General features: G+C 72.6%; 93 protein-coding genes. 21 read left to right on the plus strand and 72 right to left on the minus strand.

The features are described 5' to 3' along the window. From QFW80_RS12570 to QFW80_RS12595, 6 genes are all read right to left on the minus strand, one after another. The coding region (locus tag QFW80_RS12570; RefSeq protein ID WP_280602326.1) for a CHASE3 domain-containing protein at window positions 1–1,691 on the minus strand (1,691 nt) is incomplete at its 3' end. 249 nt (window positions 1,692–1,940) lie between these two features. Beyond that, window positions 1,941–4,208, minus strand: a complete 2,268-nt coding sequence (locus QFW80_RS12575; RefSeq protein WP_280602327.1) for a methyl-accepting chemotaxis protein — start codon at window positions 4,206–4,208, stop codon at window positions 1,941–1,943. Between the two features lie 237 nt (window positions 4,209–4,445). Then, window positions 4,446–6,581, minus strand: a complete 2,136-nt coding sequence (locus tag QFW80_RS12580; RefSeq protein WP_280602328.1) for a methyl-accepting chemotaxis protein — start codon at window positions 6,579–6,581, stop codon at window positions 4,446–4,448. 37 nt (window positions 6,582–6,618) lie between these two features. Beyond that, complete coding sequence (locus tag QFW80_RS12585; protein WP_280602329.1) at window positions 6,619–7,767, minus strand: OprO/OprP family phosphate-selective porin; 1,149 nt, start codon at window positions 7,765–7,767, stop codon at window positions 6,619–6,621. A gap of 154 nt (window positions 7,768–7,921) precedes the next feature. After that, window positions 7,922–10,216 carry a methyl-accepting chemotaxis protein gene (locus QFW80_RS12590; RefSeq protein ID WP_280602330.1) on the minus strand — a complete coding sequence of 765 codons (2,295 nt, stop codon included), beginning with the start codon at window positions 10,214–10,216 and terminating at the stop codon, window positions 7,922–7,924. 78 nt (window positions 10,217–10,294) lie between these two features. Continuing rightward, window positions 10,295–10,810 carry a chemotaxis protein CheW gene (locus QFW80_RS12595; protein WP_280602331.1) on the minus strand — a complete coding sequence of 172 codons (516 nt, stop codon included), beginning with the start codon at window positions 10,808–10,810 and terminating at the stop codon, window positions 10,295–10,297. A gap of 217 nt (window positions 10,811–11,027) precedes the next feature. On the opposite strand from QFW80_RS12595, the gene motA reads away from it, so the two are divergent. After that, complete coding sequence (motA, locus tag QFW80_RS12600; protein WP_280603047.1) at window positions 11,028–11,888, plus strand: flagellar motor stator protein MotA; 861 nt, start codon at window positions 11,028–11,030, stop codon at window positions 11,886–11,888. Window positions 11,889–11,900: 12 nt separating this feature from the next. Continuing rightward, entirely contained in the window at window positions 11,901–12,821 is a 921-nt protein-coding gene (gene motB, locus QFW80_RS12605) for a flagellar motor protein MotB (RefSeq protein ID WP_280602332.1), read from the plus strand. A gap of 1,230 nt (window positions 12,822–14,051) precedes the next feature. On the opposite strand, the gene QFW80_RS12610 is transcribed toward motB, so the two are convergent. The 50 genes from QFW80_RS12610 to QFW80_RS12855 all read right to left on the minus strand — a co-directional run bounded on the left by QFW80_RS12610 (window position 14,052) and on the right by QFW80_RS12855 (window position 63,396). After that, window positions 14,052–16,088 carry a chemotaxis protein CheA gene (locus QFW80_RS12610; protein ID WP_280602333.1) on the minus strand — a complete coding sequence of 679 codons (2,037 nt, stop codon included), beginning with the start codon at window positions 16,086–16,088 and terminating at the stop codon, window positions 14,052–14,054. Window position 16,089: 1 nt separating this feature from the next. Beyond that, window positions 16,090–16,458 (minus strand): response regulator, encoded by a 369-nt coding sequence (locus QFW80_RS12615; RefSeq protein WP_280579479.1) that lies wholly within the window; start codon window positions 16,456–16,458, stop codon window positions 16,090–16,092. Then, window positions 16,455–16,769, minus strand: coding sequence for an STAS domain-containing protein (locus QFW80_RS12620; protein WP_280602334.1), 315 nt, complete (start codon window positions 16,767–16,769; stop codon window positions 16,455–16,457). Before QFW80_RS12620 ends, QFW80_RS12615 begins: the two co-directional genes overlap by 4 nt. Before the next feature lie 70 nt (window positions 16,770–16,839). Further along, complete coding sequence (locus tag QFW80_RS12625) at window positions 16,840–17,583, minus strand: chemotaxis protein CheW (protein ID WP_280602335.1); 744 nt, start codon at window positions 17,581–17,583, stop codon at window positions 16,840–16,842. Next, the gene (locus QFW80_RS12630) at window positions 17,580–18,353 is read right to left on the minus strand and encodes a ParA family protein (RefSeq protein ID WP_280602336.1); all 774 of its coding nucleotides are present in this window, start codon (window positions 18,351–18,353) and stop codon (window positions 17,580–17,582) included. Before QFW80_RS12630 ends, QFW80_RS12625 begins: the two co-directional genes overlap by 4 nt. Window position 18,354: 1 nt before the next feature. Continuing rightward, the gene (gene motD, locus QFW80_RS12635; RefSeq protein WP_280602337.1) at window positions 18,355–19,386 is read right to left on the minus strand and encodes a flagellar motor protein MotD; all 1,032 of its coding nucleotides are present in this window, start codon (window positions 19,384–19,386) and stop codon (window positions 18,355–18,357) included. 5 nt (window positions 19,387–19,391) lie between these two features. Further along, window positions 19,392–20,132, minus strand: coding sequence for a flagellar motor protein (locus QFW80_RS12640; protein WP_280602338.1), 741 nt, complete (start codon window positions 20,130–20,132; stop codon window positions 19,392–19,394). A gap of 7 nt (window positions 20,133–20,139) precedes the next feature. Next, window positions 20,140–21,978 carry a chemotaxis protein CheA gene (locus tag QFW80_RS12645; RefSeq protein ID WP_280602339.1) on the minus strand — a complete coding sequence of 613 codons (1,839 nt, stop codon included), beginning with the start codon at window positions 21,976–21,978 and terminating at the stop codon, window positions 20,140–20,142. Window positions 21,979–21,982: 4 nt separating this feature from the next. After that, window positions 21,983–22,609: a protein phosphatase CheZ gene (locus QFW80_RS12650; RefSeq protein WP_280602340.1), complete on the minus strand. Its 627-nt coding sequence runs from the start codon at window positions 22,607–22,609 to the stop codon at window positions 21,983–21,985. Beyond that, on the minus strand, window positions 22,606–22,998 hold the full coding sequence (cheY, locus tag QFW80_RS12655) for a chemotaxis response regulator CheY (RefSeq protein ID WP_280602341.1): 393 nt from the start codon (window positions 22,996–22,998) through the stop codon (window positions 22,606–22,608). The genes QFW80_RS12650 and cheY overlap by 4 nt, the downstream gene beginning before the upstream one ends. Before the next feature lie 45 nt (window positions 22,999–23,043). After that, complete coding sequence (locus tag QFW80_RS12660) at window positions 23,044–23,808, minus strand: RNA polymerase sigma factor FliA (protein WP_280602342.1); 765 nt, start codon at window positions 23,806–23,808, stop codon at window positions 23,044–23,046. Next, a complete protein-coding gene (locus QFW80_RS12665; RefSeq protein WP_280602343.1) occupies window positions 23,805–24,680 on the minus strand; it encodes a MinD/ParA family protein in 876 nt (291 codons plus the stop codon). The genes QFW80_RS12660 and QFW80_RS12665 overlap by 4 nt, the downstream gene beginning before the upstream one ends. Next, a complete protein-coding gene (locus QFW80_RS12670) occupies window positions 24,667–26,622 on the minus strand; it encodes a flagellar biosynthesis protein FlhF (RefSeq protein WP_280602344.1) in 1,956 nt (651 codons plus the stop codon). Before QFW80_RS12670 ends, QFW80_RS12665 begins: the two co-directional genes overlap by 14 nt. 1,301 nt (window positions 26,623–27,923) lie before the next feature. Next, window positions 27,924–29,993 (minus strand): flagellar biosynthesis protein FlhA, encoded by a 2,070-nt coding sequence (gene flhA / locus QFW80_RS12675; RefSeq protein ID WP_280602345.1) that lies wholly within the window; start codon window positions 29,991–29,993, stop codon window positions 27,924–27,926. Next, on the minus strand, window positions 29,990–31,141 hold the full coding sequence (gene flhB, locus QFW80_RS12680; RefSeq protein ID WP_280602346.1) for a flagellar biosynthesis protein FlhB: 1,152 nt from the start codon (window positions 31,139–31,141) through the stop codon (window positions 29,990–29,992). The genes flhA and flhB overlap by 4 nt, the downstream gene beginning before the upstream one ends. Before the next feature lie 4 nt (window positions 31,142–31,145). Further along, window positions 31,146–31,934 (minus strand): flagellar biosynthetic protein FliR, encoded by a 789-nt coding sequence (gene fliR, locus QFW80_RS12685; RefSeq protein ID WP_280602347.1) that lies wholly within the window; start codon window positions 31,932–31,934, stop codon window positions 31,146–31,148. Between the two features lie 14 nt (window positions 31,935–31,948). Further along, a complete protein-coding gene (locus QFW80_RS12690; RefSeq protein ID WP_280579501.1) occupies window positions 31,949–32,218 on the minus strand; it encodes a flagellar biosynthetic protein FliQ in 270 nt (89 codons plus the stop codon). A 4-nt stretch (window positions 32,219–32,222) separates the two neighbouring features. After that, the gene (gene fliP / locus QFW80_RS12695; RefSeq protein ID WP_280602348.1) at window positions 32,223–33,059 is read right to left on the minus strand and encodes a flagellar type III secretion system pore protein FliP; all 837 of its coding nucleotides are present in this window, start codon (window positions 33,057–33,059) and stop codon (window positions 32,223–32,225) included. Further along, window positions 33,056–33,502 (minus strand): flagellar biosynthetic protein FliO, encoded by a 447-nt coding sequence (gene fliO, locus QFW80_RS12700; RefSeq protein ID WP_280603049.1) that lies wholly within the window; start codon window positions 33,500–33,502, stop codon window positions 33,056–33,058. Before fliO ends, fliP begins: the two co-directional genes overlap by 4 nt. Window positions 33,503–33,732: 230 nt before the next feature. Then, the gene (fliN, locus tag QFW80_RS12705; RefSeq protein ID WP_280602349.1) at window positions 33,733–34,071 is read right to left on the minus strand and encodes a flagellar motor switch protein FliN; all 339 of its coding nucleotides are present in this window, start codon (window positions 34,069–34,071) and stop codon (window positions 33,733–33,735) included. Further along, window positions 34,068–35,075 (minus strand): flagellar motor switch protein FliM, encoded by a 1,008-nt coding sequence (gene fliM, locus QFW80_RS12710; protein ID WP_280602350.1) that lies wholly within the window; start codon window positions 35,073–35,075, stop codon window positions 34,068–34,070. The genes fliN and fliM overlap by 4 nt, the downstream gene beginning before the upstream one ends. Further along, on the minus strand, window positions 35,072–35,578 hold the full coding sequence (locus QFW80_RS12715) for a flagellar basal body-associated FliL family protein (protein ID WP_280602351.1): 507 nt from the start codon (window positions 35,576–35,578) through the stop codon (window positions 35,072–35,074). The genes fliM and QFW80_RS12715 overlap by 4 nt, the downstream gene beginning before the upstream one ends. 507 nt (window positions 35,579–36,085) lie before the next feature. Further along, window positions 36,086–37,201 carry a flagellar hook-length control protein FliK gene (locus tag QFW80_RS12720; protein ID WP_280602352.1) on the minus strand — a complete coding sequence of 372 codons (1,116 nt, stop codon included), beginning with the start codon at window positions 37,199–37,201 and terminating at the stop codon, window positions 36,086–36,088. A gap of 59 nt (window positions 37,202–37,260) precedes the next feature. Continuing rightward, on the minus strand, window positions 37,261–37,713 hold the full coding sequence (gene fliJ, locus QFW80_RS12725) for a flagellar export protein FliJ (RefSeq protein ID WP_280602353.1): 453 nt from the start codon (window positions 37,711–37,713) through the stop codon (window positions 37,261–37,263). Between the two features lie 5 nt (window positions 37,714–37,718). Continuing rightward, window positions 37,719–39,122, minus strand: a complete 1,404-nt coding sequence (gene fliI / locus QFW80_RS12730; protein ID WP_280602354.1) for a flagellar protein export ATPase FliI — start codon at window positions 39,120–39,122, stop codon at window positions 37,719–37,721. Next, window positions 39,119–39,712, minus strand: a complete 594-nt coding sequence (locus QFW80_RS12735) for a FliH/SctL family protein (protein WP_280603051.1) — start codon at window positions 39,710–39,712, stop codon at window positions 39,119–39,121. The genes fliI and QFW80_RS12735 overlap by 4 nt, the downstream gene beginning before the upstream one ends. 35 nt (window positions 39,713–39,747) lie before the next feature. Beyond that, entirely contained in the window at window positions 39,748–40,761 is a 1,014-nt protein-coding gene (gene fliG, locus QFW80_RS12740) for a flagellar motor switch protein FliG (RefSeq protein WP_280602355.1), read from the minus strand. After that, on the minus strand, window positions 40,754–42,430 hold the full coding sequence (gene fliF, locus QFW80_RS12745) for a flagellar basal-body MS-ring/collar protein FliF (RefSeq protein ID WP_280602356.1): 1,677 nt from the start codon (window positions 42,428–42,430) through the stop codon (window positions 40,754–40,756). The genes fliG and fliF overlap by 8 nt, the downstream gene beginning before the upstream one ends. A gap of 53 nt (window positions 42,431–42,483) precedes the next feature. Continuing rightward, a complete protein-coding gene (gene fliE / locus QFW80_RS12750) occupies window positions 42,484–42,843 on the minus strand; it encodes a flagellar hook-basal body complex protein FliE (protein ID WP_280602357.1) in 360 nt (119 codons plus the stop codon). Window positions 42,844–42,926: 83 nt separating this feature from the next. Continuing rightward, window positions 42,927–44,393: a sigma-54 dependent transcriptional regulator gene (locus QFW80_RS12755; RefSeq protein ID WP_280602358.1), complete on the minus strand. Its 1,467-nt coding sequence runs from the start codon at window positions 44,391–44,393 to the stop codon at window positions 42,927–42,929. After that, window positions 44,390–44,794 carry a response regulator gene (locus QFW80_RS12760; protein WP_280602359.1) on the minus strand — a complete coding sequence of 135 codons (405 nt, stop codon included), beginning with the start codon at window positions 44,792–44,794 and terminating at the stop codon, window positions 44,390–44,392. Before QFW80_RS12760 ends, QFW80_RS12755 begins: the two co-directional genes overlap by 4 nt. After that, a complete protein-coding gene (rpoN, locus tag QFW80_RS12765) occupies window positions 44,794–46,185 on the minus strand; it encodes an RNA polymerase factor sigma-54 (RefSeq protein WP_280602360.1) in 1,392 nt (463 codons plus the stop codon). The genes QFW80_RS12760 and rpoN overlap by 1 nt, the downstream gene beginning before the upstream one ends. A gap of 201 nt (window positions 46,186–46,386) precedes the next feature. Then, the gene (locus QFW80_RS12770) at window positions 46,387–47,052 is read right to left on the minus strand and encodes a response regulator (RefSeq protein ID WP_280603052.1); all 666 of its coding nucleotides are present in this window, start codon (window positions 47,050–47,052) and stop codon (window positions 46,387–46,389) included. Window positions 47,053–47,104: 52 nt separating this feature from the next. Beyond that, window positions 47,105–47,671, minus strand: a complete 567-nt coding sequence (locus QFW80_RS12775; RefSeq protein ID WP_280602361.1) for a PilZ domain-containing protein — start codon at window positions 47,669–47,671, stop codon at window positions 47,105–47,107. Further along, complete coding sequence (locus tag QFW80_RS12780) at window positions 47,668–47,949, minus strand: hypothetical protein (RefSeq protein ID WP_280602362.1); 282 nt, start codon at window positions 47,947–47,949, stop codon at window positions 47,668–47,670. Before QFW80_RS12780 ends, QFW80_RS12775 begins: the two co-directional genes overlap by 4 nt. Continuing rightward, on the minus strand, window positions 47,946–48,338 hold the full coding sequence (fliS, locus tag QFW80_RS12785; protein ID WP_280602363.1) for a flagellar export chaperone FliS: 393 nt from the start codon (window positions 48,336–48,338) through the stop codon (window positions 47,946–47,948). The genes QFW80_RS12780 and fliS overlap by 4 nt, the downstream gene beginning before the upstream one ends. A gap of 1 nt (window position 48,339) precedes the next feature. Continuing rightward, the gene (gene fliD / locus QFW80_RS12790) at window positions 48,340–49,680 is read right to left on the minus strand and encodes a flagellar filament capping protein FliD (protein WP_280602364.1); all 1,341 of its coding nucleotides are present in this window, start codon (window positions 49,678–49,680) and stop codon (window positions 48,340–48,342) included. A gap of 322 nt (window positions 49,681–50,002) precedes the next feature. Further along, a complete protein-coding gene (locus tag QFW80_RS12795) occupies window positions 50,003–51,226 on the minus strand; it encodes a flagellin (protein WP_280602365.1) in 1,224 nt (407 codons plus the stop codon). A 156-nt stretch (window positions 51,227–51,382) separates the two neighbouring features. Then, window positions 51,383–52,585 carry a flagellar hook-associated protein FlgL gene (gene flgL / locus QFW80_RS12800; RefSeq protein WP_280602366.1) on the minus strand — a complete coding sequence of 401 codons (1,203 nt, stop codon included), beginning with the start codon at window positions 52,583–52,585 and terminating at the stop codon, window positions 51,383–51,385. Between the two features lie 9 nt (window positions 52,586–52,594). Beyond that, window positions 52,595–54,472, minus strand: a complete 1,878-nt coding sequence (gene flgK, locus QFW80_RS12805; protein WP_280602367.1) for a flagellar hook-associated protein FlgK — start codon at window positions 54,470–54,472, stop codon at window positions 52,595–52,597. Window positions 54,473–54,475: 3 nt separating this feature from the next. Beyond that, a complete protein-coding gene (flgJ, locus tag QFW80_RS12810; RefSeq protein WP_280602368.1) occupies window positions 54,476–55,558 on the minus strand; it encodes a flagellar assembly peptidoglycan hydrolase FlgJ in 1,083 nt (360 codons plus the stop codon). A gap of 205 nt (window positions 55,559–55,763) precedes the next feature. After that, a complete protein-coding gene (locus tag QFW80_RS12815) occupies window positions 55,764–56,825 on the minus strand; it encodes a flagellar basal body P-ring protein FlgI (protein ID WP_280603053.1) in 1,062 nt (353 codons plus the stop codon). A gap of 127 nt (window positions 56,826–56,952) precedes the next feature. Then, window positions 56,953–57,714, minus strand: coding sequence for a flagellar basal body L-ring protein FlgH (locus QFW80_RS12820; protein ID WP_280602369.1), 762 nt, complete (start codon window positions 57,712–57,714; stop codon window positions 56,953–56,955). 8 nt (window positions 57,715–57,722) lie between these two features. After that, on the minus strand, window positions 57,723–58,508 hold the full coding sequence (gene flgG, locus QFW80_RS12825) for a flagellar basal-body rod protein FlgG (RefSeq protein ID WP_280602370.1): 786 nt from the start codon (window positions 58,506–58,508) through the stop codon (window positions 57,723–57,725). Between the two features lie 25 nt (window positions 58,509–58,533). Continuing rightward, window positions 58,534–59,280 (minus strand): flagellar basal body rod protein FlgF, encoded by a 747-nt coding sequence (locus tag QFW80_RS12830; RefSeq protein WP_280602371.1) that lies wholly within the window; start codon window positions 59,278–59,280, stop codon window positions 58,534–58,536. A 124-nt stretch (window positions 59,281–59,404) separates the two neighbouring features. Then, window positions 59,405–60,625 carry a flagellar hook protein FlgE gene (flgE, locus tag QFW80_RS12835; protein WP_280602372.1) on the minus strand — a complete coding sequence of 407 codons (1,221 nt, stop codon included), beginning with the start codon at window positions 60,623–60,625 and terminating at the stop codon, window positions 59,405–59,407. Window positions 60,626–60,675: 50 nt separating this feature from the next. Beyond that, window positions 60,676–61,347, minus strand: coding sequence for a flagellar hook assembly protein FlgD (locus QFW80_RS12840; RefSeq protein WP_280602373.1), 672 nt, complete (start codon window positions 61,345–61,347; stop codon window positions 60,676–60,678). A gap of 23 nt (window positions 61,348–61,370) precedes the next feature. After that, window positions 61,371–61,778, minus strand: a complete 408-nt coding sequence (gene flgC, locus QFW80_RS12845; RefSeq protein ID WP_280602374.1) for a flagellar basal body rod protein FlgC — start codon at window positions 61,776–61,778, stop codon at window positions 61,371–61,373. Between the two features lie 22 nt (window positions 61,779–61,800). Continuing rightward, a complete protein-coding gene (gene flgB, locus QFW80_RS12850; protein ID WP_280602375.1) occupies window positions 61,801–62,163 on the minus strand; it encodes a flagellar basal body rod protein FlgB in 363 nt (120 codons plus the stop codon). 312 nt (window positions 62,164–62,475) lie between these two features. Beyond that, a complete protein-coding gene (locus tag QFW80_RS12855; protein WP_280602376.1) occupies window positions 62,476–63,396 on the minus strand; it encodes a chemotaxis protein CheV in 921 nt (306 codons plus the stop codon). Window positions 63,397–64,204: 808 nt separating this feature from the next. On the opposite strand from QFW80_RS12855, the gene flgA reads away from it, so the two are divergent. The 4 genes from flgA (at window position 64,205) to QFW80_RS12875 (ending at window position 66,904) form a co-directional block, all read left to right on the plus strand. Next, a complete protein-coding gene (gene flgA / locus QFW80_RS12860) occupies window positions 64,205–64,912 on the plus strand; it encodes a flagellar basal body P-ring formation chaperone FlgA (RefSeq protein ID WP_280602377.1) in 708 nt (235 codons plus the stop codon). Window positions 64,913–64,999: 87 nt separating this feature from the next. Beyond that, the gene (gene flgM / locus QFW80_RS12865) at window positions 65,000–65,305 is read left to right on the plus strand and encodes a flagellar biosynthesis anti-sigma factor FlgM (RefSeq protein WP_280602378.1); all 306 of its coding nucleotides are present in this window, start codon (window positions 65,000–65,002) and stop codon (window positions 65,303–65,305) included. Window positions 65,306–65,318: 13 nt separating this feature from the next. After that, on the plus strand, window positions 65,319–65,654 hold the full coding sequence (locus QFW80_RS12870; RefSeq protein ID WP_486624501.1) for a flagellar protein FlgN: 336 nt from the start codon (window positions 65,319–65,321) through the stop codon (window positions 65,652–65,654). After that, entirely contained in the window at window positions 65,651–66,904 is a 1,254-nt protein-coding gene (locus QFW80_RS12875; protein WP_280602380.1) for an ATP-binding protein, read from the plus strand. The genes QFW80_RS12870 and QFW80_RS12875 overlap by 4 nt, the downstream gene beginning before the upstream one ends. Here the strand turns inward: QFW80_RS12875 and QFW80_RS12880 are convergent. Further along, on the minus strand, window positions 66,889–68,628 hold the full coding sequence (locus QFW80_RS12880; RefSeq protein ID WP_280602381.1) for an EAL domain-containing protein: 1,740 nt from the start codon (window positions 68,626–68,628) through the stop codon (window positions 66,889–66,891). The two genes, QFW80_RS12875 and QFW80_RS12880, sit on opposite strands and share 16 nt — an antisense overlap. A gap of 141 nt (window positions 68,629–68,769) precedes the next feature. Between QFW80_RS12880 and QFW80_RS12885 the strand changes: the two genes are divergently transcribed. The 4 genes from QFW80_RS12885 (at window position 68,770) to QFW80_RS12900 (ending at window position 73,061) form a co-directional block, all read left to right on the plus strand. Then, complete coding sequence (locus QFW80_RS12885; RefSeq protein ID WP_280602382.1) at window positions 68,770–69,846, plus strand: two-component system sensor histidine kinase NtrB; 1,077 nt, start codon at window positions 68,770–68,772, stop codon at window positions 69,844–69,846. Window positions 69,847–69,855: 9 nt separating this feature from the next. Continuing rightward, window positions 69,856–71,259: a nitrogen regulation protein NR(I) gene (gene ntrC, locus QFW80_RS12890; protein ID WP_280602383.1), complete on the plus strand. Its 1,404-nt coding sequence runs from the start codon at window positions 69,856–69,858 to the stop codon at window positions 71,257–71,259. A 541-nt stretch (window positions 71,260–71,800) separates the two neighbouring features. After that, window positions 71,801–72,388, plus strand: a complete 588-nt coding sequence (locus tag QFW80_RS12895) for a superoxide dismutase family protein (RefSeq protein WP_280602384.1) — start codon at window positions 71,801–71,803, stop codon at window positions 72,386–72,388. Between the two features lie 46 nt (window positions 72,389–72,434). Next, the gene (locus QFW80_RS12900; protein ID WP_280602385.1) at window positions 72,435–73,061 is read left to right on the plus strand and encodes a superoxide dismutase family protein; all 627 of its coding nucleotides are present in this window, start codon (window positions 72,435–72,437) and stop codon (window positions 73,059–73,061) included. A gap of 287 nt (window positions 73,062–73,348) precedes the next feature. Here QFW80_RS12900 and QFW80_RS12905 read toward each other — a convergent pair whose 3' ends face one another. Beyond that, the gene (locus tag QFW80_RS12905) at window positions 73,349–74,248 is read right to left on the minus strand and encodes a hypothetical protein (protein WP_280602386.1); all 900 of its coding nucleotides are present in this window, start codon (window positions 74,246–74,248) and stop codon (window positions 73,349–73,351) included. 79 nt (window positions 74,249–74,327) lie between these two features. Here QFW80_RS12905 and QFW80_RS12910 point away from each other — a divergent pair, with 79 nt between their 5' ends. Continuing rightward, window positions 74,328–75,605: an acetyl-CoA C-acetyltransferase gene (locus QFW80_RS12910; RefSeq protein ID WP_280602387.1), complete on the plus strand. Its 1,278-nt coding sequence runs from the start codon at window positions 74,328–74,330 to the stop codon at window positions 75,603–75,605. A gap of 139 nt (window positions 75,606–75,744) precedes the next feature. Continuing rightward, window positions 75,745–77,631: an ATP-binding cassette domain-containing protein gene (locus QFW80_RS12915; protein WP_280602388.1), complete on the plus strand. Its 1,887-nt coding sequence runs from the start codon at window positions 75,745–75,747 to the stop codon at window positions 77,629–77,631. A gap of 241 nt (window positions 77,632–77,872) precedes the next feature. On the opposite strand, the gene QFW80_RS12920 is transcribed toward QFW80_RS12915, so the two are convergent. From QFW80_RS12920 to QFW80_RS12935, 4 genes are all read right to left on the minus strand, one after another. After that, window positions 77,873–79,129, minus strand: coding sequence for an MgtC/SapB family protein (locus QFW80_RS12920; RefSeq protein WP_280602389.1), 1,257 nt, complete (start codon window positions 79,127–79,129; stop codon window positions 77,873–77,875). Between the two features lie 47 nt (window positions 79,130–79,176). Further along, entirely contained in the window at window positions 79,177–80,430 is a 1,254-nt protein-coding gene (locus QFW80_RS12925; RefSeq protein WP_280602390.1) for a heme biosynthesis protein HemY, read from the minus strand. Window positions 80,431–80,521: 91 nt separating this feature from the next. Continuing rightward, complete coding sequence (locus QFW80_RS12930; RefSeq protein WP_280602391.1) at window positions 80,522–81,496, minus strand: hypothetical protein; 975 nt, start codon at window positions 81,494–81,496, stop codon at window positions 80,522–80,524. Then, window positions 81,493–82,314, minus strand: a complete 822-nt coding sequence (locus QFW80_RS12935; RefSeq protein WP_280602392.1) for a uroporphyrinogen-III synthase — start codon at window positions 82,312–82,314, stop codon at window positions 81,493–81,495. The genes QFW80_RS12930 and QFW80_RS12935 overlap by 4 nt, the downstream gene beginning before the upstream one ends. 61 nt (window positions 82,315–82,375) lie before the next feature. Between QFW80_RS12935 and QFW80_RS12940 the strand changes: the two genes are divergently transcribed. The 5 genes from QFW80_RS12940 (at window position 82,376) to QFW80_RS12960 (ending at window position 85,635) form a co-directional block, all read left to right on the plus strand. Further along, the gene (locus QFW80_RS12940; protein WP_280602393.1) at window positions 82,376–82,843 is read left to right on the plus strand and encodes a YiiD C-terminal domain-containing protein; all 468 of its coding nucleotides are present in this window, start codon (window positions 82,376–82,378) and stop codon (window positions 82,841–82,843) included. Between the two features lie 63 nt (window positions 82,844–82,906). Then, window positions 82,907–83,323 (plus strand): hypothetical protein, encoded by a 417-nt coding sequence (locus tag QFW80_RS12945; protein ID WP_280602394.1) that lies wholly within the window; start codon window positions 82,907–82,909, stop codon window positions 83,321–83,323. A 226-nt stretch (window positions 83,324–83,549) separates the two neighbouring features. Continuing rightward, window positions 83,550–83,987 (plus strand): rhodanese-like domain-containing protein, encoded by a 438-nt coding sequence (locus tag QFW80_RS12950; protein ID WP_280579591.1) that lies wholly within the window; start codon window positions 83,550–83,552, stop codon window positions 83,985–83,987. A 55-nt stretch (window positions 83,988–84,042) separates the two neighbouring features. After that, window positions 84,043–84,573 (plus strand): protein-export chaperone SecB, encoded by a 531-nt coding sequence (secB, locus tag QFW80_RS12955; protein ID WP_280602395.1) that lies wholly within the window; start codon window positions 84,043–84,045, stop codon window positions 84,571–84,573. A 3-nt stretch (window positions 84,574–84,576) separates the two neighbouring features. After that, window positions 84,577–85,635, plus strand: a complete 1,059-nt coding sequence (locus QFW80_RS12960; RefSeq protein WP_280602396.1) for an NAD(P)H-dependent glycerol-3-phosphate dehydrogenase — start codon at window positions 84,577–84,579, stop codon at window positions 85,633–85,635. A 112-nt stretch (window positions 85,636–85,747) separates the two neighbouring features. Here the strand turns inward: QFW80_RS12960 and QFW80_RS12965 are convergent, their stop codons facing one another. From QFW80_RS12965 to QFW80_RS12975, 3 genes are all read right to left on the minus strand, one after another. Further along, window positions 85,748–86,311: an outer membrane beta-barrel protein gene (locus QFW80_RS12965; protein WP_280602397.1), complete on the minus strand. Its 564-nt coding sequence runs from the start codon at window positions 86,309–86,311 to the stop codon at window positions 85,748–85,750. Window positions 86,312–86,549: 238 nt separating this feature from the next. After that, window positions 86,550–87,032, minus strand: coding sequence for a tRNA (cytidine(34)-2'-O)-methyltransferase (locus QFW80_RS12970; RefSeq protein WP_280603055.1), 483 nt, complete (start codon window positions 87,030–87,032; stop codon window positions 86,550–86,552). Window positions 87,033–87,066: 34 nt separating this feature from the next. Next, the gene (locus tag QFW80_RS12975; RefSeq protein WP_280602398.1) at window positions 87,067–87,774 is read right to left on the minus strand and encodes an SDR family oxidoreductase; all 708 of its coding nucleotides are present in this window, start codon (window positions 87,772–87,774) and stop codon (window positions 87,067–87,069) included. 119 nt (window positions 87,775–87,893) lie between these two features. Here QFW80_RS12975 and QFW80_RS12980 point away from each other — a divergent pair, with 119 nt between their 5' ends. From QFW80_RS12980 to QFW80_RS12990, 3 genes are all read left to right on the plus strand, one after another. Beyond that, a complete protein-coding gene (locus QFW80_RS12980) occupies window positions 87,894–90,743 on the plus strand; it encodes a M16 family metallopeptidase (protein WP_280602399.1) in 2,850 nt (949 codons plus the stop codon). A 163-nt stretch (window positions 90,744–90,906) separates the two neighbouring features. Then, window positions 90,907–91,215 (plus strand): DUF4156 domain-containing protein, encoded by a 309-nt coding sequence (locus QFW80_RS12985; protein WP_280602400.1) that lies wholly within the window; start codon window positions 90,907–90,909, stop codon window positions 91,213–91,215. Between the two features lie 103 nt (window positions 91,216–91,318). Then, entirely contained in the window at window positions 91,319–92,335 is a 1,017-nt protein-coding gene (locus tag QFW80_RS12990; protein WP_280602401.1) for a 3-oxoacyl-ACP synthase III, read from the plus strand. 66 nt (window positions 92,336–92,401) lie between these two features. Here QFW80_RS12990 and QFW80_RS12995 read toward each other — a convergent pair whose 3' ends face one another. Then, window positions 92,402–93,142, minus strand: a complete 741-nt coding sequence (locus QFW80_RS12995; RefSeq protein ID WP_280602402.1) for a UPF0149 family protein — start codon at window positions 93,140–93,142, stop codon at window positions 92,402–92,404. A gap of 223 nt (window positions 93,143–93,365) precedes the next feature. Here QFW80_RS12995 and QFW80_RS13000 point away from each other — a divergent pair, with 223 nt between their 5' ends. Then, the gene (locus QFW80_RS13000) at window positions 93,366–93,611 is read left to right on the plus strand and encodes a hypothetical protein (protein ID WP_280602403.1); all 246 of its coding nucleotides are present in this window, start codon (window positions 93,366–93,368) and stop codon (window positions 93,609–93,611) included. A gap of 31 nt (window positions 93,612–93,642) precedes the next feature. Here QFW80_RS13000 and cobA read toward each other — a convergent pair whose 3' ends face one another. Genes cobA through QFW80_RS13030 form a run of 6 tightly spaced genes read right to left on the minus strand, consistent with a single transcriptional unit; the run spans window position 93,643 to window position 101,726 of the window. After that, entirely contained in the window at window positions 93,643–94,443 is an 801-nt protein-coding gene (cobA, locus tag QFW80_RS13005; protein ID WP_280602404.1) for a uroporphyrinogen-III C-methyltransferase, read from the minus strand. A gap of 24 nt (window positions 94,444–94,467) precedes the next feature. Continuing rightward, entirely contained in the window at window positions 94,468–97,242 is a 2,775-nt protein-coding gene (locus tag QFW80_RS13010) for a nitrate reductase (protein ID WP_280602405.1), read from the minus strand. Further along, window positions 97,242–97,610 carry a nitrite reductase small subunit NirD gene (nirD, locus tag QFW80_RS13015; RefSeq protein ID WP_425603579.1) on the minus strand — a complete coding sequence of 123 codons (369 nt, stop codon included), beginning with the start codon at window positions 97,608–97,610 and terminating at the stop codon, window positions 97,242–97,244. Before nirD ends, QFW80_RS13010 begins: the two co-directional genes overlap by 1 nt. Window positions 97,611–97,612: 2 nt before the next feature. Then, a complete protein-coding gene (nirB, locus tag QFW80_RS13020; RefSeq protein WP_280602406.1) occupies window positions 97,613–100,069 on the minus strand; it encodes a nitrite reductase large subunit NirB in 2,457 nt (818 codons plus the stop codon). After that, on the minus strand, window positions 100,066–100,554 hold the full coding sequence (locus QFW80_RS13025) for a GNAT family N-acetyltransferase (RefSeq protein ID WP_280602407.1): 489 nt from the start codon (window positions 100,552–100,554) through the stop codon (window positions 100,066–100,068). Before QFW80_RS13025 ends, nirB begins: the two co-directional genes overlap by 4 nt. Before the next feature lie 2 nt (window positions 100,555–100,556). Beyond that, complete coding sequence (locus QFW80_RS13030; protein WP_280603058.1) at window positions 100,557–101,726, minus strand: MFS transporter; 1,170 nt, start codon at window positions 101,724–101,726, stop codon at window positions 100,557–100,559. Between the last annotated feature and the right edge of the window lie 570 nt (window positions 101,727–102,296).

The following is a 102,296-nucleotide window of genomic DNA, read 5'->3' on the forward strand; positions in this document are numbered from 1 at the left end:
GCGCGCGCGGCTTCGACCGCCGCGTTGAGCGCCAGGATGTTGGTCTGGAAGGCGATGCCGTCGATCACGCCGATGATGTCGGCGATGCGGTTGGAAGACTCGGAGATGGCGGACATGGTCTCGACGACCTTACCGACCACCTCGCCGCCCTGCGAAGCGACGTCCACCGCGCCGATGGCGAGCTGGTTGGCCTGGCGGGCATTGTCGGCGTTCTGGCGGACGGTGGAGGTGAGTTCCTCCATCGACGAGGCGGTCTCTTCCAGCGCGGCCGCCTGCTGCTCGGTGCGGCGGGAGAGGTCGCTGTTGCCCGAGGCGATCTCGGATGCGGCGGCGTTGATCGCATCGCTGCCGCTGCGGATCTGGCCGACGATCTCGGCCAGGCGCTCGACCGTACGATTGGCATCCCCGGCGACCTCGCCGAAGCGACCGGGCAGGCCGGCATCGACGCGGCGCGAGAGGTCGCCATCGGCCACGGCCGAGAGCAGCTGGCCGATCTCGCCCAAGCCGGCATCGGTCGCGGCCATCAGCCGGTTGAGTTCCTCGATCAGCTCGCGATAAACGAACTGGTAGCGCTGGGCGTCGCCACGCTGACTGAAGTCGCCGGCTACCGCCGCATCCACCAGTCGCTTGATCTCGGCGTTGACGGCCAGCGTACTGACCTTGACCGCGTCCACCGCAGCGGTGATCTCGGCCTTCTTGCCCGGGAGACGGTCCATGTCGCTTGACAGGTCGCCGCTGGCATAGGCCCCGACGATCTCGATCACGCGGGCGTTCATCGCGATGTGGGATCCGGCCAGGTTGTTGGTCTGTTCGGCCATCTGGCCGTAGGCACCGGGGAAGGCCGCCGCGTCGATGCGATGCTCGATATCGCCGGCATCATGCTTGACCTGCATCGTTTGCTGCGCAGAGGCAAAACGTTGCAGTTGCTCCTGCATCCTGTTCATGCTGATCAGCAAGCGCCCGGTTTCGTCGCGCGACTGTGTGTCGATACTGTTGTCCAACTTGCCCGAGGCGATGGCATCGGCAACATTGATCGCCAGGCCCATTCGCCTGACCAACTGACGGCGGATCATCAGGCCCATGCCAATCGCAATCAGCACCGCGATTAGGCTGCCGATCAGCACCGACCATTTGCCGCGGGCGCGTGCCGCGTTCAGCGCGGCGCTGCGCTGGGCCAGCAGCGCCGTTTCTTCGTTGGCGAAGTCGCCGAGCAGCGAGCGGATTTCGTCCATGGCGGCGCGGTCGCGGCCCTGCTGGAACAGGGGCACGACGTCCTGCGTGCTGGTGGCGGCTTCGCGTGCCGCGATGGCTTCCTGTTCGGCCGTCAGCAGCTGCCGATAAGCCTTGTCGACGTCTACCAGGCGTGCCTGTTGCTTGGCATTGTCCGCGGTCAGTTGCCTGGCGTCGGCATAGCTCTTTTCGAATCCCGCCTGACCTTCGATGAACGGCGCCAGGTTCGCCTTGTCGCCCGACAGCAGGTAACCGCGCGTACCGGTCTCGATGTTCAGCGCATTCGCCTGCATCGTTTCACCGGTCGCCAGCACCTTGAACGTGTGCTCGCTGATCTCCCTTGCGCCGTTTATTTCCGACTGGCTTTGCAGGCTGATGCCGCCGATGATGAGCAAGACCAGCACCACAGCGCCAAAGCCGATGGCGAGCTGGGTGGAAATGGTCAGATTCTTGGATTTCATTGTTTTCTACCGGATTGGGTCAACTAACGATCAAACTGAGAAATTGGATGCTGCGGCGCAGAGCAGGACCGGACGCAAGCGCGGTGGCTGTGCGCCTCCGGTAACGGCTGATGGAGCGGGCGATGGAGGCGTTGGAACGGCACGTCGTCACAAATACTTCACACAGAAACAACTTTTTCCTTTTTTCTCGTGAGGGAAAAGCGGACGGGGCGCCGAAGCGCCCCGTCGTTCAAACCTGACCACTGGCGGTCAGAACTCCTGCCACTCGCCGGAGGCTTCGGTGGCCAGCACCGCGCTGCTGCGGGCGCGGCTGCGCGTGGCGGACTTCGATGCGGGCGCCGGCGACGACGTGCGCCTGGGCAGGGCCACGACGCTTGCCGGTGCGGCGGCCGCGGACTCCGTGGTGGTCGCCGCAGGCGAGGCCGTGCGCGCGGGCGCCACGTGGCCGTCCTGGGTGCGGAAGATCGCCACCGTCTGCACCAGCTGCCCGGCCTGCTGCTCCATGCTGCGCGCGGCGGCGGTGGCTTCTTCGACCAGGGCCGCGTTCTGCTGGGTGCTCTCGTCCATCTGGGTGATGACCTGGTTCACCTGCTCGATGCCCGCGCTCTGCTCCTGCGAGGCGGCCGAGATGTCGGCGATGATGTCGGTGACCCGCTTCACGCTGGTCACGATCTCGCCCATGGTGCGGCCCGCCTGGTCGACCAGCTGGTTGCCGTGGCGGACCTTGTCGGCCGAGTCGGTGATCAGGGTCTTGATCTCCTTGGCCGCGCCGGCCGAGCGCTGCGCCAGCGAGCGCACCTCGGCGGCCACGACCGCGAAGCCGCGGCCCTGTTCCCCCGCGCGCGCGGCTTCCACCGCGGCGTTGAGCGCCAGAATGTTGGTCTGGAAAGCGATGCCGTCGATCACGCCGATGATGTCGGCGATGCGGTTGGACGACTCGGAGATCGCGGACATGGTCTCCACGACCTTGCCGACCACCTCGCCGCCCTGCGAAGCGACATCGACCGCGCCGATGGCGAGCTGGTTGGCCTGGCGGGCGTTGTCGGCGTTCTGGCGCACGGTGGAGGTGAGTTCCTCCATCGACGAGGCGGTCTCTTCCAGCGAGGCGGCCTGCTGCTCGGTGCGGCGGGACAGGTCGTCGTTGCCTGCGGCGATTTCACCTGCCGCGGAATTGATCGCATCGCTGCCGCTGCGGATCTGGCCGACGATCTCCGCCAGGCGGTCGACGGTGCGGTTGGCATCGTCGGCGACCTCGCCGAAGCGACCAGCCAGGCCGGAGTCGATGCGCTGCGACAGGTCACCCTCGGCGACGGCCGAGAGCAGCTGGCCGATCTCGCCCAAGCCGGCATCGGTCGCGGCCATCAGCCGGTTCAGGCCTTCGATCAGTTCGCGGTAGGCGAACTCGAAGCGCTGGGTGTCGCCGCGCAGCGAGAAGTCGCCGGCCACCGCGCCCTCCACCAGGCGCCGGACTTCGGCGTTGGTGTCGAGCATCGACTGCTTGACCGCGTCGATCGCGGCGGTGATCTTCGCCTTTTCGCCCGGCAGGCGTTCGAAGTCGCGCGACAGGTCGCCGCGCGCGTAGGTGCCGACGAACTCGATGGCCGCGGCATTGGTGTCGAGATGCGACTGCACCAGCGCGTTCACGCCTTCGGCCATCGTGCCGTACGCGCCCGGGAACTGCGCGGCCGGCATGCGGTGGCTCATCGCGCCGGCATCGTGCGCCTCGTGCATCTCGCGCTGAGCGGCCACGTAGCCCTTGAGCGTCTTGACCATCTCGCGCATGGACGCGGCCAGCGCGCCCACTTCGCTGCGTTCGACCACCGTGACCGGCCGATCAAGGTCGCCCCGCGCGACCGCGTCGGCCGCGCCCATCACTTCACCGAGCGGGCGCACGATCGAACGCGTGATCAGTATGGAGGCGGCGCCGGCCAGCGCCAGCGCGATCGCCAGCAGCACGCCGATCGCGGTCAGGCTGGCGGCGTAATCGGCCTCTTGGGCGGCGACGGCCGCGTCCAGATCCTTCTGCCGGTGGTCGAGCACCACGCCGATCTGGTCGGCCGCGGCCTGGCGCAGGTCGGCGGCCGCCGACACGGGGCCGAGGTCGCCGGCCTGCAGTCCGTCGACCAGCCGCTGGCTGTTGTCGAAGTACAGCGCCACGGCGGCCATCGCATCCTGATAGGCCTCGTGCTCGGCGGCACCGGCTTCCGCCGCGTACCGGTCGGCGATGACCTGGAACTGTTCGCGGCCGGTGGCGAGCTCGCCCTTGTATTCCTCGAACTTCTCCGGGTTGTCGGCGTTGCTCACCAAGCCGCGTTCGCTCACGCGGTATTCGGCCAGCGCGGTGGCCATGCGGCCGAGGTCGCGGATCGCGGGAACCGCGCTGCGGGTGAGTTGGAGGACTTCGGCCTGCATCTTGCCCATGCGCTGCATGGAGAACGCGCCGATGGCGACGATCAGCAGCGCGAGCGCGGCGAAGCCGATGGCCAGACGTCTGCCGATGCTGAGTGACTTGAACATGTGTGGATACCGGTTCGGGCGAATGGCCGGCGCCTGGTCGACGCCGGAGAAGACTGCTGCGGGCCCGGACCGTCCGTGGGCCCTTTCACGTGTTCGTAACGGCGGCCGCGGCCGTGTCTTGAATGCGGGCCGACGGACGGCGCCGCGTCGGGCCTGGAACCGGCAGCACCGTGCAGGCCCAACGCGTCCCGAGCGGGCAGCGCGCCTCGCGACGCGCGTGCGTGATGCCGGGGCGGCTCAGCCCACCGCCCGCAGGCGCATGTCGGGCGCGAACGCCGGCGCGCGATGGTCGGCGGCCAGCCGGAACGCCTGCACCATGCCCACCAGCTGTCCCGCCTGCTGCTCCATGCTGCGCGCGGCGGCGGTGGCTTCTTCCACCAACGCCGCGTTCTGCTGCGTGCCCTCGTCCATCTGGGTGATCGCCACGTTGACCTGCTCGATCCCGGAGGACTGCTCCTGCGAGGCGGCCGAGATGTCGGCGATGATGTCGGTGACCCGCTTCACGCTGGTCACGATTTCGCCCATCGTCCTGCCGGCCTGCTCCACGAGCTGGTTGCCCTGGGTGACCTTGACCGTCGAATCGGTGATCAGCTGCTTGATCTCCTTGGCCGCGCTGGCCGAGCGCTGCGCCAGCGAGCGCACTTCGGACGCGACGACCGCGAAGCCGCGGCCCTGCTCGCCCGCGCGCGCGGCTTCCACCGCGGCGTTGAGCGCCAGGATGTTGGTCTGGAAGGCGATGCCGTCGATCACGCCGATGATGTCGGAGATCCGGTTGGACGACTCGGAGATCGCGGACATGGTCTCGACCACCTTGCCGACCACCTCGCCGCCTTGTGAGGCCACGTCGACTGCGCCGATGGCCAGCTGGTTGGCCTGGCGGGCATTGTCGGCGTTCTGGCGCACGGTGGAGGTGAGTTCCTCCATCGACGAGGCGGTCTCCTCGAGCGAGGCGGCCTGCTGCTCCGTGCGGCGCGAGAGGTCGTCGTTGCCGGCGGCGATCTCGGACGCGGCCGAGTTGATCGCGTCGCTGCCGGCGCGGATCCGGCCGACGATGTCCGCAAGTCGTTCGACGGTGCCGTTGGTGTCCGCGGCCAGGCGGCCGAAGGCGCCCCTGTACTCCCGCTCCACGCGCTGCGACAGGTCGCCGTCGGCGAGCGCGGCCATGATCCTGCCCACGTCGGTGAGGCCGGCGTCGGCTTCCGCCATCAGGCCGTTGAGCGCCGCCACCATGTCGCGGAACGCGAAGCCGTAGCGCGCTTCGTCCCCGCGTGCGCTGAAATCGCCCTGCGCCGCCGCGTCGGCGAGCCGGCGGATGTCGGCATTGACCGCGGACAGGCTCGACTTCACCGTGTCCAGGGCCTCGTGCAGCACGGCACGCTGGCCCGGCAGCCGGGGCGCGTCGCGACGCAGGTCGCCACGGCCGTACTCGGACATGATCTCGATGCCCGCGATGATCGCGTCGAGGTGGCCGAAGATCGCCGCGTTGACGCCCTGCGCCATCGTCCCGTAGTCGCCCGGGAAGTCCTCGGGCATGCGGCGCTGCAGGTCCTCGCCGGACTGCTGCAGCTGGATGAGGGTCTGCATCTCGGCCGCGAAGCGCCCGAGCTGGCCCTGCATGGTCTGCATGCTGGCCATCAGCTGTCCCGCCTCGTCGCGCGAGTCCACTTCGATGCGGTTGTCGAACCGGCCCGCGGCGATCGCGGCCGACACCGCGGTGGCGCGGCCGAGCGCGCGGCCGACGCCGCGGGCGATCAGGAAGCCGGCGACCAGGGCCAGCACGATCGAGCCGAGGGTCAGGGCGATCATCACCGCGATGCTGCGGCGGAACGCGGCCTCCGAGGCCGCCACGTTGGCGGCCAGGCGCGCGCGGTCCGCGGTGCCAAGTTCGTCGAGCGCGGCGAAGGTCTCGCGCCGCAGCGGCCGCGACTCGTCGCGCGAGATCACCGCCGCGGTGGCGAAGTCGCCGCCACGCGTGGCCTCGAGCAGCCGCGCGGACGTGGCCAGGTACGCCGCCACCTTGGTCTCGCTGGCCTGGTACAGGCTGTGGTCGGCGGTATCGGTGAGGTGGCTCTCGTAGATCTTCTTCGCGGCCGTGATCGCCTCGAACATCTTGGCGAAGCGCGGCTCGTACTCGGGGAAATCCTCGGTGGTGATGACGGCCATCTCGTAGGTCCGCAGCTCGCCGAGGAAGCTGCGGATGTCGCCCAGCGCCTGCACCTGCGGGACGTTCTCGTTGGCGATGTGGGCCATTTCGGCGTGCGCGGCGACGAGGCGGGTGTACGCGAACGTGCCGAGCGCGAGCGTGAGCAGGGCCGCCAGCGAAATACCGGCCAGCAGCTTGCGGGTGATGGGAAGATCGTTGAACCAGCGCATCAGGCGTCCAGGGTTGGATTCGACGTGGGGAGGGTGATCAGAACTGGAACTGCGCGCGCAGGCCGAAGGCCTCCGGATCGCGCAGCACGCCGTCGCGGCGCGCGTGGGCGAACACATAGTTGGCCTGCAGCTTGACGTTGCGGCCCAGGTACCAGTTCACGCCCAGGGTCCAGTCCGACTGCTTCCCGCCGCGCACCGCACCGTCGTCGAGATCCAGCCGGCTGTAGCGCACCAGAAGCTCGAGCGCCGACGTCGCCGACGGCACCACGTTGCTGGCGTAGCCGTTGTAGCCGCGCGACTCGCCGGTCACCACCCAGCTGCCGAACACGTAGCCGCCGTTGCCGGAGACGTCGCCGAGGCCGCCATCGCGGTCGGCGCGCACCTGCAGCAGTTCGCCCTGCACCGACCACGGCCCCCGGATCCACAGGCCCTCGAAGCCGGTCCGCTGCACCGCGTCCACCCCGGCCAGGGTGCCGGTATCCACCAGGCGCACCCCGGTCAGGCCGACCTCGGGCTTCGCGCGCAGGCGCAGGGTTTCGCTGTCCGGGCGCTCGCGACTGGCGGCCAGGCCCAGGTGCAGCACGTCGCCCTTGGCGTTGCGCGGCACCCACGCCGCGCGTCCGGCCAGCGTGCTGCCCGCGTTGCCGCCTTCCAGGTCGTTGCCGTCGAACCAGGCCACGCTGGCCAGGTAGGCGGGCCGCTGCAGCGACCACTCCGCGCCCACGCGGCGGCCGGCGTAGGTCGCCTGCACCGGCAGCGCGGATTCGAGGAATGGGGTATTGCGCGACGCGCCGACGCCGTCGAAGCCGACCGGGGTCTTGAACTGGCCCACGCGCAGCGCGCCCAGGTCGCGCCCGAGCAGGCCCTTGGAGAGCAGCTTCACGCTGACGTCCATCCAGGTCTCGGCCTCAAGGTCGCGCTGCACGGTGAATTCGTAGACGTCCTTGCGCTTGAGCGCCACGCCGACTTCGCGCCGGCGCCAGGCGCTTTCGTCGTCGAAGGCGGCCGCGTCGATGCCCTGGCCGAGGTGGCCGAAACCGTTGTGGTCGTAGGCCCAGTTGGCGGTGGCGGAGAACTCGCCCAGCGCACCCGCATCGGCCTTGACCGACAGGTCGGGCCAGTCGGCGGCGTGGCTCGCGCCGGTGGCGGCGGCGAGGGTGGCGAGGAACAGGATCTTGGTACGCACGTGCGGCTCCTGCCCGTCGCTCGGCGACGGGACGATCGGGAAATGGAAAGTGGCGCGGACTGCGCCGGGACCAGCGTGGTCGCGACCGTGTCGCGAGCGTGTCGGCGCCCCCTGCGCCGGCCTGTAGGAATTGTCGGCCGCGGCCGGCGCGACTTTAGGCCGCGACCGGCGCGGCCTGCCGCGCGCGCGGCGCCGCGGTCGCGGGCACGGCGCGCTTCGCGGCCGCATCCTCGTGCAGCCGGAACCGCGATGCCGCCGAGGCCAGTGCCGTGGCCTGCTCCTGCAGGCTGCGCGCGGCGGCCGAGGCCTGCTCGACCAGCGCCGCGTTCTGCTGGGTGGCGTCGTCGAGCTGCATCACGGTGTGGTTGACCTGCTCGATGCCGGACGACTGCTCGCGCGAGGCGGCGCTGATGCCGGCGATGATCTCGGTCACGCGGCCCACGGCGGTGACGATCTCGGACATGGTGCGCCCAGCCTCGTCCACGCGTCCCGCGCCCTGTTCGACCTTGCCCACCGAATCGGCGATCAGCGCCTTGATCTCGCGCGCGGCCTCGGCCGAGCGGCCGGCCAGGCTGCGGACTTCCGAAGCCACCACGGCGAAGCCGCGGCCTTCCTCGCCCGCGCGCGCGGCTTCCACCGCGGCGTTGAGCGCGAGGATGTTGGTCTGGAACGCGATGCCGTCGATCACGCCGATGATGTCGGTGATGCGGCGCGACGACTCGCTGATCGCCTGCATGGTCGCGACCACGTCGGCCACCACGCGGCCGCCGCTGCCGGCGACGTCGCCCGCGCCGGCCGCCAGGCCGCTGGCGCGCGCGGCGCTGTCGGCGTTGGCGCGCACGGTGGAGGTCAGCTGTTCGACCGAACTCGCGGTTTCCTGCAGGCTGGCCGCCTGCTGGCCGGTACGCGTCGACAGGTCGGCGTTGCCCGAGGCGATGCCGCCCGCGGCCTCGCCGATGGCGCGCGTGGCCGCCTGGATCTCGGCCACCAGCTGCGCCAGCTGGTCGACCGCGGCATTGGTGCTGGCCTTCATCTCGCCGAACAGGCCGCCCATCTGGCTGGTGATGCGCGGCCGCAGGTCGCCCTGCGCCAGCGCGTCGAGCACGCCCGCGGTCTCGCGCAGGGTGTGCTCGGTGGCCTGCAGCAGGCGGGTGAGGCCGGTGCCGACGGTCTGCACGAAGCCGGTGGCGCCGTGCAGGTCGAGGCGGCGGCTGAAATCGCCGTCGGCGGCAGCGTCCACCACCGCCTCGATCTGGCGTTCGAGCGCCAGCTCGGCGGTGCGGTCGCGCCATTCGGCCACCGTGCCCAGGCGCGTGCCGTCGGCATCGCGCACCGGCGTGGCGGTGATGTCGAAGGTGCGCGTTCCGAAGGCGATGCGGTACGGGTGCGGCGACGACAGCGCTTCCAGCCGTGCGCGCTGCGCGGCCGGGTCGTGGTCGAGCGCATGCAGCGCGTGGCCGTCCAGTGCATCGGTGGCGAAGCCCGGCACCGCGGTGCGCAGGTCGGCCTCGGCGGCGGCCAGCATCGCGCGCGCGGCCGGGTTGGCGTAGACGATGGCGTGCGCGGAATCGGCCACCAGCACGCTGGTGGAGGCGGCGTCGAGCGCGCTGCGCACGCGCGCCATCTGCGCCGCGGCACGGCGGCGGTCCTCGATCTCGAAGCCGAGCCGGATCTGCATCGACTTCAGGCCCAGCAGCACGCGCCCGACCTCGTCGTCGCGGTCGATGGCGATGGTGTGCGCGTATTCGCCGCTGGCGAAGTCGCGCAGGTGCGCCACCGCGCCGTCCAGGCGACCGGCCACGTCGGAGGCCAGCCACCAGGCGCAGTAGCCGGCCGCGGCGGTGGACGCGGCCACGACCGACAGCAGCAGCGGCAGCGATGCGCCGGACGCGGCCAGCGACACCAGCAGCGCACCCACGCCGCCCACGCCGACCGCCGCCAGCAGCAGGCGCTGGCGCAACGACAGCCGCCACAGCGGGTTGAGCGCGCGCAGCCGGTCGGGCGCGACCAGCGCGCCGTGGCGCACCTGCAGCGGCGAGCTGCCGGCGCGGATCGCCGCGTAGGCGCGTTCGGCCGCGTCGATCCGCTCGCGGCCGGCGCGGCGCCGCACGGACATGTAGCCCACGTGGGTGCCGCCCTCGAAATAGGGCGTCGCGTGCGCCTCGACCCAGTAGTGGTCGCCGTCCGCGCGGCGGTTCTTGACCATGCCCACCCACGGCCGCCCGGCCTTGAGCGTGCGCCAGAAATCGGCGAACGCCTCGACCGGCATGTCGGGGTGGCGGATCAGGTTGTGCGGCTGGCCGATCAGCTCGGCCTCGGTGTAGCCGCTGACGCGGACGAACTCGGGGTTGACGTAGACGATCACGCCGCGCAGGTCGGTGCGGGACACGAGCAGATCGTCCCCTTCGAGCACGAACTCGCGCTGGGTGACGGGGAGATTGCTGCGCATGTGGCGGTGGACCTGGGGTTCGGTGGCGCGCCGCGGCCCGATGGCCGCGGATGTCGCGGATGTCGCGGCGGGTCGGGCTCAGGCGGCCTGCGCCGCCACCAGGCCCATGTCCTCGTGGCGCATCAGGCGCTCGATGTCGAGCAGGATCAGCATGCGCTCGTCGAGCGTGCCGATGCCGGTCAGGAACTGGCGGTCGATGGTGGCGCCGATCTCCGGCACCGCGCGCACCTGCTCGCCGGACAGGCGCACCACGTCGGACACGCTGTCGACCACCATGCCGACCACGCGCCCGCCCACGTTGAGCACGATCATCACCGTGAGCGCGTTGTATTCGGCCTTGGCCAGGCGGAACTTCAGGCGCATGTCGACCACCGGCACGATGATCCCGCGCAGGTTGATCACGCCCTTGATGTAGTCCGGTGCGTCGGGCAGGCGGGTGACCGCGTCGTAGCTGCGGATCTCCTGCACGCGCAGGATGTCGACGCCGTATTCCTCCTCGCCCAGGACGAAGGTGAGGAACTCGCCCGTGGTCTCGTCGGCGTGGCCCGCGTGGGCGGCCGGGCTGGCGTGGGCGGTGTCGTTGGGGTGGGACATGGAAGCGGTCCTGTCGAGTCTGGGATGCGTGGCCGCCGCGCACCGGTCGGATGGTGGCGCGGACGGAGGGGTCACCGTCCATGTCGGCCCCGTCGGGGGTTTCTTTAGCCCGCACCGCCGTGCGGCGGTACGCGCGCCGTCCGTCGGCCCGCGCTCAAGCGCGCGCGGCGCGCGCCGTTACCCCACGCAATCCCCGGCCCATATGGACAGCGCCACCATGTACCTGATCATCGGAGCCCTCGTGGTCATCGCGAGCGTGCTCGGCGGCTTCATGATGGTCGGCGGCAAGCTGCTGGCGCTGTGGCACCTGAACGAGATCATCGTGATCTGCGGCGCGGCCCTGGGCGCGTACGTCATCGCCACGCCGCCTAAGGTGATGAAGGCGGCGCTGGCCGGCACCATGGCCCTGCTCAAGGGGCCCAAGTACCGGCGCGTGGACTACGTCGAGCTGCTGAAGCTGATCTACGAGCTGCTGCAGAAGATGCGCCGCGAAGGCATGATGGCGATCGAGGACCACATCGAACGCCCGGCCGAGAGCGCGATCTTCCAGAAGTACCCGAAGATCCTCGCCGACCACCACATCCTCGACTTCATCACCGACTGCCTGCGCCTGATCGTCGGCGGCAGCATGACGCCGCACGAACTCGAATCGCTGCTCGAGTACGAGCTCGAGACCCATCACCACGAGGCGCTCGGGCCGTCGCAGTCGGTGCAGAAGGTGGCCGACGCGCTGCCGGGATTCGGCATCGTCGCCGCGGTGCTGGGCATCATCAACACCATGTCGATCGTCGGCAGCGCGCCGCCGTCGGAGATCGGGCAGAAGGTCGCCTCGGCCCTGGTCGGCACCTTCCTCGGCATCTTCCTGGCCTACGGCTACGTCGGCCCGGTGGCCTCGGCGATGGAGAAGCGCGCCGAAGAGGAAGGCAAGGCGTTCGAGGTGATCAAGATGGCGCTGGTGGCCTCGCTGCGCGGCTACGCGCCCGCGGTGGCGATCGAGTTCGCGCGCAAGCTTCTGTTCTCCGACGTGCGCCCGAGCTTCCAGGACCTGGAAGCCGACCTCAAGGCCGCCAAGGGCTGACGGACCGCCGCGATGGCCACGCCGCTGCAACCGATCATCATCGTCCGCAAGAAGAAGCGCGGCGGCCACGGCCACCACGGCGGCGCGTGGAAGGTCGCGTATGCGGACTTCGTGACCGCGATGATGGCGTTCTTCATGGTGATGTGGCTGGTGGCCACCATGCCCCAGGAGCAGCTCGGCGGCATCGCCGACTATTTCAAGAACCCCAGCGCGGTCGAGGGCAAGTCATCCAGCATGGCGCCCGGGCGCGCCGGCCCGGGCGGCGCGGGCGAGGCGCCGATCAAGATGTTCGACCATGCCCGCAAGCCGCCGGACGCCAGCCCGATCCGCAAGCCCGGCGCCATGGACCAGCAGTCGGGCGCCGCGCAGAAGGCCGGCGACGAGGCCGACCGCCGCAAGCTCGAGGCGCTCAAGCGTGCGCTGGAGGAGGCGGTCGCCAGCAGCCAGGCGCTGGCGCCGTTCAAGGACCAGCTGCTGATCGACATCACGCCCGAGGGCCTGCGGATCCAGATCGTCGATGCGCACAACCGGCCGATGTTCGATCTCGGCTCGCCCACGCTCAAGGACTACACGCGCGAGATCCTGTCCGAACTCGCGGGCTACTTCGAACAGGTGGAGAACCGGATCGCGATCTCCGGCCACACCGACACCTCGCCGTACACCGGCCGCAGCGGCTACAGCAACTGGGAGCTCTCGACCGAGCGCGCCAACGCCGCCCGCCGCGCGCTGGTGGCCGGTGGCCTGTCGGAAGACAAGCTCTCGCGCGTGGTCGGCCTGTCGTCCTCGGTGCCGTTCGACCGCAACGACCCGGACAGCCCGGTCAACCGCCGCATCAGCATCGTCGTGCTCAGCAACGCCGCCGAGCGCAGCGCGGCGAGGGTCGATTCCGGTGCGCGGGTCGCGCAGGTCGGGGCGAAGATCGCCGCCCCGTAGCGAGTGCGGGGCCCGGCCGGCCCCGCCTGGCGGTGAGGTGATGGCAGATGGTGTTGTCCGGGCGATGCCGCAGGACGCGCCCGTCGATCGCGTCGCACGGCCAGCCGCGTCGGCCGGATAAGGCCGCAGGTCGCATCCGCGGATCGCGTGGCGCGCAGGCATGACGATCTCGGGCTCGCCCCGCGCGTGCATCGAGCACGTGTACGCATCGAATGCGCCGCGCCACGCTTTCGACCGCTGCAAAGGTCGTTGCATGCGCCAATGCGCAACGGGCGTCACGGACGCGCGATGCGACCACGCGATCCGTCTGTGTCTGTCCCGGGTGCGCTTCGCTTACCCGGGCTACGCGCGTGACGACTCCAGGCGCGCAGCCGCCTCGCACGGCGTAGCCCGGATAAGGCCGCAGGCCGCATCCGGGGACCACGTCACGCGCAGGCCAAGAGAGTCCAACGGGCGGCACGCGTGGGCGTGGATGCGCGACGCCAGAGGATCAAGTGTGCGCTGCGCCCATCTGCAGCGACCTTCTGCCCCGGGTGCGCTTCGCTTACCCGGGCTACGCGGGTGGCGACTTCAGGCGCGCAGCCGCCTCGCATGGCGTAGCCCGGATAAGGCCGCAGGCCGCATCCGGGAACGGCGTCACGCACACGCCATGGGAATCGAGAGGGCGTCACGCGTGGACGGGCGACGCAAAGGGATCGAGTCTGCGCTGCGCCCGTCTGCAGCGACCGTCTGCCCCGGGTGCGCTTCGCTTACCCGGGCTACGCGGGTGGCGACTCCAGGCGCGCAGCCGCCTTGCATGGCGTAGCCCGGATAAGGCCGTAGGCCGCATCCGGGGACCACGTCACGCGCAGGCCAAGGGATCGAGAGGGCGTCACGCGTTGACGGGCAACGCGAAAGGATCGAGTGCGCGCCGCGCTCGTCTGCAACGACCGTCTGCCCCGGGTGCGCTTCGCTTACCCGGGCTACACGGGTGGCGACTCCAGTCGCGACACGGCCTCGCATGGCGTAGCCCGGAGAAGGCCGCAGGCCGCATCCGGGGACCGCGTCACGCGCGGGCCAAGGGAATCGAGAGGGCGTCATGCGTGGACGCGCGGCGCCAGCGGATCGAGTGTGCGCTGCGCCCGTCTGCAACGACCGCCTGCCCCGGGTGCGCTTCGCTTACCCCGGCTACGTGCTGTGCGCGGGGGCGGCAATGTGTCGCGACCTGACCTTCGACCTGCCGCGCCGCCGTCACGCCGCGGTGGCGAGCGGCGGGGCCTGGCCGAGCCCGGCGGCGTCGACGATCAGCGCCACGCGGCCGTCGCCGAGGATGGTGGCGCCGGACACGCCGGCGATGCGCTTGTAGTTGCTCTCGAGGTTCTTGACCACCACCTGCTGCTGGCCGAGCAGTTCGTCGACTTCCAGCGCCAGCCGGCGTCCGTCGGCCTCCACCACCACCGCGATCCGGGGCGGCACGTCCTCGCCTTCGCCGCGCGTCGCTGCGGGCAGGCCGTACTGGCTGGCCAGGTCGACCAGCGGCAGGTAGTCCTCGCGCACGCGCAGCACGCGCGCGTCGCCGGCGATGATGCGCACGTCGGCCGGCGTGGGCAGCAGCGATTCGATCACCATGCTCAGCGGCACGATGAACACCTCGTCGCCCACCGCGACCGACATGCCGTCGACGATCGCCATGGTCAGCGGCAGCCGGATCGCCACCGTCGTGCCGTGGCCGGCGCGGCTGCGGATCTCGACCTGTCCGCCGAGCGCGGTGATGTTCTTCTTGACCACGTCCATGCCCACGCCGCGGCCGGACAGGTCGGTCAGCTGGTCGGCGGTGGAGAAGCCGGGCGCGAACACCAGGTCCCAGACCTGGGTGTCGGTGGGGTTCTCGGGCACCGCGATGCCGCGTTCGGCGGCCTTGCGCAGGATGCGCTCGCGATCCAGGCCGCGGCCGTCGTCGCTGATCTCGATGACGATGTTCGCGCCCTGGTGGGCCGCGCTCAGGGTCAGGGTGCCGCTCTCGTCCTTGCCCGCGGCGCGGCGCTCGGCCGGCAGTTCCAGGCCGTGGTCGATGGCGTTGCGCACCAGGTGCACCAGCGGGTCGACGATCTTCTCGATCACGCCCTTGTCCAGCTCGGTCGCCTCGCCGTGGGTGCGCAGCTGGACCTTCTTCTCCAGCCGTGCGGCCAGGTCGCGGACCATGCGCGGGAAGCGGCTGAAGGCGAAGTCGACGGGCAGCATGCGCACGCCCATCACCGATTCCTGCAGGTCGCGCGTGTTGCGCTCGAGCTGCACCAGGCCCGACATCAGCGCCTCGTTGGCCACCGGGTCCAGGTGTTCGGACCGCTGGCGCAGCATCGCCTGGGTGATCACCAGTTCGCCGACCAGGTTGATCAGCGCGTCCACCTTGGAGACCGCGACGCGGATCGAATTGTCGTGGTCGCTGCTGCGGCGGCCGGTGGACGCCGGCCCGCCCTCGGCGGCGGCGACCGGAGCGGCCGCCGTACCCGGAGCGAGGGCGTCGTCGACGACAGTCGGGGGTGCGGCCGTGGCCGCGGCGATCGTGTCGATCTCCAGCGTGCACTCGTCCTCGACCCAGGCGAAGGCCTCGTCGATGGCGGCGCGCGGCACGCTGGCGGGGAGGGTGAGGTTCCAGGCCAGGTAGGCCTCGAACGGATCCATCTCGGCGAACGCCGGCAGGCGCCCGTCCAGGCATTCGACGCCGAGCTCGCCGTGGCTGGCGAGCTCGCGCAGGATGCGCAGGGGATCGTTGCCGCTGAGGAACAGCGAGGGCGCCGGCGCGAATGCGATGCGCCAGTCGCCCGCGGCGTCGGCCGGGGTGCCGGCGTCATGATCCGCGCCGGCGGGCGCCGTGGTCGTGGCCGCCTGTGCCGGGGACTTGCCCGACAGCAGCGCATCCAGCCCGGCGCGCGCGGCGGCCAGGGCATTGGCGTCGATCGGGCTGCCGTGTTCGCAGGCCGCGAGCAGGCCGCGCAGCACGTCCACCGACGCCAGCAGCGCGCCGGTGGCGGCCTGGTCCAGCGTCCGCCGGCCGGCGCGGGCCTCGTCGAGCAGGGTTTCCAGCAGGTGGGTCAGGTCGGTGACGCTGGTGAAGCCGAACGTCGCCGCGCCGCCCTTGATCGAATGCGCGGCGCGGAAGATGACGTTGATCGTCTCCGGATCCGCGCCGGCGCCGCCCGACTCGAGCGAGAGCAGGCCGCTCTCCATCGCATCGAGGCCTTCGCGGCTTTCCTCGAAGAACGCGGCATGGAAGCGGGCGATGTCCATGTCAGGCCAGGACCTTGCGCACGGTGGCGACCAGCTGGTCGGGATCGAACGGCTTGACCAGCCAGCCGGTGGCGCCGGCGGCCTTGCCTTCCATCTTCTTGTCGCCGCCGGACTCGGTGGTCAGCATCAGCAGCGGCGTGAAGCGGTACGACGGCAGCTGGCGCAGCTCGCGGATCAGCGAGATGCCGTCCATGCGCGGCATGTTGACGTCGGTGACCACGGCGTCGAACGACTGCGTGCGGGCGATCTCGAGGGCGGCCTGGCCGTCCTCTGCCTCGCGCACCTCATAGCCGCCCGAGGTCAGGGCGAAGGCCACCATCTGGCGCATCGAGGTCGAGTCGTCGACCACGAGCAGTTGCTTGGCGCTCATGCCGTAGCTCCTGGAACATTGCTGGTAAGGGTGGAATCGGCCGCGTCGACGCCCAGGCTCACGGCCAGCGCCAGCTGGCGCGCGGCCGCGGCCAGCGCCGGCGACGGATCGGTGATGGTGGTGCGCTGGCCGCGCGCGGCGCGGTCGCGGACGAAGGCGTGCAGCAGCTGCAGGCCCGCGGCGTGCACGCGCTCGACGCGGTCTCCGGCGAGTTCGACCGGGGCGTCGGCCTCCAGGTGCGGCTGCAGGGCCGCCTGCAGGTCGGCGACGCGTTCGATCCCGAGGTCGTTCTGGAGCGTCAGTTGGGTCATGGGTGCGGCCACGTCGATGCAGTCCGGTGGAATAACGGCGTCGCCGGCGGCGACTTGAGGGTCAGGTGCGTCAGCCGTAGAGCGCGTAGGCGTCGAACAGCACGGTCGGGGTTGCGCCTACGCGCGCCACGCCCAGGATCACGCCCGGCACGTTGCCCGGCAGCGGCGGTTCGATCCGGTCGCGGCCCAGCGTCACCACGTCCTCGACCGCGCTGACCAGCACGCCGATCAGTTCGTCGTCGCGTTCGACCACCACGATGCGGGCCTGTTCGGTCACCTGGACGTCGCCGGTGCGCAGCCACAGGCCGAGGTCGAACACGGGCACGATCCGGCCGCGCAGGTTCATCACCCCGAGCACCGAGGCCTGGGCGCCGCGCATCGGCACGATCGGCACCATCCGCACCACCTCCTGCACCCGCAGCAGCTCCAGCGCGTAGCTGGCCTGGCCTACCAGCACGCGCAGCCAGCGCGAGGCCGTGGCCATCGGGGTGGAGGCGGCGGGTGGTTCGACCCGGGCGGTGGCGCGCGGCGCCAGTGCAGGCGTGGGCGGGACGGGGGTGGGGGCGGACATGGGCGCGGCCACGTTGGCGGATGCGGGTGCGGAAGCCGGCGTCGGCGCGGGCGCCGGCACCGGGACGGGCGCGGGAACGGATTCGATGGCGGGGCCGACAGCGGGTCCGGCGACGTCGTCCCACGCGTCGGCGGAAGCCGCGGCGACGTCCGGCACGGCGGCCACCGGCGGCGCCGGACCGGCGGCATCGCCCAGCAGGGTGTCGATATAGTCGAGCACCTCGGTGTCGCCGCCGGGGTTCATGCCGCCTGCCTCTGCGGTGCCTGCTGCTGCGCCAGCAGCCAGTCCAGCGCGCGTGCATACGCATCGGCGCCGCGACCGCTGCAGCCGGCTTCGGCGGTGAGGCCGTGGGCGTCGCGCAGGCGCGTGTCCATCGGCACCGCGTCGGGCCAGACGCGGCCTTCGTATTGCGCGTGCAGCTGCTCCAGGCTCTGCACGCCCGAGCGCGTGCGCTTGTCGTACAGCGTGGGCAGCACGTGCTGCGGCAGCGGCCGCCGGCGCGACCGCTCGACCATGGTCGCGGTGCGCAGCATGTCGGCCAGCCCGTGCAGGGCCAGCGGATCGGTCTGGGTCGGCACCACCAGCCGGTCGGCGGCCGCCAGCGCGTTGACCATCAGCAGGCCGAGCGTGGGCGGGCAGTCGAGCAGCACGTGGTCGTAGCTGGCGTGGCCGGCGTGCAGGGCGCGTCCCAGCGCGAGCCCGAGGCCCGGCTGGCTGGAGCCGCGTCGTTCGAGCGTGGCCAGCGCCGGTTGCGCGGCCACCAGCTGCAGCCCCGGCACGTCGGTGCGGCGCGCGAGGCCGACGAGGCTGGCGCCCACGCCGGTGAACAGGTCGTGGGTGCCCGCGGGCGGCGGATCGGCGGGCACGCCGAACGCGCGCGTCAGCGAGGCGTGCGGATCGAGATCGATCGCCAGCACGCGGCCGCCGGCCTGCGCCAGCCCGCGCGCGAGGCACAGGGTGGTGGTGGTCTTGCCCACGCCGCCCTTCTGGTTCGCGATCGCCCAGACCTGCATGTCAGTGTGCTCCTGCGTGCGCATCGGGCGCGGCGGTCGTGGGGGCCCGGGTCGCCGGCGCGGGCAGGGCGGGCGTCTCGACGCGGGCCGCGTCGACGGCCTCCACGCGCGGCGAGCCGTCGATGCCCGCCTGCACGACCTGTGCCGCGGGCGCCGGGTCGAGATCGTCCACCGCCTGCGAGGCGGCCAGGATCACCAGCAGCACGCGGCGGTTGGCGTTGCGGCCCTCGGCGGTGGCGTTGTCGGCCGCCGGCTGGTGCTCGCCGTAGCCGACCACCGCCAGGCGCCCGGGGTCCACGCCTTCGCCGATCAGCACGTGCACCACGCTGGCCGCGCGCGCGGACGAGAGCTCCCAGTTGGTCGGGTAGGCCGCGGTGCGGATCGGCACGTCGTCGGTATAGCCCTCCACGCGCACCGCGTTGGGTTCCTCGCGCAGCACCGCGCCGAGCTTGCGCACGGTGGCGGTGGCCACCGGGCTGGGTTCGGCCACGCCGCTGGCGAACAGGATGTCGCTCTGGATCTCGACCTCGAGGAAGGTCGGGCCGCGGCGCACGGTGACCAGCTTCTCGCGCACCAGTTCGGCCAGCGCGTGCTGGATCCGGCGGCCGAGCGTGCTCAGCTGCGATTCGCCGCGCAGGCTGGCGTCCATCGCCGCCTTGGCCATCGCCTGCTGCCGCATCTGCGACTCGCGGCCGCCGAGCGGCGCATCGAGCATCTGCCGCACGCGCACATTGCTCACCGGGCTGGTGGCGGTGGGTCCGGCCTTGGCGCCGGGCGTCAGCAGCGAGGGGCGGTCGAACGAGGAGCCGCGCAGCTGGGTCTCGCCGAGCTGGATCGGGTTGATCGAGCGCGGCGGGCCGCCGAAGGCCGACGACAGCGCATCGGAGACCGCGCGGTACTTGCCCTCGTTGATCGACGAAATGGCGTACATCACCACGAAGAAGGCGAGCAGCAGGGTGACCAGGTCGCCGTAGGGCACGGCCCAGGCTTCGTGGTTCTGGTGGTCCTCGTGGTGGTGGTGCCGTCGCGCCATGGCGGTCAGTGCACGTAGCCGTTGAGGCGCGCTTCGATGTTGCGCGGGTTCTCGCCCTGCGCGATCGCGATCAGGCCCTCGACGATCATCTCGCGCTCCAGCGTCTGCGCGGTGACCAGGGTCTTGAGCTTGTTGCCCACCGGCAGCAGCATCAGGTTGGCCGCGCCGATGCCGTAGATGGTCGCGGTGAAGGCCGCGGCGATGCCGTGGCCGAGCTTGCTCGGGTCGGCGAGGTTCTTCATCACCGCCATCAGGCCCAGCACCGCGCCGATGATGCCCAGCGTGGGCGCGTAGATGCCCATGCCCTCGAACACCTTGGCCGCGGCCAGGTCGCGCGCGTTCTGGCCGTGCAGGTCGATCTCGAGCATCTGCCGGATCGCCTCGGGCTCGAGCCCGTCGACCACCATCTGCAGGCCCTTGCCGAGGAACGGGTCGGTCTGCTGCGCCACCTGCGCCTCCAGGCCCAGCAGGCCCTGCTTGCGCGCGATGGTGGACCATTCGACGATCTGCGCGATCACCGCGGCGTGGTCGTGGGCCGGCGGCTTGAACACCCAGCCGGCCATCTTCAGCGCGCGCATGAAGGTGCGCATCGAGGTCTGCAGCAGGCTCGCGGCCACGGTGCCCACGATCACGATCACGAACGCCGCCGGCGACCACAGCCCGGCGAGCCCGGCCCCCTTGAGCACGCTGCCGCCGACGATCGCGACGATCGCGAGCACGGCGCCGATGAGGCTGAGTCTGTCCATGGCCTGTTTAACGGTCCGCGGCCAGCTGACTTGAACGCGCGGCGGCGCGCGTGCCGCTGCCGAGCAGGGCGTCGACGTCCAGGATCAGGGCCATGCGACCATCGCCGATCAGGCTGGCGCCGGCGTAGCCGGGCAGCCCGCGCAGGGTCGGCGGCAGCGCCTTGATCACCACTTCCTCGCGCCCGCGCACGTGATCCACCGCCAGGCAGTAGCGCGCCTCGCCCGACTGCAGCACCACGCAGGTCGAATCGGGCAGCGGCGCCGGGTCCATCCCCAGCCAGTCGCGCAGGCCCAGCAGCGGCAGCGGCTGCTGGCGCAGGTCGAGCACGCGCTGGCCGTCGATCCACAGCGCGCGCCCGGGTTCGTGCGAGAGCACCTCGACCACCCGCACCAGCGGCAGCGCGTAGACGTCGCCGCCCACCTCCACCAGCAGGGTCGGCAGGATCGCCAGCGTCAGCGGCACCCGGATCGCGAAGCGCGAGCCGGCGCCGGGTTCGGAATGGATCTGCACCGTGCCCGAGAGCTCGCGGATGCGCGACTGCACCACGTCCATGCCCACGCCGCGGCCGGACAGGTCGCTGACCTCGTCGCGGGTGGAGAAGCCGGGCAGGAACAACAGCTGCAGGCAGTCGTCGGACGACAGCCGCGCGGCCGAATCGTCGTCGATCAGGCCCTTGTCCACGGCCTTGCGGCGGATGCGGTCGGGATCGATCCCGGCGCCGTCGTCGCGCACCTCGATCGCCACGTGGTCGCCTTCCTGCTGCGCGCTCAGGCGTACCGTGCCGAGTTCGGGCTTGCCGGCGCGGCGCCGCGCCTCGGGCGATTCGATGCCGTGGTCGATCGCGTTGCGCACCAGGTGCACCAGTGGATCGGCCAGGGCCTCGACCAGGTTGCGGTCGAGCTCGGTCTCGGCGCCGGTGACCTCCAGGTTCACCTGCTTGTCGAGCTGGCGGGCGACGTCGCGGGCGAGCTTGGGGAAGCGCGCGAACACGCGCCCCACCGGCTGCATGCGCGCGGTCATCACCGCGCCCTGCAGGCGCGAGGTGGCGACGTCGAGCGCGGCCACGGCGCGGTCGAGGTCGTCGTCGCGCAGGCGCGGGCGGATCGTCTTCAGGCGGTTGCGCGCCAGCACCAGCTCGCCGACCAGGTTGACCATCGCGTCGAGCCGGCGCACGTCGACGCGCACGGTGACGTCGGCGGCGTCCTGCGCGGCCGGCGCGCGCGTCGGCGTGGGCACCGCGCGCAGCGGCGCAGGCGCAGGGGCCGCGACGGGTTCAGGCGGGGCCGGCGGAGGCGCCGGTGCGGGCGCCGCGGCGACGGCCCCCGGCGCGGCGCCGGCGCCGTGCAAGCTGTCGAGCAGGGCTTCGAAATCGAGGTCGTCGAGCGAATCGTCCGCCGGGGCCGGCGCGGACGGGGTGGCGGTCACGGCCACCGGCACCGGGGCGGGCGCATGGGCACCGCCCCCCGAAGCGCCGGCGCGCAGCGCGGCCAGCAGCGCGTCGGGCGCGGGGCTGGGATCGACCCCGTCGCAGATCGCCTGCAGCATGTCCACCAGCAGGTCGATGCCCTGCTGGATGCCGTCGAACGCAGGCGCATCGAGCGGCGCGCTGCCGTCGCGGGCGGCGTTGAGGCGGTCCTCGACGGCGTGGCACACCGACACCATCGTGGTGAAGTCGAGGAAGCCCGCGCCGCCCTTGATGGTGTGGAAGCCGCGGAACACCGCGTTCAGGCACTCGCGGTCGGCGGGCGCGCGTTCGAGCGCGACCATCTGCACGCCGAGCTGGTCGAGGATCTCGCCGACCTCGACCAGGAAGTCGGCGCAGATGTCGGAGGCGGCGGCGGACATCGCGCTACAGGCCCAGCGACGAGAGCAGGCGGTTGGCGTCGTCCTGGCTGGCGGCGGGCGCGTCCACGCCGTCCACCGCGGGGCCGTAGCCCTGGCTGGACAGCTGCAGCGGGCGGTCGGCGCCCGGCGCGTAGTCGCCGAGCCCTTCGTGCACGGTGCGCACCAGTTCCACCACGCGGCGGATGATCTGGCCGTTGAGGTCCTGGTAGCCCTGGGCGGCGGTCATCTCCGACAGCCGCGCGCGCACCGCCGACACGGTGGCGGCTTCGGCGTCGGCATCGGCCACCGGCAGGGTGCCGAGCAGGATCCGGCATTCCTGGATCAGGTCCAGAGTGTGGTGGCTGGCGTCCTCGCTGACCTTGACCACATGCTCCAGGCGCAGGCAGGCCTCGGCCAGCGAGCCGCTGCCGCCGCCGGTGCCCAGCGCCTGCTCGAGCTCGCGCGCCAGCCGCACCAGGCCCTGCACCAGCGGCTGGGTGCGCCACTGGATCAGTTCGTCGACGTTGCTGCGCCAGGTCTCGTCGTCCTGCTGCTCGAGCGCCTCGAGCGCGGCGTGCAGGCAGGCGACCAGGGCCGCGCGTTCGTCGTGCGCGCCGGCACCCGGCGCCACGGCGGCGGGTGCCGCGCTCACGCCGCGGCTCCGAGGCGTTCGAAAATCTTGCCCAGCTTGTCGTTGAGGGTGGCGGCGGTGAAGGGCTTGATGACATAGCCGTTCACGCCCGCCTGCGCGGCCTCGATGATCTGCTCGCGCTTGGACTCGGCGGTCACCATCAGCACCGGGATCTTCGACAGCGCGGCGTCGGCGCGGATCGCCTTGAGCAGGTCGATGCCGGGCATGCCGGGCATGTTCCAGTCGGTGACCACCAGGTCGAACGGGCCCTTGCGCAGTTCCACCAGCGCGGTCGAGCCGTCGTCGGCCTCGGTGGTGTTGAAGAAGCCCAGGTCGTTGAGCAGGTTCTTGACGATGCGACGCATGGTCGAGAAGTCGTCGACGATCAGGATGCGGATGTTCTTGTCCATGCGGGTCTCTTCGTGGTTCGTGTGTGTGGTGCGCCGGCCCCGGCGTCAGGGCAGGTAGTCGTCGTCTTCGTCGGCGCCGTCGCGGCGCCAGTCGGCCAGCCGCGCGCGCAGGCGCACGGCGGCCTGGCCGTGGATCTGGCAGGCGCGCGATTCGCTCACGCCCAGCACCGCGCCGATCTCGCGCAGGTTCAGTTCCTGCTCGTAGTACAGCGACAGCACCAGGCGCTCGCGCTCGGGCAGGCCGTCGATGGCCTCGGCCAGCGCGTCGCGGAAGGCGACCTGTTCGAACGCGCGCGCCGGGCTGGCGGTGTCGTGGCTGGCCAGCCGCGCCTCGCCGTCGTGTTCGTCCATGTGCGCATCGAGGCTGACCAGCTGCCCGCGCGCGGCGTTCTCGACCATGGCGTGGTATTCGTCCAGCCCCACGCCGAGCTGCGCGGCCACCTGCTGCGCGGTCGCGGCTTGGCCGGTGGTCTGCTCGACCTCGCGGGTGGCCGACACGATGTCGCGGTAGCGGCGGTGCACCGAGCGCGGCACCCAGTCGCCGCGGCGGATCTCGTCGATCATCGCGCCGCGGATGCGGATCGAGGCGTAGGTCTCGAACGCCGCGCCCTGGTCGGACTGGAAATTGCGCGCGGCGTCGATCAGGCCGAGCATGCCGGCCTGGATCAGGTCGTCGATCTCCACGCTCGCCGGCAGGCGCGCGGCGAGGTGGTGGGCGATGCGCCGCACCAGTTCGCCGTGCTTCTCGACCACTTCGGCGGCGCTGCCCTGCTGGTTGGCGCGGTACTGCGCGGTCGCGGCGGCGTTCATGCGGCGGCCCCCCGCGCGGCGGCCGGGGCGACCAGGCGCTCGAGGAAGAATTCGACGTGGCCGCGCGCGCCGGGCGGCGACTGCCACTGGCGCGAGCGCCGGGCGATGTCGCGGAACGCCACCGACGAGGGCGCGGACGGGAACACGTCCACCACCGCCTCCTGGCGCTGCACCGCGCGGCGCAGCCATTCGTCGCGCGGGATCGCGCCGAGGTAGTTCAGGGTCACGTCGAGGAAGCGCGCGCTGACGCGCTCGAGCTTCTCGAACAGCTGCCGGCCCTCGCGCTGGTCCTGCACCTGGTTGGCCAGCACCTGCACCCGGTTCACGCCGCGCTCGCGGCTGAGCACCTTGATCAGGGCATAGGCGTCGGTGACCGAGGCCGGCTCGTCGCAGACCACCACGATCACGTCCTGCGCGGCCTGGCAGAAGGTCAGCACGCCGTCGGCGATGCCGGCGGCGTTGTCCACCACCATCACGTCCAGGTCCAGGTCGAGCTCGGAGAACGCGTGCACCAGGCCCACGTGCTGGCTGGGCTGGAGTTCGGTCATGTGGCGCTTGCCGGACGCGGCCGGGACGATCATCAGCCCGTTGGGGCATTCGATCACCGTGTCGCGCAGCTCGCAGCGGTCGGCGAACACGTCGGCCAGGGTGAAGGTGGGCGTCAGGCCCAGCATCACGTCGACGTTGGCCAGGCCCAGGTCGGTGTCCAGCAGCAGGGTGCGCTGCCCGGCGTTGACCAGGGCGGTGGCCAGGTTGACCGAGACCGAGGTCTTGCCGACGCCGCCCTTGCCGCTGGCGACGGCGATCACCCGCACGGGGCCGGGGGCCCGGTCTGCGGCGGAAACGGGCACGATGGGGTCAGGCGACTGCATGGCGATCCTCGGTGGCGAGGGGGTTATCGGCAGCACGGCGGGATTTCTCCAGTGACTGGACGAGGCGGGTGGCATCGGCGGCATCGAGGTCGGACGGCACCTGCTGCCCCTGGGTGGTGTAGGCGATGGCCAGTTCGTGGCGGGCGAGCACCGACAGCGCCGAACCGGGCCGGCCGGTCTCGTCGAGCTTGGTCAGCACCACGCCCTCGGGCTTGGCGGGGCGGTAGCGGCGGACGACCTCGCCGAGGTCGTAGGGATGGGCGTTGGCCGGCAGCACCAGCAGGCTGCGCACCTTGCGCGAGGCCCGCAGCCACAGGATCTGGCTGAACACGGCGCGGTCGCGCGGGGCGTGGCCGGTGGTGTCGACCAGCACCAACGGGTAGTCGACCAGCTGCGCGAGGGTGTCCTGCAGCCCTTCGGGACCCTGCGCCTCGCACACGGTGATGCCGAGGCGGCGGCCGTGGGCCTGCAGCTGCTCGAGCGCGCCGGCGCGCTCGCAGTCGGTGGTCACCAGCGCCACGTCGCGGGCGCGGTGGCGGGCGGCGAAGCGCGCGGCCAGCTTGGCCGCCGTCGTCGTCTTGCCGGCGCCGGTGGGACCGACCAGGGCGATCACGCCGCCGTCGTCCAGCGGTTCGCTGCGGGTGACGGTGATCATCCGCGCCAGGGTCTCGAACATCGGGCCGTGGATCGCGTCGACCGGCAGCCGCGGATCGATCTGGGCGGCAACCTCGCGCGCCAGCGAGTCCTCGCAGCCGTAGCCGGCCAGCGCATCGAGCACCGCCGCGCGCGCGGGCGAGCCGCGCAGGCGCTCGAGCGAGAGCTGCTCCATCTGGGTTTCCATCATCTGGCGCATGCGCGCCATCTCCTCGCGCATCGAGACGATGGCGGGGTCGGTGTCGGGCGTGGCGACGGCCCGGAGGGCTTGCGGCGCGGTCGTGTCGCGCGTGTCGGACGGGGCGTTCCCGGAACGGCAGGTGGCGATCGCCGGACGCGCCACCTCGGCGGCGGCCGGTGCGGTCGCTGCGGCGAGCGGTCGTGCTGCCGTGGCGCGGGCGTCGGTCGCCGGTTCCGGGCGCAGCGGCATCGGGAACTCGGGCATCAGCTGGCCGAAGTCGTCGTCCTCCTCGTCGCGCGCGGGGCGCTCGCCGGCAGCCGCGCCGGTGGCGGCGCCGCGCGGGGCGAGGAAGGCGGGGGCGGCGGGTTCGAAGTCCGCGGCGGTGGGCTGCGGCGCCGGGACGGGCGCCGGCATGGGAGCGGAGGCAGGCGCGGCTGCCGGCGCGGGGGCCTGCGGCGACACTGGCGCCGGCGTATCGACGCGGGGCGCCGACGCCGGCGCGGCGTCGAGCGCGGCCATCATCGCCTCGAAGCGGCTCGGGGCCGGCGGCGCCGCGATCGCGGGGGTTGCCGGGTGGAGCGTGGCGGCGACCGGTGGGTGTTCGCCGGCCGTGGGGGCGTGCGCGGCGGGAGGCGCCGGGTGGGCGCGGGTCGTGATCGCGGCGGCCGGAGCGGGCGCAGCCGGGACGGGTGCGGCCGGTGCGGCGGGAGGAGTCGCCGGCGCCGGGACGGCGACAGCGCGGGTCAGGTCGGACAGTGTCGCGCCGTCGCCGATGCGGAACACGGCGCGGGCGCGCGAGATCAGGCTGTCGCGGGCCGAGGCATCGCCGGCGGCCGGTGCGGGAGCGGCGGCGGCGGGCGAGCGGGGCGGCGCGGCGGACGGCGCCGCGGCCTGGGCGCGGGCGGGCGCATCGGCGATCGCCGGCGCGGCGGCGCGCAGCGCCTGGGCCACCAGGGCCTCGTCGTAGTCGGTCGCGGCAACCACCTCGATGCCGGCGCCATCGGCGCTGGCGCGAGTGGACAGGATCACCGCGTCGGGTCCTTGTTCGTCGCGGACCATGCGCAGGGCGGTGCGCATGTCGGGAGCGGTGAAGCGCTTGATTCGCATGGTGTCGTCCCGGGTCGGGGAGGTGGCGGCAGGTGGCTGCCCCCTTCCTGCAAGACCCGGGCCTGAACTGCCGGAGCGGCGCGTCGGAAGCTTGGCAGCCGGCCGGAGCGGGCGGTGTCGGGACGCCGGCGCCCCGGCATGGACGGAGCCCCGGCCCCTTTTCCGGCGCTTGCCGCCCAGGGACCATGTCTTCACGGTGACTCCGCGGACGGGGCACGGGCTTCGGTGGGCGTCGAAACCGCGTAGCCCGGACAAGGCCGAAGGCCGCATCGGGATTGATCCGAGGTGCGCCGGGAGGGGGCGATTGGCCCCGGGTGCGCTTCGCTTGCCCGGGCTACGAGCACCTGACGGACGTGCCCCGGCGCCAGCCGGTGCGCAGGCTCCGGTGTGGCCGCGGCGCCCCACGCCGAGCGGGTGCACCGCTGGCTGGGACGTCGTGTCCTCAAGCGCGGCCGCGGCACATCCGTGTGCCGCTTGCACCCGCTCCGCGCGGGGCGCCGCGGCATGGCGACCGAGGGGGCGTCGCTTCGGTGGCGCGTGGAGGCGACATCCTTCCGGATGCGTTCCGGTTGCGGCCGAGGGGCGGAAGCCGTAGCCCGGATAAGGCCAAAGGCCGCATCCGGGGTGATTTGAGGCGCGCCGGGCGATGCGCGTGGCGACGGGCCCCGAGTGCGTTTCGCTTACCCGGGCTACGAGCACCTGACGGACGTGCCCCGGCGCCAGCCGGTGCGCAGGCTCCGGTGTGGCCGCGGCGCCCCACGCCGAGCGGGTGCACCGCTCGCTGGGACGTCGTGTCCTCAATCGCGGCCGCGGCACATCCCTGTGCCGCTTGCACCCGCTCGGCGCGGGGCGCCGCGGCACGGCGACCGAGGGGGCGTCGCTTCGGTGGCGCGCGCAGGCGACGTCCTTCCGGATGCGTTCCGGTGGCGGTCGAGGGGCGGAAGCCGTCGCCCGGATCAGGCCGCAGGCCGCATCCGGGTGATTTGAGGCGCGCCGGGCGATGCGCGTGGCGATTGGCCCCGGGTGCGCTCTGCTTACCCGGGCTACGGCGCTTTTCTCTGGCGGCCGCGGCACATCCGCGTGCCGCTTGCGCCCGCTCCGCGCGGGGCGCTGCAGCATTGCGACCGCGGGGGCGTCGCCTCGGGTGTGCGTGGAGGCGCAGATCTTTCCCGGTGCCGGGCGAAGACAGGGCCGCGTAGCCCGGATAAGGCCGCAGGCCGCATCCGGGTTGCCGGGAGCCCAAACGCATGATGAGGTGGCGAAGGGCCCCGGGTGCGCTCCGCTTGCCCGGGCTACGGCGGTCAGCCCACCGCGCCGACCAGCCGCAGGCGCTTGTCTTCGGGCACTTCGGCGTAGGCCAGCACCGCCAGCGAGGGCACGCTGTGGCGGACCAGGCGCGCGACCGCGGCGCGCACGCCGCCGGGCACCAGCAGCACCGCGGGCTCGCCGCGGCTTTCCTGGCGGGTGACGCAGTCGCCGAGGTTCTGGTGCAGGCGTTCGGCCAGGCCCGGTTCCAGCGCCGCGCCCTGGCCGCTGACCGATTCCTGCAGCACGCGCTCCAGCGCCGGGGCCAGGGTGTAGACCGGCAGCTCGGGCGCCATGCCGTTGAGTTCCTGCACGATGAAGCGGCCCAGCGCCACCCGCACCGCGGCGGTGAGTGCGGCCGGGTCCTGGGTGTGGGCGCCGTGCTCGAGCAGGGTCTCGACGATCTGCCGCATCTGCCGCACCGGCACCCGGTCGGCGAGCAGCGATTGCAGCACCTTCACCACCACCGACAGCGGCAGCAGCTTGGGCACCAGGTCCTCGACCAGCTTGGGCACGCTGCGGCCGAGCGCGGTGAGCAGGTGCTGCACCTCGTCGTGGCCGAGCAGGTCCGGCGCGCGTTCGCGCACGATGTGCGACAGGTGGGTGGCCGCGACCGTGGCCGCGTCGACTACGGTGTAGCCCAGCGATTCGGCATGCGCGCGCTGGCCCGGCAGGATCCACACCGCGTCCAGGCCGAACGCCGGGTCCTTGCCCGGGATGCCGTCGAGCTGGCCGAACACGCGGCCGGGATCGAGCGCCAGTTCGCGGTCGGGCACCAGTTCGCCGGTGGCCACCGGCACGCCGTGCACCAGCACCCGGTACTGGCCCGGGGCGAGTTCGAGGTTGTCGCGCACGTGCACGGCGGGGATCAGGAAGCCCAGGTCCTGGGTCAGCTTGCGGCGCACGCCCTTGAGCCGGGCCAGCAGTTGCCCGCCCTGGGCCTGGTCGACCAGCGCGATCAGGCGGTAGCCCACCTCCAGCGCCAGCGGTTCGACCGGGCGGATCTCGTCCCAGCTCAGTTCGGCCATCGGTGCAGGCGCCGCGTCGTTGCGGGCTTCCGCCGGCGCAGCCTCGGCCTCCTCGGCCTTCTTGCGCAGCTTCCACGCCGCGAAGCCGAGGATCGCCGCCAGCGCCAGGAACGGCAGGTTGGGCATGCCCGGCACGATGCCGATCACGCCCATCAGCAGCGCCGAGACGGTCAGCGCGCGCTGGTGGCCGAAGACCTGCTTCGACACCGTCTCGCCCATCTCCTGCTCGCCGGTGGAACGGGTGACCAGCATCGCGGTGGCGACCGCCACCAGCAGCGCCGGCAGCTGCGCCACCAGGCCGTCGCCGATCGCGAGCGTGGTGTAGGTCTGCGCGGCGGACCCGAACGACATGCCGTGCGAGAGCATGCCGATCAGGATGCCGCCGACCAGGTTGATCACCAGGATCAGGATGCCGGCAATGGCGTCGCCGCGGACGAACTTGCTGGCGCCGTCCATCGAGCCGTAGAAGTCGGCTTCCTCGCGCACTTCCTGGCGCCGGGCCTTGGCGTCCTCGCGGTTGAGCAGGCCGGCGTTGAGGTCGGCGTCGATCGCCATCTGCTTGCCGGGCAGGGCGTCGAGGATGAAGCGCGCCGACACCTCGGAGATGCGCCCGGCGCCCTTGGTGACGACCACGAAGTTGACGATGGTCAGGATCGCGAACACCACGATGCCGACCGCGTAGCTGCCGCCGATCACGAACTGGCCGAAGGCCTCGATCACATGCCCGGCCGCCGCGCCGCCCTGGTGGCCGTGCAGCAGCACCACGCGGGTGGAGGCCACGTTCAGGGCCAGCCGCAGCAGGGTGACCAGCAGCAGCACGCTGGGGAAGATCGAGAATTCCAGCGGCCGCTTCACGTACACCACCGCCAGCATCACCACCAGCGACAGCGCGATGTTGATGGTGAACAGGCCGTCGAGCAGCAGCGGCGGCAGCGGCACGATCACCATCGCCAGGATCGCCAGCACCACCACCGGCGCGGCGGCGCCGCTGCGCAGGCTGTGCATCAGGCCGCTGCCGCGGCCGGGCAGGGCGCTCATCGTGCCGGGATCCCGTCGTCGGGATCCGGGGCGCCGTCGGCGCCCACGTCGAACTCGGCCATTGCCGGCATCGGCCCGCGGCCGGGCACCCAGGCCCGCAGCTGGTAGACGTACGACAGCACCTGCGCCACGGCGGCGTAGAGTTTCACCGGGATCTCCTGGTCGACCTGCGACTGCCGATACAAGGCGCGTGCCAGCGGCGGCGCCTCGACCACCGCCACCCGGTGCTGCTCGGCCAGGGCGCGGATCGCCAGCGCCATCTCGTCCACGCCCTTGGCCACCACCTTCGGCGCGCGCATGCCCGGCTGGTACTGCATCGCCACCGCGTAGTGGGTCGGGTTCATCACCACCACGTCGGCGGTGGGCACCGCCTCCATCATCCGGCGCTGCGACATCTGCCGCTGCACCTGGCGCACGCGCGCCTTCAGCTCGGGATTGCCCTCGGCCTCCTTGGCCTCGTCGCGCAGCTCCTGCTTGGTCATCTTCAGCTTGCTCTTGTGCTGGTGGTGCTGCCACGGCACGTCGATCAGGGCCAGCACGGCGAGCGCGCCGACCATCGCCAGCAGCGCCGACGAGGCGAGGTCCACGCCGCCGGCGACCGCGGCCTCCAGCGACGCCTGCGGCATCGACAGCAGGCTGGAGAACGCGCGCCATACCATCCAGCCGCCGACCCCGCCGATCAGCGCCACCCGCAGCAGCGAGCGCACCAGTTCGGCCAGGCTCTCGGCGCCGTACACGCGGGCGAAGCCCTTGATCGGGTTCAGGCGCCCGAAGTCGGGCTGCAGCGACTTGCTGGCGAAGCGGATCCCGCCCATCGCCATCGGCGCCAGCAGGCACGCGGCCAGCGCCGCGAACAGCAGCGGCAGCAGCGGCAGCGCCAGCTTGCCGACCAGGGCGGCGGCGTGCGGCAGCAGGCGGTCGGGCGCGTCGAGCAGGGCGCGGTCGAAGCGCAGCGCGTCGCGCATCCAGTCGCGCGAGTGCGCGCCCACGCTGCCGCTGGTGGCCTTCAGCGCCAGCACCGCGCAGCCGAGCACGGCCACGTTGGCCAGCTCGCGCGAGCGCGGGACCTGGCCTTTCTCGCGCGCATCGCGCAGCCGTTTCTCTGTCGGCTGTTCGGTGCGGTCTTCCTTCTGGGCTTCCTCGCTCATCGCCTCAGCCCGTCAGTGCGCGCGCGGCGGTGAAGGCGTCGCCGAACAGGCGGTCCACCGGCGACTGCAGCTGCTGCATCAGCAGCATCAACAGGGCCAGGCCGACCAGCAGCGAGACCGGCAGGCCGATCGCGATCGGGTTGAGCTGGGCGGCGGCGCGGGCCAGCACGCCGAAGGCGATGTTCACCGCCAGCAGCGCCATCATCACCGGCAGCGCCAGCAGGGTGCCGGCGCGCAGGCAGGCGCCGAAGAACGCCGGCACCGCCTCCAGCAGCGCGTCCACGTCCGGCAGCGCGGCACCGATCGGCAGCCCGCCGTAGCTGTCGGCCAGCACGCCGACCAAGGCCAGGTGGCCGTCGACGGTGAAGAACAGCAGCGCGAAGGCGATGTAGAACCACTGCGACAGCACCGCCGAGGACGCGCCGCTGAGCGGATCGGCCATGGTCGCGAACGACAGGCCCATGCCCTGGCTGACCAGCTCGCCTGCCAGGCGCCCGGCCTCGAACGCCAGCCGCAGCATCATGCCGATGGCGATCCCGACGGTGAATTCGCGCAGCACGCCCAGGGCGGTGGCCGCGTCCACGCCCATCGGCGGCGGCGCCGGCAGCACGGTCGACAGCGCCGCGGACAGCGCCAGGGTGGTGATTAGCCGCGCACGCACCGGGATGCCGCGGCCGCCGATCACCGGCAGCACCTGCAGCGCCGCGCCGATGCGCAGCGCGTACCACAGCACGGTGGCCAGCATGCCGAACAGGTCGACGCCGGCCATCGACGCGAGCGAGACGGTGTCCATCGCCTGGGCGGGCCTCAGCCGATGAGGTGCGGGATGCGGTGGAACAGGTCGGTGGTGAAGGCGACCATGCGCCCGAGCAGGAAATGCCCGGTGGCGGCGAGCACCGCCACCAGTCCGACCACCTTGACCACGAACGGGATCGTCGGCTCGTTGATCTGGGTGGCGGCCTGGATCACGCCGACCGCCACGCCGACCACCAGCACCGCGATCAGCGGCGGGCCGCCGAGCACGAGCGCCATCTGCAGGCCGCGGGAGATCTCGCCGAGTGCGGTTTCGGGGCTCATGGCGTCAGACCGGGTTGAAGCTGGCCGCGAGCGAGCCGACGACCAGCACCCAGCCGTCGACCAGCACGAACAGCAGGATCTTGAACGGCGCCGAGATCAGCATCGGCGAGAGCATCATCATGCCCATCGACATCAGCACGCTCGCCACCACCAGGTCGATGATCACGAACGGGATGTAGATCAGGAACGCGATCTCGAACGCGGTCTTGAGTTCGCTGGTCAGGAACGACGCGGCCAGCACGCCGAACGGCACGTCCTGCGGGGTCGCGTACGGGCCGGAGTTCGACAGCCCGGCGAAGGTCATCAGGTCGGTCTCGCGCACCTGCGCCAGCATGAAGCCGCGGAAGGGTTCGGAGGCCGCGGCCCAGGCCGCGCGGAAATCGAGCTGGTCGTCCAGGTACGGTGCGATGCCCGCGGTCCAGGCCTGGTCGAACACCGGCATCATCACCATCGAGGTCAGGAACAGCGCCAGCGCCAGCAGCACCTGGTTGCTCGGCGTCTGCCCGGTGCCCAGCGCCTGGCGCAGCAGGCCGAGCACGATGATGATCCGGGTGAACGCGGTCAGCCCCAGCAGCGCCGCCGGCAGCAGAGTGATGCCGGTCATCAGCGCCAGCACCTGCAGCGGCAGGCTCACCGGCTGGTTGCCGATGTTGCCCACTTCCACCGATGGCAGCGGCTGCGCCGGCGACGCGGCCGGCACCGCCGGCACCGCGGGCGCGGCCTGGGCGAAGGCGATCGAGGGCGCGAGCACCGCCGACAGCAGGCACGCGGCCAGCAGCCAGGCCGGCCAGGTGGCGCGGCAGGCGGCCGCGGCGCGGCGGAGGACGTGCAGCAGGCTCATGACTTCTTTCCGAGGTGCCGGGCCAGCAGCTGCGCGAACGCCGGCGTGGACTTCGCGGCGGCGGCCGGCAGCGGCTGATCGAGGGTGTGCAGGGTGCGGGTGCCGCCGGCGCCGACGCCGAGCAGCAGCTGGGTCTCGCCGACCTCGACCACCACCAGGCGGTCGCGCGGGCCGAGCGCCAGCGCACCGACGATGCGCAGCGACGGATGCGCACCCGCGCCGCCGCCCATGCCGGGCATGCGCTTGGCCAACCACGACAGCACCAGGATCAGGGCCACCACCAGCACCAGCGCGAACACCGCGCCGCCGAGCGTGCCGACGCTGGCGGGCGACTGCGGCGCCGCGGCCGGCGTGCCGGCCTGCGCGGTGGTCGTGGCCGTCGCCGCGGCGCGCGGCGCGTCGGTCGATGCGAGGGCGCGCGCGGTCGCGTCCGCGGCCGGCATCGCGGCCGCGGCGGCGGCCGCATCGGCACCCGCCTCGGGCTGGTCCGGCACCACGGCGGCATGGCCGATCGCGGTCGCTTTGGGGGCGACGCCATCGGCGGCGGTTGCGGTGTCGGCGGCCGGGGGCGCGGTGACGGCGTCGTCGCCCGCGGCGTCCAGCGTCGCCGGCGCGGCATCCGCCCAGGCGCTGGCGGCCGGCAGCTGCGCGGCGTCCTGCGAAGCGCTCGCGCTCATCGCAGCCTCTTGATCCGCTCGGCCGGGCTGACCACGTCGGTCAGGCGCACGCCGAAGCGGTCGTTGACCACCACCACCTCGCCCTGCGCGATCAGGGTGCCGTTGACGTACACGTCCAGCGGTTCGCCGGCGCCGCGCTCGAGTTCGACCACCGAGCCCTGGTTGAGCTGCAGCAGGTTGCGGATCGGGATCCGCGCGCGGCCGACTTCCAGCGACAGCGAGACCGGCACGTCGAGGATGACGTCGAGGTTGAGGTCCGCGCCCGCGGGACCGGCCTGGCCGGCATCGGCGGTGAGCGGGTCGAAGGCGGCCAGGGCGGCGTCGTTGCTGGTCATGGCGTCAGGCTCAGGGAATCGAGGGTGGGAACGGTCCGCGCGGCATGCACCTGCGTGACCTTGATGGCGTTCTTGCCGTTGTGGATGCCGAACTCGCCGGTGAACAGCGGCATCTGCTCGACCTGCAGCTGCACGTGGCGTGCCAGCTCGATCGGGATCACGTCGCCGACCTTCAGCCGCGACAGTTCGCGCAGGCTGATCTGGCGCCGGGCGATGGCCGAGCTGAGCTCGACCTCGGCGTCCTGCAGCTGGGTGCGCATGGCGCGGGTCCAGCCCTCGTCCTTCTCGATCCGGTCGCTCTGCACGCCGGCGTCGAGCTGTTCGCGGATCGGTTCGAGCATCGAATACGGGATCGACACGTGCAGCTCGCCGCCGCCGCCCTCGAGCTCGACGTGGAAGCGGCTGACCACGATGTACTCGCGCGGGCTGATGATGTTGGCGAAGTGCGGGTTGACCTCGGAGTTGAGGTACTCGAACTCCACCGGCATCACCGGCGCCCAGGCGTCGACCAGGTCGGAGAAGGTCTGCTTGAGCAGCAGCTGGATCACGCGCATCTCGGTGGGCGTGAACTCGCGGCCCTCGATGCGGGTGTGGAACTTGCCGTTGCCGCCGAAGAAGTTGTCCACCACGGTGAACACCAGGCGCGGCTCGAAGGTGACGATGGCGGTGCCGCGCAGCGGCTTCATCTTCACCAGGTTGAGGTTGGTCGGCACCTGCAGCGAGTGCATGTACTCGCCGAAGCGCAGCAGGTCGATGCCGCGCACCGACAGGTCGGCCGAGCGCCGCAGCAGGTTGAACAGGCCCACGCGCCAGGTGCGCGCGAAGCGCTCGTTGATCATCTCCAGGGTCGGCAGCTTGCCGCGGACGATGCGGTCCTGGCTGGCGAAGTCGTAGCTGCGCGCCTCGCCCGGCGCCGGCGGCGGCTCGGTCTCGACCGCGCCGCTGTCGACGCCGTGCAGCAGGGCGTCGATCTCGTCCTGGCTGAGCAGGTCGGCGCTCATCACTGGGTCACCAGGCTGGTGAAGATGACCGCTTCGATCTTGTCCGGCGCGCCTTCGGCCTTGAGCAGGGCCCGCACTTCGTCGCGCGCGGCCTGCTGGAGGTTCTCCTTGCCGCTGCGCTGGGAGAGCTGCTCGGCCTGCTGCTGTCCGAACAGCAGCAGCAACCGGTTGCGCACGGAGGGCAGGTGGGCCTCGAGCGCGGCCAGCGTGGCCGGGTCGCGGGTGACCAGCTGCACGTCGGCCTGCAGGTAGCGGGTGCCGTCGGGGTCGGCGAGGTTGACCACGAACGAGGGTTCCAGCGCGATGTACTGCGCGGGCAGGCGCGCCGGCGTGGCGGGCTTGGCCTCGGCCTCGGCGTGCTGCTTCGACTGCCACCACCACCAGCCGCCGCCACCGGCGCCGGCGAGCACGACGATGGCGATCGACAGCAGCAGCCACAGGCGGCGCTTGGGTTTGGCGGCCGCAGCGGCCGGGGCGGTCTGGGTGGTGGCGGCAGGGGCTGGCACGAGCGATGACTCCGGCGGGGATGCCGGGGGGATGCAATCCGCGTGCCGCGCCCGCGACGGCGTTTTGACGGACCGCGCTCCCGCGGGGCGCCGGACGTTTGACGGCCGCCCTCCGGCCGGCGCCGGTGGTGTCGCGGCGCTGGGGCGCCCGCCTTCCCGGAGCCGACCCTCGGTCCGATCAGGCGACGCCGCCCCGCGTCGCCCGGGCAAGCGAAGCGCACCCGGGATGCCGTCGCCACGCCGGAGCGCGCGGATGGCACCGCAACGGCGCACGATGCGGTCACCGGCGGTGGCTCCGATGTCATCGTGTTCCCGGATGCGGCCTTCGGCCTTATCCGGGCTACGCCGCCGTAGCCCGGGTAAGCGAAGCGCACCCGGGACGCCGTCGCCACGCCGGATGACGGAGCGATGTCGCCGTGCCGTGCCGCATGGCGTCCGCTTTTTCCCTGACGCCGTCACCTCCCCCGGATGCGGCCTTCGGCCTTGTCCGGGCTACGCCGCGCGGGCTCAGGCGTATTCGTCGAGCAGGCCGCGCAGGCGCACCTGGGTCGCGATCGCGGGCGGCGCGTCGTCGCCGGGGCGGGACTCGCCGCGCGCGGCCGCATCGCCGCGCGCCGCGCTGCCGTCCTGGCCGGCCTGGCGTTGGCTGACGTCGGCCTGGCCGAGCTGCAGGCCGTGCTGGCCGAGCAGCTCGCGCAGGCGCGGCAGGCTGGCCTCGATCGCCTGCCGGACCTCGGCGTGGGCGCTCTGGAATTCGGCCCGGACGCGGTCGCCGTCGAGCTCGACGCGCACGTCGATCGGCCCGACGTGCTCCGGGTTCAGGCGGATCTCGGCGTGCCCCAGGCGCTGCTCGGCCATCCATGCGATGCGGGTGCCGAAGCCGTCGTCGAAGCCGGCGGACGGGTCGGCCGGCATCGGCAGGGGCACGGGCACGGCGGGCGGCGGCGCGGCGGCGGCCGGTGCGCGCGGGGCGGCCAGCGGCGCGGAGCCGGCGATGCCGGTCTCCGGTGTGTCGACCGACAGCATGGCCTCGGCCGGATTCCCGGCATCGGCGGTCGCCGCCGCGTCCACGGCCAGGGCCGCAAGCGCCAGGGCCGGCGCAGCGTGCGCGTCGCCGCTCGACGTGGCCGCGGCTGTTGTCGCACGCGCGAGGTCGGGACCGGCGGTGGACGCCGCCGTCAGCGCGTCCGCGGCCAGGGAATTCGAGGGTCCGGACACCGCCGCGTCGCTGGCGCTGGTCACCGGTGCGCCCGCGAGCGCCGCGGCGGTGGCCGCCGGCAGGCCGGGCAGCCCCGCCACGCCCGTGGTCGCGTCCGTGGCGGCCGACGTGCCCGGCGCCTGCGCGCCGAGCCACTGCCCGGCAAGCATCGCCAGCAGCTGGCCGGGCGCGCGTTCGCCGCCGATGGGCGTTTCGGTGGGTTCGGTCGTCTCGGCGCGCGCGTCGGGCTGCGACGGGCCGCGCGCGGCGCCGGCCGCGGGTGGCGGCGCCAGCAGGTCGGCGAAGGCACGCGCGTCGGCCTGCGCCGCATCGGTCGGTTCGCTTCCGGCGGCGTTGGCGTCGGGCGCCGCGCCGCGCGCGCCGCGCGTCGACGCCGGTGCGCGGGAATCGGGACCCGTATCCACGCGAGCGCCCGGCCGGGTCTGGGATTGGGGCGGCGGGGTCGCACCGAGCGCGGCGGCGTTCACGATCCCGCTCCGTCGCCGGACTGCGCGGCCAGCCGCGCACGGCGGCCGCCGAGGTCGTCCATCTCGCGCTGCACGCGCTGCTCGGCGGCCTTCGATTCCTGCGCCCGGTAGCTGTCGGCCAGCTGTTCGAGCACCTTCGTCTCGCGGCTGGCCAGCATCAGCCGCGCACGCTCGACGTCGCTGAGCTGGCGGCTCTGGTCGACGATCCCGGCCTGCTGCACCACCGCGGCGTTGAGCCGCTCGCGGAACGCGAGCCGGTTGACCAGCAGCGCCGGCGAGATCGAGGCCTCGGCCGGTGCGGCCGCGTATTCCTCGGCGTAGCGCCGCAGCGCGTCCAGGCGCTCCTGCTGCTCGCCGAGCGCGCGCTCGCGGTCGGCGACCTCGCGCGCGACCGAGTCCTGTCGCTGCTGCATGATCCTGAGCAGCGGATCGAGCCGTTGCGAACGCATGGACGTCAGGCCTCCTGCGGGCGGGATGGGGCGGCGCCCTGCGGCGCGCCGGGGTCGAGCAGCGTGGCGAGCGCGTCGCGGCTGGACGCCACGTCCGCGGCCTCGCTCACGTCCTGGCCGAGGAAGGCCTGGATCGCGGGCCAGCGGGCGACGGCCTCGTCCACCACCGGATCGCTGCCGCGCTGGTAGGCGCCGATCGCGATCAGGTCGCGCTGCGCCGAATGCGCCGCCATCAGCCGCTTGAGCCGGCGGATGCGCTCGCGCCACGGCGCGTCGGTGATCTCCTGCATGACGCGGCTCACCGACACCTCGACGTCGATCGCCGGGTACTGGCCGGCGTCGGCGATGCGGCGGGTGAGCACGATGTGGCCGTCGAGGATCGCGCGCGCGGCGTCGGCGATCGGCTCCTGCTGGTCGTCGCCTTCGGTGAGCACGGTGTAGAACGCGGTGATCGAGCCGCGGCCGTCGGCGCCGTTGCCGGCGCGTTCCACCAGCTGCGGCAGCTTGGCGAACACGCTCGGCGGATAGCCGCGCGTGGTCGGCGGTTCGCCCACCGACAGGCCGATCTCGCGCTGGGCATGGGCGAAACGGGTCAGCGAATCCATCAGCAGCAGCACGTGCAGGCCCTGGTCGCGGTAGTACTCGGCGATCGCGGTGGCGCGCAGCGCGCCGTGCAGGCGCGCCAGCGGCGGCCGGTCGGCGGGCGTGGCCACCACCACCGCGCGGCGCAGGCCTTCCTCGCCCAGCGTGCTCTCGACGAAGTCGCGCACCTCGCGGCCGCGTTCGCCGATCAGGCCGACCACGATCACGTCGGCCTTGGTGAAGCGGGTCATCATGCCCAGCAGCGTGGACTTGCCCACGCCAGAGCCGGCGAACAGGCCGATGCGCTGGCCGCGGCCGATCGGCAGCAGGGCGTTGATCGCGCGCACGCCCACGTCGAGCGACTGCGTGATCGGCTCGCGCATCAGCGGATTGATCGCGGTGCCGGCCAGGCCGACCCACTGTTCGGCGCGGATCGGGCCGCGGCCGTCGAGCGGCACGCCGTCGCTGTCGATGACGCGACCGAGCAGGCCTTCGCCCACGGCCACTTCGCCGCGCCGGCGCGAGGGCACCACGCGCGCGTTCGGCAGCAGGCCCTCCAGGTCGGCGGTCGGCATCAGGTAGGTGCGGTCGCCGGCGAAGCCGACGACTTCGGCATCCACCCAGCGCCCGCCGGCGGTTTCCACCTTGCAGCGCGAACCCAGCGGCGCGCTGCAGCCGGAGGCTTCGAGCGTCAGGCCGACCGCGCGCCGCAGCACGCCCTCGCGGGCCAGCGCCAGCGAGGCCGGCTTCGGATCGGCGGCCTGCAGGCGCGCGGCCAGGCGCAGGTTGCGCGCCTCCTGCCAGTGCGCGGCGGCGACCGCGCTCACGGCTGCGCCTCGCTGGCGGCCAGGGTCGCCTCGAGCACGCACTGCAGGCGCGAGGCGATGGTGCCGTCGATGCGCACGCTCTCGCTGTGCAGGCGCAGTTCGCCGCGGCCGAGCGCGCCGTCCACCACCAGGCGCACGCCGTCCAGGCCGGCCAGGTGCGGGGCGAGCACGCCGAAATCGTCGTTGTGCAGGCGCAGTTCGAGTTCGCGGGTGTCGCTGCCCACCGCCTCCAGCGCCTCGCGCACCAGGTCGGCCAGCAGGGTGGGATCGGTCCGGTAGGCGCGCCCGAGCAGGCTGCCGGCGATGCGCACCGCCAGGTCGGCCAGCGCCTCGGCCACTTCGCCGTCGAGGCGCGCCAGCGGCCGGGTGAAGCCGTCCAGCACGCCTTCGATCTGCGCCACCATGCGCCGGATCTCGGCCTGGCCGGCGGCGAGGCCTTCGGCGTGGCCGCGGGCGTAGCCTTCCTCGCGCGCGGCGCGTTCGAGCGCCTGCAGGTCCTCGACGCTGGGCGGCGCCGGCGGCGGTTCCGGCGCCGGCGGCGGCACCACCGACAGTCCGGGCGCGTTCCAGCGCACCGCGCCGGAGGCCATCGTCGGGTCCACCGCGGGCAGCGCGCCGGCGGCGTTCAAACCAGCACCTCGGCCTTGGCCGCGAGCTGGATGTCGCCGTTGTCGGCCATCCGCCGCACCACCGCCAGGATTTCCTTCTGCGCCGCTTCCACCTCGGCCAGGCGCACCGGGCCGCGTGCCTCCATGTCCTCGATCAGGATCTCGGCCGCGCGCTGCGACATGTTGCCGGTGATCTTCTCGCGCACGCGCGCGTCGGCGCCGCGCAGGGCCAGCGCCAGCTGTTCACTGGAGATCTCGCGCAGCACCGCCTGCATCGCGCGGTCGTCGATCTCGGCCAGGTTGTCGAACACGAACATCAGGTCGCGGATGCGGGTGCCGAGCTCGCTGTCGACCTCGCCGATCGCGCCCAGCAGCACCTCGTCCTGGCCGGAGTCCATGAAGTTGAGGATGTTGGCCGCCACCTTCACCCCGCCCACCGACGAGGACTTGATGTTCTGGCTGCCGGAGAACTGCCGCGCCATCACTTCGTTGAGTTCGTTGAGCGCATGCGGCGGGATGCCGTCGAGCGTGGCCAGGCGCAGCAGCACGTCCACGCGCACGCGTTCGGCCAGGCACTTGAGCACTTCGGCGGCCTGGTCGCCGTCGAGGTGGGCCATCACGATGGCGATGATCTGCGGGTGCTCGTTGCGCACCAGTTCCGCGATCGCGCGCGGCTCCATCCACTTCAGGGTGTCGAGGCCGGAGGTGTTGCGGCCGTGCAGGATGCGGTCGATCAGGCTGCTGGCGCGGTCCTCGCCGAGCGCCTGGGTGAGCACCGCGCGTACGTATTCGTCCGCGCCGCTGCCCAGGCCGCTGGGCTGGGCCAGCACGTCGACGAACTCGTCGAACACCTTGGCCACGGCCTCGCGGCTCACGCCGCCGACCGAGGTCATCGCCAGGCCGAGCTTCTGCACTTCCTTGGCGCCCATGTGCTTGAGCACCTCGGCCGCCTGCTGCTCGCCGAGCGAGAGCAGCACGATCGCCGCGCGCTGCACGCCGGTGAGCGAATCGGTGCGCACCAGGTCAGCCATCGGAGGCCACCATGTCGCGCACCACCTGGGCCACGCGCTTGGCGTCGGTGTTGACCGCGGTGCGCGCGATCTCGAGCTTGTCGTCGAAGTTCATCGCCGCCGCGCCCGGGGCGCCGCCGGCGGGCGCCGCCACCTTGGCCTGCGCGGGCGCGGAGAGGGTGACCGGCGGTTCGTCGTCGACGTCGGCGGCCGGCAGCACGGTCGCCGTCGCGACCTTGGGCGCCAGCAGCTGGCGCGAGGCCGGCCGCAGCACGGTGAAGATCAGCAGCAGCACCGCCAGGCCGCCGAACACCAGCCGCGCCAGTTCGCGCGCACGCGGGTGCTGCCAGATCGGCGGGCCTTCCAGCGGCGCGTCCAGCGCGCCGCGGGCGAACGGGGCGTTGACCACCGAGACCACGTCGCCGCGCGCGGCGTCGAAGCCGATCGCCTGCTGCACCAGGGTCTCGATGCGCGTGATCTCGGCGGCGCTCAGGGCGCGGCCCGCGGCGGCCGCGGCGGGCGCACCGTTGGCGCCCGGGGCCGCGGGCGCGGCGGGGGCGAGGTTGTCGACCAGCACCGCCGCGGTGACGCGGCGGATGCGGCCGGGCGCCTGGCGGGTGTGGGTCAGGGTGCGGTCGATCTCGTAGTTGCGCACCGAGCTGCGGCTGCCCGGGCCGGTGCTGGCCTCGGCCGCCGCCGGCGCGGCGAGATCGGCCGCGTCGGGGTTGTTGCTCACCGCGCCCGGCACGCCCTGGGCGACCGCGTCGGCGCCGCCGACCGCGCTGCCGCTCTCGGACACCTGCTCGCTGCGCACCATCGCCGGCTGCGGGCCGTAGCGCTCGCTGGCCTCCTCGGTCTGGGCGAAATCCATGTCCACGCTGACCTTGGCGCTCACGCGCCCGGGGCCGGTCATCGGCTCGAGCAGTTCCTCGATGCGCTGCACGTACACCGCTTCCTGGCGCCGCTGCTGGTCGAACTGCTTGGCGCCGATCGCGTCCTCGCTCTGCGGGTCGGCGTTGGAGAGCATGCGGCCGAACTGGTCGACCACGGTCACGCGCTCGGGCGGCAGCCCGGGGATGGACGAGGCGACGAGGTGCACGATCGCATTCACCTGGCCCTGCTCGAGCGTGCTGCCGGCGCGCAGCTGCAGCACCACCGAGGCGCTGGCCGGTTCCTTCTGGCGGGTGAACGCGCTCGGCTTGGGCATGGCCAGGTGCACGCGCGCCTCGCGCACGGGCCGCAGGTTGCCGATGGTGCGCGCCAGCTCGATCTCCTGCGCGTGCTGGTAGCGCGCGCTCTCGATGAACTGGCTGGTGCCGAAGCCCTGGTCGCCCTGCATCGATTCGAAGCCCTTGCCGTCGGCCGCCGGCAGGCCGGCCGCGGCCAGCGCCATGCGCGCATCGCCGACCTGGTCGAGCGGCACCGCCAGCGCGCCGGTGGCCGGGTCGAGCTTGAACGGGATCTGCGCGGTGCGCAGCAGTTCGGCGGCCTCGGCGTTGGACTTGGGGTCCAGCCCGGCCTGCACCGGCACGAAGTCCGGCTTCTGGCTCCAGAAGAACAGCCACAGCCCGAGCGCGATCGCCGCGGCGACCAGCGCCAGCAGGCCGAGCTGGCGCACCGCCGGGATGTCCTGCAGGCGGCCGAGGTCGCGCAGGTTGGCGGAGGCCTTGGGAAGTGCGATCACGCTCATGGTCGGGGCCGGCTGGAGGTCGTGGGCGGGGTGGTGGAGTCAGGGGCGCCGGGTCAGACCGGCATGTTCATCACGTCCTGGTAGGCCTGGACGAGGCGGTTGCGCACCTCGACCGTGGCCCGGAACGCGACCTGCGACTGCTGCATCGCGACCATCACCCGGGCCAGGTCCGCGCGCGGGTCGCCGAGTTCGAACGCCTGCTGCAGGGCGCCGGCATTGGCCTGGGTGGCGCTGACCTTGTCGATCGTGTTCGACAGCGTCTCGGCGAACCCCGGCGTGCCCTGGGCCTTGCCCGCGCCGCCCACTCCGCCCACGTCGATCGCGTTTGAGGGCGCGACGTCGGCGCGCGCGGCTCCGGTGCGCATCTCGTGCGCGCGGATCTGCGAAAGGATCGATGAGATGGCGTCGGACATCGCGTGGGCTGCCGGTCGGTCTGCAGGGGATCAGGCAAGTCCCGTGCCACGGCCGCGTCGGAAAGCCGCCGCGACGGCGTGGCTCAGGCCGCCGACGCCACGTCGCGGTCGATGCCGTACTTGCGCAGCTTCTCCACCAGGGTGGTGCGGCGCAGGCCCAGCAGCGGCGCGGCATGCGCGACCACGCCGCCGGCCTGGTCCAGCGCCGCGCGCAGCAGCTCCAGCTCGATCTCGGCCATGTGCCCGCGCAGGTCGATGCCCTGCGGCGGCAGCGTGGTGGTGGGGGAGAGCTGCGCCGGGTCCGGCGCGGTGGCCGCGTGCGGCGGTTCCACCACCGGCGGGGCGACCACCGGGGCCGGCGCGGCCGGCGGGTCGAACGCCTCGCCCGCGGCCGCGGCCGCGGCGCGGTAGCGCGCCGGCAGGTCGGCCGCGCGCACGGTGCCGCCCGGGTGCAGCACGGCCAGGCGCTCGAGCAGGTTGCTCAGCTCGCGCACGTTGCCCGGCCAGGCGTAGTGGCGCAGCACCGCGATCGCGTCGGAGGCCAGCGACACCTGGCCGCGGCCGGACTCGGACAGCTGGCGGGTGATCGCCGCCACCAGGTCGGGCAGGTCCTCGCCGCGCTCGCGCAGCGCCGGCATCTCGATCGGGAACACGTTGAGCCGGTAGAACAGGTCCTCGCGGAACTCGCCGTTGGCGATGCGTTCCTCGAGGTTGCGGTGGGTGGCCGCGATCACGCGCACGTCGCACTTGATGGTGGTGGTGCCGCCGACGCGCTCGAAGCAGCGCTCCTGCAGCACGCGCAGCAGCTTGACCTGCATCGGCAGCGACATGTCGCCGATCTCGTCGAGCAGCAGGGTGCCGCCCTCGGCCATCTCGAAGCGGCCCTTGCGCTGGGTCAGCGCGCCGGTGAACGAGCCCTTCTCGTGGCCGAACAGCTCGCTCTCGAGCAGGTCGGGCGGGATCGCGCCGCAGTTGATCGCCACGAACGGCTTGTCGCGGCGCGCCGAACGGGCGTGCAGCGCGCGCGAGGCGACTTCCTTGCCGGTACCCGACTCGCCCAGGATCAGCACCGTGGTGTCGTGCGGGGCGACCTGGTCGATCATGCGGTTGAGCTGCAGCGCGGCGGCGCTGCGGCCGGTGGGGCCGAAGGTCGGCACCTCGCGGCGGGCGTCGTCGTCCAGGCGCTTGAGGCTGGCGCGGCGCAGGGCTTCCTGCAGCTGGGTGCGGCGGATCGGGAACGCCAGCGGCCACACCGACTGCGGGTGGATGGCGGCGCGCCAGGCGGCATCGGCGGCGTGGCCGGGCAGCTCCAGCACCGGCGGGTGCAGCGCCTGCGCCGCGAGCCAGGTCGCGAACGCCTGCCACGAGGCGCCGTCGCCGACGTCGCCGACCACGATCGCGACCCAGTCGCTGGCGCGCGCGCGCGACAGGTCGATGTCGGCCGCGTCGTCGACCAGGCGCGGGGTGAAGTCCATGAACTCCAGCAGGGTGGCCACGCGCTCGGCGCGGGCGCCGTCCTGGTCGAGGACGAGGATACGGGACTCGCTCATGCCGACGCCTCCGTAGCGGTGCCGGTGTTGCCGTCGCTGGCCAGGGCCTCGAGCAGCGGCAGCACTTCGTGGATGTAGGCCAGCTTGCTGACGAACGCGTCGGCACCGGCGCGCAGCGCGTGCTCGCGGTGCTCGCCGTCGTCGAAGTGGCTGGCGATGACGATGTAGGGCGGGTCGTCCTGGGCCTTGATCAGGCGCGTGGCCTGCAGCCCGCCCATCTCGGGCATGGCCAGGTCCATCAGCACCACGTCCGGGCGCAGCACCTCGCACTGGGCGATCGCCTCCACCCCGTTGCCGGCGGTGCCGGCCACGGTCAGCCAGGACAGGCGGCGGAAGTGGCGCATCGCCGCGGAGATGAAGCCGGCATGGTCGTCGACCAGCAGCACGGAAATCTGGCGCATCAGGCGGTCTCCTGCCGGACCTGGCGCGGGGCCAGGCGCTGGCGTGCGCGGGCGGGGCCGATCGCCAGCTGGTCGCGGTACTTGGCCACGGTGCGGCGGGCGATGCGGATGCCCTGGCGGGCGAGGATGCCGGCGATCACGTCGTCGGCCAGCGGGGCGTTGGCGGGTTCGTCGTCGATCAGGCGCTTGACCATCGCCTTGACCGCGCTGCCGCTGACGTCGGCGCCTTCCAGGCGCACCGCGAACAGGCGCTTGAGTTCGAAGGTGCCGCGCGGGGTCTGGATGTACTTGCCGCTCACGATCCGCGAGACGGTGGATTCGTGCACGCCGATGCTGTCGGCGACCTCGCGCAGGGTCAGCGGCAGGATCGCCTCCGGGCCCTGGTCAAGAAAGGCGCCTTGGCGTTCGACCAGCACCTGCGCGGTGCGCAGCAGGGTCTCGTTGCGCATCGACACGCCGCGCACCAGCCAGCGTGCCTCGTCCAGCAGGCCGCGCAGCACGGTGTGCTCGCTGCCGGCCAGCGCGCGCTCGCAGTGCGGTGCCAGGCGCACGCGCGGCGCGGCGCGGCGGTTGAGCGCCACCCGCCAGGCGCCGCCGGCGTGCCAGGCGAGCACGTCGGGGACGATATGCTCGTGCACGTCGGACACCGGGGCCTGCACCGGGTGCGGGCGCAGGGCCAGGATCATCGCCAGCGCCGCGCGCACGAGGGCGGCTCCGGCGCCGGTGGCGGCGGCGATCGCGGCCTCGTCGTGGGCGGCCAGCAGGTCGACGTGGTCGGCCAGGATCCGCAGCGCCAGCGCGCGGGCGGCATCCTCGGGCAGCGCGCGAAGCTGCGCCGACAGGCATTCGCGGGCGTCGGCGGCGGCCATGCCCGGCCAGTCGCCGTGCAGCAGGCGCAGGCGCAGCACGCCGACGTCGCCGGCGCGGGCCGGGAACGCGGCGCGCGCGGCGGCCAGCAGGGCGTCGAGCGGCTGCTCGAGGTAGCCGCGGTCGTCGCAGTGGTCCAGCCACCAGGCCGCGACCTCGAGGTCGGCGGGCGCCCAGTGCAGGTCCAGCAGGCGCAGCAGGCGCAGGCGCGGATCGCTCGACTCGCCCTCGGCGATGCGCGCGGAAGCGTCGTCGTCGGCCGCGCCGACGCTGCCGCCGGACAGGAAGGCCGGCTCGGGCAGTTCGTCCCAGGCCGCCGCTTCGAGCGCCGCGGTCTCGGCGGTGGACTCGTCCTCGGGTTCGTCGCCGGGCTCTTCCTGCTCCAGCAGCGGGTTGCGCTCCAGCGCCTGGCGCAGCTCCTGTTCGAGCTGCGGCGCGGTCAGCTGCAGCAGCCGGATCGACTGCAGCAGCTGCGGCGTCAGGTTGACGCCCTGGACCATGCCGACGCGAAGACTTCCTTTCATGCCCCTGACTCCCGTGCGCCGGCAGGTCGCCGGCGAGTGGAGGCATCGTGAGCGTGTCGTGACGGTTTCCGAATCGGGGCGCACCCGGGTCCGGATCGGGGCGTTCCCGGTCCGATGTCGGGGAGTCCCCGACATCGCGTCATGTTTCCGACGCGGGGGGAGCAGAAGGTGACGCGAACCGACGCGCCGCGTCACCCGCGCTCAGGGGCGATCGTGCAGCCGCATGGCGATCCGGAGCAGTTCGCCGGCATTCCGGCAGCCCAGCGCCTCCATGATCCGCGCGCGGTGGGTTTCCACGGTCTTGACGCTGATTCCGAGGTCGCCGGCGATCTGCTTGGTGGTGCGGCCGGCGCCGATCGCGTCGAGGATCTCGCGCTGCCGCCGCGGCAGCGCGTCGACGTTGCCCTCGCCGCGGGCGCCGTTGCGCAACGCCTGCAATTGCGGTGCCTGGACGTGCGGGCTGAGGTAGGTGCGGCCGGCGGCGGCCGCGCGCAGGGCGATCTCGAGCTCGGCCGGGGCGGCCTCCTTGACCACGAAGCCCATCGCACCGCGCGCCAGCGCCTCGCGCACGTGCAGGGCGTCGTCGTGCATCGACATGATCACCACCGCGCTCTCGGGGCAGGTCGCGCGCAGTTCGGCCAGGGCGTCGAACCCGCTGCGCCCCGGCATCGACAGGTCCAGCAGCACGATGTGCGGCAGGGACTCGCGCGTGCGCAGCACCGCCTCGTCGGCGTTGCTGGCCTCGGCCACGACCTCGATGTCCGCGAACGACTCCAGCAACCGGCGCAGGCCGGCACGCACCAGCGTGTGGTCATCGCAGATCAGTACTCGCAGCAACGCTACCCCCTCCGCTTGCGCGCCCACCATAGCGCGCGTCGCGGGCACGCGTCGCGCACCCCCGCGAAGTGTGACAGGTTGCTCAGGTCTCGGGCCGCGGACGCCGGCTTTCCGCCACCGCGCGCCGATGGATCCGGAACAGGTGCCGCTCCAGCGCGGCTTCCAGCGCCGGCGGCAGCGGGTCGAACCGCAGCCACACGCGCAGCCCTTCGGCGGTCTGTTCGCGCGCGAGCTCGGTCGCCGGCAGCTGCAGCGTGGACGGCAGCCAGTCGGCGGGACGGACCCGCAGCAGGCCGCCTTCGGGCGCGTCGGGCGGCGGTTCGGACAGCAGCAGGCAGGCGCCGCGCGCCGACCACTGCAGGAAGCGCACCGGGTCGGCGTCCTCGTGCCGGACGAGGCTGGCGACCAGGGTGGTCAACAGGTCGAGCTTGGCCTCGATCCGCGGCAGCGCGTGGTCGCCGCCGCTTTCGGGCTCTTCGTTGCGTGGGCCGTCCTCGACCACCGCCAGCGCGCGCAGCAGCGCCTCGGCGCTCGCGGCCAGCACGGGGTCGGTGCGGCGCGGGCGCGGCACGAACGCCGCCGGCCGCAGTTCCTCGCAGCTCAGGCTGTCGCCGAACAGCAGCTCCGCGGCGGCGGCGGGCGTGGTCACGCCAGTTCCCGCAGCCACGCGCGTGCCCCGCGCTGGTCGTGGCCGAGCTTGTCGAGCGCGCGGCCGACCGCGTCGCGCGCGGACTGGATCTCGGCCGCCAACGCCTGCTGCGCCTGGAGCAGCGCGCGCCACGGCGCCTGCGGCTGGGTGCTGAAATCGACCGCGGACACGGCCGCGACCACGGCCTGGTCGTGCGCCTGCAGTAGGGCGGTGGCGCGGTCGAAGGCGTCGGCGGCGATCGCCGCGCGCACTTCGTCCACCGGCAGCACCGGGATCACGGCCCCACCGCCGGCGCGATCGCCAGCCAGGCCGATTCGATATCGCCAAGCAGGTCGTCGACCTCGAGCAGCGGCGCGGCGTCGTTCTCGACGTTGGCCGCGAGCAGCCGCCGCTGGGCATAGTCGTACAGCGCCTGCAGCCCGTCGGCGATCTCGCCGCCGGCCTCCAGGTTGAGCGCGCCGTTGAGCCCGCCGATGATCGCGCTGGCGTCGCTGATCGCCTGCGACTTGCGGGTGAGGTCGCCGCGCTGCAGGCAGGCCGCCGCCAGTCGCGCGCGTTCACGCGCGCCGGCGAGCATCAGGGCGATCAGCCGGTGCGGGCTGGCGTCCAGCGCGGCGCTGGACACGCCGGTCTGCCGGTACTGGTTGGCGAGGTTGCGGGCGTTCATGTCAGTCCGTGGAAGGGCGCGCGAGCTGCTGGGTGAGGAAATCGCTGCTGCTCTGGAGCGAGGTCAGCAGCACGTCCAGGGCGGTGAACTGGGTGCGGTAGCGGGCCTCGGCCTGGGTCATGCGGAAGTCGAGCGCGCTGCGCTGGCTGGACAGGGCCTTGCTGCGCTCCGACAGGCTGTCGCTGCGGCTCTCGAGCAGGCCGTCGGCCTCGACCAGGCGGTCGACCACCGCATCGAGCCGCCCGACCATGCCTTCGCCGCCGGCGAACACGCGCGCCGCGGCCTCGGGGCTGGCGAGCAGGCCCTTGTCGAACGCGGCCTCGTCGAGCTTGAGCGTGCCGTCCTTGTTGATGGTGACGCCCAGCGCCTTGAGGTCGGTGACGTTGTCGCCGACCACGTCGCGCAGTTCGCGGGTGGCGTTGCGCACCATGGCGTCGCCATTGAGCGCGGCCGCGACCCGGGTGCTGGTGTTGTAGGCGGTGGTCTGGGCGATGGTGCCGAGCGCGGCGTTGTAGGCGCTGACGAAGCTCTTCAGCGCGTTGCGCTGCAGGCCGGCGTCGCCTTCGATGCGCAGTTCGCGCACGGTGCCGGGCTCGGCCTTGGTGAGCGTGAGGCTCACGTTGTCGATCGCGTCGGAAATGGTGTTCGACGAGCTGGTGCGTTCGATGCCGTCGATGCGCACGCGCGCGTCTGCTGCGGGCAGCAGCTCGCTCAGGCCCGAGACGCCGTCGGGATCGTAGGCCAGCGCCGCCAGGCCGCCGTCGCCGCCGCTGGCGGTGACGGTGAGCGCGCCGGCGCTGCCGGTGTCGACCGCGTTGAGCACCAGGTGCGGGCCGTCATCGCCGGTGACGATGCTGGCGGTGACGGTCTTGCCGCCGGCCTTGGCGTTGATCGCGTCGCGGATGTCGGCCAGGGTGTTGTCGGGCGCGCTGATCTCGACCTCGATCGAGGTCTCGCCGGCGCCGATGGTCAGGGTGCCGGTGCCGACGGCGGCGTCGGTCGCGAACGCACCGGAGGTGAGTTTCTGCGCGCTGGCCAGCGCCAGCACTTCGATCTGGTAGCGGCCCGCCGGCGCGCCGGCCTGCGTGGTCGCGCTGAAGTTGGCTTCCGGCGGCAGGATCGCCTTGCGCGCCTGCAGGTTGGCCGGCGACGTCAGGGCGTTGACCGCGGTGCCCAGGGTGGAGAACGCGCTGCGCAGCGCGCCGATCGCCGAGACCTGGGCATTGACCTGGCGTTCGCCGCGGTCGATGCGGGCATCGGCCTGGCGGCGGTCGGCGGCGACCAGCTGCGCGACCATGCCCTGCACGTCGAGCTTGCCGACGTTGCCGATGACGGTGCTCATCGCGGCGCATCCCCGCGCGGCGTCGGGGCGGCGGCATGGGCCGGGCGTTCAGGGCGCTGGCGATGCATGGCGGGCTCCTCGACGGATGGGTTGCGGGTGTCGCGGCGGAACGGGCGCCGATGGCGCGGTGGAACGGAAATTCCGCAGGCGCTGCGCGAGCCGGGTCCGGCGTGCGCGGGGCGCGGCTTGCGCAGCGCCCGCGGGAAACGACACAACGTGTTGCTGCAGAGACTGGACGATGGGCGCGATGCGCGGATGCGTGCCACGCCCACCGGGAACCGTGGATGCGCGGGCGCGGCCTTCGCCGCGCCCGCGCCTGCCATCAGCGCAGCAGGCTCAGCACGCCCTGCGTGGACTGGTTGGCCTGGGCCAGCATCGCGGTACCGGCCTGCTGCAGGATCTGGTTGCGCGAGAGCGCCGCCGATTCCTTGGCGAAGTCGGCGTCCTGGATCCGGCTGCGGGCGGCCGACAGGTTCTCCGACGAGGTCGACAGGTTGGCCACGACCGAGGTGAAGCGGTTCTGCACCGCACCCATGTCGGCGCGCGCGGTGTTGATCGCGTTCAGCGCGGCGTCCATCGCCAGCATTGCGTTGTCGGCGCCTTCGGCGGTGGAGATGTTCAGGGAAGCGAAACCGGTCTGGGCGGAGCCCACCACGGCCTCGGTGCCGTTGGTGTGGCTGGCCACGAAGCCGGCCTCGGCGAACGAGCCCGCGGTGCCGAAATTGCCGGTCATCGTGATCGCCAGGTCGGTACCGTCGGCCTTGGTGAAGGCCAGGGTGCCGGCGGCGGCGGTGCCGGTGAAGGTGATGCCCGCGGCGGTGAGCGCGGCGGCATTGGTCGAGTCGGCGAGGCCGGCGTCGATCGCAGCGGCGTCGACCGTGGTCACCAGGCCACCGGCGGAGGTCTCGTCGACGATGTCGACGCCGCCGACGCTCAGGGTGAACGTCTGGCCGTCGGCCGTCGACAGCGCGGAGGTGAACGCGCCCGACACGCCGCTGGTGGTGGCGACGGCAGCGGTGGTGGCCGACGTCCAGCTGCCCAGCGCGCTCGAACGCGCGTCGACGATGCCGGAGATGTCGATCGTCTCGCCCTGGTTGGCGCCGACCTGGAAGCTCTGGTTCTGGAACGAGCCGTCGAGCAGCTTGACGTCGTTGAAGTTGGTGGTGCCGGCGACGCGGTCGATCTCGGACTTGAGCTGCTGGGCTTCGGCGTTCAGCGCGGCGCGGTCGGAAGCGGAGTTGGTGGCGTTGCGCGACTGCACGGCCAGCTCGCGGATGCGCTGCAGGTTGTTGCCGATCTCGGCCATCGCGCCTTCCGCCGTCTGCGACAGCGAGATGCCGTCGTTGGCGTTGCGGGCGGCCTGGTCCATGCCGCGGATCTGGGTGGTGAAGCGCTGCGAGATGGCGAGGCCGGCGGCGTCGTCCTTCGCGCTGTTGATGCGCAGGCCCGAGGACAGGCGCTGCAGGCTGGTGGCGAGGTCGGCGCCGGACGCCGTCAGGTTGCGCTGCGCATTGAGCGACATCACGTTGGTGTTGATGACAGACATCTGGGTATCTCCTGGAAGGTTGGGTCCGGCGGCGACGAGAAGGCTTAGCCGGTGTTCGCAGGGTGCTGACCGGGATTGGTCCTCGCCGCTGCTGTGATGGGTAACGGCGCCCGGCTGTCAAGCTTTAGGGCCGGGCGCGACCCAAACGAAAATCCGTTACATGCGGTCGAACAGCGACATCCGCTGCACGCTGAGCATCGTCTTCTGCGCCGCTTCCAGCGCGGTGAGCTGCAGCGACAGCCGGCTGGCGGCTTCCGCGAAATCCACGTCGCGCAGTTCCGACAGCGACTGGGTGAGAGTGAGGTCGCCCGCGCTGCGCGCGTCGAGCGCGGTGTCCAGCGCGGCCAGGCGCGAACCGGTGGTCGAGCGCAGCGCCAGCATGTGGTCCTGCGCGGTGGCCAGGTCGCCGATCGCGGCGCCGACGAGGTTGTCGCGGCGCGCGCGCTCGGTGCCGGTGGCGACGGGCGCCTCGAGCGCGGCGGCGAGGCCGTCGAGCGTGGCGAAGATGTCGCGCACGGGCGCCGGTGCGATGGTGAACGCGTCGCCGGCCGCGGGCGCGCCGGTCAGCGTGAGCTGCACGCCGGCGGCCTGCAGGGTCATGCCGTCGGTGTAGGCGCCGGTGGCGAGTTCGGTGCCCGCGCCGTCGAGCACGCGCCAGGTGTCGGCGTCGGTGAATTCCACCCGCAGCGGCGCGCCGCCCCAGGCCGAATGGTCGGCGATCGCGCTGGACTGCAGCACACCGGTCCCGGTGTTGCCGGCTGCCGCGCCGCCGCGCACCAGGCCGTCGCCGGTGCGCACGCGCAGGAACACCTCGCTGCCCGGGTTGCCGTCGGCGACCCACTGGTCGGGCGCCACTTCGACCCGGTTGTGGCCGTCGTCGCCGGCATACGTCACGCCGCCGGCGTTGTCGGCGAAGGGAATCACGCCATCGCGCGAGCCGGAGAACAGGCGCCGCCCGTTGCCGTCGTCGCGGTTGGCGATCGCCAGCAGTTCGGCGCGCACGGCGCGCAGTTCGACCGCGACCGATTTGCGGTCCTCGGCCGACATGCCGCCGCTGTTGGCCTGGATCGCCAGTTCGCGCGCGCGGTTGAGCTGGGTCCCCACGTCGGAGAGCGCCGATTCCTGCGAACGCAGGCGGTGCTCGACCAGGGTGGCGTTGCGGTCCTGCTGCTGCAGCTGCGTCAGCGCGTGATCCAGGCGCTGGGCGCGGGCCATCGCGGCCGGGTCGTCGGCGGCGCGCTGCAGCTTGTTCTGGCTCACCAGTTCCTGCTGGGTGCGGGCCACGCGCGCCTGCTGCTGCAGCATGCCCTGCAGGCCCTGGGCGTAGAGCCCGGCGGTGGAGATGCGCATGGTGCTCATGGCGGTCCTTTAGCGGCGCACGGCCGACAGCAGGGTCTGGAACATCGAATCGGCGGTGCTGATCACCTGCGCCGCGGCCTGGTAGGCCTGCTGGAAGCGCATCAGGTCGGCCGCTTCCTCGTCCAGGTTCACGCCGCTGACCGATTCGCGCTCGGCGGTGACCTGGGCGTGGATCGCGGTCTGCGCCTCCAGCCCGAGGCTGGCGTGGCGCGCCTCGGTGCCCACGCGCGCGGTGAACTGCGACAGGCCCGCGGTCAGCGAGGTGCTGCCGCCGTCGAGGATCGGGCGCTGGTCGAAGGCGCCCAGCGCCAGCGCGTTGCCGTTGTCGTTCGACCGCGGCGGCGTGCGCGCCAGCGCGAACGCATCGCCGGCGGCCGGCGCGCCTTCGAGCGTGAGCGACCAGCCGGGGCCGGTGATCGGGCTGCCGGCGGTGTAGGGATAGGGGCCGGCGCCGTCGACGGTGTACTGGTCGGCGTCGATGAATTCGATGCTGGCGCCGGCGAATCCGGCGAACGCCGCGGCATCGGTGACCTGCGCCGAGGTGGCGCGGGCGTTGCCGAGGTTGTTCGCATCGGCCGAGGCCTGCAGCGGCTTGGCCGCGGCGATCTGCGAGCCGTCGGTGAGCGCGACGCGCAGGCTGGCGGCGGCGTCGGCCGTGGGGCGCAGTGCGAAGCGGTCGCCCGCGGCGGGCGTGCCGGAGATCTCGAACGCGACCCCGGCCACGCGGAACGGATCGGCCGCGGTGCCGCTGCCGGTCATCGGCACGGCCTCGCCGGTGTCGGCGCGGGTGGCGGTCCAGCCGCCGTCGAAGCGCAGCACCAGGTCCTGCGCCTTGAGCGCGGACGCATCGTCCACGCGCGTGGTGACCGTGGCGCTGCCGGTGTTGCCGGTATGGGCGTCCACGCGCGGCGGCGAGAGCGCGAAGAAATCCGCGCCCGGCGCGCCGGTGAAGTCGACGCCGGCGCGGTGGGCGGCGTTGAACCCGGTCGCGAACACGGTCGCCAGGCGGCCGAGTTCGGCGCGCGCCGGGTCGAGCACGCGCTCGCGGAACTCGAACAGCCCGCCCAGTTCGCCCGACACGCTGGTCGAGGGCAGGCGCACCTTGCCGCTGGGGCCGTCAAGCGCCAGCTGCTGGCGGTCGGGCCGCATCGGGTCGGGCACGGTGGTCAGCTGCATCGCCTGCGCGCCGAGCACCAGCGGCTGGCCACCGGCGGTGAACACGCTCATCGTGCCGTCGGGCTGGGCCACGGTCTCGGCGCCGACCAGGCCGGCCAGGCGTTCGATGCGCAGCGCGCGGGCGTCGAGCAGGTCGGGCGCGACGTTGCGGCCGCCGTCGAGGATGGCGCGGTTGAGGCCGGCGATCTCGGTCGCCAGCTGGTTGGCGTCGGACACCACGGCCTGCAGGCGCTGCCCGGTTTCCTGCTCCAGCGACGACAGCTGTCCGTCGAGCGAGCGCCAGCGCCCGGCCAGCTGCTCGCCCGCGGCCAGCAGCTGGCTGCGCGCGGTGGCCGAACCGGGTTCGGCGGTGAGCGCGTCGGCGGCGGTGAAGAACGCAGACCACTGCGAGGACAGCCCGGTCGCGGGGTTGGACACCAGCGTGTCGATCCGGCCGGCCATCGCCGAGAGCTGGCCGAGGCGGCCGAGCTCGCCGGCGCTGTCGACCTGGCGCGCGAACACCAGACCATCGGCCAGGCGCTGCAGGCCGGCCACGTCCACGCCCTGGCCGATGTAGCTGTTGCCCTGGGCCTGGCCCGGGCGCGCCGCGAGGTCGACGCGCTGGCGGCTGTAGCCGGGGGTCGAGGCGTTGGCGACGTTGTGGCTGACCGTGCCCAGCGCGCGCTGGAACGCGAGCAGCGCGGAGGTTCCGGTGCCGAGCATGCCGGTCATGGCTTATCCCCTCGTGCCCGGCGCGGTGGCCCGGGCGATGGTGGCGGCGCCCGCGGCGTCGACGGGCGCGGCGCTGGCGTACTGCACGGCCGCGTCGCTGCGTGCCGGCATCGCGGCCAGCGCGCGGTTGAGCGTGGCCCCGTTGGCGATCGCGGTGATCTTGGCCGCGTACGACGGGTCGGTCGCGTAGCCGGCCTTCTGCAGCGCGCTGGCGAAGCGGTGCACGTCGTTGCCGGTGCCGCGCGCGGCGGCGTAGCGGTCCTTGCCGATCAGGCGGGTGTAGTCGGCGAAGCTCTCGGCCACCGAGCCGTAGGCGCGGAAGTCGGCGCGCTCGTTCACGCGCCTGCCGCCCACGAATTCGTGGGTGCCGGCGTTCATCCGGTCGCCCTTCCAGCCGCCGGTGGCCTTGATCCCGAACAGGTTCATCGACGAGGCGCCTTCGCGCCCGGCGAAGCGTCGGCCCCAGCCGGTTTCCAGCGCCGCCTGCGCGACGAGCGCCTTCGCCGGCACGCCGAGTTCGGCCGCGGCCTTCTGCGCCTGCGGCCAGATCGACTGCACGAACGCTTCCGGCGAGCTGGCGTCGAGCGGCGCGTCGTCGGCGACCGCCGCGGTGGACAGGTCGAAGCCGGGATCGGCCAGCGCCGGCTGCGGCGGCGCATGCGCCTGCAGGTCCAGGCCCGGCATCGACACGCCGCTGCGGGTGGGTGCCAGCGGCAGCATGCCGGACGTGCCGGCGGGCGAGAGCGGCAGCATGCCCGGCGGCTGGCCGTGCGTGCGCAGCGGCAGTGCGGCAGGCGCGGGTGCGGACGCGCCGGTGTCGCCGGCGCTGCCTTCGAGCTGGCGGATGATCATCGGCGCCAGGCCCAGGCCGCGGCCCTTGGTCAGCTCGCGCGCGAGCTGCTGGTCGTACATGTCGCGGTAGCGGGTGTCGCCGCCCAGGCCACCGTCGGGGGTGGCGCTGCGCATGGTCTTGAGCAGCATGTGCGCGAACTGGGCCTCCAGCTCGCGCGCCGCCTTCTCCACGTCCGCGCGCGGCGTGGCCTGCGACGGCGAGAGTTCGATCGCGGTGGCGGAGGGCAGGCGCATCAGCGGGCCGGGGTCCGGGTCGTGTCGCGGCGCGCGGCGCCGACCGGCGCCGCCGCTGCGTGCGGGGCACGGATGCGTGCGGCGGCGATGGCGGCGGTCCAGTGCATGCAGGCCAGGATGCAAGCCGCGTGCCGGGCGGCGGCCGGAACGGCGACGGGCACCGGCGACTGGCCGGTGCCCGTGCCCGCACGCGCGCCGCCCGCGGTCATATGACCTCGAGCTCGGCGCGCAGCGCGCCGGCGCGCTTGAGCGCCTCGAGGATCGCGACGATGTCGCCCGGCGCCGCGCCCACGGCGTTCACCGCGCGCACGATCGATTCCAGCGACGAACCGCCCTCGAACAGGAACATGCGGCCGCCGTCCTGGGTGACTTCCAGCGTCGACTGCGGCGCGACCACGGTCCCGCCGCGGCCGAACGCGCCCGGCTGGCTCACCTGCACGCCCTCGGTCACCGAGACGGTGAGCGAGCCGTGCGAGACCGCCGCCGGCAGCACCGAGACCTGGCCGCCCATCACCACGGTGCCGGTGCGGGCGTTGACGATCACCTTGGCCGCGGCTGCGCCCGGGGTGACGTCGAGCGCCTCGAGCTGGGCGAGGAAGCCGATGCGGTCGCCCGCCGGCGGCGTGACCTCGATGGTGACGCCGTCCAGCGCGCGCGCGCGGCCGGGGCCGAAGGCGCTGTCGATGGCCGAGACGATGCGCGCGGCGGTGGTGAAGTCGGACTGGCGCAGGTTGAGCGTCACCGGTGCTGCCTGGCCCGCGCCATGCGTGGCGCCGCCGGGCGCGGCGCGTTCGACGATCGCGCCGTTGGGAATGCTGCCGCCATTGGGCGCGTTGGTGGAGATGCGCGAGCCGTCGCGGCCCGAGGCGCCGAAGCCGCTGACCACCAGCGTGCCCTGCGCGATCGCGTAGACCTGGCCGTCGGCGCCCTTGAGCGGCGCCATCAGCAGGCTGCCGCCGCGCAGCGAACCGGCGTTGCCGATCGACGACACGGTGACGTCGATGGTCTGGCCGGGCTTCGCGAACGCGGGCAGTTCGGCCTGGATCGCCACCGCGGCCACGTTCTTCAGCTGCGGGTTCACGCCCGGCGGCAGGGTCACGCCGAGCTGGTCGAGCATGGTCTTCAGACTCTGCACGGTGAACTGGGTCTGGCTGGTGCGGTCGCCGCTGCCGTCCAGGCCCACCACCAGGCCGTAGCCCACCAGCGGGTTGCCGCGCACGCCGGCCACCTGGGCCAGGTCCTTGATCCGCTCCGCCTGCGCCGGCATCGCGAACGCCAGCGACGCGACCAGAACCACCGCGACCGTAGCCCGGATAAGGCCAAAGGCCGCATCCGGGGCCTTCGCCTGCCCCAACCACGCTTTCATCGAATCCAACCGGAACATGGCGCGGCCCTCAGTACGGGAATGCAGCGGAATTGAAGAACCGGGCCAGCCAGCCCATCGCGTTCGAACGTGCCAGCGTGCCGCGGCCTCCGTAGAGGATCTGGGCTTCGCCGACGCGGTCGGACGTGACGCGGTTGTCGGGACCGATATCGGCAACGCGTACCAGCCCTTGAATCTGGACCAGCTCATCGCCCTGGTTCAGGCGCATCTGCTTCTGCCCGGCTACCCGCAAGTTGCCGTTGCCCAGGTCCTCGACCACGCTCACGGTGATGTCGCCGGCCAGCTGGTTGCTCTGGGCGCTGTCGCCGGCGCCGGCGAAGTCGCGCGAGCCCTCGATCTCGGCCTGCAGCAGCGGGCGGCCGTTGTAGGTGACCGACTGCCCGAACAGGGTGGGCGCGGCCATGCCGACGCCGCTGTCCTTGGTGACCGAGGTGCGGGCGTTGGTCTTGGCGGTAGTGTTCTCCACCAGCACGATGGTCAGCAGGTCGCCGACGCCGCGCGCCTTGCTGTCCTGGAACAGGCGCAGGCCGCGCTGGGGACCGGCGGCCGTCGCGCTGGCGTAGATCGAGCCGCCGCCGTCGCCGCTGGCCGCCACCGTCATCGGCGCGGCCGCCGGATAGCCCGGCTGCGCCGCGGCCGCGTAGGCGGGTGCCGGGTAACCGGGCGCGTAGCCCGGCGCGCCGGCGGGCGCGGCGAACGGGCGCGCATCGCCCACCACCGTGGCGCAGCCGGTGAGGGCCAGCGCGAGGCCAATGCTCAGGAACGCTTTCATCGGCGTGCTCACAGTTTGTTGTTAAGGTAGGCGAGCATCGAATCGATGGTCGTGATCGCCTTGGCGTTGGTTTCGTACGCGCGCTGGGTCTCGATCATCGACACCAGCTCCTGCACGACGTTGACGTTCGAGCCTTCCAGCGAGCCCTGGACCAGCAGGCCCATGCCGTTCTCGCCGGGCGCGCCGCTCTGCGCCGGGCCGCTGGCGCCGGTCTCGATGTAGAGGTTCTCGCCCTTGGCCTGGAGGCCGGCGGGATTGACGAAGTCGGCGATGGTGAGCGCACCGACCTGCACCGCCTCGGCCTGGCCGGCGAGCTGTACGCTCACGGTGCCGTCGGCGCCGATGGTCACCGCCTGCGCGCCTTCGGGTAGCTGCAGGCCGGGCTGGATCGGGAAGCCGGAGTTGTTCACCAGCTCGCCCTGGGCGTTGATCTGGAAGCTGCCGTCGCGGGTGTAGGCGGTGCTGCCGTCGGGCATCAGCACTTCGAAGAAGCCGCGGCCGTTGATTGCCACGTCCAGCGCGCCACCGGTCTGGCCGAGGCTGCCCTGGGCGAATTCCTTCGAGGTCGCGGCCACGCGCACGCCGGTGCCGACCGACAGGCCGGTGGGCAGGGTGGTCTGTTCCGAGGTCGCGCCGCCGGGCTGGCGGGTGGTCTGGTACAGCAGGTCCTCGAAGCTGGCGCGGTCGCGCTTGAAGCCGGTGGTGTTGGTGTTGGCGAGGTTGTTGGAGATGACCGCCATGCGCGTCTGCTGCGCGTCGAGGCCGGTCTTGGCGATCCATAGAGCCTGGGTCATGGCGGGTTGCTCCGGTGGGCGCGCGTCAGCGCGAGGACAGCAGGGTGTTGGCCGCGCGGGCGGTCTCGTCACCGCTGTGCAAGACGCGTACCTGCATCTCGAACTGGCGGGCGAGTTCGATCATCGACACCAGGCTGCCGGCGGCGTCGACGTTGCTGCCTTCGCGCACGCCGGCGGTGAGCACGGTGCCGGCGGCCGGCGCGGGCGGCTGGGTGCCCGGGGCGGGGCGCATCAGCCCGTCCTCGCCGCGGACCATGTCGCGGGTGGCGGCGGCCACCACCTGCAGGCGGCCGGCTTCGGCCATGGTCGCCATCGGCTGGCCCTGCGGCACCACCGAGACGGTGCCGTCGCCGCCGATCTCGATCGCGTCGCTCGGCGGGATCGCCATCGGCGCGCCGCCGGCATCGAGCACCTGCAGCCCGCTGGCGGTGGTCAGCAGGCCGTTCTGGTTGAGCTTCAGGTCGCCGGCACGGGTGTAGGCCACCGCGCCGTTGCGGTCCTGCACCGCCAGCCAGTGGCCGGGCTGCAGGGCGACGTCGAGCGGGTTGCCGGTGGTGGTGAGCGCGCCGGGGGCGTCGCTGACGCCGAGCGTGCGCTGCACGGTGGCCACGCGCGAGGCGAAGCCCGGGCCCTCGACCGGCGAGGCGACGGTGCCGCTGAGCGTGGCCTGGAAGCCGGTGGTGTCGACGTTGGCGAGGTTGTGCGAGACCGCGGCCTGGCCGCGCAGGGTGGCGCTGGCGCCGGTCATCGCGATGTAGAGGGACTTGTCCATGCGGGCCTCGGTGCGGCGGTCGGTCGGGCGCGTGGCGCCCCGGTCCGGTGTCGCTGCAACTGCCGTGCCGCGGCGGCGTCGCGCCTGCCGTCGCCGCCGGCCGGGGCCGGCGGCGCGGGTTCGGTCAGCGGATGTTGATGACCGTCTGGGTCAGCTGGTCCTGGGCCTGGATCATCTGCGCGTTGGCCTGGAAGTTGCGCTGCGCGGTGATCATGTTCACCAGCTGCTCGGTCAGGTTGACGTTCGAGGCCTCCAGCGCGCCGCCCTGGATCTGGCCGAAGGACGCGGTGCCGGCGGCGCCGCGCAGCGCCTGGCCGGAGCCGAAGGTCTCGGCCCAGGCGTTGTCGCCGATCGGCTGCAGGCCCTGCGGGTTGGCGAAGTTGGTCAGCGCCACCTGTCCCAGCGCGGTGGATTCGCCGTTGCTGTAGCGGGCGCTGACCACGCCTTCCTCGGAGATCTCGATCGCGCTCAGGCGGCCGGTGGCATGGCCGTCCTGCACCAGCGCCGAGACGCCGAAGCGGTCGCCGTACTGGGTGGAGCCGTCGAACTCCAGGGTGATGTCCATCGGCCCGGCGCCGCCGGGCGGGGTGAACGTCGGCAGCGGGATCTCGCCGTTGGCCGGGACGACCAGCTCGCCGGTCTCCGAGTACTGCAGGGTCTGCGGGCCGCCCACGGTGACGCCATCGATCTGGCTGTGCACCTGCCACTCGTTCGGGTTGGCGGTGCGCACGAAGTACATCGACTGCGAATGCGCCGCGCCCAGCGAGTCGTACACCCGCACCGAGGTGGTGTGGTTGTAGGTTTCCGGGTCGTTCGGGTCGAACGGCGTGGTGGCCGGCGGCGTGGCATTGCCGGGCAGGTTCAGGCCGACGTCGATCTGGCCGGTGGCGCGCGGCGGCGCGTCGCCGGTGGCCAGGCGCAGGTCGGACATGCGGCCGGTGTCGAAGCCTTGGCCGCTGGCGTTGGGCAGGAACACCTGCAGCCGCTGCCCGGTCGGGTTGACCACGTAGCCCTCGCGATCGGCACCGAAGTTGCCGGCGCGGGTGTACGACAGCCCGGCGCCGCCGGACAGGGTGAAGAAGCCTTCGCCGGTCAGCGCCATGTCCAGCGACTTGCCGGTGTAGTCGACATTGCCCTGGGCGAACTGCTGGGCCACGCGCTGCAGCCGCGTGCCGGCGCCGATGGCGTTGTTCGACAGGCCGTAGCCGGACACCGCGAACACGTCGCCGAACTCGCCGCGCGAGGCCTTGAAGCCGGCGCTGTTGGCGTTGGCGATGTTGTTGGAGGTGATGTTGAGGTCGGCCGAGGCCGCGTTCATGCCGCTCAGCGAGATGAGGAAACTCATGGTGTGCTCCTGGGAAGGTCCGGCGCGCGCGCGGACGGGCGGGCCGGCGGTCAGCCGATGCGATGGATCGCGGAGAGCGGCACTGCGCCCAGGCCCGCGAGGTTGAGGGACAGTCCGGTGGGTTCGATCGTCACGCTGTCCACGCGCGCGCTGGCGCGCACGGCGAGCAGGTCGGCGTCGACGGCGGACGGATCGCTGCCGCCGGTGACGGCGCGGAAGCTGTAGGTGCCGGCCGCGACCGCGTTGCCGGCCTCGTCGCGCCCGTCCCACTCGAACGGGGTGGCGCCGGCGGCGCCGGCCTCCACGGTCATGCGGCGCACGCGGTTGCCATTGGCGTCGACCACGTCCAGCGTCACCGGCCCGGCCGAGCGCGCCGCGATCTCGCCGCGCAGCCCGGCGCCGGCGGCCAGGTCGACCGATTCGATGCCGACCACCGCCTCGCGGCCTACCAGCGCGGCCGCGCGCAGGGTCTGGTCGGATTCCATGACGCTGGCCATCGCCGCCATCGCGCCCTGCATCCCCTCGATGCCCTGGACGGTGGAGAACTGCGCCAGCTGGCCGAGGAACTGGTTGTTGTCCAGCGGCTTGAGCGGATCCTGGTTCTTCATCTGCTCGGTCATCAGGTGCAGGAAGTCGGCCTGGCCCAGCGTGGTGCTGCGCGCGGCCTGCTGCTGGCCGAGGCCGAGCGAGGCGTAGTCGGTGCCGTTGGCGATCGTGGTCATCGTGGATCCTCGTGAGGGCGCGCTCAGCGGCCCATGTTCAGGGTGGCCATGGCGAGTTCCTTGGCGCTGTTGAAGACCTCGACGTTGGCCTGGTAGCTGCGCGAGGCGGAGATCAGGTCCACCATCTGCGCCACCGGATCGATGTCGGGCGCGTAGACGTAGCCTTCGGCGTCGGCCAGCGGATGGCCGGGTTCGTAGCGCTTGAGCGGCTGCGCGGTGCTGTCGTTGACCGCGTCCACGCGCACCCCGGCCAGCGCCGGGTTGCCGTCGATCGGCGTGGCCGAGAACACCGGCTGCTTGGCGCGGAAGACGTCGTCGGGATTGCCGCTGACCGAGTTGGCGTTGGCCAGGTTGGAGGCGATGGTGCTCAGGCGCACCGACTGCGCATTCATCGCCGAACCGGCGACGTCGAAGATCGGCAGGTTGCTCATGGGCGGGCTCCGGTCATGGCGGTCACTGGCCGGTGATCGCGGTCAGCATGCCGCGCACCTTCGACTCGACGAACGACATCGAGGCGCGGTATTCGAGCGTGGCCTGGGCGTAGACCGCGTTCTCGCGATCGCCGTCGACGGTGTTGCCGTCCAGGCTGGGTTGTGACGAGGCGCGGGCGTAGCGGGCGCCTTCCGCGGCGCCGGTGATGGCGTCGCCGCCGGCCGCGGTGGCCGGGTGCAGCGCCGCCGAGAGCGCGCGGTTGAAGTCCAGGTCCACGGCCTTGTAGCCGGGGGTGTCGGCATTGGCGATGTTCGCGCTGAGCAGCTGCAGGCGCTGCTCGCGCAGGGCGAGCGCGGTGCCGTGGATGCCAAGGAAGTTGGACATGGGCCCTCCGTGGGGCGGAATACGCCCGGGAAGGCAGGCAAGCGGTGTGCCAGCGCGGCGGTTGCGGGGGTGTTGCAGCCGCCGCGTGCGGCCGGGCGGCCGGGCGGTCGCAAGGTCGGGGCGGCATGGACACCCGGCGAGGCTGCCTGGCGAACCGGTCCGGATGCGCGCTGGCGTCCGCCCCGCAGGATCGGACCGCCCGGGACGCCGCGCCCTGACTCACCGTCCGTGTGTCCTCAAGCGCCTCGCAAGGCGTTGAAACGACTGGACTTGTCCTCCGCCGCCGGGCACGCGGCCCGCGAACCCTGCCCGCTAGGCCAGCGCGCTCACCCGGGCCGAGACCCGCTGCGCCAGTTCGCGCTCGGAGTACTTGGGCACGAAGTCGTCCGCGCCCACGCGTTCGACCATCGCCTGGTTGAACACGCCCGACAGCGAGGTGTGCAGCAGCACGAACAGGCCGCGCAGGGCGGGGTCGCGACGGATTTCCGTCGTCAGGGTGTAGCCGTCCATCGCCGGCATCTCGATGTCGGAAATGACCATCGCGTAGCGGTTGCCGGGCGGCTCGCCGTTGCGCACCAGCGCCTGCAGGTGGTCCAGGGCCTGGCGCCCGTCGGACAGCAGCACCGCTTCGAGCCCGAGCTGTTCGAGCACGGTGCGGATCTGGTTGCGGGCCACGCGCGAGTCGTCCACCACCAGCACTTCGCGCGGCCCGCCGCCGGAGGGCAGGGCCGCGATGGTGCCCAGGTCGCTGCCGCGCGGGGCCGATTCGGCCAGCACGCTTTCCACGTCGATCAGCTGGATCAGCTCGCCCTGGTGGCGGGCGACGCCGGTGAGGTAGTGGCTGTCGCCGCCCAGGTCCGGCGGCGGCTGGATGTGTTCGACCGCGATGTTCACGATCCGGTCCACGCCGGCCACCAGGAAGCCCTGGACGGAGCGGTTGAACTCGGTGACCACCAGGTAATGCGGCTCGCCCGCGTCTTCGCCGTCGTGCCCGATCGCGCGCGCCAGGTCCAGCACCGGCACGCTGCGGCCGCGCACGTCGGCCGCGCCGGCGAAGGCGTGGGGCAGTTGCGGCAGGGTGAACAGCGGCGGCCGCTGCAGCACTTCCTTGACCTTGAACACGTTGACGCCAAAAAGCTGACGGCTGCCCAGCCGGAACAGCAGCAGCGCCAGCCGGTTGTGGCCGGCCAGCCGGGTGCGCTGGTCGATACGGTCAAGCAGGTCCTGGCTCATGGAGCAGTGTGTCGGCCGCGATCGGCGGATCTTGAGGGGTTCGGTTCGCTGCTCCCGACACTCGAGCTTCTCTCTCTGCACCGAAGCCCGCCACGGGCTTCGGATTGACGCCCCGCCCTGCTGGCCGGGTACCGCTTTTCCCTCGGTCAGCGCCGCTTCGCGGTCCGGCCCGGCGCAGCGCGCCGGGCGTTCGCGTGGATGCGCGGCATGCCGTGCAAACCATCCACGCTTACCCTGCCCTGACTCGGGCGCGCGCCATCCATGGCGCGCTTGGCGCGGCACCCGGCCAGCAGGGCGGGGCTCGTCGGCCCTCGCCGCCTGCCGCGGGCGGCGAGATGCCTGGCACAGTGTCGGCACATCCGGACCTGTGCTGGCTCATCCTCGCGAGCGGGAGCCGGAAGACCGGAAGCAATTGACGGTCGGCTGGGTCTTCGCGTCAGAAGCCTGCCGAAACGTATGGCCCAGCGCCTTGATGCTCCCGCTGCCCCGTGCGCTTTCAGAGGGAAGGCTGCGACTTTGTCACTGACAGGGTCACGGATGTTGATGGCGCGGGGCGCTGCCGAGCACTGTGTTCCAACGACCCGATCCCGAGGCCTCGATAGCCGTGTCCTTCCGGCCGGGGGTCGCGGCAAAGCGCGCCAAGGATGGCGCGCGCCCGAGTCGGGACAGGATGTCCCGACCGAGGGAAAAGCGACCCCCGGGCGGGGAGGGCGCGACGTCCTACCGAAGCGCGCGTCTGGTTTCGGCCGCACATCAAGGCACGCCGCTTGCAGCTTCGCCGGCGAAGGCCGATCCACAGGAGTCACCCATGCCTACCGGAGGTTTCCGCAACTCGGTCCACGCCAGGCGCGCCGTGGTCTGGATCGCGATCGTGCTGGCGTTGGCGCTGGCCGCTGCGGTCAGGCCGGCGTGGGCGCAGGACATGCAGCCGCTGGCGTCGATTTCCGAAGCGGCGATCACCGCGCTGGGCGCCGGCGACGCGCAGTCGGCCGAAGCCGTGCTGGCGCATTCGCTGCGGCTGCCGCGCTGCAGCCAGCCGCTGCAGGCCGTGGCCACGGGGCCGACCACCGCCCAGGTACGCTGCGACGACCAGCCCGGCTGGCGCCTGTACGTGCCGGTGCGCGTGCGCCGCGAAGCCGACGTGGTGGTGCTGCGCACGCCCGCCGCGGCCGGGGTGCCGATCACCGCCGACCAGCTGGTGGTGCAGCGCCGCGACATCGGCGCCGAGGGCGGCGCCACCTTCGTCGACCCGGCCAGCCTGGTCGGCCGCGTACCCAGCCGCGCCATGGGGCCGGGCATGGTGCCGACCGAGGACGACCTCTCGCTGGGCGCCCCACTGCGCCGCGGCGACCCGGTGGTGCTGGTCTCGCGCACCGGCGGGGTGGAGGTGCGGATGCCCGGCCGCGCGCTGGGACCGGCCCAGGCCGGGGGGCGGATCGGGGTCGAGAACACGTCCTCGCGCCGCGTCCTGCGGGGCCGCCTGGTGGCCGAGGGCATCGTCGAGCTGCTGCCGTGAGCCTGAACGAATCAATCTGCGACCGGGTTCAAGTTCCTCCGGGGGGTGCCGTTACAGTGCTCGAACAGGCACCCCCAGGAGCACGCCATGACCCACAAGATCGACGGCACAGGCCCGATCGCGCGCCCCCCCGAGACGGCCAGCCGGCCGCTTCCGGTGACGCGCGCCGGCGCCGAACGCAGCGCCCCGGTGGGCGCGGCGGAGAGCATCCGGCTGACCGGCGAGGCCGAAGGCCTGCAGGCGCTCGAGCGCCAGCTCGGCGCCGGCCCGGCCGGAATCGACCTGGCCCGCGTCAACGAACTGCGCGCGGCGATCGCCGACGGCAGCTATCGCGTGGACGCCCAGGCCGTGGCCTCGCGCATGCTGGATCTCGAGCGCCAGCTGGGAGGCTGACGTGAGCGCCGCGCTGGCCATCGAGCATCCGCTCGAGGCGCTCGAGCGCGCGCTGGACGCCGAGCGCCGGGCGCTGCTGGACAACGACGTCGACGCGCTGCTGGCGTCGACCGCCGACAAGCTCGCCGCGCTGCGGCGGGCCGAATCCGCGCAGCCGGGCATGATCGCCGCCGAACGCCTCGAGGCGCTGCGGCTGCAGAACCAGGCCAACGGCGTGCTGCTTTCGCGCCGCCGGCGCGAAGTCGGCTGGGCGCTGCGCCACCTGGGCCGCGTCGAATCCACCGGCGTGTACGATTCGCGTGGACAGCCCGGCGCCCGACCCCAGGCGCGCTGTCTGGGAGTGGGATGAGCGAACACGGGCACGACCGCCACGACACACATGCCGCCGCGCTGGGCGATGGCGACATGGGCTGGGCCTTCGGCATCACCGAGAACGCGGTGATGCTGCTCGACGGCGAGCGCCGTCCGCTGCGGGTCAATCCGGCCGCACGGGCGCTCGCCGCGCGGGTGCTGCCCGATGGCCAGGCCGACGGGCTGCTCGCGCTGCTGCCGGACGAGGCCTGGGCCCACGCACGCATCGGTGGACGCTGGGCGGGCGAGCTGGTGCTGCCCGACGGCGTGGTGCTCGAGATCGTGCTGCGCGACGGCCACGACGCCGGCACCGACCTGATCCTGGTCATCCTCGACGACGTCAGCCAGCGCACCGCGCGCCAGGTCGAGCTGCAGCAGCGCCACGACGAGCTGCAGGCCGCGCACCGGCGCCTGGCCGGCGCGCAGGAACAGCTGCTGCAGTCGGAGAAGATGGCCTCCATCGGCCTGCTCGCCGCCGGCGTCGCGCACGAGATCAACAACCCCATCGGCTACGTGCACTCCAACCTGGGCACGCTGCAGGAATACATCGGCGCGCTGTTCGCGCTGATCGAGCATCAGGACGCCGCGCTGCTGGCCACCGGTCCGTCGGCGCGCGAGGAGATCCGCGCCCAGCGCGAGCGCCTGGACATCGACTTCATCCTCGGCGACCTGCCCAAGCTGATGGCCGAGTCGCGCGAGGGCATCGAGCGCGTCACCAAGATCGTGCAGGACCTCAAGGAGTTCTCCTACGTCGGCCGCGGCGACACCATGCGCCCTTCGGACCTGCACAAGGGCCTGGAGTCCACCCTCAACATCGTCTGGAACGACCTCAAGTACAAGGTCCGGGTGGACAAGCACTACGGCCAGCTGCCGCTGGTGGAGTGCCACATGTCCGAGATCAACCAGGTGCTGGTGAACCTGCTGATCAACGCCGGCCAGTCGATCGACAACCGCGGCACGATCACCATCACCACCGGCGCCGAGGACGGCGAGGCCTGGATCAGCATCGCCGACAGCGGCTGCGGGATCGCGCCCGACGTGCTGCCGCGCATCTTCGACCCGTTCTACACCAGCAAGCCGATCGGCCGCGGCACCGGGCTGGGGCTGGCGATCGCCTACAGCATCGTGTCCAAGCACCACGGCCGGATCGAGGTCTCGAGCGAAGTGGGCGTGGGCACCACCTTCCGCGTGGTGCTGCCGGTGGTGCAGCCGCCGGGCGGCCAGGCGCAGGATCAGAAGTCGGAGTAGTCGTCGTCGCGCAGCCGCTCGTGCGAGCGGAACGCGGCCTCGATGTGGCTGCGCAGTTCGTCGTCGTTCCAGGGCTTGGTGAGGAAGCGGTAGATCGAGCCGCGGTTGATCGCCTCGGTGATCGTCGCCAGGTCGGTGTAGCCCGACAGCACCATGCGCACGGTGTCCGGGTACAGGTCGCGCACCTTGGCCAGGAATTCGGTGCCGCTCATGTCCGGCATGCGCTGGTCGGAGACGATCACCTGCACGGTGTTGCTGGCCAGCAGGTCGAAGGCCTCGCGCGTGCTGCTGGCGGTGAGCACCTTGTAGCCGTCGCGGCGGAACAGCCGCACCAGCGAGCGCAGCACGTTCTCCTCGTCGTCGAGCAGCAGCAGGGTGCGCTCCGGACGCGTGGCGGCGAACGCCGACGGCAGCAGGAAGCGGCGCTGCACCAGCGGGTCGAGCACGTCCGCCGGCAGCGGCGGGCTGAACAGGTGGCCGAGGAAGAAGTCGCAGTGGTTGCGGCGCAGGAAGCCCAGCTCGGCCTCGGTCTCCACGCCCTTGGCGATCAGCTTCATGTTCAGCCGGTGGCCCATGGCGATGATGCCGCGCACGATCGCCGCGCTGCGCGGGTCGCTGGCGACGTTGCGGATGAACCCGCGGCCGATCTGCAGCCGGTCCAGCGGGTACTGGCCGAGCGCGGCGAAGCTCAGCCCGCCCTTGCCGAAGTCCTGCACGGTCAGGGTGGCGCCGAGCATGCGCAGGCCGGTCAGGGTTTCGTGGATGCGGTGCGCATCGAGCGCCAGCGCGCTCTCGGGCAGCTCGAACTCGAACGAGGCCGCGCGCAGCTGGTGCTGGTGCAGGCGCTCGCCGATCGCGTCCAGGCAGTCGGGCCGCGCCAGCAGCACGCTGTCGATGTGCACCGACAGCATCAGGTAGTCCAGGCCGCGCTCGCGCCAGGCCACCAGCTGGCGCATGGCCGCATCGATCACCCACAGCCCCAGCCGGCTCGACAGGCCCGCGCGCTCGACCCGCGACAGGAACCGGCTCGGGCGCAGCATGCCGTGGTTGGGCGAATCCCAGCGCAGCAGCGCGGCCACGCCCACCAGGCTGCCGTCCTGGGCGGCGACCTGGGGCTGGAAGTACAGCCGCATCTCCTCGCGCTCGAGCGCCTCGACGAACCGGTCGGCGAATCCGGCCTCGGACGCGGGCCGCGTGGGCGCGCCGGAATACAGGCCGACGTTGTTGTGCCCCGCGCGCTTGCTCTCGCGCAACGCGCGCTCGGCGCCGGCCAGCAGGGCGGCGGCGTCGGCGCCGTGGTCGGGAAACACCGCGATCCCGATCGAGACGGTCATCGGCAGGGTGTAGGGCGGGATCGACAGCGGATCCTCGAGTGCGTCGCGGAACTGTTCGGCCAGCACTTCGCCGCCCGGCTCGCCCTCGCGGTAGGCCACGCAGGCGATGAATTCGTCGCTCGACAGGCGCCACAGCGACGCTTCCTCGGGCATGGTGGTGCGCAGCCGCTGCGCCACCGCGGCCAGCACCTGGTCGCCGACCTCCTCGCCCATGTTCACGTTCACCAGCTGCAGCATGTCGATGTCGACGTGCAGCAGCGCCACGCTGCGCCGGCTGGCGCGCGCGGCGGAGAGGATCGCGGTGAGGCTGGGACCGCCGGCGCCGAGCCGGTACAGCGAGGTCACCGGGTCGAGCGGGACCCCGCTGGGTTCCTGGTAGCCGAAATTCATAGGGCGGAAGGGTAGCCGGTCGACGCGCCCGCAGGATGGCGGGGCGGTCGCCTGGCGCGGACTGCGAGTGCGCGCCGTCGTGCTGCGCGCACGGATCGCCGACACCCGTCGCGATGCGCCCTGGTGCACTATATTGGTGCAATGTCGCCGCCGCCCGCCTTCGATCCCGCGCTCGATGCCCTGGTCACGCCGGTGCTGCGGGCCGACCGTCATGGCCGGGTGGTGGCCTGCAACCAGGCCTTCGCGCGCTGGCTGGGGGTGAGCCAGAAGCGGCTGCCGGACCAGCCGCTGGTGGCGCTGGAGGCCGAGGGCGACGGCCTGCGCGGCGCGCTGCAGGCGCTGGACGAGGCCGACGGCTCGCGCCGCCTGCGGCGGGTGGCGCTGGCCTTCCTCGGCGGCGAACCGCGCTTCGCCGACGTATGGCTGACGCGCGAGGCCGACGGCGGCACCCTGCTCGAGGCGCACCCGGTGGACGAGTTCCCCGGCGAGGATCCCACCCGCGCCCTGCCGCTGGCGCTGTCGGCCGCGCTCAAGGGCTTGGCGCACGAGTTGCGCAACCCGCTGGCCGGGCTCAAGGGTGCGGCGCAGCTGCTCGGGCGGCGCGCCGGCGATGCCGATTCGCGCGAACTGGTCGACCTGATCGCCACGGAAGTGCAGCGCCTGACCCAGCTGGTCGACCAGCTGATGTCGCCGGCGCCGCCGCGCCCGCACCAGCCGCTCAACATCCACGGCGCGCTGGAACAGGTGGTGCGGCTGGCCGAACAGGAGGCCGGCTGGGCCGTGCGCCTGGTGCGCGACTACGACCCCAGCCTGCCGCCGCTGCGCGGCGATCCCGACCGCCTCACCCAGGCGGTGTGGAACCTGGTGCGCAACGCGATCCAGGCCGGCGCGGCCAACGTCAGCCTGCGCACCCGGGCCGAGTTCGGCGTGCGCATCGGCGAACAGGTGCATGCGCTGGCGCTGCGGATGGAGATCGTCGACGACGGCCGCGGCGTGCCCGAGGCCCTGGCCGAGCAGATCTTCCTGCCGCTGGTGTCCGGGCGCGCCGACGGCAGTGGCCTGGGGCTGGCGATGGCGCAGCAGGTGGCGCGCGAGCACGGCGGCTCGCTCGGCTACCGGTCGCGCCCGGGCCATACCGTATTCACCCTGCTGTTGCCGCTGCCCGACGGCGATGGCGACGATCCGCCGCCCGCCGCCGATCGGGCGGCAAAACCATGAGGCCATGCGATGTCGAATGAAGCCGCCAGCGTGTGGGTGGTCGACGACGACCGCTCCGTTCGGTTCGTGCTGGCCACCGCGCTCAGCGACGCCGGCTACGAGGTGTCCGGCTTCGATTCGGCCGATGCGGCGCTGTCCGCGCTCGGGTCGCGGCCGGCCCCGCAGCTGCTGTTCACCGACGTGCGCATGCCCGGCGACGACGGCCTGGTGCTGCTGGAGAAGATCAAGCAGGCGCATCCGCAGCTGCCGGTGGTGGTGATGTCGGCCTACACCGACGTGGCCAGCACCGCGGGCGCCTTCCGCGGCGGCGCGCACGAATTCCTGTCCAAGCCCTTCGACCTGGACGAGGCCGTCGGCCTGGCGGCGCGGGTACTGGGCGAGCGCGCCGAGGCGGATGCCGCGCCGCCCGAGGTCGAGCCGGCCGGCGACGTGCTGGTGGGCGATTCGCCGGCGATGCGGCAGCTGTTCCGCGCGATCGGGCGCCTGGCGCAGGCGCCGCTGACGGTGCTGATCACCGGCGAGACCGGCACCGGCAAGGAGCTGGTCGCGCGCGCGCTGCACCGCGAATCGCCACGCGCGCGGCAGCCGTTCGTGGCGCTCAACACCGCCGCGATCCCGGCCGAACTGCTGGAAAGCGAACTGTTCGGCCACGAGGCCGGCGCGTTCACCGGCGCGGCGCGACGCCACATCGGCCGCTTCGAACAGGCCCATGGCGGCACCCTGTTCCTGGACGAGATCGGCGACATGCCCGCCTCGCTGCAGACCCGCCTGCTGCGGGTGCTGGCCGAGGGCGAGTTCTTCCGCGTCGGCGGGCGCGAGCTGATCCGGGTCGACGTGCGCGTGATCGCCGCCACCCACCAGGACCTGGAGACGCTGGTGGGCGAAGGCCGCTTCCGCGCCGACCTGCTGCACCGGCTCGACGTGGTGCGCCTGCGCTTGCCGCCGCTGCGCGAGCGCCGCGGCGACGTGCCCGCGCTGGCCGAGCGCTTCCTGCACGAGGCCGCGGAGAAGTTCGCCGCGCCGGCCAAGCGGTTCTCGAAGCCGGCGACCGATCGCCTGCTGGCGCACCACTGGCCGGGCAACGTGCGCGAGCTGGAGAACCTGTGCTGGCGCCTGGCCGCGCTGGCGCCGGCCGACACCATCACCGGCGCCGACCTCGACGGCATGCTGCAGTCCGGCGGCCCGGCCAGCGCCGACTGGGACGCGGTGCTCAAGGCCTGGGCGCGCGACCAGCTGGCCGCCGGCACCGCCGACCTGCACGCGAAGGCGCGCGAGCGCTTCGACCACGCGCTGCTGGAGGCGGCGCTCGAACACACCGGTGGCCGCCGGACCGAAGCCGCGACCCGCCTCGGCCTGGGACGCAACACCGTCACCCGCAAGCTCGGCACCAGCCGCCGCCCGCGCCGCACCTGAGCGAGTCGCCCCGCATCGCCCAGGCAGCCCGCACACGTAGCCCGGATAAGCGAAGCGCATCCGGGGATGCGCGCTCTCCCGGGTGCGCTGGCGCTTACCCCGGCTACGATCCCTCCGCCTCATGTCGTCACCGCCTGTTCGCAGTCGCGACCGCTCTCACCCGATTGCCCATTCCCCGATGCGGCGTGTCTGCCTGTTCGAGGTGCAGTCGCGTAGCCCGGATAAGCGAAGCGAATCCGGGAATGGGCGTTCTCCCGGGTGCGCTGGCGCTGACCCGGGCTACGATCCCTCCGCCTCATGTCGTCACCGCCTGTTCGCAGTCGCGACCGCGCTCATCCGATCGCCCGTTCCTCGCGTGCGGCATGTCTGCGCCGGCGACGCGCAGTCGCGCCAGGCGCACGTCGGAAACTGCACCGAAGCCCACCGCCGTCGGGCCGCGACACCATTGCGCCTTGGACGCATCCGTGTTCCCGGCTACGCTCGAACGCCCGCTACGGGCGCCTGGCGCGTGCCTGCGCCCGCGTTCCTGCCGAACTCCCCCATGTCCGATCCCGCCACTCGTGCCTCCCATCGTCCCCCGACCATCGCGCTCGCGCTCGCCGCCGCGCTGCTGCTGTCGGCGTGCGCGTCCGCGCCGCGCACCGTCGACGCGCCGGCGCCCGCACAGGCCGCCGCGTCGCCACCGGAGATCGCGCGCACGGGCACCGTATCGCGCGCGGTGGCCAATCTCGCCTCCGCCTCCGGCAGCCTGGTCAGCGGGCGCATGCTGGTCACCGCGCTTCCCGACGGCGTACGCGTGCGTGGCCAGGTCGGCGGCCTGGTGCGCAACGGCGCGCACGGCCTGCAGGTGCACGAACGCGGCGACTGCAGCGCGGTCGACGCCCGCAGCGCCGGCCGCTATTACGATCCGCTCGCCGGCACGCGCCAGGACGGCGCGGTCGGCGAGGCGCCGGGACGGATCGTCGCCGGGCCCGACGGCGTGGCCACGGTCGACATGACCGTCCGCGGCGCGGTGCTCGGCGGCGGCGCGGACAACGACATCCTCGGTCGCTCCCTGCTGGTCCTCGGCGCCACGCCGGGCGCGATCAGCGCGCGCGTGGCCTGCGGCGTCATCACCGCGGGTGAATGACGCCGCCGCTAGCCTTCGCAAGCTCGAGCCTACGAGGAGATCCACGATGCGCCACGCCACGCTGCTGATCCTGCCCGCCGCGCTGATGCTCGCCGCCTGCCAGCCGCAGACGCCCGCCGACGATGCCGCCACCCCGCCGGTCGATCCGGCAGCGCCCGCCGCGAGCGGTACGGCCGCGACCGCGCCCGACCCGGCGATGCCGGAGGCCGACGCGCAGACGGGCATGGCCGCGGCCACCGCCACCCTCGCGCCCACCGAAGGCAACGAGGTCGCCGGCCGGCTCGAGTTCAGCAGCGTGGACGGCGGGATCCGCATCACCGGCGAGGTCACCGGCCTGGAAGCGGGCAGCGAGCACGGCTTCCACGTGCACGAGACCGGCGACTGCAGCGCGCCCGACGGCACCAGCGCCGGCGGCCACTTCAATCCTGCGACCACCGCGCACGGGCGCGTCGGCCAGGGCGAGCACCACGCCGGCGACAGCGACAACATCGTCGCCAACGACCAGGGCACCGCGATGGTCGACACCCTGCTGCGCGGCGCGACGCTCGACCAGGGCGAGACCGGCATCATCGGCCGCGGCGTGATCGTGCACGCCGATCCGGACGACTACACCACCCAGCCGACCGGCAATGCCGGCGACCGCCTCGCCTGCGGCGTGATCGAAGCCCGGTGACGCGACCCCGCGGGTGACGGACTGTCGCGGCGCAACCGGCCGCGACGGTTCCGGTCCGTTCGACACGCGAGGCCGGGCAACCCGCGCATTTCGCCGCCCGGATAAGGCCAACGGCCGCATCGGGGGCGATGCCCGCACCGAATCCGTGCCGCTTCGCGACAGCGTCGTGCTGCGCGGGTGACGTCCCCAGCGCGTGGACCGGTCACGGCCCACGCTCGTAGCCCGGATAAGGCCACGGGCCGCATCCGGGGGACAGCGCACGCGACGCACCCCTACAGGACGCGTCCCTACAGCGCGCCCGCCTCCAGCTCCGGCGGCGCATCGACCCAGGTCACGTCCAGTCCGTGCGCGCCGAGCACCGCGGCCAGCTGGCGCTGGCGCATCTCGAAGCGAGTGAACTGCTGGCGCAGGCGCGCCTCGTCGTCCGTATCCGGCCGGTAGCGCGCGCGCCAAGCTGCCGGCGAGTACAGCGCCATGCGCACGCCGCCGTCGACGTAGCGTGCCGCAGGTTCCGGCCCGGCATCGAGCACCGCTTCGCGCTGTGGCGCGAGCAGCGCGGTCTCGATCAGCGGCCACAGTGCCGCGAGCCCGAGGTGCTCGTACTGCAGCGACATCATCGCCGCCAGGTCGTGCAGCGTCATGGCCCGCGCGTGCTCGACCGGCGCGCCGAACGCGTCCTGCAGCAGCAGCGCGGTGTCCGCTGCCGCCATGCCCGTGTCCAGCAGCTGCGCCTCGAACGCGTCGTCCACGCGTCCGGCAACGCCCGGATCGCCCTGCAGCAGGAACGGCAGCACGCGCAGGCTGCCGCCGCGAAGCGCGGCATCGGCCGCGAGCGGCTGCGGCACGTGGCCGGCGGCATCGGCGCCGAACGCGACCAGCCGCGGCGCGCCGTCGCCGCGCGGCGCGCGCGCCAGCAGCTCCACCAGCCGCCGATGCAGCGGCCAACCCGGGCGCAGCGCCTCGGCGGGATCGAAATGCGCCGCGGCCAGGCACAGGTCCAGTTGGCGCACGTCCGGCACCAGCGTTGCGAGGTCGCGACCGACGCAGGCCGCGACGCGCGCGGCCTCGGCCTGCGACAGCGCATCGCGCGCCGGCAGGCCGCCGTGCGCGAGCTCGATCGCCAGCACGCCCGCCACCATGCCGGCCGGAAGGCGAGGATCGGAGTCGGTGACGTGCGACGCGTTCATCGGGCCATTCGCAACGGTACGTTAGACTCGCCCATTATGCCCGTCGCACGTGACGGGCCCGCACCGAAAGAGGCCCACGATGCTGCAAGGTCGTCCCGTCGCCGTGCTGGGTGGCGTCCGCATTCCGTTCTGCCGCCAGAACACCGCCTACGCGGACGTGGGCAACCTCGGCATGTCGGTACGCACCCTCGGCGCCCTGGTCGAGAAGTTCGGCCTGCACGGGCAGCAGCTCGGCGAAGTGGCAATGGGCGCGGTGATCAAGCACAGCAGCGACTGGAACCTCGGCCGCGAGGCCGCGCTCTCGTCAGGCCTGTCCGCGCTCACCCCCGGCATCACCCTGCAGCGCGCCTGCGGCACCTCGCTCGACAGCGTCAACCTGATCGCGACGAAAATCGCCACCGGCCAGATCGAGTCGGGCATCGGCGGCGGGTCGGACACCACGTCCGACGTGCCGATCGTCTACGGCAAGTCGCTGCGCCGGCGCCTGCTCGCGGCCAATGCGGCGAAGACGACGAAGGACAGGCTCGCTGCGTTCCGCGGCTTCCGCCTGCGCGAGCTCAAGCCCGATTTCCCGGGCGTGGCCGAGCCGCGCACCGGCAAGTCGATGGGCGAGCACTGCGAGGACATGGCCAAGGAGTGGGCGATCTCGCGCGACTCGCAGGACGAGCTCGCGGTCGCCTCGCACCACAAGCTGGCCGCCGCCTACGAGCGCGGGTTCTTCGACGACCTGGTGGTGAGTTTCCGCGGCGTCTCGCGCGACAACATCCTGCGTCCCGATACCTCGCTGGAGAAGCTGGCCACGCTCAAGCCCGCGTTCGACAAGGTCTCCGGCCGCGGCACCCTGACCGCCGCCAACTCCACCCCGCTCACCGACGGCGCCGCGGCCTGCCTGCTGGCGAGCGACGCCTGGGCCGCCGCGCATGGCCACGAGGTGCTGTGCCACGTGCGCGACGTGCACGTGGCCGCGGTCGACTTCGTGCACGGCGAAGGCCTGCTGATGGCGCCGACCGTGGCGGTGGCCGAGATGCTCGCGCGCAACGGCCTGTCGCTGCAGGACTTCGATTTCTACGAGATCCACGAGGCCTTCGCCGCGCAGGTGCTGTGCACCCTGCGCGCGTGGGAGAGCGAGGAGTACTGCCGCAACCGGCTCGGACTCGACGCGCCGCTGGGCCGCATCGACCCCGCCAGGATCAATCCGGTCGGCTCTTCGCTCGCCGCCGGCCATCCGTTCGCGGCCACCGGCGCGCGGATCGTGGCCACGGCCGCCAAGCAGCTGAAGGAACGCGGCGGCGGCCGCTGCCTGGTGTCGATCTGCACCGCCGGCGGCATGGGCGTGGTGGCGATCCTCGAGCGCTGAGGCACCGCGCCTGCGGGCGCCGGGACCCACCGCTTCCAGCCCTGGCGCTCCCCTGGCGGGTGAACCGCTTCGCGCGTGCGCGTGCGTCCCGGTCCGGTCGCTGGCACGGACCATCGCGTCGCCCCGGTAGAATGGCGCCATGCCCCTCCTCCAGTTCCAGGGCGTCGACTTCAGCGTCGGCGGCCCGCTGCTGCTCGAACGCGTCGATCTGTCGATCGAGGCCGGCGAGCGCGTGTGCATCGTCGGCCGCAACGGCGCCGGCAAGTCGACCCTGATGCGGCTGATGGCCGGCGAGCTGCGGCCGGACGACGGCGAGATCCGGGTCCAGGGCGGCGTGGTCGTCGCGCGCATGGCGCAGGAGGTGCCGCAGGACACGCAGGGCACGGTGTTCGACGTGGTCGCGCAGGGCCTGGGCGACCTCGGCCGCGTCCTCGCGCGCTATCACCACGCGCTGCACGAGGGCGACATGGCGGCGATGGGCGAAGCCCAGGCGCAGATCGAGGCGCAGCACGGCTGGGACCTCGACCGCCGCGTGCAGCAGGTCGTCCAGCGGCTCGAGCTACCCGAGGATGCCGACTTCGCCGCGCTCTCGGGCGGGATGAAACGTCGCGTGCTGCTGGGCCAGGCGCTGGTGCGCAATCCCGACATCCTGCTGCTCGACGAGCCCACCAACCACCTCGACATCGAGGCCATCGCCTGGCTCGAGGGTTTCCTGAAGTCGTTCGCCGGCAGCATCGTGTTCGTGACCCACGACCGCAGCTTCCTGCGCGCGCTGGCGACGCGGATCGTCGAGATCGACCGCGGCCGCGTCACCAGCTGGCCGGGCGACTACGGCAACTACCTGCGTCGCCGCGAGGAGCGCCTGCACGCGGAGGCGCAGGAAAACGCGCGCTTCGACAAGCTGCTGGCGCAGGAGGAGGTCTGGATCCGCCAGGGCATCAAGGCGCGCCGCACCCGCAACGAGGGGCGCGTGACCGCGCTCGAGGCGATGCGCCGCGAGCGCGCGCAGCGGCGCGAGCTGTCGGGCAACGTGAAGATGGAAGTGGCCGGCACCCGCCACTCCGGCAAGCGGGTCATCGAGGCCCGGCACGTGAGCCATGGTTACGGCGGCCGCGTGCTGCTCGACGACGTGTCGCTCTCCGTGCTGCGCGGCGACCGCATCGGGTTGATCGGCCCCAACGGCTCGGGCAAGTCGACGCTGCTGAAGATCCTGCTCGGCGAGCTGGCCCCCGATCGCGGCGAGGTGAAGCTCGGCACCGGCCTGCAGGTCGCCTACTTCGACCAGCACCGCAGCCAGCTGGACGATACCCGCAACGCGCTGGAGAACGTCGCCGAAGGGCAGGATTTCATCGAGATCAACGGCAGCCGCAAGCACGTGGTCGGCTACCTGCAGGACTTCCTGTTCTCGCCCGAACGCGCGCGCGCGCCGATCACGCGGCTGTCGGGCGGCGAACGCAACCGCCTGCTGCTGGCCAAGCTGTTCGCGCAGCCGTCCAACCTGCTGGTGATGGACGAACCGACCAACGACCTCGACGTGGAGACGCTGGAACTGCTCGAGGAACTGCTCGCCGACTATCCCGGCACCCTGCTGCTGGTCAGCCACGATCGCGATTTCCTCGACAACGTGGTCACCAGCACCCTGGTGCTGGAAGGCGACGGACGGCTGGGCGACTACGTCGGCGGCTACACCGACTGGGTGCGGCAGCGACGGTCGCCTGCCGCGACCGCGACGAATGCCGCTGCTTCGGCGGCGCGCACCGAGGCGCTGGCGACTGGCGGGCCGCCTCCACCTGCGCCCGCCACAAAGCGCAAGCTCGGCTATCGCGAGGCGCGCGAGCTGGAGCAGCTGCCGACCCGCATCGAACAGCTCGAAACCGAGATCGCCGCGCGCACCGCGGCCATGGCCGAACCGGCGTTCTTCCAGCAGGACGGCGCCGCCATCACCGCCGCCAACCAGGCGCTGGCGCAGCTGCAGGCCGAGCTCGATGCCGCCTATGCGCGCTGGGGCGAACTCGAGGCAGGCTGAGGCGCGCCGCTCGCCTGGACCCTGTCGTCCGGACAAGCGCAGCGCATCCGGAGCTTCGCGCGAATTCCCAAAGCGCTGGGCTCGCCATGACGACGCCAGCGTGGTCGATCGATGCCAGGCGCAATGGGGAAGCCCGTGCGACGCGTCGAGGATTCATTCGGGGGTCGACGGATGGAGGCTCGCGAAATCCCGATGCGCTGCGCTCGTCCGGGCTACGCGGGACGGCGGCCACTTCCTACGACTACGAATGAAACGCGGTAGGCAGCAGTGCCGCCGCCACCGCGGCCGCCGCGCTCGCCGCCAGCAACCCGATCGCGATGCGGATCCCGTACGCGCGCCCGCCGCTGGCGAAGGCGACCACCGACTTGGCGAGCGAACTGGCGGCCACCAGGCCGACCACGGCCCACTGCGCCTGGCGCGCGTCGATGGTGCCGTCGCGGAACAGCGTCGCGACCGTGGCCGACGCGGCCTGCAGCTCCGCCAGCGCGGTGAGGAAGGCGGTGGCCAGCGCCGCGCCCGGCCCAAGCCAGTGCGCGGCGGCGTGCGAGACCACCAGCACCGCGGCGATCAGCAGCGCCAGCCCGATCGCCTGGCCGATGCGGAACATGCGCGTCTCCGCCGTCGGAGGCGGCGTGCCGTTATGCCCGTTGCGGCGCACCCCCAGCAGCGCGCCGGCCACGAGCACCACGCCCGCCGCGAGCAGCGGCATGGCGACGACCGGCAGCAGCGCGGGCGCCACCGCGAGCAGCACCGGCACGAACAGGCTGAGCGAGGCGAGGTTGGCCAGCATCGTGGCGCCGGTCGCGGCGGCCAGCTGCGCCGGTTCGGCCCGGGCGCGCTGGCCGAAGCCGGCAGTGGCGGCGGTCGAGGACACGTAGCCGGACAGGAAGCCCGAGAGCAGCAGGCCCCAGCGGCTGCCGATCACGCGCAGCGCCACATGCCCGAGCGCGCCGACCGCCATCACCAGCACCACCAGCGTCCACACCGTGGCCAGGTTCAGCGCGCCGTACGGACCGACCGGCGCGTCCGGCAGCAACGGCAGCACGATCAGCGCGAACGCCAGCAGCACCAGGCCGTCGGCGATCTCGCGATCGCTGATTACCTCGCGGCTGAAGTGATGCAGCCGCGCCTTCGCTCGGATCAGAATCGCGACCAGCACCGCGAGCATGCCGGCGGCGCCCGGCTCGCGCATCGCCAGGCCGCCCAGCAGTGCGCTGCACAGCAGGGCGACCTCGGCGGTCACCCCGGCGTCGGTCTGGCTGGTGCGCAGGTAGCTCAGTGCGGCGAACGTGCCGGTGAGCAGCAGCGCGGCAACGAACACCGGCAACCCGATCCAGGCCGCGACGGCGCCCGCGAGCGCGGCCAGCGTATGCGTACGCAGGCCCGCGACGATGGCGGGGTCGTCCTCCTTGCGGCGCTCGTACATCAGCCCGATCAGGAGCCCCGCGCCCAGCGCGGTGGTCAGGGACAGCAGGGGCAGGTCGGCGGCGACGGGCATCGCCGCACTATCTCACCATCGGCCCCAGCGGAGTCCGCGGCCGTGCGTCATTCGCGCAGGCGCGGCAGGCCGTGCGCGTCGCGATCCTCGAACGCCGTCTCGTCGACGATGGGCGGAGGCACGCTGCGCGTCGGCAGCGGCGTGATCGCGCCCCCGCGCGCGGCGGCGAGCGCATTGGCGTAGCACAGGCGGGCGTGCGCCTCGTCGCCCACCGCCGCGTAGCCGTCGCCCAGCGCCTCCCAGACATCCGCGCCGCCGCCCTGGGCGAGCGCACGGTGCAGGTGGTCCTCGGCGCGGGGCCAGTCGCCGCCGGCGTGCGCGAGCCGCGCCAGCGTCAGCAACAGCGCCGGGCTGGCGGGGTGCGCCTTGAGCCACGCTTCGGCACGCGCGCGCCGATGGTCGACGCGGCCCACCGGCAGCTGCCCGTAGCGCGTGGCCAGGCCCTCGTCCCAGCGCGCATCGAGTGCGTGCTCGATGCTGCCGGTGGCGGCGTCCTCCCAGCCGAATCCGGCCGCGCGCGTGGCATAGGTCGACACCACGCCCGGCTCGGCCTTGAGCGCGCGCGGCAGCGCGTCCCAGCGCTCGGCCAGCGCGTTGGCATCGGGCGCTTCGCGCAGCGACGCCTCGGCCCAGGCCAGTTCGCGCTCGGCCAGCACCGCGTCCGGCCAGGCGTGCTGCTGGCGCAGCGGGCCGAGCAGGCCCCAGGCCTGCGCCGCCTGGCCGCTGCCGCCCAGCGCCTCGGCGCGCAGCGCCAGGCCGCGCGGCGGCAGCGGCTGCGCGGCAGGGGCGTCGAGCGCGACCAGCGCGTCGGTCGGGCGCTGGTCGTGCAGCGCGAGTTCCGCCGCCGCGATCGCGCGCGAAGCCGGGTGGCGGTCGCCGAATCCATCCAGGTGCGCGCGCGCGGCTGCCGCGTCCCCGCGCGAAAGCGCGGCCTGGGCCGCGCCGATGCGGGCCGCCGCTTCCACCCGTTCGTCTTCGGCCGCCTGCGCCAGCAGCTTCTCGGCGCGGCTCCACTGGCCCTGGTGCAGCGCGTCGTAGCCTTCGCCCAGGCGCGCGCGCGCCTGGGTGTCGCGGTGCCGGCCCCAGGCCCGGAACGGCAGCGACAGCAGCGCCCACAGCAGCCACAGCGCGAATGCGGCCGCGAACAGCAGCGCGATCGCCACCAGGACCGTCGTGGTGTAGTCGTAGCCGCGCCAGCGCACCAGCACGTAGCCCGGGTCCTGGGCCAGCAGCAATTGCGCGGCGAGCGCGCCGGCCAGTGCCAGGACCAGCCACAACAGCAGGTTGCGGAACAGGGTCATCGCGGAACTCCTCGTGCAGGTGGGCGGCGTGACGCAGCGCCCAGCCTCGCGCGCCGGGCGTTGAGGCGGCGTGGATGGCCTGAACCGGCGCTCAGCCGGCGCCGCGCTGGCGGCGCAACTGGGCCAGGGTGGAGCCGAGCACGGACAGATCCACGTCCAGCGGCAGGGTGCGCAGCGCCTGCAGTGCCTGCAGCTGGCGGGCACGGGCCGGGGAGTCGGGCCACAGCCGCGGCAGCCAGGCCTCGGCGCGGGCGAGGGCGGCGCGGCAGCCCGCCGCGTCGCGCCGCTCGACTGCCGCGCGCGCCAGCGACAGCTCCAGCTGGAGGGCCGCCAGGCCCGCCGCACGTGCATCCGGCGCCACCGCCCCCGCTTCGGCGCTCGGCCGCACCCGCACCAGCGCCGCCAGCGCGCGCTCCCACCACGGCGCGGCCACGGGACCCGGCCCCGATGCGGCGGGCAGGGCCGCCAGCGACGCGGCGAACGCCTCGATCCGCGCCGCGGCGACGACCCGGGGGTCGGGTCCCAGCGCGTCGAGCGCGGCACGTTCCTGCGCCAGCGCCTGGCGCAGGTCGAGCCAGGCCGGATCGCTGATTCCGTCCAGCACCTGTGCTGCCAGCGCATAGGCACGGCGGGCGCCGTCGGCATCGCCGGCGAGCAGCAGCCGCTGCTGGCCCTGCGCGAGCAGCAGTTCCACCTCGTCCAGGCGCAGGGCGCGCGCGGCGTCGCGCTCGGGGTCGGACAGCCGCTGCACGCTCTGCTCCACCAGCGCCGCGCGCTGCCCGAGCCCGATCAGTTCCTCGCGCAGCAGGCGGTTGGTGGCTTCGGCCTGCTGCAGCCGCGCGGTCTGCGCGCGCTGGTCGCGCCGCAGGGCCGCGACCCGTCCTTCGAGGGCGTCGATCCGCTGCCGGTCCGCGGCCGCCGCCTGCGCCTGGGCAGCGCGGGACGCCTCCAGCCGCTGCCATGCGAACACGGCCGCGGCGAGCGCAAGCCCGGCCAGCACCAGCACGACAAACCACGTCGCGCCGCGTGCGCGGCGCGTGGCAGGAGGCGTGGCGGGGGTGCTCATCGACGGGACGGACGCGGGGGGCTGCGCATGCTATCCGAAGGCGAACGCGGTGGGGGCCCATTGGCGGCCGCGGCCAGCAGCGAACGCGGGCGCGCGTCGGCCGCCACCACCACGTCGCCGAAGCCCGACTCGCGCGCCTGCTGCGCCAGCCGCGCGCTGGCCGCGACCACGCGGACGCGCCGCAGGCGCGCCTGCAGCGCCCCGGGCAGGGCCTCGAGCACGCGGCGCAGCGCTTCGCCGCTGCCCAGCGCCAGGCAGGTCGGCGCGCGCAGCCGCTCCAAGCGTGCGAGCGTCTGTGGCGATGGCGCGACCGGGACGCGTTCGTACACGTCGGCGCGCAGCACGCGCGCGCCGCGCGCGACCAATGTCGGCGCGATCAGGTTGCGACCACCCGGCGCGGTGACCAGGGCGATGCGGCGGCCGCGCACGTCGGCGAGCGCCGGCAGCGCCAGCACGCCTTCGCTGTCCATGCGCGCCGGTGCGGACACGTCCTCCACGCCGACGCGCCGCAACGCGGCCGCGGTGCCGGCGCCGGTGGCCAGCCACGGCTGCCCGCGGCGCGGCCGCAGCGTGCGCAGGGCGGCGGCGGCGCGCACCGCGGCCGGGCTGGTGAACAGCACCACGTCGGCGGCCAATGCCTCGCGCAGCGCCGCGCGGGCGGCGGCATCGCGGCGCGGTTCGATCCGCCACGGCGAAAGCGCCAGCACCTTCGCCCCGTGCGCGGCGGCAGCGCGGCGCATCGACGCGTGTCCGCCGACCGGCCGCAGCGAGATCACGTAGCATGCGCGCAGTTTCGGCGTGGCGGTGCGTGTGGACATGGCGCCAGCTTGGTCCCTGCGCCCCGCGCGCCGCAAGCATCCCGCACGAGGCCCCAGACGCATGACCGATCCGTCCGACGCCGCCCTGCGCGACCTGGAAGCGCAGCTGCTGGCGATGCCGCCGGCGCGCGCGCTGCAGCTGCGCGTCACCGGTGGCCACCACGACCGCCTGCGGCTGCAGGCGCCGCTGGCGGCGAACGTCAACGACAAGGGCACCGCGTTCGGCGGCAGCCTGGTGTCGCTGATGACGCTCGCGGCCTGGGGCCTGACGGTGCTCAAGATCGAGCAGGCCGGACTGCGCGCCGAGGTCTACGTCGCCGATTCGGAGGTGCGCTATCGCGCGCCGCTGCGCGACGACCTGACGGCGGAAGCCTGGCTCGACGAGGGCGGGAGCTGGGACACCTTCCTCGCCACCCTGCGCGCGCGCGGCCGCGCCCGCGCCACGCTGGCCGCGCACGTGCTGCTGCCCGATGGCGGCGTCGCCACGGAGTCGCGCTCGCGCTACGCCGCGATCCTCAAGCCCGACTGAAGCCGCGTCGCGGCGCCCGATGCGGCTGCTAGCATGGCGCCTCGGGTTCCGGGGAGCGGTACGATGCGGCAGTGGCGGGCGGTCTGGCTGGCGTGCGCGATGGCGTGTCTGTTCGCGGGCTGCGCGAGCACCGGCAAGCAGATGTCGGCGCTCGAGCGCGCCCAGTACAGCTGGTCGGCGGCCATCCGCTGGGGCGATTTCGAGGGCGCCTGGGGCCTGGTGGACCCGGCCTGGCGCGAGACGCACCCGATGAGCGAGCTCGAATTCGAGCGCTACAGGCAGGTGCAGGTGTCCCACTACCGCGACCTGGCCTCGCGCCCCGGCGAGACCGAGGCCATGCGCGAGATCGAGATCGGCGTGATCAACCGCCACACGATGGCCGAGCGCACGCTGCGCTATACCGAACAATGGCGCTACGACGCCGAGGCGAAGTCGTGGTGGATCACCGGCGGCCTGCCGGATTTCTGGGCCGGGGAATGACCGCGCCAGCCGGTTGACCGCGTCGTCGGGGACCTGCTGTCTGGCCAGCGCGCCGCGCGCCGCCTGCTCGCGCCGGCGGCCGCACGACGGGTCCGACCCTCGGCGTCCTGTGCCGGCCGGCCCGCAGCCGCCGCCGCCTCTGCCGCAACCGCGTGCCGGCGAGCGCAAAGGCCGCCGGCGCCGGGCGCTGTGCGACAATCCCGTCCCCTTCCGAGCCCGATCCGCCGTGGACTTCCAGGAACTGCTGGCCTTCGCAGGCCGCCACCAGATGCTGTCGCTGGTCTTCGTCGGCCTCACGGGCGGCATCATCCTGAACGAGATCGCCGGGCTGTTCCGACCGTTCAAGACCGTGCGCCCGGCCGAGGTCACCGCGCTGGTCAACCGCGACAACGCGCTGGTGGTCGACCTGCGCCCGATCGCCGACTTCGACAAGGGCCATATCCCCGGGTCGAAGAACGTGCAGATGAGCCAGTTCGATCCGGAGAACAAGAAGCTCGCCGCGGCCAAGGCGCTGCCGGTGGTGCTGGTGTGCAAGACCGGCTTCACCGCGGGCGATGCGGCCAAGCGGCTGAAGAAGGCCGGGTTCGAGCGCGTGTTCGTGCTCGACGGCGGCATCGGCGGCTGGCAGCAGGCCGACCTGCCGCTGGCCAAGGGGCGTGGCTGAGCCCGAAGTGCGATAATCGCCCTCTTTCCGAACCAGATACCGGAGCAGTCCCAGGATGTCCGAGCAAGCCCCCAACGGCGGCGCCGTGCCCGCGCAGCAGCCCAGCGGCCCGCAGTTCAGCGTCGAGAAGATCTACGTCAAGGACGTCTCGTTCGAGTCGCCCAAGGCGCCGCACGTCTTCAACGAGCAGAACGCGCCGCAGATCAACATGAACCTCAACCAGCGCGTCCAGCGTCTGGGCGAGAGCGTGTACGAGGTGGTGCTGGGCGTGACCCTGACCTGCACCGCGGGCGAGGGCGAAGGCAACTCCGTCTACATGGTCGAAGTGCAGCAGGCGGGCGTGTTCGGCCTGGCCGGCTTCGAACCCAACGTGACCGATGCGCTGCTCGGCACCCAGTGCCCGAACGTGCTGTATCCGTATGCGCGCCAGCTGATCGGCGACCTGATCCAGGCCGGCGGCTTCGCCCCGTTCCTGCTGCAGCCGATCAACTTCGACGCGCTGTACGCCGAAGGCCTGCGCCAGCGCCAGGCGCAGGGCGCCGGGAATGGCGACCTGGCCAACAGCGAGACGGCCGGCAACGCCTGAGCCATGACGACCCCGGCCGTGACGGTCGCGGTCCTCGGTGCCGGTTCCTGGGGCACCGCGCTTGCGTCGCTGATCGCGCGCCACGGTTTCCCCACCACGCTGTGGGGCCGTGACGCCGCGGTCGTCGAGGCGATCGACCAGCGCCACGAGAACCCGCGCTACCTGCCCGGCATCCCGCTGCCGGCGTCGCTGCGCGCCACCACCGACCTGGCTACCGCGGTGCGCGGCGCCGGGCTGGTGCTGGTGGTCGTGCCCTCGCACGCCTTCGGCGACACCCTGCGCGCGCTGGCGCCGCTGCGCCCGCCGCAGGCCGGCGTGGCCTGGGCGGCCAAGGGCTTCGAACCGGGCTCCGGGCGCTTCCTGCACGAGGTCGCCGCCGAGGTGCTGGGCGAGGACGTGCCGCTGGCCGTGGTCACCGGCCCGTCGTTCGCGAAGGAGGTCACCCTCGGCCTGCCGACCGCGGTGACGGTGCAGGGCGACGACGCGGCCTTCGTGCAGCAGGTGGCCGACGTGCTGCACGGTCCCGAATTCCGCGCCTACACCGGCAGCGACATGCGCGGTGCCGAACTCGGCGGGGCGATGAAGAACGTGCTGGCGGTCGCCACCGGCGTCGCCGACGGCATGGAGCTCGGCCTCAACGCCCGCACCGGCCTGATCACGCGCGGCCTGAACGAGATGCTGCGGCTCAACGCGGCGATCGGCGGCCGCCCGGAAACCCTGATGGGCCTGGCCGGCCTCGGCGACCTGGTGCTGACCTGCACCGGCGACCTGTCGCGCAACCGCCGCCTCGGACTGGCCCTGGGCCGCGGCAAGAGCGTGGCCGAGGCGGTGCGCGAGATCGGCCAGGTGGTCGAATCGGTGCAGACCGCCGACGAGGTCATGCGCCTGGCCGAGCGCCATGGCCTGGAGCTGCCGATCTCGAGCAACGTGCGCGCGGTGCTGCACGGCGACATCACGCCGGCCGAGGGCCTGGCCCGGCTGATGGCGCGCGAGCGCAAGGCCGAATACCCGCAGGCGCTGTTCGAAGCGGCTCCGGGCGTGGACGCGGATCCTGCCGCTTAAAAAAAACCCGGCCGTTGCCGGCCGGGCCATGTCGCGACGTCGGGAGAGAGGGGAGGGACGACGTCGCGTCTTGCTCGGATCAGATGGGGACGATCGGGCCGGTTTCCAGCCGTTACCAGGTGAAGCGCGGGCCGACGAACCAGGCGGTGTCGCCGTCGCTGACCTTCACGTCGCCGTTGAGGCCCCAGTTCTGGTTGAACTTCACCGTGGCGCCGAGGCGGCCGTAGAAGTCGCCGTCGACCTGGTCGCCATCCTCGTAACCGGCCAGGGCATAGCCCTCGAAGTTGCTGGTGAACGCGCCGCGGGCCCCGGCCTCGACGCTCCAGCCGTCGGCGTCGCCGGCATTGCCGAAATCGACCTTCTCGTACGCCACCCGGGTGAGCAGGTCGGCGCGCGGCGAGATCTCGTGGTTGTAGCCCAGGCCGACGCGCCACTGGTCGAAGTCCAGGCCGCTGTTGTCGAACTCCTGGTTGGCGTAGTCGCCGAAGACGTGGAAATTGGGGTGGAACGCGATCGAGGCGCGGGCACCGACGCCGTCGGCATCGGGCAGGCCGTCGCTCAGGTTGGTGGCGGCGTAGCCGGCCTCGACATAGTTGTAGGACACGCCGTCGGCGGCGGAGGCGGCGAACGGCAGGGCGGCGGCAACGGCCAGGCCAAAAAGGGACACGCGCTTCATCGGGGGAACAGCCTCTTGTGGTTTCTTGTAGGTGAGGGGCCGCCCGGGTGGAGAGGGAGGGGAGTCACCGTCGGGGAAAACGGTTCCACCCGAGGCGGCACGCGCATTCTCGGCAAGCGCGTGCAACCGGGCCTGAATATTGAACTGCCGGGTTCAGGAACTTTTCCGGATCGATCTGGTCCGGCGCGGCGCCCGGTCGCGCTGCGGGCCGGCCGATGTCGGCGATGCAGCTGGGGAATCAGGCCCCGCCGGCGAAGCCGAGCTGGCGCCAGACCTCGAACGCCACCACCGCCACCGCGTTGGACAGGTTCAGGCTGCGGTTGCCGGGCTGCATCGGCAGGCGCAGGCGATGGTCGTCGGCGACACGCGCGAGGACCTCGTCGGGCAGGCCACGGGTTTCGGGGCCGAACAGGAACGCATCGCCGGCCGCGAACCGCGGCTGGTCGTAGCGCACGGCATTGCGGGTGCTGAGGGCGAACAGCCGCGGCGAGGCGATCGCCCGCAGCGCATCGTCGAGCGAATCGTGCACCTGCAGCGCCGCGTACTCGTGGTAGTCCAGCCCGGCGCGCCGCAGCTGGCGATCGTCGAGGTCGAAGCCCAGCGGCCGGACCAGATGCAGCCGCGCGCCGGTGTTGGCGCACAGGCGGATCACGTTGCCGGTGTTGGGCGGGATCTCGGGCTGGTAGAGCAGCAGGTCGAACACGGGCGCGGCACTGGGGATCGGCGGCGCATTGTCGCCTGCGCCGGTCCCCGGCTCACCAGTCGAGCGCGCGCCCCTGCCAGTCGAGGAAGCGGCCGCCGTCTTCGGGCCCCAGGCCCGCGGCCACCCGCAGCAGGCCGGCGGCGGCCTCGGTCGCCGGCAGGTCGGCACCGGTGCCGCCCATGTCGGTCTGCACCCAGCCCGGATGCAGCGCCACCACCACGATCCCGCGCCCGGCCAGCGCGTGCGCCAGCAGGATCGTGGCCATGTTCTGCGCGGCCTTGCTGAGGTTGTAGCTGGGGGTGCCGAAGCGGCGGGTGCCGGCGATCGACCCCAGCTGCGAAGACAGGTTCAGCACCCGCGCGCCGTCGGCCAGCAGCGGCGCCAGCGCCTGGGTCAGCAGCAGCGGGCCGGTCGCATTGGTGCGGAAACTGTCCTCGAAGTTCGCCGCGGTGAGGCTGCCGAAGCGCTCGCCCGAATGCAGCACGCCGGCGTTGTTCACCAGCAGGTCGAGCCGGCCGCCCTCGCCGAGCACGAGCGGCAGCTCGCGTGCGAGTTCGGCGTGGGACTTCGCATCGGCCACGTCCAGCGGCAGCACGTGCAGGCGGCCGGGATGTTCGCCGGCGAGCGTGTTCAGCGCCGTGGCCTTGCCCGGGCGGCGGCAGGTGGCGACCACATGGTCGCCGGCCGCCAGCAGCTGGCGGACCAGTTCCAGGCCGAGGCCGCGGTTGGCGCCGGTGACGAGGGCGTGGCGGACGGGCATGTGCGCAGTCTCCACCGCCGGCGGTGCACGCGGTGTCGTCGCGGTCCGGGACTTTAGACCCGGGGGGCGTCCCGGACCCCTCGGCTACCATGCGGGGCTCATTCGACGCAGGACATTCCATGCCGATCGTCCGGACACCACTCCATCCCGCGCGCCGCGCTTTGTGCTCGCTCGCCCTGGGCCTGTCGCTCGCGGGCGCGCTGCTGGCGCCGCCGCTGCTGGCCGCGGATGCGCCGGCGGTCGACATCGCCCACGACAGCTTCACCCTGCCCAACGGCCTGCGCGTGGTGGTGCACACCGACCGCAAGGCGCCGATCGTGGCGGTGAACATCTGGTACCACGTCGGCAGCAAGGACGAGCCGGCCGGCCGCAGCGGCTTCGCGCACCTGTTCGAGCACCTGATGTTCCAGCGCAGCGAGCACCACGACGGCGAGTTCTTCGATCCGTTCCGCGCCGTGGGCGCGACCGACCAGAACGGCACCACCAACACCGACCGCACCAACTACTTCCAGAACGTGCCCACCACCGCGCTGGACATGGCGCTGTGGATGGAATCCGACCGCATGGGCCACCTGCTCGGCGCGATCGACCAGGCCGCGCTGGACGAGCAGCGCGGCGTGGTCCAGAACGAGAAGCGCCAGCGCGAGAACCAGCCCTACGGCCAGGTCTGGGAAAAGCTCACCCGCGCGCTGTACCCGGCCTCGCATCCCTACGGGCACAGCGTCATCGGCTCGATGAACGATCTCGAGGCCGCTTCGCTGGACGACGTCAGGCAGTGGTTCCACGCCTGGTACGGACCAAACAACGCGGTGCTGGTGCTCGCCGGCGACATCGACGTGGCCACCGCGAAGGAGAAGGTGGCGAAATACTTCGGCCACATTCCCGCCGGGCCGACCATGGCCCAGCCGCGCACGGACGTGGGCAAGCGCGCGGCGACCACCCGCGAGGTGATGCAGGACAAGGTGCCGCAGCCGCGCATCTACCGGGTCTGGAACGTGCCCGAGGCCGGCAGTGCCGAACTCGACCACCTGCAGATGCTCGGCTACGTGCTGGGCGGGGCGAAATCCTCGCGCCTGGACGCGCGCCTGGTGCACGGCGAGAAGCTGGTGGACAACATCAGCACCATGGCCGGCGCGTCGCAGCTGGGTTCGAACTTCTATCTGGTGGCCACGGTGAAGGACGGCGTCGACCCGGAGCGGGTGGAGGCGATCATCGACGAGGAAATCGCGCGCCTGGTCGCCGAGGGCCCCACCGCGGACGAGCTCGAACGCGCCCGCACCATGATCCGCGCCGGCTTCATCCGCGGCATCGAGCGCATCGGCGGCTTCGGCGGCAAGGCCGACGTGCTGGCCGAGTGCGCCGTGTACGCCGGCGACCCGGGCTGCTTCCGCGAACAGCTGGCCAACGTCGAATCCGCCACCGCGCGCGACCTGACGCAGGCCGGCGCGCGCTGGCTGGGCGACGGCAGCCACACGATCGTGGTCGAACCGGGCGCGCGCACGCCGCTGGCCGAGGACCCGGCGGCGGTGCCGGAACCGTTCGAGCTGCCCGATCCGGATCCGAAGTACACCACCACGCCGGCCGCGGTCGACCGCAGCCTCGGCGTGCCGCGCACCACCGAATTCCCCGAGCTGAAGTTCCCCGCCCTGCAGCGCGCCACCCTGCGCAACGGCAGCACGGTGATCCTGGCCGAGCGCCACGAAATTCCGGTGGTGCAGCTGAGCTACGAGTTCCACGGCGGCCACAGCAGCGACCCCGAGGGCAGCGCCGGCACCGCCGATTTCGCGCTGGACCTGCTGGACGAAGGCGCGGCCGGCATCGGCGCGCTGGAATTCGCCAATCGCGCCGAGGCGCTTGGCGCCAGCCTGGGCGCGGGCGCGGCGCAGGACGGCGGCAACGCCTACCTGTCGGCGCTGAAGGAGCACCTGGATCCGTCGCTGGCGCTGTTCGCCAACATGCTGCGGCGGCCCAACTACGACCCGGCGGAGATCGAGCGCATCCGTGCGACCTGGATCGCCGGCATCCGCCAGCAGAAGGCGCAGCCGGCCGGCATGGCGATGCGCGTGCTGCCGGCGCTCCTGTACGGGGAGACGCACCCCTACGGCCCGCCGGGCAGCGGCACCGAGGCCTCGATCGCGGCGCTCGACCGGGACGACCTGCTGGCCTTCCACCGCCGCTGGGTGCGGCCGGAGAACGCGACCGTGATCGTGGTCGGCGACACCACGCTGGAGGAGATCGTGCCCGCGCTCGACCGCCACTTCGGCGACTGGAGCGGCGAGGGCGAAGCCCCGGCCGCGGTCGCCGTGCCGCAGGTCCCGCTGCCGGAGACGCCGCGCGTGTTCCTGATCGACCAGCCGGGGGCGGTGCAGGCCAACATCTTCGTCGCCCAGGTGGCGCCGCCGACCACCGACCCGGGCGCGATCGCCCTGGAGATGGCCAACGGCGTGGTCGGCGGCGACTTCACCGCGCGCCTGAACATGAACCTGCGCGAGGACAAGCACTGGTCCTACGGCGCCCGCAGCTCGCTCGGCGGCGCGCTCGGCCAGCGGCAGTGGACGGTGTCGGCGCCGGTGCAGATCGACAAGACCGGCGAGTCGATCGCCGAGATCCAGCGCGAACTGGCCGAGTTCGCCAGCGGCGAGCGGCCGCCGACGCAGGCCGAGGTCGAGCGGGTCAAGGCGATCCAGACCCTGAGCCTGCCCGGCGCCTACGAGACGGCCTGGTCGGTGATGGGCACGATCGGCGGCATCGTCCGCTTCGGACGGCCGGACGACTACGTGTTCCAGCGCAAGGCCAGGGTCGAGGCGATGACCCCGGCGCAGGTGGCCGAGGCGGCCCGCACCCTGCGCCCCGGCGCGCTGACCTGGGTGGTCGTCGGCGACCTCGAACAGACCGAGGCCCCGGTACGGGCGCTGGGCCTGGGCGAGGTGCAGGTGATCGACGCCGACGGCCAGCCCGTGTCCCGCTAGCGCGGGACGCACAGGCCCCGTGGACGATGCGCGCGCGTCCCGCGCACGCCGCCGGCAGGCTGAACGCTGCCGGTATCCACCGGGCCTCGGCCGGCCCCGCGCGCCGCGGATGCCCCCCACAATGCCGAGCGCCGCGTTCCGCTCCCTTCCAGAGGATTTCCCGATGCGCACACTGCTGATCGTTCCCCTGCTCGCGGCCCTGTCGGCCTGCACCTGGGTGCACATGGCCCCCGGGGCGAATGCGGTGCGCGTGGCCGCCACGCCGCCCGCCGGCTGCCAGAAGCAGGGCGAGGTGGAGGTCTCGGTGAAGCACTCGATCGCCTTCATCGAGCGCAATCCGATCAAGGTCCGCGACGAGCTCGAGACCCTGGCCCGCAACGAGGCCCCCGGCCTGCAGGCCGACACCATCTCGCCCCTGGCCGAGCCGGCCGGCGGCAGCCAGCGCTTCGCCGCCTGGCGCTGCGGCGGCTGAGGCGCGTCCAGCCCGCGCGCGGCCCGCGGTTCAGGTCCGCATGCGGCCCGGTCCCGGAGGCGGTACCCTATACGGCTCCGTATCCGATACCGGCGCCACGCCCATGCTCTTCCAACATGTCGCCATCGCGGGCCTGGCCCATATCGACGCCCCGCGCCGGCTGTCCTCGGCGGAGATCAACGCCCGCCTGAAGCCGACCCTGGACCGGCTCGGGATCAAGACCGACGTGCTCGGCGACATCGCCGGCATCCACTCGCGCTACCTGTGGGAAGAAGGCGTGCAGGCGTCCGAGGTGGCGACGCTCGCCGGCGTCAAGGCGCTGGCCGATGCCGGCATCGACCCGGACAAGGTCGGCCTGCTGGTCAACACCTCGGTCAGCCGCGACTACCTCGAGCCGTCCACGGCCAGCATCGTGTCCGGCAACCTCGGCCTGCCCGACACCTGCCAGAACTTCGACGTCGCCAACGCCTGCCTGGCCTTCATCAACGGCATGGATATCGCCAGCCGCATGATCGAGCGCGGCGAGATCGACTACGCCCTGATCGTCGACGGCGAGACCGCCGACCTGGCCTACGAGAAGACCCTCGAGCGCCTGACCAGCGCCGATGCCACCGAGGAGCAGTTCCGCAACGAACTGGCCACGCTCACCCTGGGCTCCGGGGCCGCGGCCATGGTGCTGGCGCGGGCCGAACTCGCGCCCGGCGCGCCGCGCTACCGCGGCGGCGTCACCCGCGCCGCCACCGAGTGGAACAAGCTGTGCCGCGGCAACCTCGACGGCATGGTCACCGATACCCGGATGCTGCTGATCGAGGGCATCAAGCTCTCGCAGAAGACCTTCGGCGCGGCCAAGCAGGCGCTGGGCTGGGTGGTGGAAGAGCTCGACCAGTTCGTGATCCACCAGGTCAGCAAGGTGCACACCGCCGCCTTCACCAAGGCCATCGGCATCGATCCGAAGAAGGTCATGACCATCTTCGGCGAGCACGGCAACATCGGCCCGGCTTCGGTGCCGATCGTGCTCAGCAAGCTGCGCGAGATGGGGCGGCTGAAGAAGGGCGATCGCGTCGCCCTGCTGGGGATCGGCTCCGGCCTGAACTGCTCGATGGCCGAGGTGGTCTGGTAGCCACGCCGCGCCGCTGATGCATCGCAAGGGCCGGCCTGTCCGGCCCTTGTCGTGTGTGGGGCGGCGTCAATGCGCCCCGCAGCACTTCTTGTGCTTCTTGCCGCTGCCGCAGGGGCAGGGGTCGTTGCGGCCGGGGCCGGCGTCGCGCTGGATCGGGGTGCGCGGGGTCAGGGCGTCGACGCGGTGGTGGTTGAGGTCGGACAGCATGCCCGGCACGCCGGCCACGATCGCCAGGCGCTCCCGGTAGTCCACGGGCGTCGCCGGCGCGGTGGGGTCGTCGGGATTGACGGCCTCGCCGCTGGCGAGCCGGTCGAGCTGGTCGAACAGTTCGTCCATCCAGTCGTTCTCGTCCAGCCAGCGGTCCCACTCGGTCTCGCGCAGCGCCACGCCCTCGAAAAAACCAAGCGCCCAGTCGCGACCGACGTCCAGTTCCTCCTCGTGCAGCGCGTCCTCGCCGGTGAGCTCGGGATCCTCGGGCAGCCACATCAGCGGCGCCAGGTGGTCGGGCAGGCTGTCCTCGTCGTGGCGCACGCGCGCGGTGCACATGTTCCAGTGCGCCTCCAGCAGCTGCTGGACCTGCGTGGCCTCGTCCTGGCTGTCCCATCGCGGCGGCTTGCCGCCCCAGACCACCGGTTCCCACTCGGCCTGCGCGACCGCCGAGGGCGAGACCACCAGCGCCGACAGGAACCCGTCCAGCGCCTCGAGGTTGAAGCCCTTGAACGGCACCGCGCGCTGTTCGAGCAGGTCGGACAGGCGTTCGATCTGGTCGTCGTCGAGGTAGGGCGGAGCGGGGCTGGGTGCGGACATGGCGGAGGGCGGTGGCGGACAGGCGTGCATGGTAGACCCTGGCGACCGCGGAGCTCAGCACCACCCGTCAATGCGGGCGGGCCAGGCAGGCTGTCCGTGTGGCGGGAAGGCGCCCCGATACCGTAGCGGCCCCCGAGTGCCCGCGCTTCCCGAATCCCGGCGCCTCCCGCAGGGCGCGTGCTAAGTTCGCCTCCGCCAGTCCCACTGCACAAGGATGCCTGCAATGCCCGAACGTCTTCCGCCACACCTGCAGCTCGCGCTGGCCGCGACGCCCGTGTTCAGCAATGACGGCCGCCTGGACCTGGCCGAGCTCGAATCGCTGCTGGCCAAGGCACTGTCCGACCACCGGCTCGACGAGGACGAGAAGCGGGTGCTGGCCAACGTACTCGACCGCGCCGAGGCCGACGGCGTGGACAGCGAAGTGGCCATCAGGATTGCCGAGATCCGCCGCGAGCATCTCGGGGCCTGACCTGCGCCGCCCGATGGCGGCAATTCGGGCGTCACGCAAGGCGGGCCGCGGCGGCCGACTGGTGGACGGGCGGCGTCGCTGACCTTGCCTCGCCCAATGCAGGCCCGACGAGGATCACCCCCGGCGCACCGCCCGCCAGGCCCGCGGCGTCGGCGGAAAGGGCCTGCAGGGTGGTGAGCAGCCGTTGCTCGCCGGGTTGGCTCGCCGCGAGGACGACGGCCGCCGGCGTGACCGCCGGCAGGTGGCGCAGCAGCGATCGCGCCATCCGGTCGACCCGCTGCATGCCCATGTAGATCGCGAGCGTGGTGCCGGTGGCGCACAGCGCGGCCCAGTCGGGCTCGCCGTGGTCGGCGGTGTGGGCGGTGACGCAGGTCAGCCCGTGGCAGTGGTCGCGGTGGGTGAGCGAGACGCCGAGGGCGGCGGCGGCGGCGAAGGCGGCGCTGACGCCGTTGACGATCGTCACCGGCACGCCGGCGGCGCGCAGGAAGGCGATCTCCTCGCCGGCGCGTCCGAACAGCAGCGCGTCGCCGCCCTTCACCCGCACCACGCGCAGGCCCTGCAGCGCGTAGCGGCGCATCAGCCGGCAGATGAAGGCCTGCGGCGTGGAGCGGCAGCCGCCGCGCTTGCCCACGCGTACCACGCGCGCGTTCGGCGCCAGTTCGACGATGCCCGGATCCACCAGTTCGTCGAGCAGCAATACTTCCGCCGCACCCAGGGCGCGCACCGCCTTGAGGGTGAGCAGTTCGAGGTCGCCCGGCCCGGCGGAGAGCAGCACGACGTCGGCCGGAATGCGTCGCGAGGCGAACGGATCATTGCTGGCGGGCGTGGTCATCGAAGCCTCCGGGTGGATGGGACGTCACGCGTGGGTGGATTCGCGCGCCAGGCGTGCGAGTTGCGGCAGGCACGATCCGCAGACCGTGCCGCAGCCGAGCTGCGTCTTGAGCGCAGGCACGTCGGCGCCGCCGTGCACGGCGGCGCGGATCGCCGATTCGGTGACCTGGCGGCACACGCAGACCACCGGATCGCGCGCGAGGACCGCGGATGCCGAGAATGCGGCCAGCCGCGGGCCCTGCCACGGGCCGCCGGCGAGCGCGGCGCGCAGCAGTGCATCGCCGCCGGGCTGCGTGTCGGCCCAGAGCAGCCCGTCGATGAAGTCCGCGGCGTGCGCACTGCGCCAGGCCACGCGCTTGAGCAGGCCGCGGCGCGCGTCGCGATACTCGAGGATGTCGGGGCCGGGAGCGAGCGCGAGCGCCGATTCCAGGGTCGACCGCCAAGCCGCGGGTGGCGGCGCGTCGGCGGCAGCGCGCAGCACCACCCAGGCCTGGCCGTCGGACGCGTCGGCGGCGCTGTCGGGCTGCAGCGACAGCGCGGCGTAGCCGCAGTCGCGCAGCAGCGGTTGGACGGCTGCGTGCAGCGCCAGCGCATCGCCGCGGCGCGCGGCCAGCAGGTGCCAGCCGAATTCGGCGCGCTCGACGCGCACCGCCGCGTGCTTGAGTTCGGGCTGGCGCGAGCGCGCGTCGACGGACGGCAGGCTGACCTCGTTGATGCCGCCGCTGGACAGGTGCTGCCCGCTCCAGTGCATCGCCGCGAACACGGTGCCCGAGCCGACCTCGTCGGACAGCTCCAGCGGCAGCACCAGCTCGCCGCGCTTGCTGGCGATGCGCACCAGCGTGCCGGCCGCGAGGCCGCGTCGCGCCGCGTCGTCCGGATGCATGCGAAGGCCGGGCTCCGGGCTGTGCGCGAACAGCTGCGGCACGCGGCCGGTGCGCGACATGCCGTGCCACTGGTCGCGCAGCCGTCCAGTGAGCAGGCGCAGCGGGAAGCGTGCCGAGGTCTGTTCGGCCACCGGCTTGTAGGGCGTGACGTGGAAGCGCGCGCGTGCGTCGGGCGTGGCGAACAGGCCGTCGGCGTAACGACGCGCCTCGCCGGTCGCATGCCCCGCACGGAACGGCCACTGCTGCGGACCGTCGCGTTCCAGCCGCGCGTAGTCGAGCCCACCGATGTCGAGGTCGCGGCCGACGGTCAGTGCGCGATGCTCGTCGAAGATCGGTTCCGGCGCGTCGGCCTCGAACAGCGGCGCCGCGCCGGGCGTGGCCAGGCGCGCCTCGATCCGGCGCGCGACCTCGCGCGCGATCCACCAGTCCGGCCTGGCCTGGCCGGGTGGCGCCACCGCGGCGCGCACGCGCGAGATGCGGCGCTCGGAGTTCGTCACCGTGCCATCCTTCTCGCCCCAGGTGGCGGCCGGCAGCAGCGCGTCGGCGAACGGCACGGTGTCGGTGCCGGCGAACGCCTCCTGCACGATCACGTACTCGGCGCGCTGCAGCGCCTCGCGCACGCGGCCGATGTCCGGCATCGAATGCGCCGGGTTGGTGCAGGCGATCCAGACCGCCTTGACCTTGCCGCCGTGCAGTGCCTCGAACAGGTCCACCGCCGCCAGGCCCGGCGTCGGCGACAGCGTGCCCGGGGCGAGGCGCCACAGTGTTTCGACCTCGGCACGATGCGCCGCATCGCCGATCTCGCGGTGCGCGGCCAGCATCGTCGCCATGCCGCCGACCTCGCGCCCGCCCATCGCATTCGGCTGGCCGGTGAGCGAGAACGGACCGGCGCCGGGGCGGCCGAGCTGGCGCGTGGCCAGGTGCAGGTGGATCAGCGCCAGGTTCTTGTCGGTCCCGTGCGCGGACTGGTTCAGGCCCATGCAGTACAGCGACAGCGCGGCCGGGCTGCGGCCGAACCATTCGGCGGCGGTGACCAGATCCTGCGCCGGCACGCCGCAGATCTCGGCCGACATGCGCGGCGTGTAGTCGCGCAGCAATGCCTTGAGTCCGGCGAAGCCGGTGGTGTGCGCGTCGATGAAGTCCTGGTCGAGCAGCCCTTCCCAGACCAAGTGGTGGAGCATGCCGTTGAGCAGCGCCACGTCGGTGCCGGGCTGGATCGCCAGGTGCAGGTCGGCCATGGCCGCGGTGTCGGTGCGGCGCGGGTCGACCACGATCCAGCGCACGCCGGGATCGCGAGCCTTCGCGTCCTCCAGCCGCCGGAACAGCACCGGGTGCGCGTATGCGGCATTGCTGCCGGCGAACAGCACCGTCTTCGCGTGGTCGAGATCGTCGTAGCAGGTCGGCGGGCCATCGGCGCCGAAGGCGAGCCTGTAGCCGGTCACCGCGCTGGACATGCACAGGCGCGAGTTGGTGTCGATGTTGTTGGTGCGCAGCAGGCCCTTGGCCAGCTTGTTGAAGACGTAGTAGTCCTCGGTGAGCAGCTGGCCGGAAAGGTAGAACGCGACCGCGTCCGGACCGTGTCGCTCGACGATGCGCGACAGGCGGTCGGCCACGGTGTCCAGCGCCAGGCCCCAGTCGACCGGGCGGCGCGGCTGGTCGCGGTGCGTGCGCAGCTCGGGCCGCAGCACGCGGCCGTGCAGGCTGCGTGCGCTGTCGGCCAGCGCCAGCCCCTTGCTGCACAGGCGGCCGGCGTTGGCGGGATGGTCCGGATCGCCCTCGACGGCGGTGATCGACTCGCGTCCCCGTGCGTCGCGTTCGCTGTGGATCACCACGCCGCAGCCGACGCCGCAGTAGCAGCAGGTCGACCGCGTGCTGCGGTGTTCGACCGGCATGCCCGTGGCGCCGGCGCCATCCATCAGGCGAGCGCCTCCGCGTCGGTCGCGGCGTCGGACGCCGCCATCGAGGACAGCGACAGCCACACCGTCCCGTCGCGGACCTGCACCGCGTAGCGCCGCGCGCAGCCCACGTCCGGCGCACAGGCCTGGCCGCTGTCGAGCGCGATGTTCCAGCCGTGCAGCGGGCAGGTCACGCTGTCGCCGCTGACGATGCCCTGCGACAGCGGCCCGCCCTTGTGCGGGCAGCGGTCGGCGAGCGCGAACACGCGATCGGCCGCGGGGCGGAACAGCGCGATGTCCTCGCCTTCGCCGCAGCGCAGGACGCGCGCGCCCAGCACCGGGATCTCGTCGAGCGCACACACGCGCACCCAGGCTTCGATGCCGGCCATGTTCAGTCCTCCAGCACGGCGGCGATGGGCCGCGCGAGTTTCAGCGGCGTGTATTCGCGCGGCGTGCTGCCGGCGATGCGTGCCGCCCAGGGATCGGGCAGGCCTTCGAGCGCGAACAGCAGACGCTCGAACAGCGCATGGCGGTTGGCCGCGTCCTCGACCACCTTCCGCTTCACGTAGTCCAGGCCGACGCGCTCGATGTAGTGCACGGTGCGGTCGAGGTAGTAGGCCTCCTCGCGGTAGAGCTGCAGGAACGCGCCGGTGTACTCCTTCACTTCCTCCGCGGTCTTCACCTTGCACAGGAAGCGCGCGACCTCGGTCCTGATCCCGCCGTTGCCGCCGACGTGGAGTTCCCAGCCCGAATCCACCGCGATGATGCCGATGTCCTTGATGCCTGATTCGGCGCAGTTGCGGGGGCAGCCCGACACCGCCAGCTTGACCTTGTGCGGGCTCCACATGTTGGCCAGCATCGTTTCCAGGTCGATGCCCATCTGGGTGCTGTTCTGGGTGCCGAAGCGGCAGAACTCGCTGCCCACGCAGGTCTTCACCGTGCGGATGGACTTGCCGTAGGCGTGGCCGGACTTCATGCCGAGGTCCTTCCACACGCCCACGAGGTCTTCCTTCTTCACCCCCAGCAGGTCGATGCGCTGGCCGCCGGTGACCTTGACCATCGGCACTGCGTACTTGTCGGCGACGTCGGCGATGCGGCGCAGTTCGGACGCGTTGGTCACGCCGCCCTTCATCTGCGGGATCACCGAGAAGGTGCCGTCCTTCTGGATGTTGGCGTGCGCGCGCTCGTTGATGAAGCGGCTCTGCGGATCGTCGACCGCCTCGCGCGGCCAGGTCGAGAGCATGTAGTAGTTGAGCGCCGGCCGGCAGGTGGCGCAGCCGTTGGGCGTGCGCCATTCCATGAAGGCGTAGGCCTGGGCGTGGCTGACCAGGTGGTGCTCGCGGATCGCCTGGCGCACCTCGCCATGGGTGCGGTCGGTGCAGCCGCACACCGCCTTGGTCTTGGGCGTCTCCTGGAAGTTCGAGCCCAGGCAGTTCATCAGGATCTGCTCGACCAGGCCGGTGCACGAGCCGCAGGAGCTCGCTGCCTTGGTGTGCTTTTTCACCTCGTCCACGGTGAACAGGCCTTGCTCGCGCACCGCCTTGACGATCGTGCCCTTGCATACGCCGTTGCAGCCGCAGACCTCGTCGGCATCGCCCATGCTCGCGGCGCGGTCCTGGCCGCCGGTGCCGCTGTCGCCCAGCGCGGTCTCGCCGAAGGCGAGCGTGTCGCGGCGCTCGCCGATGTTCACCGCATCCTTGATCTGCCGGAAGTACCAGGCGCCGTCGCCGGTGTCGCCGTACAGGCAGGCGCCCACCAGCCGGTCGTCCCGGATCACCAGCTTCTTGTACAGCCCGCCTGCCGGGTCGCTCAGCACGATTTCCTCGGTGCCTTCGCCACCCATGAACTCGCCGGCAGAGAACAGGTCGATGCCGGTCACCTTAAGCTTGGTCGACACCGCCGAGCCCTTGTAGATGCCGATGCCGAACGTGGCCAGGTGGTTCGCGCAGACCTTGGCCTGTTCGAACAGCGGCGCGACCAGGCCGTAGGCGATGCCGCGATGCGCGGCGCATTCGCCGACGGCGTACACGCGCGGGTCGAACGTCTGCAGCGAATCGTTGACCACGATCCCGCGGTTGCAGTGGATGCCCGCGGCCTGCGCGAGTGCGGTGTTGGGCCGGATGCCGGCGGCCATCACCACGAGGTCGGCGGGAATTTCGCTGCCGTCGGAGAAGCGCACGGCGGCGACTTCGCCGGCATCGTTGCCGAGCAGTTCGCTGGTCGAGGTGTCGAGCCGGAACTTCAGTCCGCGCTCGGACAGGGATTTCTCCAGCAGCGCGCCGGCCACCGGATCGAGCTGGCGTTCGAGCAGCCAGCCGGCCAGGTGCACCACGGTCACGTCCATGCCGCGCAGCATCAGCCCGTTCGCCGCTTCCAGGCCCAGCAGGCCGCCGCCGATCACCACCGCGTGCCGCTTCACCTTCGCGGTGTCGATCATGGTGCGGGTGTCGTGGATGTCGCGGTAGCCGATGACGCCTTTCAGGTCCTTCCCGGGGACGGGCAGGATGAAGGGCACCGAGCCGGTCGCCAGCAGCAGGCGGTCGTACTCCGCCGCGGTGCCGTCGGCGGCGATCACCCTGCGGTGCACGCGGTCGATGCGCGTGACCTCCTTGCCCAGGTGCAGGGCGATGCCGTGTTCGGCGTACCACGACAGCGGATTGAGCACGATCTCGTCGAAGTCCTGCTCGCCGGCCAGCACCGGCGAGAGCAGGATGCGGTTGTAGTTCGGGTGGGGCTCGGCGCCGAACACGGTGATCTCGTACATGCCCGGCACCAGCTTGAGCAGTTCCTCGAGCGTGCGGATGCCCGCCATGCCGTTGCCCACCACCACCAGTCGTGGCTGTTTCATCGCGTGGCCTCGTCGTGCGCGCCGTCGATGGCGCGGGTCATGAAGGTGCTGCAGGGATCGAGGCGGTAGTCGCCGAAGGGGCCGCAGGGTTCGAAGCCGAAGCGCGCGTAGAGCGCACGCGCCGGCGCGAACTCCGGCTGGGTGCCGGTTTCCAGGCTCAGGCGGCGATAGCCGCGCCGCGTGGCCTCGTCCATCACCTGCGTGAGCAGCGCAGCCGCCACGCCGCGCCGTCGCGCCGCCGGCGTCGTGCGCATCGACTTCACCTCGCCGTGACCCGCATCGAGTTCGCGCAGCGCGGCGCAACCGAGCAACGCATCGCCCTCCCACGCGCTCCAGAAGGTGATGTCCGGCGCGCGCAGGCGCGACAGGTCGAGCGCGTGCACGCTCTCGGGCGGCGAGATGCGGTGCATCTCGTCCAGGTGCGCCTGCAGCAGGGCGGCGATCTGCGGCCCGTCCAGTGGATCGACGGCAATGTGCAGCGGCATGCTCAGACCCTCGCCGCGCCGGCCGTGGCCCAGCGCAGGCGCCAGCGCTGCTTCACCCCGACCAGGCACAGCGACGCGCCCAGCGCGATCGCCGAGAACAGCCACAGACCGGGCGCATACGACCCCAGCTGCTGCTTGACCACGCCCAGCCCGGCTGCGAGCAGGAAGCCGCCGATGCCGCCGGCCATGCCGATCAGCCCGGTCATCAGCCCGATCTCGGCGCCGAAGCGCTGCGGCACCAGCTGGAACACCGCGCCGTTCCCCGCGCCCAGGCACAGCAGGGTCACGACGAACAGCGCCACCGTCGCCACCGCACCGCCGATGCCCAGCGCCGCGGCGGCCACCAGCGCCGTCACCGCCACGTACACCATCTGCAGCGTGCGGGTGCCGCCGATGCGATCGGCGATCACGCCGCCGATGGGCCGCATGATCGACCCGGCCAGCACGCAGGCCGCGGTCGCCCAGCCGGCGAGCTTCGGCTCGAACCCGAACTGGTCGTGGAAGTAGCCCGGCAGCGCGCTGGCGAAGCCGGCGAAGCCGCCGAAGGTGATGGCGTAGAACAGCATGAACCACCACGAGTCGCGGTTGCCGACCAGCACCGTGGCGTAGTCGCGCAGCTGCTTGCGCGCCACCGGCACCGGCGCGTCCTTCGCGCACAGCGCGAACACCACCAGCACCACCAGCAGCGGCAGGCAGGCCAGCCCGAACACGTCGCGGAACCCGAATGCCGCCGCCAGCGCGGGCGCGAACAGCGCCGCCAGCACGGTGCCCGAATTGCCCGCGCCGGCGATGCCCAGCGCGGTGCCCTGGTGCTCGGGCGGGTACCAGCGCGAGGCCAGCGGCAGCGCCACCGCGAACGAGGCCCCGGCCACGCCCAGCATCAGGCCCAGCAGCAGCACCTGGCCGAAGCTGTGCACGCCCAGCCGCCACGCCACCAGCAGGGCGCCGATCACCAGCGCCTGCGCCAGCAGGCCGGTGCGCCTGGCGCCGATGCGGTCGGCCAGCAGGCCCAGGAACAGCCGCAGCACCGCGCCGCACAGGATCGGCACCGCCACCATCAGCGCCCGCTGCTGGGTGTCGAGCGCCAGCGCTTCGGCGATCTGCACCTGCATCGGCCCGAGCAGGTACCAGACCATGAAGCTGAGGTCGAAGTAGAGGAAGGCGGCCAACAGCGTGGGCGTGTGCCCGGCCTGCCAGAAGGATCGGTTCATCGGCGCGCTCCGAGGAGGGGCCGCCGCCGGACGCCGGGGGCGCCACGACTTCGGCCGGTGGAAACGAAAAACGGCGTCCTCCGGTGGAAGCCGGAGAGACGCCGTTGTCGGCGACCCTGGGCCGCCGTTGGCCTCGGGTCGGAATCTGGTGGTACGGACGCGTCGTTGCGCCCGACGGATATTGCATCGCAACACGCGTGCCAACCGCGCGTGCCTGCGGGGCCAGGACACGCACCACGCGCCGGGCCATCGCGGCGCCGTCCGGAAGCCCCCGCGGATCAAAGGCTTGGGCGTCACATCGCCGCCACGCGAGCCCGCTCGAGGCGTGCGTAGCCGCCACCGCGCCGATCGCTGCTGAAACGCACTCCGGGTTCGCTTTCACCGAAATGGTGCAGCAGATGCACCTAAATAGTGATTTACGAGACTCGCTGGTTGTGCATCCACCGCGGGTAACGCCGGGCCGCCGCGCACTTTGGCTTACCGAGGACCGGGCCATTCCGAGCGCGCAGCCGGAGGGGTCCGGGCGGGGGT

The sequence above is a fragment of the Luteimonas rhizosphaericola genome (assembly GCF_029888045.1).
In the GTDB taxonomy this organism is placed as follows: Bacteria; Pseudomonadota; Gammaproteobacteria; order Xanthomonadales; family Xanthomonadaceae; genus Luteimonas; species Luteimonas rhizosphaericola.

What these genes read in the sequence shown, in the direction of transcription:
- QFW80_RS12575 (WP_280602327.1), bottom strand. Translation starts at nt 4,208, where the DNA reads ATGTTCAAGTCACTCAGCATCGGCAGACGTCTGGCCATCGGCTTCGCC.
- QFW80_RS12580 (WP_280602328.1), bottom strand. Translation starts at nt 6,581, where the DNA reads ATGCGCTGGTTCAACGATCTTCCCATCACCCGCAAGCTGCTGGCCGGT.
- QFW80_RS12590 (WP_280602330.1), bottom strand. Translation starts at nt 10,216, where the DNA reads ATGCGCAGCAATCTCCCCGTCACCCAGCGCGAGTTCGTGCTCGAAGGG.
- QFW80_RS12595 (WP_280602331.1), bottom strand. Translation starts at nt 10,810, where the DNA reads ATGTCCCACCCCAACGACACCGCCCACGCCAGCCCGGCCGCCCACGCG.
- motA (WP_280603047.1), top strand. Translation starts at nt 11,028, where the DNA reads ATGTACCTGATCATCGGAGCCCTCGTGGTCATCGCGAGCGTGCTCGGC.
- motB (WP_280602332.1), top strand. Translation starts at nt 11,901, where the DNA reads ATGGCCACGCCGCTGCAACCGATCATCATCGTCCGCAAGAAGAAGCGC.
- QFW80_RS12610 (WP_280602333.1), bottom strand. Translation starts at nt 16,088, where the DNA reads ATGGACATCGCCCGCTTCCATGCCGCGTTCTTCGAGGAAAGCCGCGAA.
- QFW80_RS12615 (WP_280579479.1), bottom strand. Translation starts at nt 16,458, where the DNA reads ATGAGCGCCAAGCAACTGCTCGTGGTCGACGACTCGACCTCGATGCGC.
- QFW80_RS12620 (WP_280602334.1), bottom strand. Translation starts at nt 16,769, where the DNA reads ATGACCCAACTGACGCTCCAGAACGACCTCGGGATCGAACGCGTCGCC.
- QFW80_RS12625 (WP_280602335.1), bottom strand. Translation starts at nt 17,583, where the DNA reads ATGAACCCCGGCGGCGACACCGAGGTGCTCGACTATATCGACACCCTG.
- QFW80_RS12630 (WP_280602336.1), bottom strand. Translation starts at nt 18,353, where the DNA reads ATGCAGGTCTGGGCGATCGCGAACCAGAAGGGCGGCGTGGGCAAGACC.
- motD (WP_280602337.1), bottom strand. Translation starts at nt 19,386, where the DNA reads ATGGCGCGACGGCACCACCACCACGAGGACCACCAGAACCACGAAGCC.
- QFW80_RS12640 (WP_280602338.1), bottom strand. Translation starts at nt 20,132, where the DNA reads ATGGACAGACTCAGCCTCATCGGCGCCGTGCTCGCGATCGTCGCGATC.
- QFW80_RS12645 (WP_280602339.1), bottom strand. Translation starts at nt 21,978, where the DNA reads ATGTCCGCCGCCGCCTCCGACATCTGCGCCGACTTCCTGGTCGAGGTC.
- cheY (WP_280602341.1), bottom strand. Translation starts at nt 22,998, where the DNA reads ATGGACAAGAACATCCGCATCCTGATCGTCGACGACTTCTCGACCATG.
- QFW80_RS12660 (WP_280602342.1), bottom strand. Translation starts at nt 23,808, where the DNA reads ATGAACGCCGCCGCGACCGCGCAGTACCGCGCCAACCAGCAGGGCAGC.
- QFW80_RS12665 (WP_280602343.1), bottom strand. Translation starts at nt 24,680, where the DNA reads ATGCAGTCGCCTGACCCCATCGTGCCCGTTTCCGCCGCAGACCGGGCC.
- QFW80_RS12670 (WP_280602344.1), bottom strand. Translation starts at nt 26,622, where the DNA reads ATGCGAATCAAGCGCTTCACCGCTCCCGACATGCGCACCGCCCTGCGC.
- flhA (WP_280602345.1), bottom strand. Translation starts at nt 29,993, where the DNA reads ATGAGCGCCCTGCCCGGCCGCGGCAGCGGCCTGATGCACAGCCTGCGC.
- flhB (WP_280602346.1), bottom strand. Translation starts at nt 31,141, where the DNA reads ATGAGCGAGGAAGCCCAGAAGGAAGACCGCACCGAACAGCCGACAGAG.
- fliR (WP_280602347.1), bottom strand. Translation starts at nt 31,934, where the DNA reads ATGGACACCGTCTCGCTCGCGTCGATGGCCGGCGTCGACCTGTTCGGC.
- QFW80_RS12690 (WP_280579501.1), bottom strand. Translation starts at nt 32,218, where the DNA reads ATGAGCCCCGAAACCGCACTCGGCGAGATCTCCCGCGGCCTGCAGATG.
- fliP (WP_280602348.1), bottom strand. Translation starts at nt 33,059, where the DNA reads ATGAGCCTGCTGCACGTCCTCCGCCGCGCCGCGGCCGCCTGCCGCGCC.
- fliO (WP_280603049.1), bottom strand. Translation starts at nt 33,502, where the DNA reads ATGCCGGCCGCGGACGCGACCGCGCGCGCCCTCGCATCGACCGACGCG.
- fliN (WP_280602349.1), bottom strand. Translation starts at nt 34,071, where the DNA reads ATGACCAGCAACGACGCCGCCCTGGCCGCCTTCGACCCGCTCACCGCC.
- fliJ (WP_280602353.1), bottom strand. Translation starts at nt 37,713, where the DNA reads ATGCGTTCGCAACGGCTCGATCCGCTGCTCAGGATCATGCAGCAGCGA.
- QFW80_RS12735 (WP_280603051.1), bottom strand. Translation starts at nt 39,712, where the DNA reads ATGGCCTCCGGCGCGGTGCGCTGGAACGCGCCCGGACTGTCGGTGGTG.
- fliG (WP_280602355.1), bottom strand. Translation starts at nt 40,761, where the DNA reads ATGGCTGACCTGGTGCGCACCGATTCGCTCACCGGCGTGCAGCGCGCG.
- fliF (WP_280602356.1), bottom strand. Translation starts at nt 42,430, where the DNA reads ATGAGCGTGATCGCACTTCCCAAGGCCTCCGCCAACCTGCGCGACCTC.
- fliE (WP_280602357.1), bottom strand. Translation starts at nt 42,843, where the DNA reads ATGTCCGACGCCATCTCATCGATCCTTTCGCAGATCCGCGCGCACGAG.
- QFW80_RS12755 (WP_280602358.1), bottom strand. Translation starts at nt 44,393, where the DNA reads ATGAGCGAGTCCCGTATCCTCGTCCTCGACCAGGACGGCGCCCGCGCC.
- QFW80_RS12760 (WP_280602359.1), bottom strand. Translation starts at nt 44,794, where the DNA reads ATGCGCCAGATTTCCGTGCTGCTGGTCGACGACCATGCCGGCTTCATC.
- rpoN (WP_280602360.1), bottom strand. Translation starts at nt 46,185, where the DNA reads ATGAAAGGAAGTCTTCGCGTCGGCATGGTCCAGGGCGTCAACCTGACG.
- QFW80_RS12770 (WP_280603052.1), bottom strand. Translation starts at nt 47,052, where the DNA reads ATGGTGGGCGCGCAAGCGGAGGGGGTAGCGTTGCTGCGAGTACTGATC.
- fliS (WP_280602363.1), bottom strand. Translation starts at nt 48,338, where the DNA reads ATGAACGCCCGCAACCTCGCCAACCAGTACCGGCAGACCGGCGTGTCC.
- fliD (WP_280602364.1), bottom strand. Translation starts at nt 49,680, where the DNA reads ATGAGCACCGTCATCGGCAACGTCGGCAAGCTCGACGTGCAGGGCATG.
- QFW80_RS12795 (WP_280602365.1), bottom strand. Translation starts at nt 51,226, where the DNA reads ATGTCTGTCATCAACACCAACGTGATGTCGCTCAATGCGCAGCGCAAC.
- flgL (WP_280602366.1), bottom strand. Translation starts at nt 52,585, where the DNA reads ATGAGCACCATGCGCATCTCCACCGCCGGGCTCTACGCCCAGGGCCTG.
- flgK (WP_280602367.1), bottom strand. Translation starts at nt 54,472, where the DNA reads ATGACCGGCATGCTCGGCACCGGAACCTCCGCGCTGCTCGCGTTCCAG.
- flgJ (WP_280602368.1), bottom strand. Translation starts at nt 55,558, where the DNA reads ATGCGCCTGCCCTCCGCCACCGCGATCGAACTCTCGCCGTCGCAGGCC.
- QFW80_RS12815 (WP_280603053.1), bottom strand. Translation starts at nt 56,825, where the DNA reads ATGCCGGCGCAGGCGGAGCGGATCAAGGACCTGGCCCAGGTGGCCGGC.
- QFW80_RS12820 (WP_280602369.1), bottom strand. Translation starts at nt 57,714, where the DNA reads ATGAAAGCGTTCCTGAGCATTGGCCTCGCGCTGGCCCTCACCGGCTGC.
- flgG (WP_280602370.1), bottom strand. Translation starts at nt 58,508, where the DNA reads ATGACCCAGGCTCTATGGATCGCCAAGACCGGCCTCGACGCGCAGCAG.
- QFW80_RS12830 (WP_280602371.1), bottom strand. Translation starts at nt 59,280, where the DNA reads ATGGACAAGTCCCTCTACATCGCGATGACCGGCGCCAGCGCCACCCTG.
- flgE (WP_280602372.1), bottom strand. Translation starts at nt 60,625, where the DNA reads ATGAGTTTCCTCATCTCGCTGAGCGGCATGAACGCGGCCTCGGCCGAC.
- QFW80_RS12840 (WP_280602373.1), bottom strand. Translation starts at nt 61,347, where the DNA reads ATGACCACGATCGCCAACGGCACCGACTACGCCTCGCTCGGCCTCGGC.
- flgC (WP_280602374.1), bottom strand. Translation starts at nt 61,778, where the DNA reads ATGAGCAACCTGCCGATCTTCGACGTCGCCGGTTCGGCGATGAATGCG.
- flgB (WP_280602375.1), bottom strand. Translation starts at nt 62,163, where the DNA reads ATGTCCAACTTCCTTGGCATCCACGGCACCGCGCTCGCCCTGCGCGAG.
- QFW80_RS12855 (WP_280602376.1), bottom strand. Translation starts at nt 63,396, where the DNA reads ATGAGCCAGGACCTGCTTGACCGTATCGACCAGCGCACCCGGCTGGCC.
- flgA (WP_280602377.1), top strand. Translation starts at nt 64,205, where the DNA reads ATGCCTACCGGAGGTTTCCGCAACTCGGTCCACGCCAGGCGCGCCGTG.
- flgM (WP_280602378.1), top strand. Translation starts at nt 65,000, where the DNA reads ATGACCCACAAGATCGACGGCACAGGCCCGATCGCGCGCCCCCCCGAG.
- QFW80_RS12875 (WP_280602380.1), top strand. Translation starts at nt 65,651, where the DNA reads ATGAGCGAACACGGGCACGACCGCCACGACACACATGCCGCCGCGCTG.
- QFW80_RS12880 (WP_280602381.1), bottom strand. Translation starts at nt 68,628, where the DNA reads ATGAATTTCGGCTACCAGGAACCCAGCGGGGTCCCGCTCGACCCGGTG.
- QFW80_RS12885 (WP_280602382.1), top strand. Translation starts at nt 68,770, where the DNA reads ATGTCGCCGCCGCCCGCCTTCGATCCCGCGCTCGATGCCCTGGTCACG.
- ntrC (WP_280602383.1), top strand. Translation starts at nt 69,856, where the DNA reads ATGTCGAATGAAGCCGCCAGCGTGTGGGTGGTCGACGACGACCGCTCC.
- QFW80_RS12895 (WP_280602384.1), top strand. Translation starts at nt 71,801, where the DNA reads ATGTCCGATCCCGCCACTCGTGCCTCCCATCGTCCCCCGACCATCGCG.
- QFW80_RS12900 (WP_280602385.1), top strand. Translation starts at nt 72,435, where the DNA reads ATGCGCCACGCCACGCTGCTGATCCTGCCCGCCGCGCTGATGCTCGCC.
- QFW80_RS12905 (WP_280602386.1), bottom strand. Translation starts at nt 74,248, where the DNA reads ATGAACGCGTCGCACGTCACCGACTCCGATCCTCGCCTTCCGGCCGGC.
- QFW80_RS12910 (WP_280602387.1), top strand. Translation starts at nt 74,328, where the DNA reads ATGCTGCAAGGTCGTCCCGTCGCCGTGCTGGGTGGCGTCCGCATTCCG.
- QFW80_RS12915 (WP_280602388.1), top strand. Translation starts at nt 75,745, where the DNA reads ATGCCCCTCCTCCAGTTCCAGGGCGTCGACTTCAGCGTCGGCGGCCCG.
- QFW80_RS12920 (WP_280602389.1), bottom strand. Translation starts at nt 79,129, where the DNA reads ATGCCCGTCGCCGCCGACCTGCCCCTGCTGTCCCTGACCACCGCGCTG.
- QFW80_RS12925 (WP_280602390.1), bottom strand. Translation starts at nt 80,430, where the DNA reads ATGACCCTGTTCCGCAACCTGCTGTTGTGGCTGGTCCTGGCACTGGCC.
- QFW80_RS12930 (WP_280602391.1), bottom strand. Translation starts at nt 81,496, where the DNA reads ATGAGCACCCCCGCCACGCCTCCTGCCACGCGCCGCGCACGCGGCGCG.
- QFW80_RS12935 (WP_280602392.1), bottom strand. Translation starts at nt 82,314, where the DNA reads ATGTCCACACGCACCGCCACGCCGAAACTGCGCGCATGCTACGTGATC.
- QFW80_RS12940 (WP_280602393.1), top strand. Translation starts at nt 82,376, where the DNA reads ATGACCGATCCGTCCGACGCCGCCCTGCGCGACCTGGAAGCGCAGCTG.
- QFW80_RS12945 (WP_280602394.1), top strand. Translation starts at nt 82,907, where the DNA reads ATGCGGCAGTGGCGGGCGGTCTGGCTGGCGTGCGCGATGGCGTGTCTG.
- secB (WP_280602395.1), top strand. Translation starts at nt 84,043, where the DNA reads ATGTCCGAGCAAGCCCCCAACGGCGGCGCCGTGCCCGCGCAGCAGCCC.
- QFW80_RS12960 (WP_280602396.1), top strand. Translation starts at nt 84,577, where the DNA reads ATGACGACCCCGGCCGTGACGGTCGCGGTCCTCGGTGCCGGTTCCTGG.
- QFW80_RS12965 (WP_280602397.1), bottom strand. Translation starts at nt 86,311, where the DNA reads ATGAAGCGCGTGTCCCTTTTTGGCCTGGCCGTTGCCGCCGCCCTGCCG.
- QFW80_RS12975 (WP_280602398.1), bottom strand. Translation starts at nt 87,774, where the DNA reads ATGCCCGTCCGCCACGCCCTCGTCACCGGCGCCAACCGCGGCCTCGGC.
- QFW80_RS12980 (WP_280602399.1), top strand. Translation starts at nt 87,894, where the DNA reads ATGCCGATCGTCCGGACACCACTCCATCCCGCGCGCCGCGCTTTGTGC.
- QFW80_RS12985 (WP_280602400.1), top strand. Translation starts at nt 90,907, where the DNA reads ATGCGCACACTGCTGATCGTTCCCCTGCTCGCGGCCCTGTCGGCCTGC.
- QFW80_RS12990 (WP_280602401.1), top strand. Translation starts at nt 91,319, where the DNA reads ATGCTCTTCCAACATGTCGCCATCGCGGGCCTGGCCCATATCGACGCC.
- QFW80_RS12995 (WP_280602402.1), bottom strand. Translation starts at nt 93,142, where the DNA reads ATGTCCGCACCCAGCCCCGCTCCGCCCTACCTCGACGACGACCAGATC.
- QFW80_RS13000 (WP_280602403.1), top strand. Translation starts at nt 93,366, where the DNA reads ATGCCCGAACGTCTTCCGCCACACCTGCAGCTCGCGCTGGCCGCGACG.
- cobA (WP_280602404.1), bottom strand. Translation starts at nt 94,443, where the DNA reads ATGACCACGCCCGCCAGCAATGATCCGTTCGCCTCGCGACGCATTCCG.
- QFW80_RS13010 (WP_280602405.1), bottom strand. Translation starts at nt 97,242, where the DNA reads ATGGATGGCGCCGGCGCCACGGGCATGCCGGTCGAACACCGCAGCACG.
- nirD (WP_425603579.1), bottom strand. Translation starts at nt 97,610, where the DNA reads ATGGCCGGCATCGAAGCCTGGGTGCGCGTGTGTGCGCTCGACGAGATC.
- nirB (WP_280602406.1), bottom strand. Translation starts at nt 100,069, where the DNA reads ATGAAACAGCCACGACTGGTGGTGGTGGGCAACGGCATGGCGGGCATC.
- QFW80_RS13025 (WP_280602407.1), bottom strand. Translation starts at nt 100,554, where the DNA reads ATGCCGCTGCACATTGCCGTCGATCCACTGGACGGGCCGCAGATCGCC.